The following is an 80824-nucleotide window of genomic DNA, read 5'->3' as shown; positions in this document are numbered from 1 at the left end:
CCCTCGACGCGATCGCCGTACGCGGAGTCGCCGTACGCGGAGTCCAGGCGGCAAAGGGGTATGCTCGATCCGCTCGGGTACCCATTCCGGTACATCACCGTGCGGCTGAGCTATGCACTACGTCTGGGCTATGTGCTACGTAGCGCATAGCCGGGGTATGGTGGCGTAGCGGTCGCAAGGATCCGGGTGTGTGTCTAGGGGCGTGGCTCAATTGGTAGAGCACCGGTCTCCAAAACCGGCGGTTGCAGGTTCGAGTCCTGTCGCCCCTGCGCTGTTCGACAGCTGGCTGGTCCGATGACCTGACTGGTCCGATGACGCTGGTCCGATGACGGAGTGGGTGGAGTTGAGTGGCGACCGATACCCGTGACGCGGCACCGCGCCCCAAGCGGGCTACGCGTGCCGCGGGTCGACGTCGGTATCGGCCACTTGTGTTCATCCGCGAGGTCATGGCGGAGCTACGGAAGGTCGTCTACCCCGGGCGGAGTGAGCTGATCACCTATGTGCTGGTCGTGCTCGTCTTCGTCAGCGTGATGACGGCCTTCGTGGCTATCCTCGACTTCGGCCTCACGAAGGCGGTTCTCGCGGTCTTCGGCTGACGGGCCCCACCGGCCGGACAGGCCGGGGCCGAGGCAGGCGGTGGTCGCTGGAGCTGCCCGTCGGCGAGCGGGCTGCCCGTCCGGCCCCACGCCCGCGCAGCGCCGCTCCGCGGGTCCACAGCAGCAGAAGTGTTCACGAGAGTAAGGATCGTCCGCGTGTCCCAGTCGCCCGAGCACGCCTCTTCCGAGCAGGGGGAGGCCCTCGCCCGTCTCGATCCCCTCGCGGCGTTCGAGCACGACGAGGTGGCGAGCACGGACGCTGGCGCCGGTCTCGGCGGCGTCTACGCCGCCGCCGAGACCGATCCCGAGACCGATCCCGAGGGTGCTTTCCCGGCCTCCCCGGCGGTCGGGACGGTGCCGCCGGCCCTGACGGACGACGATGCCGACGACGCCGATGACCTGCGGCGGGCGATCGAGGACGCGCCCGGCGAGTGGTACGTCGTGCACTCCTACGCGGGGTACGAGAACAAGGTCAAGACCAATCTCGAGACCCGGATCTCCAGCCTCAACATGGAGGACTACATCTTCCAGATCGAGGTGCCCACCGAGGAGGTCCCGGTGGTCAAGAACGGCAAGCGGCAGCTTGTCCAGCAGAAGAAGTACCCAGGTTACATCTACGTCCGGATGGATCTGACCGATCAGTCGTGGTCGGCGGTCCGCAACACCCCGGGTGTGACCGGGTTCGTCGGGCTCACCTCCCGGCCCTCCCCGCTGCGCCGGGAGGAGGTCCTCTCGATCCTCGCCCCGGCTGCGCCGAAGGAGAAGAAGGTCGAGACCGTCCGGGTGCAGGAGTTCGAGGTCGGCGAGTCCGTCACCGTCATGGACGGCCCCTTCGCCACGCTCCCGGCGACCATCAGCGAGATCAACCTCGACGCCCAGCGGCTGAAGGTGCTGGTCTCGATCTTCGGTCGGGAGACGCCCGTCGAGCTGCAGTTCAATCAGGTCGCGAAGATCTGATCCGCTCCGTAGAACCCCGGTAGGAAGACGAGCACATGCCTCCCAAGAAGAAGAAAATCACCGCGATCATCAAGCTCCAGATCAACGCCGGCAAGGCCACCCCGGCGCCGCCGGTCGGCCCCGCGCTGGGTCAGCATGGCGTGAACATCATGGAGTTCTGCAAGCAGTACAACGCGGCGACCGAGTCGCAGGCCGGCAACGTCGTGCCGGTCGAGATCACCGTCTACGACGACCGGTCCTTCACCTTCGTCACGAAGACCCCGCCGGCCGCGCGGCTCATCCTCAAGGCCGCGGGCGTGGAGAAGGGCAGTGGCACCCCGCACCGGGACAAGGTTGCCAAGCTCACCGCGGCGCAGATCCGCGAGATCGCCCAGACCAAGCTCCCGGACCTCAACGCCACCTCGATCGAGGCCGCCGAGAAGATCATCGCTGGTACCGCCCGATCCATGGGTATCACGGTCGGCGAGTAGTACGCCCTCGAGTTTCCCCCACCACCGGACCGACCAGTGGGAGGGCGGCCGGGCGCAGGTGCCGGGTGGACAGGACGTGTCCACGTCGCCGCGCCCCTTCGACGGCCGTCCGCCATCACCACGAGGAGACAGACAGTATGAAGCGCAGCAAGGCCTACCGCGCCGCGGCCGAGAAGATCAACTTGGAGAACCTCTACAGCCCGCTGGAGGCGGTCCGCCTCGCGCAGCAGACCTCGACGACGAAGTATGACGCGACGGTCGAGGTTGCGATCCGGCTCGGGGTCGATCCTCGTAAGGCCGACCAGATGGTCCGTGGCACGGTCAACCTGCCGCACGGCACCGGGAAGTCCCCCCGCGTCGCCGTCTTCGCCGCCGGGGAGAAGGCCGCTGAGGCGAGCGCGGCCGGGGCCGACATCGTCGGTAGCGACGACCTGGTCGCCCGGATCCAGGAGGGCTTCCTGGAGTTTGACGCGACCGTCGCGACGCCCGACCAGATGGCGAAGGTCGGTCGGATCGCTCGGGTCCTGGGCCCCCGCGGCCTGATGCCGAACCCGAAGACCGGCACCGTGACGCTGGACATCGGCAAGGCCGTCTCCGACATCAAGGGTGGAAAGATCAACTTTCGGGTAGACAAGCAGGGTAACCTGCATATCGTCATCGGGAAGACGAACTTCACTGACACCCAGCTGATCGAGAACTACACGGTTGCCCTGGATGAGATCGTCCGGGTGAAGCCGTCCGCGGCCAAGGGCCGGTACCTGAAGAAGGTCACCTTCACGACCACCATGGGCCCGGGTATCCCGGTCGACCCGAACCGCACCCGCAACCTGCTCGACGAGGGTGCCGCCGCCTGATCCGGCCCGTCCGGAGGCACCGCCGCGCGAAGCCATGCGTGCGGCCGCCGGGCGGGCGAACAGCGACGAACAGCCGCGGACAACAATCGCGTACACTGATATCCAGTTCCACACCGAAGACCGCTGGTTGCCGTCTCCGTTCCCGTCGAGGGTCACTCCTCGTCCGGTTCGACCGACGGCCGAAGGCCCCGGGTTCTCCGGGCGGCCCGCGCAGGTGACGGACGGGAAGCTCCGTGGCGGATGCACGCAGCCGGGTGACGCACCCGGTAGCGCCACCGCCGCCCTTCACGCCCCGTGCGCCTGCGCCGGGGCGTTCGTCATGTTCCGGGGGCGTTTCCGGATGACCAGCCGACACCCCGAAGGAGCCCCATGGCGAAAGCTGAGAAGACCGCCGCGGTGGCGGAGATCGTCGAGGAGCTCCGTGGCTCGACCGCCGCGGTGCTCACGGAGTACCGCGGTTTGACGGTGAGCCAGCTCACCGAGCTGCGGCGTGCCCTCGGCGAGGGCACGCGCTACTCCGTGGTCAAGAACACTCTGACCAAGATTGCGGCGGAGCAGGCCGGGGTCACCGGACTCGACGACCTGTTCGTCGGGCCGACCGCTGTCGCTTTCGTCAGCGGCGACCCGGTCGAGGCGGCCAAGGGCCTGCGCGACTTCGCTCGGGCGAACCCGGCATTGGTGCTCAAGGGCGGCTTCGTCGAGGGCAAGCCGATGACCGCCGACGAGATTCGCAAGCTTGCGGATCTCGAGTCCCGCGAGGTCCTGCTGGCGAAGCTGGCCGGGGCGATGAAGGGCACGCTGGCCGGGGCCGTCGGGCTCTTCGCCGCTCCGCTGTCCCAGGTGGCCCGGCTTGCGGAGGCGCTGCGCGAGCAGCGCGAAGGCCAGTCCGTCGGCGCCGCCGAGCAGCCGGCCGCCGAGGCTGCCGCCGAATAGCCGAACGGCGCCACCATGGTGCCGCCCCGAGGTCACAATCAGGTCGCTCGCAGTCACGAGCAGGCCACCCCGAATCAGGCATGACAAGGAAGGAACCGCCACCATGGCGAAGCTGTCGACCGAAGAGCTGCTGGACGCCTTCAAGGAACTGACCCTGCTGGAGCTCTCGGAGTTCGTGAAGCAGTTCGAGGAGACCTTCGGCGTCACCGCCGCGGCTCCGGTCGCCGTGGCCGCAGCCCCGGCCGCCGATGGTGCGGGCGGCGAGGCGCCGGCCGCCGAGGAGCAGGACGAGTTCGACGTCATCCTTGAATCCGTCGGTGACAAGAAGATCCAGGTCATCAAGGAGGTCCGTGCGCTGACCAGCCTCGGGCTGAAGGAGGCCAAGGACCTCGTCGACGGGGCTCCGAAGCCGGTCCTGGAGAAGGTCGCCAAGGAGGCGGCGGACAAGGCGAAGGCGGCCCTCGAGGGCGCCGGCGCCACGGTCACCGTCAAGTAGTACCGGCAGTCCGAGCAGTACCGGCAGCACCTCGCTGCCCTGGGACGCCCCGCCCGGCGATGTCCGTCGCCGGGCGGGGCGTCTCTTGCGGCCGCTCGGCGTGGCCGTGGCGGACACCCCCGTGCCGGGGCACCTCTCTGCGGTGCCCCGGCACGTGCTGTCTGGAAGGCCCGGAAGGTCCACCGCAGGCGGCCCGATGCACAGATGGGCAGGTCGGGTCCGTTCGTGACGTTTTCCGAAGGGGGTTGACGGCCTCTGTGGATCGGAGTTCCATCAAGTTTGCGAACCCTCGTCGGGAGCAGATGCGGTGCGCTACGTCCTCCCTGCGTGGTCCCATCACGCAGATCCTTGCCAGCGGTGTGCCCTTCGGCTACACTGCTAGTTTGCGCTGCCCTTCTCGTTGTATCGACCTCGCCGACACCGTGCCGTTGGTGACGGTCGGCCCTGTTCGGGGGCTGGTATGCACCGTGAGGCGGTTCCGGTTACGTGGTCCGGAGCGGTACTCGCGGTCGGTCCGGGACGATGCGGAGGCGCGCTGGTCGTGCCGGAGTGTGGCACGGCTGTACGGCTGCCACACCGAGGACCCTGAGCGAGACCCTTGCCCATACACCGATCCGTTGTTCTCAGCGGACACTCGTGTCGCCGCGCGCACATGCCGTGGCGAGGCTTTCGCGTGCCCGTTGTCGGCCGCACATCCGCTACGCAGGACGCCCGGGGGTCGGCCTCCACGTCCCGCGGCCATCGTCTCACCGGTGGGGCACCCCCCGCCGCCGTTCCTGACAACCGTAGCGAGACACTGATCACCTGACCATTCCCCGACGGATACTTGACGTCCGCGACGCCAGCCCGACGATCAGGCCACCGGAAGGACCACCTTGGCCGCCTCGCGCTCTTCTTCCCGCATCTCGTTCGCTAAGATCATCGAGCCCCTCGAGGTCCCGGATCTCCTTGCTCTTCAGACGCAGTCCTTCGATTGGCTGATCGGTAGTGACGCCTGGGCGGAGCGGGTGCAGGAGGCCATCGATTCCGGCCGTGACGACGTTCCGATCACCTCGGGTCTCGAGGAGGTCTTCGAGGAGATCTCCCCGATCGAGGACTTCTCCGGCTCGATGTCACTGTCCTTTCGGGACCACCGGTTCGAACCGCCCAAGTACTCCGTGGAGGAGTGCAAGGACAAGGACATGACCTTCTCGGCCCCGCTGTTCGTCACGGCCGAGTTCACCAACAACACCACCGGCGAGATCAAGAGCCAGACGGTGTTCATGGGTGACTTCCCGCTCATGACCCCGAAGGGCACCTTCGTCATCAATGGCACTGAGCGCGTGGTGGTCAGCCAGCTCGTGCGCTCCCCGGGGGTCTACTTCGAGCGCAGCCTCGACAAGACCTCCGACAAGGACCTGTACTCCTGCAAGGTGATCCCCTCCCGGGGAGCCTGGCTGGAGTTCGAGATCGACAAGCGCGACACCGTGGGCGTGCGGATCGACCGCAAGCGCCGTCAGTCCGTCACGGTGCTGCTCAAGGCGCTCGGCTGGGACGAGGCCCGCATCCTCGAGCGGTTCGGTGACTTCCCGTCGATGCGCATCACCCTGGAGAAGGACCACACCGCCGGCCAGGACGATGCGCTGCTCGACATCTACCGCAAACTGCGCCCGGGTGAGCCGCCGACACGGGAGTCGGCGCAGACCCTGCTGGAGAACCTCTTCTTCAACCCGAAGCGTTACGACCTCGCCAAGGTCGGTCGCTACAAGGTCAACAAGAAGCTCTCCCTCGACGTTGCTCACGACATCGGCGTTCTCACCGAGAACGACATCGTCCGCACCATCGAGTACGTCGTCAAGCTGCACGCGGGCGCCGATCCGGCCGAGTACGAGGTCGACGACATCGACCACTTCGGCAACCGTCGCCTGCGCTCGGTCGGCGAGCAGATCCAGAACCAGGTCCGGCTGGGACTTGCCCGGATGGAGCGGGTCGTCCGCGAGCGGATGACTACGCAGGATGTCGAGGCGATCACGCCGCAGACCCTGATCAACATCCGGCCGGTCGTCGCCTCCATCAAGGAGTTCTTCGGCACCAGTCAGCTCTCGCAGTTCATGGACCAGACGAACCCGTTGGCTGGTCTGACTCACAAGCGTCGGATGAACGCACTTGGCCCAGGCGGCCTTTCTCGAGAGCGGGCGGGCTTCGAGGTTCGCGACGTGCACCCCAGCCACTACGGCCGGATGTGCCCGATCGAGACGCCGGAAGGCCCGAACATCGGTCTGATCGGCTCGCTGTCGACGTTCGCCCGGATCAACCCGTTCGGCTTCGTTGAGACGCCGTACCGCAAGGTCGTGGACGGCCGCGTCACCGACGAGATCGACTACCTGACCGCCGATGAGGAGGACCGGCACGTCAAGGCGCAGGCGAACGCGCCGCTACGGCCGGACGGAACGTTCGCGGAGGACCGTGTCCTGGTCCGCCGCAAGGGCGGTGAGGTCGAGTTCATCCCGCCGGATGAGGTCGACTACATGGACGTTTCGACCCGTCAGATGGTCTCCGTGGCCACTGCCATGATCCCGTTCCTCGAGCACGACGACGCCAACCGCGCGCTCATGGGCTCCAACATGCAGCGCCAGTCGGTGCCGCTGCTGCGCTCCGAGGCGCCGCTGGTCGGCACCGGGATGGAGGCCCGCGCGGCCAAGGATGCCGGCGACGTGGTCGTCTGCGCCCAGGCGGGGGTGGTCGAGGATCTCTCGGCCGACTACATCACTGTCATGCACGACGACGGCACCCGGCGCACCTACCGGCTGGCGAAGTTCCGCCGGTCGAACCAGGGCACCTGCATCAACCAGAAGCCGATCGTGAACGAGGGCGACCGGGTCGAGGCTGGCCAGGTCATCGCGGACGGCCCGTGCACCGACAACGGTGAGATGGCGCTCGGCAAGAACCTGCTGGTCGCCTTCATGCCGTGGGAGGGGCACAACTACGAGGATGCGATCATCCTGTCCCAGCGTCTCGTCCAGGACGACGTGCTGTCCTCGACCCACATCGAGGAGCACGAGGTCGACGCCCGCGACACCAAGCTCGGCCCGGAGGAGATCACCCGGGACATCCCGAACGTCGCCGAGGAGGTTCTCGCCGACCTCGACGAGCGGGGGATCATCCGGATCGGCGCCGAGGTCTCGCCCGGCGACGTCCTGGTCGGCAAGGTCACACCCAAGGGCGAGACCGAGCTGACCCCCGAGGAGCGCCTGTTGCGCGCGATCTTCGGGGAGAAGGCCCGGGAGGTCCGTGACACCTCGCTGAAGGTGCCGCACGGTGAGTCCGGCAAGGTCATCGGCGTGCGGGTGTTCTCCCGCGAGGACGGCGACGAGCTCCCGCCCGGGGTCAACGAGCTGGTCCGGGTCTACGTCGCCCAGAAGCGGAAGATCACCGACGGGGACAAGCTTGCCGGCCGGCACGGCAACAAGGGTGTCATCGCCAAGATCCTGCCCGTCGAGGACATGCCCTTCCTCGAGGACGGCACCGCCGTCGACGTCGTGCTCAACCCGCACGGCGTGCCGCGCCGGATGAACCTCGGCCAGATCCTGGAGACCCACCTCGGGTGGGTTGCCAAGACCGGCTGGCAGGTCGACTCCGGCACCGAGGACTGGAAGGAGCGGCTGCGCGGCATCGGCGCGGACGCCGCCCCGGCCGGCACCAACGTGGCGACCCCCGTCTTCGACGGTGCTCGCGAGGAGGAGATCACCGGCCTGCTCGACTCCACCCTGCCCAACCGCGACGGCGTCCAGCTGATCGGCTCCTCCGGCAAGGCCAAGCTGTTCGACGGCCGGACCGGTGAGCTGTATCCCTACCCGGTGGCGGTCGGCTACATCTACATCCTCAAGTTGCTGCACCTGGTCGACGACAAGATCCACGCCCGGTCGACCGGTCCCTACTCAATGATCACCCAGCAGCCCCTGGGTGGTAAGGCGCAGTTCGGTGGCCAGCGGTTCGGCGAGATGGAGGTGTGGGCGCTGGAGGCATACGGCGCCGCCTACGCCCTGCAGGAACTGCTGACCATCAAGTCCGACGACGTCGTGGGCCGGGTCAAGGTCTACGAGGCGATCGTCAAGGGCGAGAACATTCCGGAGCCCGGTATCCCGGAGTCGTTCAAGGTGCTCATCAAGGAGATGCAGTCGCTGTGCCTCAACGTCGAGGTGCTCTCCAGCGATGGCGTGCAGATCGAGATGCGTGACACCGACGAGGACGTCTTCCGTGCGGCGGAGGAACTCGGGATCGACCTGTCCCGGCGCGAGCCGAGCAGCGTCGAGGAGGTCTGACGGACGCCGGGGGTCCGACGCCCCCGCCCTGATGGGCGGCGAGGCCTCCGGCGGCTCCATCCGACTCCAGCGTCCCGACCGAGAAAGAGAGAGCAGGCGACAGTCTTGCTGGACGTCAACTTCTTCGACGAACTGCGCATCGGTCTCGCCACCGCGGATGACATCCGCCAGTGGTCGCACGGTGAGGTCAAGAAGCCGGAGACGATCAACTACCGCACCCTGAAGCCGGAGAAGGACGGACTCTTCTGCGAGAAGATCTTCGGTCCCACCCGGGACTGGGAGTGCTATTGCGGTAAGTACAAGCGGGTCCGCTTCAAGGGCATCATCTGCGAGCGCTGCGGCGTCGAGGTCACCCGCGCCAAGGTGCGCCGCGAACGCATGGGGCATATCGAGCTCGCCGCCCCAGTCACCCACATCTGGTATTTCAAGGGTGTTCCGAGCCGGCTCGGCTACCTGCTGGACTTGGCGCCGAAGGACCTCGAGAAGGTCATCTACTTCGCCGCCTACATGATCACCAAGGTCGACACGGAGGCGCGTCACCGCGACCTGCCCACCCTCGAGGCCCGCATCGGCGTCGAGAAACAGCAGCTCGAGGACAAGAAGAACGCCGACGCGGAAGTCCGGCAGAAGCGGCTCGAGGCCGACCTCGCGCAGCTCGAGGCCGAGGGCGCCAAGGGTGACGCGCGACGCAAGGTCCGCGAGTCGGCCGAGCGCGAGATGCGCCAGATCCGGGACCGGGTGCAGCGTAAGATCGACGATCTCGACCGGGTCTTCGACCGCTTCAAGAACATGAAGGTCCAGGACCTGGAGCCGGACGAGCTGCTTTATCGCGAGCTGCGCGACCGCTTCGGTGCGTACTTCGACGGCGGCATGGGCGCCGAGGCGCTGCAGCGGCGGCTCGCTGACTTCGACCTGGGCGCCGAGGCCGAGTCGCTGCGCGAGACCATCCGCAGCGGCAAGGGTCAGAAGAAGGCCCGCGCGCTCAAGCGGCTCAAGGTTGTCTCGGCGTTCCTGAACACCCGCAACTCCCCGATGGGGATGGTGCTCGACTGCGTCCCGGTGATCCCACCCGATCTGCGCCCGATGGTGCAGCTCGATGGTGGCCGGTTCGCCACCTCGGACCTCAACGACCTGTATCGCCGGGTGATCAACCGGAACAACCGGTTGAAGCGGCTGCTCGACCTCGGCGCGCCCGAGATCATCGTCAACAACGAGAAGCGGATGCTGCAGGAGGCCGTCGACGCGCTGTTCGACAACGGCCGCCGCGGCCGGCCGGTCACCGGCCCGGGTAACCGTCCGCTGAAGTCGCTGTCCGACATGCTCAAGGGCAAGCAGGGCCGGTTCCGCCAGAACCTGCTGGGCAAGCGGGTCGACTACTCCGGCCGTTCGGTCATCGTCGTCGGTCCGCAGCTCAAGCTGCACCAGTGCGGTCTGCCCAAGCAGATGGCGCTGGAGCTGTTCAAGCCGTTCGTGATGAAGCGCCTGGTGGACCTCAACCACGCGCAGAACATCAAGTCGGCGAAGCGGATGGTCGAGCGGGCCCGCCCGGTCGTGTGGGACGTGCTCGAGGAGGTCATCACCGAGCACCCCGTGCTGCTCAACCGGGCGCCGACCCTGCACCGCCTCGGCATCCAGGCCTTCGAGCCGCAGCTCGTCGAGGGCAAGGCCATCCAGATCCACCCGCTGGTCTGCACGGCGTTCAACGCCGACTTCGACGGTGACCAGATGGCGGTGCACCTGCCGCTGTCCGCCGAGGCGCAGGCCGAGGCGCGGATCCTGATGCTGTCGAGCAACAACATCCTCTCGCCCGCATCGGGCCGGCCGCTGGCGATGCCGAGCCTCGACATGGTGACCGGGGTCTTCCATCTGTCCCGCCTGGCCGAGGGGGCGCTCGGCGAGGGGCGGTCGTTCTCCAGCGTCGCCGAGGCGCAGATGGCGTTCGACGCCCGGGAGATCGCCCTTCAGGCGAAGATCAAGGTGCGGTTGCGGGACACCACCCCGCCGTCGGACTGGGTCCCGCCCGCCGACTGGGTCACCGGGGACGTGTTCACCCTGGAGACCACGTTCGGCCGTTGCCTGCTCAACGAGGCGCTGCCGGAGGGCTACCCCTTCATCAACGCCCAGCTGAACAAGAAGGCACAGGCCGCGATCGTCAACGACCTGGCTGAGCGGTACCCGAAGATCCAGGTAGCGGCGACCCTGGACGCCCTGAAGAGCGCCGGTTTCTACTGGGCCACCCGGTCCGGGGTCACCGTCGCGATCGAGGACGTCGTCGCGCCGCCGAACAAGGCCGAGATCCTCGACGACTACGAGCAGCGTGCCGACCGGGTCCAGAAGCAGTTCGACCGCGGCTTCCTGTCCGATGAGGAGCGCCGCAGCGAGCTGGTCCAGATCTGGACCGAGGCGACCAACAAGATCGCCGAGGCGATGGAGGAGAACTTCCCGGCGACCAACCCGGTCTACGTGCTGGTCAACTCCGGAGCCGCTGGAAACATGATGCAGATCCGGCAGCTCGCCGGCATGCGTGGCCTGGTCTCCAACCCGAAGGGTGAGATCATCCCGCGGCCGATCAAGGCGAACTTCCGCGAGGGTCTGACCGTGCTGGAGTACTTCATCTCCACCCACGGTGCCCGTAAGGGACTCGCTGACACCGCCCTGCGCACCGCGGACTCGGGGTACCTGACTCGGCGGCTCGTCGACGTCAGCCAGGACGTCATCGTCCGCGAGGAGGACTGCGGCACCGAGCGCGGCATCCTCACCCGGATCGCCCGCAAGGGCGCCGACGGGGTGCTGGTCCGGGACCGGTACGCCGAGACCTCGGCGTACGCGCGGACGCTGGCTTCCGACGCGATCGACGCGAACGGCGAGGTCATCGTGCCCGCCGGCACCGACGCCGGGGACGTCGCGATCAGCCAGATCATCGAGGCCGGCATCGAGCAGGTGCGGGTCCGCTCGGCGCTGACCTGCGAGTCCCGGATGGGAGTGTGCGCCCAGTGCTACGGGCGCTCGCTCGCCACCGGCAAGCTGGTCGACGTCGGTGAGGCCGTCGGCATCGTCGCCGCGCAGTCCATCGGTGAGCCCGGCACCCAGCTGACGATGCGTACCTTCCACAGCGGTGGCGTCGCCGGCGACGACATCACCCAGGGCCTGCCGCGTGTCGTCGAGCTGTTCGAGGCGCGCAGCCCGAAGGGCAAGGCCCCCATCACCGAGGTCTCCGGCCGGGTGAAGATCGAGGAGACCGAGAAGACCTTCAAGGTCGTGGTGGTGCCGGACGACGGCAGCGACGAGATCGCCTACCCGGTCTCGCGGCGTTCGCGCCTGCGGGTCCGCGAGGGCGACCACATCGAGGTCGGCAGCCAGATCGTCGACGGTGCCGTCGACCCGCACGAGGTGTTGCGCATCCTCGGGCCGCGCCAGGTCCAGCTCCACCTGGTGGACCAGGTCCAGGAGGTCTACCGGTCGCAGGGTGTGTCGATCCACGACAAGCACATCGAGATCATCATCCGCCAGATGCTCAAGCGGGTGAACGTTCTCGAGTCGGGTGACACCACCCTGCTGCCCGGTGAGCTCTGCGAGCGGGCCCGGTTCGAGGCGGAGAACCGTCGGGTGGTGGAAGCCAGTGGCCAGCCGGCCTCGGCCCGCCCGGTCCTCATGGGGATCACCAAGGCGTCGCTGGCGACCGAGTCGTGGCTGTCGGCCGCATCCTTCCAGGAGACGACCCGGGTGCTCACCGACGCGGCGATCAACGCCCGGTCGGACTCGCTCGTCGGCCTGAAGGAGAACGTCATTATCGGAAAGCTCATCCCGGCCGGCACCGGGATCTCCCGGTACCGCAACATCCGGGTCGAGCCGACCGAGGAGGCACGTGCGGCGATGTACTCCGTCGGTGCCTACGAGGACGGCGGCGTCGATTACGGCGCGTTCGGCACGGGCTCCGGCCAGGCGGTCCCGCTGGACGAGTTCGACTACCGCAGCTCGGGAGACTTCCGCTGAGCAGGTCGCGAGGCTGACCGAGCGGAGCTGACCAGAGCCCGACCGAAGCCAGATCGATCAGGACCGGCCCGGCGCCCTCACCAGGGTGCCGGGCCGGTTGCGCGTCCAGGTCCGGAGCCCGCTGGTGGGACGGCGCGCAGAGGCGGAAATCGGTAGGATAGGGGCAGGCACCTGCGGTGGCGGTGGAAGGTAGCGGCGGTGTGATTCTGACCGGCGACCACGACGACCTGAGTCGGTTGGCCGCGCCTTATCGGACAGTGGCCATCGAATCGCTCCCCGGCAGTTGACGTGACCGGGGCTGGCCGTTTTATGACCGGGTGGACCGAGATTCGCCGGGAGCGAATGATCTACGAGGATGAGGCCATTCTCGTGCTAGACAAACCCGTCGGCATCTCGGTTATGGGAGAGCGGCACGACACCGATCTCGTCACCCTCGCCGGGGATGACGGCGAGGAGCTGTTCCCGGTGCACCGCATCGACAAGGTCACCTCGGGCCTGGTGCTCTTCGCCCGGCAGTTGCGGTTCCACGGTGATCTCACCCGGCAGTTCCAGCGCCGCACGGTGGACAAGCGATACCTCGTCCTGACCCGGACCCGTGGACTGCCCGCCTCGGGGACCATTGATCTGCCGCTGAGCGTGGGGCGCAAGAGTCGGGTCCGGGTGGCGGCGAACCGGGCCGACATCATGGCCGGCCTGGCGGAGATGGCCCCCTTGGCGGAGGTTCCCCGGGCAGGGCTTGCCCCGACCGGCGCGGGCGTCGGACGCTGGACGATTCCGCCCGCCGCGGTGTTCTCCCACGTCCGGACATACCCGTCCGTCACGACCTTCATCCGGGTATGGGAGGGCGGTGAGTACACCCTGCTCGCAGTCACGCCGGTCAGCGGGCGGCGCCACCAGATCCGGGTGCATCTGGCCTGGATCGGGCACCCGATCGAGGGCGATCCGCTGTTCGGCCGGGGTGCCACCGCCCGCACCCTGCTGCACTCGTGGCGGCTCGCCTTCGATGCGGCCTGGGCCGGCGGCTCCCGCATCGAGGTCGAGGCGCCCCCCGGAGCCGACTTCTGGGCCCCGGTACGCGCGCATCTGCCGGCCGGCCCGGCGGCGGCCCTCCTCGGGAACGTGGCGGGTGGGTCAGGAATAGGCGGTTTCGCGTAGCTCGCCGTAGACTCGGACCAGGTCGGGCAGCTGATAGTGCGCGTTCAGGCCGCTCGGATTGGGCAGGAGCCAGATGCCGGCGGGTCCCAGGGTCTCCGCCTGGCGGCCGACCTTCGCGCTGCGGCGCCCGAACCCGATCCGGTAGGCGGCCAGGCCGAGGAAGGCCACCCACCGGGGCGAGACCCGTTCGACGAGTTCGGTGAGCCGGGGCACGCCGGCGCGGACCTCGTCATCGCTGATCTCGTCGGCGCGCGCGGTGGAGCGGTGGACGAGATTGGTGATGCTGATGCCCCGGCGGGCCAGTTCGTCGGTCTCGCTGGGATGCAGCCGGCGTGGGGTGAAGCCGGCGAGGTGCAGCACCGGCCACAGCCGGTTGCTCGGCGTGCCGAAGTGAAAGCCGGTGGCCCCGGACTCGAGGGACGGATTGATCCCGCAGAGCAGCACGACGGTGGCCGGGGCGACCAGGTCCGGGACGGTGGTCCCGTAGGCCGCGAGCAGCTCGTCCCGGCTCGGCCGGCGTCGGGCGGGGGCGGCCGCGAATCGCGCGCCGGCTGCGTCAGACATGTCCTCGCGGGCCTCCGATGCCGGTATCGTGCTGTCCCGTACAGCGTGCCAGTAGGTGCAGCGTGCCAGTACGTGGGGCCGTGCTGCTGCCCGCCTGTGCCGCTCGTCGAGTGCATGCGCTTGTCGAGTGCCATAGTGCGCGCGGGGTCTGTGGGGGATTTCGCCGGACACCCCCGTTCGACACCTGACGCGGGCGTGGAGTACTGTTGAGCCCTGTGGTCGGAGTCCACGTGGCTCCGGCGTGCGTCCTGCACTTCGATGTGGCGCCGTGGTGCTCGCTAGGTTGACGTAAAGTCACTATTCGGGTATCCGTCGGCGACTGTCGAGCTCGATTCCGCGAAGCGGACGGGCGGGCTGGCGTGCCCCTCACCGGAACTGGATTACCGCATCGAGGTTCCGGTCGAATGGCGCGACACGCCCGACCGCGTGGGTCGGAGAAGCCGCTCGAGGACACTCCGGTGGGTCGGGTGCGGACCACAGCAGCAGGGAGGCCGGCGTACCGGTCTGGTTGCCCAAGGCAGTACGACGAGGCGTGACAGGAACGGGAGCGGCGTTGCCCACGATCCAGCAGCTGGTCCGCAAGGGCCGGCAGGACAAGGTCGAGAAGACCAAGACCCCGGCACTCAAGGGAAGCCCTCAGCGTCGTGGTGTGTGCACCCGCGTCTACACGACCACCCCGAAGAAGCCGAACTCGGCCCTGCGCAAGGTGGCCCGGGTCCGGTTGAACAGCGGGATCGAAGTCACCGCCTACATCCCCGGGGTCGGCCACAACCTGCAGGAGCACTCGATCGTCCTGGTTCGCGGTGGCCGAGTGAAGGATCTTCCGGGTGTCCGGTACAAGATCGTCCGAGGCGCTCTCGACACGCAGGGCGTCCGTAACCGTAAGCAGGCTCGTAGCCGCTACGGCGCGAAGAAGGAGAAGGGCTGATGCCGCGCAAGGGGCCTGCGCCCAAGCACGCCGTGGTGGTCGACCCGGTGTACGGGTCGCCGCTGGTGACCGCGCTGGTGAACAAGGTGCTGTTGAGCGGTAAGAAGTCGGTCGCGGAGCGCATCGTGTACGGCGCACTCGAGGGTGCGAAGAACAAGACCGGCAACGACCCGGTCGTCACGCTCAAGCGCGCGCTGGACAACGTCAAGCCGACGCTGGAGGTGCGTAGCCGCCGGGTGGGTGGTGCCACCTACCAGGTTCCGGTCGAGGTTCGCGCCGGCCGGAGCACCACCCTCGCGCTGCGCTGGATCGTCGGCTACTCCCGGGCTCGTCGCGAGAAGACGATGACCGAGCGGCTGATGAACGAGCTCATCGACGCGAGCAACGGCCTCGGCGCCAGCGTGAAGCGCCGGGAGGACACCCACAAGATGGCGGAGTCCAACAAGGCCTTCGCCCACTACCGCTGGTGATCCGAGATGCCATCTGACGTACATTCTTTGCTGGCCAGGACCCGCAATATCGGGATCATGGCCCACATCGACGCGGGCAAGACCACCACCACCGAGCGCATCCTCTTCTATACCGGTGTGAACTACAAGATCGGCGAGGTCCACGAGGGCGGCGCCACGATGGACTGGATGGAGCAGGAGCAGGAGCGGGGGATCACCATCACCTCCGCGGCCACCACCTGTATCTGGCGCGACCACACCATCAACATCATCGACACCCCCGGCCATGTCGACTTCACCGTCGAGGTGGAGCGCTCGCTGCGGGTCCTCGACGGTGCGGTCGCGGTCTTCGACGCGGTCGCCGGAGTCGAGCCGCAGAGCGAGACGGTCTGGAAGCAGGCCGACCGTTACAACGTCCCGCGTATCGCCTTCGTCAACAAGATGGACCGGGTCGGTGCCGAGTTCCACCGCTGCGTGGAGATGATGATCGACCGGCTCGACGCGACGCCGGCCGTGATCCAACTCCCGTGGGGCGTGGAGGCCGACTTCCGCGGTGTCATCGACCTGGTCCGCATGAAGGGCCTCCTCTGGAAGACCGAGGACAAGGGCGCCTCCTACGAGACCGTCGACATCCCGCGGGATCACCTCGAGGCCGCGCAGGAGTGGCGCGACAAGCTCCTCGAGACCGTCGCCGAGAACGATGACGAGCTCATGGAGCTCTACCTCGAGGGTGAGGAGCCCTCCACGGAGCAGCTCATCGCCGCCCTGCGCCGCGCGACCCTGGCGAGCAAGGTCAACCCGGTGCTGTGTGGTTCGGCGTTCAAGAACAAGGGCGTCCAGCCCATGCTCGACGCCGTCGTCGACTTCCTGCCGAACCCGCTGGACATCGGCGCCACCGTCGGCCATGCGGTCGGCGGCGAGGAGACCGAGGTCCGCCGGGAGCCGAGCGAGGACGAGCCGTTTTCCGCGCTCGCCTTCAAGATCATGAGTGACCCGTACGTGGGTAAGCTGACCTATATCCGGGTGTACTCCGGCAAGCTGACCGGTGGTTCGCCGGTGCTGAACTCGACGAAGGACCGCAAGGAGCGCGTCGGCCGGATCCTGCAGATGCACGCCAACCACCGGGAGGACCGGGAGGGCGTCGGCGCGGGACAGATCGTGGCCGTGGTGGGGCTGAAGAACACCACCACGGGTGACACGCTCTGCGACCCGAACGCCCCGGTGATCCTGGAGTCGATGACGTTCCCGGCGCCGGTCATCCACGTCGCGATCGAGCCGAAGACCAAGGTCGACCAGCAGAAGCTGGGCGCCGCCATCCAGCGCCTCGCCGAGGAGGACCCGACCTTCCAGGTCCGCACCGACGAGGAGACCGGTCAGACGATCATCGCCGGCATGGGCGAGCTGCACTTGGACGTGCTGGTCGACCGGATGCGCCGCGAGTTCGGTGTCGAGGCGAACGTCGGCAAGCCGCAGGTGGCCTATCGGGAGACGATCCGCCGCAAGGTGGAGAAGGTCGACTACACCCACAAGAAGCAGACGGGTGGATCCGGCCAGTACGCCCGGGTGATCATCAACCTGGAGCCCTCCGGCGGCGACGGCGGCGGCTACGAGTTCGAGAACAAGGTCACGGGTGGTCGCATCCCCCGGGAGTACATCCCCTCGGTGGATGCGGGCTGCCAGGAGGCCATGGAGTTCGGTGTGCTCGCCGGCTACCCGCTGGTGGACGTCAAGGTCACCCTGCTTGACGGCCAGTTCCACGACGTCGACTCGTCCGAACTCGCATTCAAGATCGCCGGTTCGATGGCGTTCAAGGATGCGGCCCGCAAGGCCGACCCGGTGCTGCTCGAGCCTCTGATGGCCGTCGAGGTCACCACCCCCGAGGACCACATGGGTGACGTGATCGGCGACCTGAACTCCCGCCGTGGGCAGATCCAGGCGATGGAGGAGCGGGGCGGTTCCCGGATCGTACGGGCGCTGGTGCCACTGTCGGAGATGTTCGGCTACGTTGGTGATCTTCGGTCGAAGACCTCCGGCCGGGCGAGCTACTCCATGCAGTTCGACTCCTACGCCGAGGTTCCCGCGAACGTCGCCAAGGAGATCATCGCCAAGGCCCGGGGAGAGTGAACGCCCTCGCGGCGTGAGCAACACCCCTACCTGACTACACTGCACGACACCACCCGTCCTTGGAGGGACACCCGTGGCGAAGCAGAAGTTCGAGCGGACGAAGCCGCACGTCAACATCGGCACCATTGGTCACATCGACCACGGCAAGACGACCCTGACCGCGGCGATCACCAAGGTCCTGCACGACGCCTACCCGGACCTCAACCCCTTCACGCCGTTCGACCAGATCGACAAGGCGCCGGAGGAGAAGGCCCGCGGCATCACGATCTCGATCGCCCACGTCGAGTACCAGACCGACACCCGGCACTACGCGCACGTCGACTGCCCGGGACACGCCGACTACATCAAGAACATGATCACCGGTGCCGCCCAGATGGACGGCGCGATCCTGGTCGTGTCCGCTACCGACGGCCCGATGCCGCAGACGAAGGAGCACGTGCTCCTCGCCCGCCAGGTCGGCGTGCCCTACATCGTCGTCGCCCTGAACAAGGCCGACATGGTCGACGACGAGGAGATCCTCGAGCTCGTCGAGCTGGAGGTCCGGGAGCTGCTGAGCTCGTACGAGTTCCCGGGCGACGACGTTCCGGTCGTCCGGGTCTCCGCGCTCAAGGCGCTGGAGGGCGACAAGGAGTGGGGCGCCAAGCTCCTCGAGCTCATGGCGGCGGTCGACGAGTCGATCCCCGAGCCGCAGCGTGACATCGACCGGCCGTTCCTCATGCCGATCGAGGACGTCTTTACGATCACTGGTCGTGGCACCGTGGTCACCGGCCGCGTCGAGCGCGGAATCGTCAAGGTCAACGAGACCGTGGAGATCGTCGGCATCAAGCCGGAGACCACCTCCACCACCGTGACCGGTGTCGAGATGTTCCGCAAGCTGCTCGACGAGGGGCGTGCCGGCGACAACGTCGGTCTGCTCCTGCGCGGTATCAAGCGTGAGGACGTCGAGCGCGGCCAGGTCATCGTCAAGCCGAAGTCGATCACCCCGCACACGGTGTTCGAGGCTCGCGTCTACATCCTCAACAAGGATGAGGGCGGACGGCACACGCCGTTCTTCAAGAACTACCGCCCGCAGTTCTACTTCCGCACCACCGACGTGACCGGCGTCGTGACCCTCCCCGAGGGCACGGAGATGGTCATGCCGGGGGACAACACCGAGATGACGGTCGAGCTGATCCAGCCGATCGCCATGGAGGAGGGTCTGCGCTTCGCCATCCGCGAGGGTGGCCGGACCGTCGGCGCGGGCCAGGTCACGAAGGTTCTCAAGTAGTAGCCGTGGGCGGTGGGTCCGGGCGTGTGTACGGACCCACCGCCCACTGCGCTGCCTGACCAGACGGGGCCCGGCCCCACGTGTGGCGGGGTCGCCCCGGCCAGGCAGGGCTCTCGCGAGACTCGGCTGCCGAGGACAACCGGCCGCCGGTAAGGGACGCAGCCCGGTCCCGGTCGACACGTCGAGCGGGACCGGCACGAGACAGCGGTACAACCGGCAGATTCTTTCCGCCGGCGGCGCGGTGCCAGGCTCGCCGCGCGGCCGGCGGTGAGGATCTACGGGCGGTGACCCGGTAGCGATACCGGCCGGACGAGACAGACAGGACAGGCGAAGCCCACCATGGCGGCACAGAAGATCCGCATCCGGCTCAAGGCCTATGACCACGAGGTCATCGACAGCTCGGCGCGGAAGATCGTCGAGACGGTGACGCGGACGGGCGCGCAGGTCGCGGGACCGGTGCCGCTGCCGACGGAGAAGAACATCTACTGCGTCATCCGGTCGCCGCACAAGTACAAGGACAGCCGCGAGCACTTCGAGATGCGGACGCACAAGCGGCTGATCGACATTCTTGACCCGACGCCCAAGACGGTCGACTCGCTCATGCGCCTCGACCTGCCCGCCGGCGTCGATATCGAGATCAAGCTGTAAGAGGGGCCGGCGCAGTCATGCTCATCCGCAACTACAGAGGGCTCCTGGGCACCAAGCTCGGGATGACCCAGGTATGGGACGCGAACAACCGCGTCGTGCCGGTCACCGTCATCAAGGCCGGACCTAACGTCGTCACGCAGGTCAAGACGCCTGACTCGGACGGCTACTCGGCCGTGCAGCTCGGTTACGGCGAGATCGACCCGCGTAAGATCAACAATCCCGCTCGCGGCCACTTTGCCACCAGTGGGGTGACGCCTCGGCGCCACCTCGTCGAGCTGCGGACCGCCGACGCCGGCAACTACCGGCCCGGCCAGGAGCTGACCGGCGAGGTGTTCTCCGCCGGGACCGTCGTCGACGTCACCGGCACCTCGAAGGGTAAGGGGTTCGCCGGTGTCATGAAGCGTCACGGGTTCAAGGGCCTGGGCGCGGGGCACGGCGTCGAGCGCAAGCACCGCTCGCCGGGGTCGGTCGGCGGCTGCGCCACTCCCGGTCGCGTGTTCAAGGGCCTGCGCATGGCCGGCCGGATGGGTCACGTGCGCACAACGACCTCGGGGCTGACGATCCACGCCGTCGACACCGAGCGCGGCTATCTGCTGGTCAGGGGTGCGGTGCCCGGCCCGGACGGTGGTCTGGTCCTCGTGCGCAGCGCGGCCAAGCGCCCGGCGCCCGAGACCATCGCCCCGGCGGCCGAGCCGGCCGATACCGGTGAGGAGGTCTCGGCATGAGCCGGGTGGCCACATCCGACCCGAGCGTCACCACGCGCACCGTCGCGGTGCACGCGCCGAACGGGGGCGACGGCGGCAGTGTCGAGCTGCCCGGTGGCGTGTTCGACGTGCCGCTCAACGTCCCGCTGATCCACCAGGTCGTGGTGGCGCAGCTCGCGGCGGCCCGCCAGGGCACGCACGACACGAAGACCCGCGGCGAGGTCCGCGGCGGTGGCCGTAAGCCGTATCGGCAGAAGGGCACCGGCCGGGCCCGGCAGGGATCGCTGCGGGCTCCGCAGTTCACCGGCGGTGGCACCGTGCATGGCCCCACGCCGCGCAGATACGACCAGCGGACCCCGAAGAAGATGAAGGCCGCCGCGCTGCGCGGCGCGCTGTCCGACCGGGCCCGCAACAACCGGGTGCACGTGGTGTCCTCGCTGGTCTCCGGCGAGGCGCCGTCGACGAAGAGCGCGATCACCGCGCTGCGGACGATCGCCGACACCCGCCGGGTGCTGCTGGTGGCGAGCCGTTCGGACGAGCTGACCTGGAAGAGCCTGCGCAACGTCGCGGCGGTGCACCTGCTCGACCCGGGCCAGCTCAACACCTATGACGTGCTGGTGAGCGACGACGTGGTCTTCACCGAGGAGGCGCTGGCCGCATTCCTTGCTCGTGACACCCGTCCGGCGACCTCTACCGCCGGGACCGAGGCTGCCGCGGGCACCGAAGGTGTGGCCGGGGCGGAGGAGAACAAGTGATTCCCGACCCGCGTGACGTGATCCTGCGGCCGGTCGTCTCCGAGAAGAGCTACGGCCTGCTCGACGAGAACGTCTACACCTTCATCGTGCGTCCGGACGCGAACAAGACCCAGATCAAGCTCGCGGTCCAGCAGATCTTCAATGTGCGGGTCCTGCGGGTGAACACCATCAACCGGCAGGGCAAGCGCAAGCGGACCAAGCACGGCTGGGGACACCGGTCCGCCTCCAAGCGGGCCCTGGTGAGCCTGGCTCCCGGTGACACGATCGAGATCTTCGGAGGCCCCGGTGCCTGAGCGCGTGCGCTCCGCGGCGGCGGTGGGTCCAGGACGGTAGGAAGCCATGGGTATTCGTAGGTACAAGCCGACGACGCCGGGGCGTCGTGGTGCGAGCGTGGCCGACTTCGTCGAGATCACTCGTGACCACCCGGAGAAGTCGCTGGTCCGCCCGCTGCACTCCAAGGGCGGGCGCAACGTCCACGGCCGGATCACCACCCGGCACCAGGGCGGCGGCCACAAGCGGGCGTACCGGGTCATCGACTTCCGGCGGGACAAGGACGGGGTGCCGGCCAAGGTCGCGCACATCGAGTACGACCCCAACCGCACCGCCCGGATCGCGCTGCTGCACTACCTCGACGGGGAGAAGCGATACATCCTCGCGCCGGTGAAGCTGAGGCAGGGCGATACGGTCAGCTCCGGCGTGGGCGCCGACATCAAGCCCGGCAATGCGCTGCCGCTGCGCAACATCCCGACCGGCACGGTGGTGCACGCCATCGAGCTGCGTCCCGGTGGTGGTGCGAAGATCGCCCGCAGCGCCGGCACGAGTGTGCAGCTCGTCGCGAAGGACGGCCCCTACGCTCAGCTGCGGATGCCCTCCGGTGAGATCCGCAACGTGGATGTGCGCTGCCGCGCGACGGTCGGCGAGGTCGGCAACGCGGAGCAAAGCAACATCAACTGGGGTAAGGCCGGCCGGATGCGCTGGAAGGGTCGCCGACCCACCGTGCGTGGTGTCGCGATGAACCCGGTCGACCACCCGCACGGTGGTGGTGAGGGTAAGACTTCCGGCGGTCGTCACCCCGTCAACCCCAAGGGCCGTCCGGAGGGGCGGACCCGCGCGACCCGCAAGTCGTCCGACGCGCTCATCGTGCGTCGTCGCAAGCAGAACAGGCGGCGGTAGTGGTGATCTCCAGGCCCCGGGCCGCGTCGACCACCAGCGCGCCGCCGACCAGCCGCACCCATCGGATCTGAGCAGGAAGGAGGAGACACAGCCATGCCACGCAGTCTGAAAAAGGGCCCGTTCGTCGACGACCACCTGCTCAAGAAGGTGGATCTGCAGAACTCCAAGGGCACCAAGCACGTCATCAAGACCTGGTCGCGCCGGTCGACCGTGATCCCCGACATGCTGGGGCACACGATCGCCGTGCACGACGGCCGCAAGCACGTCCCGGTCTTCATCACCGAGGGCATGGTCGGGCACAAGCTCGGCGAGTTCGCCCCGACCCGGACCTTCCGTGGCCACGTCAAGGAGGACCGGAGGTCACGCCGTGGCTGACGATCTCGTTGACGGCCTGACCCGGGCCGGTCTTCCCGGGGCCAAGGCCTCGGCCCGCTATGTCCGGGTCTCGCCGACGAAGGCCCGCCGGGTCGTCGACCTGGTGCGCGGGCGCTCGGTCGGCGAGGCGCTGGACATCCTCCGGTTCGCTCCGCAGGCGGCCAGCGAGGACGTGTACAAGGTTGTCGCCAGCGCCGCGGCGAACGCCGAGAACAACCACAGCCTCGATCCGGCCACCCTGTGGGTCGGCGAGGTCTACGTGGACGAGGGGCCGACGCTCAAGCGCATCCGGCCCCGCGCCCAGGGCCGGGTCTATCGGATCCGCAAGCGCACCAGCCACATCACCGTCGTGGTGGAGAGCCGGGAGCCGGTCTCCGCGGCCGGCCGGGGCGCCAAGACGACCGCGAAGACGACAAGGAGGGCCCGGTAGTGGGGCAGAAGGTCAACCCGCACGGGTTCCGGCTTGGTATCACCTCGGAGTTCACCTCTCGCTGGTACGCCGACAAGCAGTACAAGGCGTACGTCGGCGAGGACGTGAAGATCCGTAAGATGATGTCGCGGGGCATGGAGCGGGCCGGCATCAGCCGGGTCGACATCGAGCGGACCCAGGGGCGGCTGCGGGTGGACATCCACACCGCGCGCCCAGGCATCGTCATCGGTCGCCGTGGCGCCGAGGCCGACCGTATCCGTGGCGACCTGGAGAAGCTCACCGGCAAGCAGGTGCAGCTCAACATCCTCGAGGTGAAGAACCCCGAGGTCGACGCCCAGCTCGTCGCCCAGGGGGTGGCTGAGCAGCTCTCCAGCCGGGTCAGCTTCCGCCGGGCGATGCGCAAGGCCATGCAGACCGCGATGAAGGGCGGCGCGAAGGGGATCCGGGTGCAGTGCTCGGGTCGTCTCGGTGGCGCCGAGATGAGCCGGTCGGAGTTCTACCGCGAGGGTCGGGTGCCGTTGCACACCCTTCGCGCGGACATCGACTACGGCTTCTATGAGGCTCGGACGAACTTCGGCCGCATCGGCGTGAAGGTCTGGATCTACAAGGGCGACGTCGTCCAGAGCCGGGCCGAGCGTGAGGCGCAGGAGGCGCTGCAGCGCCAGACCCGCCGGGAGCGCCCGCGCCGCGGGCCGCGTTCCGGCTCGTCCGGCACGACCCAGGGCGGGACCGAAGCGGGCCGGGCGGCGGCCCGCAGCGAGCGCCGGGGCCGTGGTGGTGGCGGCGGGAACGCCCCGGCTGAGACTCCGGCGGGCGAGGCCGCGGCGGCCGAGTCGACGGCACCTGTCGCGGAGTCCGCCACCGCGGCGCCGAGTACGCCGGCCGCGACGCCTGAGGCGGCCGTGGCGAACACTCCGGAGAAGGCGGAGGAATAGACATGCTGATTCCCCGGAAGGTCGCGCACCGCAAGCAGCACCACCCCGGGCGGACCGGTGCCGCCAAGGGCGGAACCCGGGTCACGTTCGGTGAGTACGGGATTCAGGCCCTGGAGTCGGCTTACGTGACGAACCGGCAGATTGAGTCGGCCCGTATCGCGATGACCCGGCACATCCGTCGTGGTGGAAAGGTCTGGATCAACATCTACCCGGACCGTCCGCTGACCAAGAAGCCGGCCGAGACCCGGATGGGTTCCGGTAAGGGCTCGCCTGAGTGGTGGGTCGCGAACGTCAAGCCGGGCCGGGTCCTGTTCGAGCTGTCCGGGGTCGCGGAGCCGGTGGCCCGCGAGGCGATGCGGCGGGCCATCCACAAGCTGCCGATGAAGTGCCGTTTCGTGGTCCGTGAAGGTGGTGCGTAATGGCTGTCGCTACCGCGGACGAGCTGCGGAGCCTGTCGGGCGAGGAGCTCGTCGACAAGCTTCGGGAGGCCAAGGAGGAGCTGTTCAACCTCCGGTTCCAGGCGGCGACCGGGCAGCTGTCGAACAACCGCCGGCTGCAGGCCGTGCGGCGCGACATCGCCCGGATCTACACCGTCATGCGCGAACGGGAGCTGGGTATCACCGACGATCCGGCGGTGGCGGCCGGCGCGGCGGACGATGACGCGACGCAGTCGGAACGGGCGTGAGGACAGTGACAGACGAGACGGCCTCCCAGGAGGCTTCGCAGAGCACGGACGCGGCGGCTCTCCCCCGCGGATTCCGTAAGGTCCGAGAGGGCCTCGTGGTCAGCGACAAGATGACCAAGACCGTCGTGGTCGCGGTCGAGGACCGGGTGCAGCACCCGCTGTACGGCAAGACGATCCGTCGTACCAAGAAGGTCAAGGCGCACGACGAGAGCGGCACCACCGGTGTCGGCGACCGCGTCCTACTGATGGAGACGCGGCCGCTGTCGACGACCAAGCGGTGGCGGATCGTTCAGGTCTTGGAGAAGGCGAAGTAGTGAAGTAGTTCTGGCCCGGACGCCGGGGCCGGGCAGGACCGGGTGATCAGTAGTACCGGGTGATCAGGAGCGGAAAGTGATTCAGCAGGAGTCGCGACTTCGGGTTGCCGACAACACCGGAGCGCGGGAGATTCTCTGCATCCGGGTGCTCGGCGGCTCTGGGCGTCGTTACGCGGGGATCGGCGACATCATCGTCGGCACGGTGAAGGACGCCCTGCCCGGCGCCGGCGTGAAGCGCGGCGACGTGGTCAAGGCGGTCGTGGTGCGTACCACCAAGGAGCGCCGGCGGCCGGACGGCTCCTACATCCGCTTCGACGAGAACGCGGCGGTGCTCATCCGGGACGGTGGTGACCCTCGGGGCACCCGCATCTTCGGGCCGGTCGGCCGGGAGCTGCGTGACAAGAAGTTTATGAAGATCATCTCGCTGGCGCCGGAGGTGCTGTGACCGTGGCCACTTTGAAGATCAAGAAAGGCGACACGGTCCAGATCATCACCGGCAAGGACCGTGGGCTCAAGGGTAAGGTCATCCGCGCCTACCCGGAGCAGAACAAGGTCCTCGTCGAGGGCGCGAACCGGATCACCCGGCACACCCGGGTCCAGCAGAGCACGCGCGGCTCGCAGTCCGGGGGCATCATCACCCAGGAGGCGCCGATCCACGTGAGCAACGTGATGATCGTTGACCCGTCTGACGGGAAGCCGACCCGGATCGGTTACCGCATCAACGACGACGGCACCAAGGTGCGTGTCTCGCGGCGCACCGGCACCGAGCTGTAGGCCGAGCGAGCAGTCGAGCAGTTGGGAAACGAGATTAGACCATGACTGTGACCACCGAGGGCCGGACCATCGAAGGCCGGACCACCGGCGCTCGCCCGGTTCCACGGCTCAAGCAGCGGTACCGTGACGAGATCGCCCCGGCGCTGCGGGACCAGTTCTCCTACCGCAACGTCATGCAGATCCCCGGCGTCGTCAAGGTCGTCGTCAACATGGGGGTCGGAGACGCCGCCCGGGACGCGAAGCTGATCGATGGCGCTGTGCGGGATCTTGCGGCCATCACCGGTCAGAAGCCCGCGGTCCGGCGCGCGAAGAAGTCCATCGCCCAGTTCAAGCTGCGCGAAGGGATGCCGATCGGCGCCAAGGTGACGTTGCGTGGTGACCGGATGTGGGAGTTCCTCGACCGCCTCGTCACCATCGCGCTGCCGCGTATCCGTGACTTCCGCGGGCTGTCGCCGAAGCAGTTCGACGGTGCCGGCAACTACACCTTCGGGGTGACCGAGCAGTCGATCTTCCACGAGATCGATATCGACCGGATCGATCGGGTTCGGGGCATGGACATCACGGTCGTCACCACCGCGACCACCGACGACGAGGGCCGGGCGCTCCTGCGGGCGCTGGGCTTCCCCTTCCGGGAGAACTAGAGAGATGGCCAAGAAAGCACTGATCGAGAAGTCGAACCGTAAGCCGAAGTATGCGGTCCGGGGTTATACCCGATGCCAGCGCTGCGGCCGGTCCCGCTCGGTGTACCGGGGCTTCGGGCTCTGCCGGGTATGCCTGCGGCAGATGGCGCATCGTGGCGAGCTGCCCGGCGTCACCAAGAGCTCCTGGTAGGCCGGTACCGCGCCCCGGACCGGGGCCGGCACGGCTCCACCGGCAGCACGGCTCCACCGCACCACCACCGCACCTCCACCCGATCGCGGCAGGCCCGGCATCCAGCGGCCGAGGACGACCTCGGCGCCGGCGGGAACCGCCGTGAGAAAGGCGTCAAGCCATGACGATGACCGATCCGATTGCGGACATGCTCACGCGTGTCCGGAACGCCAGCAGGGCGTACCACGACCGCGTGGTGATGCCTCACAGCAAGATCAAGACGCACATTGCCGAGATTCTCCAGCAGGAGGGATACATCTCCGGCTGGCACGTCGAGGACGCGACCTCGGCTGGCGGCGTCGGCCACACCCTGGTCATCGATCTGAAGTACGGCCCCAACCGGGAACGCTCGATCGCCGGGATCAAGCGCATCAGCAAGCCGGGTCTGCGGGTCTATGCCAAGGCGACGAACCTCCCGAAGGTCCTCGGGGGCCTGGGCGTCGCCATCATCTCCACCTCGTCGGGTCTGCTGACCGACAAGCAGGCGGGCAAGCGGGGCGTGGGCGGGGAAGTCCTCGCCTACATCTGGTAAGGAGGGCGAGCGATGTCACGGATCGGGCGCCTGCCCATTCCCGTCCCCAGCGGTGTCGATGTCACCGTCCAGGGAGCCACCATCACCGTCAAGGGGCCCAAGGGCACCCTGAGCCACGTCGTGGCCGAGCCGATCGTGGTGAACACCGAGGACGGTCGGCTCCTCGTGACCCGGCCCGACGATGAGCGTCGCTCCCGGTCGCTGCACGGCCTGACTCGCACCCTGGTCTCCAATATGGTCACCGGCGTCACCGCCGGATACTCGAAGACCCTGGAGATCGTCGGCGTCGGTTACCGTGTCCAGGCCAAGGGCTCCGACCTGGAGTTCGCCCTCGGATACAGCCACCCGGTGCCGGTCAAGGCCCCGGAGGGCATCCGCTTCGAGGTGCAGACCCCGACCCGCTTCGTGGTCCACGGGATCGACAAGCAGCTGGTCGGTGAGGTCTCCGCGAAGATCCGCGGGCTGCGCAAGCCCGACCCGTACAAGGGCAAGGGCGTGCGCTACCAGGGCGAGGTCGTCCGCCGCAAGGTCGGGAAGACCGGGAAGTAGGAGATAGATCATGGCAGTGAGCCTCGGCGCCAGCTCGCGCCGACGGACCGCGAAGCTCCGTCGGCACGTCCGGGTGCGCAAGAAGGTGGCGGGCACCCCGTCCCGCTCACGGCTCGTCGTCACCCGGTCCTCGCGGCACATCTACGCCCAGGTCATCGACGACGTCGCCGGCCACACGCTGGCGTCGGCGTCCACCCTGGACGTGTCGCTGCGCGGCGGCGAGGGGGACAAGACCGAGCAGGCCCGCAAGGTCGGCGCACTGGTCGCCGAGCGCGCGAAGGCGGCCGGGATCGCCGCGGTCGTGTTCGATCGCGGTGGGCGGACCTACTCCGGCCGCATCGCCGCGCTCGCGGACGCGGCGCGGGGGAGCGGGCTGGACTTCTGATGACTTCCCCCAGCCTTTACTGTCAGTCCAGCCTTTACCGCCAGTACAGCCAGAACAGGGAGATGTTGTAGATGCCAGGCCAGCAGCGCCGCGGCGGCGGCTCCGGCGGCTCGGACCGTCGGGAACGCCGGGACCGGTCGGGCAGCGGCCCGGCGCAGGAGAAGAACGCCTACGTCGAGCGGGTTGTCGCGATCAACCGCGTGGCGAAGGTTGTCAAGGGCGGACGTCGGTTCAGCTTCACGGCGCTCGTCGTGGTCGGTGACGCGGACGGGACCGTGGGCGTCGGCTATGGCAAGGCCAAGGAGGTTCCGGCCGCCATCGCCAAGGGCGTCGAAGAAGCCAAGAAGCACTTCTTCAAGGTGCCCCGGATCGGTTCGACGATTCCGCACCCGGTGCAGGGCGAGGAGGCAGCCGGCGTCGTGCTGCTCAAGCCCGCCTCGCCCGGTACCGGGGTCATCGCCGGTGGTCCGGTCCGTGCCGTGCTGGAGTGCGCCGGTGTGCACGACGTGCTCTCGAAGTCGCTCGGCTCATCGAACCCGATCAACATTGTGCACGCGACGGTCGCTGCTCTGCGTGGTCTGATGCGTCCCGAGGAGATCGCCGCCCGTCGCGGCCTGCCGCTGGAGGACGTCGCTCCGCCGGCCATGCTGCGCGCTCGTGCGGCGGGAGCCGGTGTCTGATGGCCAAGCTGCGCATCACGCAGATCCGGTCGGGGATCGGTGGTACCTCGAACCAGCGGGCCACGCTGCGTACCCTTGGTCTGCGGAAGATCAACGCGACGACCGTCCGTGATGATCGTCCCGAGATTCGCGGGATGATCAGAACTGTGACCCATCTTGTCCGGGTCGAGGAGGTGGACTCCTAGCCATGGCCGAACTGACGAAGACCGACGCCGGTGACGACACCGGCGCCACCGGCGCGGGCACTGAGGCCGGCTCGGCGCAGGCCGTCCGTGGCCGCGGCCTGAAGGTGCACCACCTCCGGCCGGCCCCCGGCGCCCATAAGTCCAAAACCCGCGTCGGTCGCGGTGAGGGTTCCAAGGGCAAGACCGCCGGGCGGGGCACCAAGGGCTCGAAGGCCCGCAAGCAGGTGCCCGCCCGGTTCGAGGGTGGCCAGATGCCCCTGCACATGCGCCTGCCCAAGCTGAAGGGCTTCCGCAACCGGTTCCGCGTCGAGTACCAGGTCGTGAACGTCGCCACCCTCGCGGAGCTGTTCCCGCAAGGTGGTGAGGTCACCAAGGCCGCCCTCGTGGCCAGGGGTGCGGTGCGGGGCAAGTCGCCGGTGAAGGTGCTGGGCAACGGCGACATCGACGTCGCGCTGCACGTGAGCGCGGACGCGTTCTCGGCCTCCGCGAAGGAGAAGATCGCCGCTGCCGGCGGGAGCGTCACGCAGAGCTGAGAGCATGGGTGGGGGTATGGGCCATGTCACCCCGCTCCCACCCCGGCCCCGCCCGTCCGGACCCCTCGCCAGGCGGCCATGCGCCTCGGCGTCAGCCGTCTCTTGCCGTCTACCATCGCTTACCCATGGTGATGTCGGGACGAGTGGGCCGGGTGTCCTGTTACAGTCGCCTAACCGACCTCGGCGACCGGCCGGGGGAGGCGATCCGCACTGGGCAGGATGTCCACTTCCCGTCGGTCCGCAATCCCAGCAGGAGGAGCCGTGCTCACCGCCTTCACGCGGGCATTCCGCACGCCTGACCTGCGCAAGAAGCTGCTGTTCACCGTCGGTATCGTGGTGCTGTTCCGGTTCGGCAGCGTCATGCCGTCGCCGGGTGTCTCGACGTCCGCAGTGAACACCTGCCTGGACTCGGCGAGTGCCGACAGCAGCAACGTCTACTCGCTGATCAACCTGTTCAGTGGTGGGGCGCTGCTGCAGCTGTCCATCTTCGCGCTTGGCATCATGCCGTATATCACATCGAGTATCATCATTCAGTTGCTCGTTGTGGTGATCCCTCGGCTGGAGCAGCTGAAGAAGGAGGGCAGCTCGGGCGAGCAGAAGCTTACACAGTACACCCGGTACCTGACGATCGCCCTCGGTCTTCTGCAGGCCACCGGCATCGTGGCGCTGGCCCGCAGCGGCCGGCTGTTCCCCGACTGTTCGGCCGCCATCATCCCGGACACGAGCCTGTTCCGGATCGCGACAATTGTCATCACGATGACAGCGGGTACCTCGGTCATCATGTGGATGGGTGAGCTGATCACCGCCCGGGGGGTCGGCAACGGCATGTCGCTGCTGATCTTCACCTCGATCGCGGCGAGGCTTCCCTCCGAAGGCGGACGCATTCTCCAGGTCGCCGGCGGTGTGGTGTTCGGCCTGGTGCTCCTGCTCGGTCTCGCGATCGTCGTGTTCGTCGTGTTCGTCGAGCAGTCTCAGCGTCGCATCCCGGTCCAGTACGCCAAGCGTCTAATCGGGCGGCGGATGTACGGCGGGACGTCGACCTACCTGCCGATCAAGGTCAACCAGGCCGGGATCATCCCCGTCATCTTCGCGTCCTCGCTGCTGCAGCTCCCTCAGCTTGCCGGACAGGTGTGGAGCAACCAGAGCTTCCAGGACTTCGAGCAAAGATACCTCTCCAGGGGTGGCCATCCATTCTATCTGGTGACATATTTCGCACTCATCATCTTCTTCACCTATTTTTATGTTGCGATCACCTTCAACCCGACGGAGGTCGCGGACAATATGAAGAAGTATGGTGGGTTCATTCCCGGGATCAGGCCGGGGAACCCGACGGCGGAGTACCTCAAACATGTACTCGACCGAATCACGCTCCCGGGATCGCTGTTCCTCGGCGTGATCACGGTTCTTCCGTTGGCACTGCTGAACCTGACCAAGGACCAGCCGTTCCCCTTCGCGGGCACGTCGGTTTTGATCATGGTGGGGGTTGGGCTGGAAACCGTGAAGCAGATCGAAAGCCAGCTCATGCTCCGCAATTACGAAGGTTTCCTCCGGTAGTGCGCCTCGTACTGGTCGGGCCGCCCGGTGCCGGAAAGGGCACCCAGGCCGCGTTCATTGCCCAGGCGCGGTCGATCCCCAAGATCTCCACCGGGGACATCTTCCGGGCGAATGTGCGACAGGGAACGGAGCTGGGCGTCAAGGCCAAGGCCTTCATGGATGCCGGTGATCTCGTACCGGACGAGATCACCATCGGTATGGTCCGCAACCGCTTGGCCGAGGACGACGCGGTCAAGGGATTCCTGCTCGATGGTTTCCCTCGCAACGTCCCGCAGGCCGAGGTGCTCGGGCAGATGCTCGATGGCATGGGGACCCGTCTGGACGTGGTGCTCGAGCTCGTCGTCGACGACGACGAGGTGGTGCGCCGGCTGTCCGGTCGGCGAACCTGTCGGAACTGCGGTCATATCTGGCACATCGACTTCGACCCGCCGTCGGTCGAGGGCGTCTGTGACCGGTGTGGTGGCGAGCTGTTCCAGCGCGACGACGACCGGTCGGAGACGGTCCGTCATCGGCTCGAGGTCTACGCGGACCAGACGTCGCCGCTGGTGGCGTACTACGCCGAAAAGGGCATCCTGATCGGTATCGACGCCACCGGACCGGTGGACAACGTCACCGACCGCGCGCTCGACGCCCTGCGGCACTACGGCGACTGAACCCGTCGGCCTGGTCCGGGCGCGGACCAGGCCGAACGTGGCTCCCGAGCTTTTCGCGGAAGATCGTTGGAGTACGTCCTGCGGGGGTCGGCGGCTAGCATCGGAAACGGACACAACACGAACACGGACCGGGGCGACGAGCGTGGCGCGACGAGAACACGTCCAGATCAAGACGGCGGCGGAGATCGCCAAGATGCGGGTTGCTGGCCTGCTCGTCGCGAAGACGCTGGCGCGGCTGCGTGACGCGGTCGTCCCCGGGGTCACCACGGCCGAGCTGGACGCCCTTGCCGAGAAGACGATCCGGGACGACGGCGGTATCCCGTCCTTCAAGGGCTATGCCCAGCCGCCGTATCCGGCCTCGATCTGCAGCTCGGTCAACAACGAGGTGGTGCACGCCATCCCCACCCGCAAGCGGGTGCTGCGCGAGGGCGACATCATCTCGATCGACTGCGGGGCGATCGTGGACGGCTGGCATGGGGACGCCGCGATCACCGTGCCGGTCGGTGAGGTCGCCCCGGAGGTTCTCGCGATGATCGACACGTGCGAGGGCGCGCTGTGGGCGGGCCTCGCCGCCGCCCAGCTCGGTGGAAAGCTCACCGACATCAGCGCCGCCGTCGAGCGGCATGTCCGTCCACATGGCTACGGCATCGTCGATCACTACGGGGGCCACGGTATCGGCAGCGAGATGCACCAGCCCCCCCACGTGCTCAACCACGGCCGGCCCGGCCGTGGCATCCGGCTGATCGAGGGCCTTGCGCTGGCCATCGAGCCTATGATCACCATGGGGTCGCCGGACACGGCCGTGCTCCCCGACGACTGGACCGTCGTGACCCGCGACGGCAGCCTCGCCGCCCACATCGAGCACTCGGTGGCAATCACTCCGCGTGGGCCGTGGGTGCTGACGGCGCCGGACGGCGGAGCGGCGAAACTCACCGAGCTCGGGGTCGCCTGCGGGCAGCCGGCTGACGCCCCGTCTGGAACCGGCTGAACCGGCTGAGGTCGGGTCGACTCTGAGCGGGGGTCGTGTTGACCCTTGACGGGGGTCGCCGCGTACACTCTTTAGCTGGCGGTCTTCTCACGCCGGTGTGCTCCACCGTGTCGATAGCAGTCCTGTCTATGGCAGTTGCGGTCGGTGGCAGTGTGGTTGGTGGGTTCGGGCTCCTCTCGGGGTAGTTCAAGCCTCTGACCTTGGCTTTTCCGAATATTTCGGAGGGCCGACCGGTCGCGGCCGAGCCGCCGTCCCATAGTCGACGTCAGGACAGCGGAGGACATGCCGAAGAAGGACGGGGCCATCGAGATCGAAGGCCGTGTGGTGGAGCCGCTCCCGAACGCGATGTTCCGGGTGGAGCTCCAGAACGGTCATCGTGTTCTCGCCCACATCAGCGGGAAGATGCGCCAGCACTACATCCGGATCCTGCCGGAGGACCGCGTCGTGGTCGAGCTCTCGCCCTACGACTTGTCCCGCGGCCGCATCGTCTACCGCTACAAGTAGTCGATCTCTTCTCACTCGCCCGTAGCTCCACTCAATCGCCACGCGCGGCCCGCGGCTGCGCAGGAGGTCCGCAACAGCCGTGAAGGTCAAGCCCAGCGTCAAGAAGATCTGCGACAAGTGCAAGGTGATCCGTCGCCACGGGCGAGTCATGGTCATCTGCGACAACCTTCGTCACAAGCAGCGTCAGGGCTGATGTCCTGACGGGTGCGGCCTCGTCCCGGCGGGTGGCGCAGCACGTGCCGCCCGCCGAGAGGCGGCCCACCGCATCCAAGCGATGCCAGGCGTCCCATCCGGGACGACCTACCCCCGGTCGGAGGCCGGGGCCCGCCCGGCCCGGCGCCGGCCGGGACGGCATCGCCCGAGACCTCCGGCCGCAGGAAGGAAACATCCGTTCATGGCACGCCTCTCCGGCGTCGACCTTCCCCGCGAGAAGCGGGTTGAGATCGCTCTGACCTACATCTTCGGGATCGGCCGCAGCCGCTCCCGGGACACCCTCGCCGCCACCGGGGTCAACCCGGACACGCGTGTTCGTGATCTGAGCGAGGAAGAGATCGTCAGACTGCGCGACTGGATCGACGCGAACTACCGGGTCGAGGGTGACCTCAACCGGGAGATCAAGCAGGACATTCGCCGTAAGATGGAGATCGGGTGCTACCAGGGGCTCCGTCACCGGCGTAACCTGCCCGTCCACGGCCAGCGCACGCACACCAACGCGCGCACCCGCAAGGGCCCGCGCCGCGCCATCGCCGGCAAGAAGAAGGCCGGCAAGAAGTAGTCAGGGTCCCCGGCGGACCGCTCGGGCCCGCCGCCGCCGACCACTGATCGACGACCTCGTACACGGAGACCACACGCGAACATGCCTCCCAAGACGCGCGCAGCCGGCGCCAAGAAGGTCCGGCGCAAGGAAAAGAAGAACGTCGCCCACGGACACGCTCACATCAAGAGCACGTTCAACAACACGATCGTCTCCATCACCGACCCGTCCGGGAACGTGATCTCCTGGGCCTCGGCGGGCCATGTCGGCTTCAAGGGCTCCCGCAAGTCCACGCCCTTCGCCGCCCAGATGGCGGCCGAGAACGCGGCCCGCAAGGCGCAGGAGCACGGGATGCGTAAGGTCGACGTCTTCGTAAAGGGCCCGGGTTCCGGCCGGGAGACCGCGATCCGTTCCCTGCAGGCCGCGGGCCTCGAGGTCGGTGCGATCCAGGACGTCACCCCGACCCCGCACAACGGTTGCCGCCCGCCCAAGCGGCGCAGGGTGTGACCATGCGGCGAGGCGGCCGCGGCCGGAGCTCCACGCCGGCCGGTGTCGTGGCGTTGCGTTCGAGTTCGCGCCAGGAAACGAGAGAGAAGGATTAGATGGCCCGTTACACCGGCGCGGACTGCAAGCGTTGCCGCCGCGAGAAGACCAAGCTGTTCCTCAAGGGCAGCAAGTGCGACACCCCGAAGTGCCCGATCGAGATCCGGCCCTACCCGCCGGGCGAGCACGGCCGTGGCCGCACCAAGGACTCCGAGTACCTGCTGCAGAAGCGCGAGAAGCAGAAGTGCGCCCGAATCTACGGCGTGCTGGAGAAGCAGTTCCGGGGCTACTACGACGAGGCGAATCGCCGGGCCGGCAAGACCGGTGACGAGCTGCTGAAGATCCTTGAGTCGCGGCTCGACAACGTCGTGTACCGGGGTGGCTTCGCACCCTCGCGGGACGCCGCCCGTCAGGCCGTCCGGCACGGCCACGTCCAGGTGAACGGCCGCAAGGTCGACATCCCCAGCTATCGGATCAGCGAGAACGACATCGTCGAGATCGCGCCGAAGGCCCGGGAGCTCACCCCGTTCATCGTGGCCCGGGAGACCGCGGGTCAGGGTCGGGCCGTTCCGGCCTGGCTGGAGGTGATCCCGAGCCAGCTGCGGATCCTGGTGCACTCGCTGCCGGCGCGGCAGGTGATCGACACTCAGGTGCAGGAACAGCTGATCGTCGAGCTCTACTCCAAGTAGGGTCTGCCGGCGTCGTCCCCGCAGTCAGGGGGCGGAGCACACTGGAGTCCGGGCGGGCCTCCGCCCGGACACCACCCCGTGGGCGGAACGGACCGATGTTCCGCCCACCGGCTCCCGTCAGGGGGCCCGCACCACACGGCGTCATATGGCGGTCGCCGTGGTCGGAAGGACGTTCTCATGTTGATCGCTCAGCGTCCCACCCTCATCGAAGACCCGATCTCCGAGTTCCGTTCACGTTTCGTGATCGAGCCGCTGGAGCCGGGCTTCGGCTACACCCTCGGTAACTCGTTGCGCCGGACCCTGTTGTCCTCCATTCCCGGTGCCTCGGTCACCAGCATCCGCATCGACGGCGTGCTGCACGAGTTCTCCACCGTGCCCGGCGTCAAGGAGGACGTGACCGACCTGATCCTGAACCTCAAGGAACTGGTCGTCAGCTCCGACAACGACGAGCCGACCGTGATGTACCTGCGCAAGCAGGGCCCCGGCGAGGTCACGGCGGCGGACATCGCCCCGCCGGCGGGCGTCGAGGTGCACAACCCCGAGCTGCGGCTCGCCATTCTGAACGACAAGGGCAAGCTCGAGATCGAGCTGACCGTCGAGCGGGGGCGCGGGTACGTCAGCGCGGCTCAGAACAAGCAAGCCGGCCAGGAGATCGGGCGGATCCCGATCGACTCGATCTACTCGCCGGTGCTGAAGGTGACCTACAAGGTCGAGGCCACCCGCGTCGAGCAGCGGACCGACTTCGACCGGCTCATCGTTGACGTCGAGACCAAGCCGTCGATCTCCCCGCGAGACGCGATGGCCAGCGCCGGCAAGACCCTGGTCGGCCTGTTCGGGCTGGCGCAGGAGCTCAACGCCGAGGCGGAGGGCGTCGACATCGGCCCGTCCGCCGCGGACGCGGCGCTGGCGGCCGACCTCGCGTTGCCCATCGAGGAGATGGACCTGACCGTCCGCTCCTACAACTGCCTCAAGCGTGAGGGCATCCACACGATCGGCGAGCTGGTCTCCCGTAGCGAGGCCGACCTGCTCGACATCCGTAACTTCGGGCAGAAGTCGATCGATGAGGTCAAGACGAAGCTGGGCGCGATGGGCCTGCAGCTCAAGGACTCCCCGCCCGGGTTCGACCCGCGCCAGGCCGTGGACACCTACGGCACCGACACGTACAGCCCGTCGTTCTCCGACCCGTCCGACGACGGCGCGGAGTTCGTCGAGACCGAGCAGTACTGACTCTCCACGAGGGCCTCCGCTTCCGGCGGGGGCCCTCGGCGACCCTCCGGTGGCGAGAGCCGCGTCCTTCGGGCGGGCAGCCTGGCTAGGCCGGTGACCAGCAGGACAGTGAAAGGAACGAGGAGCACTCATCATGCCCACGCCAACCAAGGGCGCCCGGCTCGGCGGCAGCCCCGCACATGAGCGGCTGCTGCTGGCCAACCTCGCCACCGCGCTGTTCGAGCACGGCGGCATCACCACCACCGAGGCGAAGGCCAAGCGGCTGCGTCCGTACGCCGAGCGTTTGGTGACCTTCGCCAAGCGGGGGGACCTGCACGCCCGCCGGCGCGTCATGCGCCAGGTACGCGACAACTCGGTCGTGCACACCCTGTTCACCGAGATCGGTCCGCGCTACGCGAACCGGAACGGTGGCTACACCCGGATCATCAAGATCGGCAACCGGAAGGGTGACAACGCCCCGCTGGCCCGGATCGAGCTGGTCGAGGCGCTGACTATCGGCCAGCAGGCCGTCAGTGAGGCCGAGCGGGCGCGGGACACCCGTTTCGAGGCTCGTCGCAAGCCCACCGGCGCCACCGCGGAGGCGGCGGAGGACCTGGCCCAGGAGTCGCCGACCGCGGCTGTTGTGGCAGCCGAGGCCGCGGAGCCGGCAGACACCCCCGCCGAAGGGGCCGCCGGCAAGCCGACGACCGGGCAGGCGGACGACTCCGGTACCGGGGAGGACTCCGGCACCGGGGAGCAGAACTCCGCAAACTGAGATCCGGGCCGAAGGCCGGAATCTTCGGCCTTCGGCCCGGATCTCGCGTCCTGGAGTAGATCCGCGCAGGCCCGCCGCCCATCATGGGCGGCGGGCTTTCGTTTTAGTGCCGTCGCACCGCCGCGTCGTCGCTTGCACGGGGGAGAGACAGATGTCCGATCCGGGAGTTTCCGCGGGACGATGTCCCGCGGGTCGCGAGGCGGCTGCCCGCCGGTGATGACGATGACCGACGGGCTGGTTCGGCTGCGGCTGAACCTCTCCTACGACGGGACGCCGTTCGCAGGATGGGCCCGCCAGCCCGGCCAACGCACCGTGCAGGGCGATGTGGAGGATGCCCTTATGCGGGTGGCGCGGTTGCCGGCGGTACGGCTCACCGTCGCCGGACGGACCGATTCGGGCGTCCACGCCGTCGGCCAGGTAGCGCACGTTGATCTCCCGGACGACGTGCCGCTCGGCGGCCTCGCGCGGCGGCTGAACGGTGTCCTGGACCGGGCCGTGCGGATCATCGGGCTCGCCCCGGCACCGCCCGGCTTCGACGCCAGATTCTCCGCACTCTCCCGCCGCTACGTCTACCGCATCACCGACGCTCCGTATGGAGCCGAACCCCTGCGGCGCTTCGACACCCTGGCCTGGCCTCGTCCGCTCGACGTGCCCGCGATGGCGGCGGCGGCGTTGTTCCTGGTTGGCGAGCATGACTTCGCCGCGTTCTGCCGGCGCCGGGAGGGCGCGACGACCGTCCGCACGCTGCTGCGCCTCGATGTGCTCCGCCGGCCTGACGGGGTCGTCGTGGCCGACGTCGAGGCCGACGCCTTCTGCCACTCCATGGTCCGGGCGCTGGTCGGCGCCCTGCTTGCCGTCGGGGAGGGCCGCAAGCCGCCCCAGTGGCCCGCGGCGGTGCTGCACCGAGGTGTCCGGGACCCTGCCGTCACCGTTGCGCCGGCGCACGGCCTGACGCTGGTGGACGTGCGTTACCCGCCCGATCCTGAGTTGGCCGCCCGGGCCGAGGTCACCCGGGCCGTTCGGATTCCCCCCACGCCGTCCGGTTGAGGGTGGGGCCTGGTCGCCGGTGGGTCAGTGGCGCGGGCCGTGGCCGAGTACTGCTCGGTCTCCGATGGGCTCGGTCGCGAGTGTGCTCAGATCGGTCTGGGCGTTCCGCAGCGCGGGATCGGTCCCTGCTCCCTGGGCGCCGTCGGTGTAGGCGACCTGCGTGTAGATGAGGTAGTGCCCGCGGGTGATCGCGCCCCGCCACGAGTTGTTCCCACCCGGGCCGGTGATCCGCGCGTTCGGAATCGAGTTGGCCGGGACGGGGAGGGGCACGATGCCACCGCGCCCCTGGTTGAGGATGTCCGCGGTGGCGGTGGCGGTGGTGAGCTCGTCGAGGACGAAGACGGTGACGCCGGCCAGCACCTGGCGTCCGCCGTCCCCCGGGGTGCTGAGGAACAGCGTCCGCACCACCTGCCGGCAGCGCCGGTCCTTGAGCTGCGTGACCAGACCACCGGTGAGATCTGGGCAGCCGTTGTCCAGTTTGCGGGCGAGCCGCCGGTAGTTCCGTCCCTCGGCCTCGACCTGCTCGTCGGAGAAGAACTCGTCGGCGGTCACCGGGTCGGAGTCGAGGGTCGCGCTGTTGAGGAAGCCGGCCGGGATTGGTGGGAGCGTCTGCCGGGTGGTGGGCGTCTCGTGCCCGTTGTGCCCGTTGTGCCCGTTGTGCCCGCTGCGCACCGCCACGACCGCGACCGCCGCGACGAGGACGAGGACGGCCCCGGCGACGCCGGCCAGCAACCGCCGAGCGTCGTGGACCCCACGGCCCCCGGCCTGGTCCTGAGTGCTCCGCCCCCACCTCGACGGGTACGCGCCACGGGCGCTCGATGCGGCGGTGGCGGACGGTGCCGACCCGTTGATCGGATCGTCGTCGATCGAATGGATGTCGACCGGATCGCCGTCGCCGAATCCGCCATCAGCCGCGGCGGGTGGGTGGGATTCGCCGGTTTCACCGATGCGGGTGGGACCGCCAGTAACGGCATCTGTGCCGGGGGAGACACCCGGATAGGCCGGCGTGCCCGAGTCCCGTGGACGGGATGCCGGGCGCTCATAGCGGGTCGGACCCGGCTGCGGTACGGATGCGGCGCCGGTCCCGGCTGGCTCCGTGCCCAAGCTCGTGGTGGTCGGGGACGGTGTTATGCCGAGCGGTGTGGTGTTGGGCGCTGTGGTGTCGGGCTGCGTGGTGTCGGGCGGTGTGATCCGCAGGGAGGTCGGCTTCGGCGAGAACGAGTACGTCCGGGATCCCCCGAACAGGGGATCGTCGGCGGGGGGAGTCCAGCCGTCGAGGTCGGGGTGCGGGCCACCTGGGCGGGGAATCGTCACTGCTGTCGGGCCCGTGGTGCCTCCCCGGTCGGCCGGACCGGTTGCCGGACCGCCGCCCTCCGGCGCGCCGGCCGACCGCCGGCCCTCAGCCGGCGCGGGAAACGTCCGATCGTGGCCGGCGCCTCCGGACAGCGGGGTCGGCCCCTCGTGCCCGGGGGCTTCGTGCCCCTCGCGCCCGTCGGATCGCCCGCTGCCCATCTCCGTCATCCTGGTGAGAATAGCCAGCTTGTCGGCGGGATTCAGCGCGGTCAGGTGTCCATGGTCGGTGGCCGGGCCGCCTGCATGTCCGTCTCCCCTGCATGTCCGCACTGCCGGTACTGCCGGTACTCCCGCTTTCCGTGCCCCCCGGGTGGACCGGCCCCCCGGGTGGACCGCTCCGATCGCCTGGTAGTCTCAAAGACTGCTGCGCGTGACACGTTCCGTCTGCGCGCTCCACATTCTTGACGAGATCATTCTTGACGAGATCCGTGAGAGGCCCCTTGGGAGTCTCCTGGCGGGATCGTCCGAACGAGAAGGCAGACCTGTGCGCACGTACCAGCCCAAGCCCGCGGATGTCCAGCGTGTGTGGCACGTCATCGATGCCACCGACGTGGTGCTCGGTCGGCTGGCGACCCAGGCCGCCACGCTCCTGCGTGGAAAGCACAAGCCGTACTTCGCTCCACACATCGACACCGGCGACTTCGTCGTCGTGATCAACGCGGGCAAGGTCGCCCTGAGTGGGAACAAGCGGGAGCAGGCCCAGTACCACCGGCACTCCGGCTTCCCGGGCGGTCTGCGCAGCACCTCCTACGGGGAGCTGCTCGATACCCGTCCGCAGATCATCGTCGAGAAGGCGATCAAGGGCATGCTGCCGAAGAACAAACTCGGCCGAGCTCAGGGGACCAAGCTGAAGGTCTATGCGGGTCCGACCCACCCGCATCAGGCGCAGCAGCCCACCCCATTCGAGATCATCCAGGTCGCGCAGTAGCCGCGGACCTCCTGAGCCGGTCGCCGGGCGGGGTCCTCCCGCCCGGCGGTACCGGCCCCGGGAACCACGCATCAACCGAGGAAGGAACGCGACGTGGCTGTCGTGACCGACGTACAGGGCAATCCCCGCGCCACCGGGCGGCGCAAGGAGGCGGTCGTCCGGGTGCGTCTGCTCCCGGGGACCGGGCAGTGGACGCTCAACGGGCGCACGCTTGAGCAGTATTTCCCGAACAAGGTGCACCAGCAGCTCGTCAACGAGCCGCTCAAGGCACTGGATCAGACGGAGTCGTACGACATCGTCGCCCGGCTGCACGGTGGCGGCGTCTCCGGGCAGGCCGGTGCGCTGCGGCTCGCCCTCGCCCGCGCGTTGACGCTGGCGGAGGAGGAGTCCCGGCCTACCCTGAAGAAGGCCGGCTTCCTGACCCGTGACGCTCGGGTCAAGGAGCGTAAGAAGTACGGGCTCAAGAAGGCCCGCAAGGCTCCGCAGTACAGCAAGCGCTGACCTTGGATCCCCTTCGCGGGCGTGCCCCTGGAGGCGCGCTCCTGGAGGGGATCGGTGCCACCGGTGCCCCCCTCGGTCTCCGCCACGATCTTCGACAAGGGAGACCTCAATGGTGAGGCTCTTTGGCACCGACGGCGTCCGAGGTGTCGCCAACATCGATCTGACCGCGGAGCAGGCGTTGTCGCTGGCTTCCGCGGCGGTCGAGGTTCTCGCTGGGCCGAACCGGGCGAGTGGGCCCTCCGGGTCCGGTAAGCCGGTAGTGGTCGTCGGCCGGGACACGCGGCCCTCCGGGGAGTTCCTGGAGGCCGCGGTGGTCGCCGGGCTCGCAGCCTCCGGTGCCGACGTGGCCCGGATCGGGGTGGCACCCACGCCCGCGGTGGCTTACGCCGTCGCAGCCAGCGGCGCGATGTTCGGTGTCATGCTCTCCGCCAGCCACAACCCGATGCCGGACAACGGCATCAAGCTGTTCGCCGCCGGCGGCCTCAAACTGCCCGACGAGGTCGAGGACGCCATCGAGCGGCGGATGGCCCTACCTCCGAGCCGCCGTCCCGTCGGCGCCGACGTCGGTCGGGTCCACGACGAACCGGTTCTCCTCGACCGGTATGCGGCGCATCTGCTGGCCACGCTGCCGGTGCCGCTCGACGGCCTGCGGGTCGTCGTCGACTGTGCCCAGGGCGCCGCCTCCGCCTTGGCCCCTCGGGTGCTGCGGGCGGCCGGAGCCGATGTCGTCGCGCTGCACGCCGACGGCGACGGGACAGCGATCAACGACGGCAGCGGTGCCACCCATCTCGACAGCCTGCGTGCCGCGGTCGTGGCGTACGGTGCCGACGTCGGCATCGCCCATGACGGCGACGCGGACCGTTGCCTCGCCGTGGACGCGACCGGTGAGGTCGTCGACGGCGACCAGATCCTGGCGATGTGTGCTCTGGCGCTGGCCGAGCGGGGTGAGCTGGTCGACGACACGGTGGTGGTCACCGTGATGTCGAATCTGGGCTTTCACCACGCGATGCGGGAGGCCGGTATCACCGTCGTCACCACACCCGTCGGGGACCGGTACGTGCTGGAGGCGATGCGCGCCGGAGGCTACGTGCTCGGCGGTGAGCAGAGCGGGCACGTGGTGTTCCTGGACTACGCGACGACCGGCGACGGGTTGTTGACGGCGTTGCGGATCCTGGGCCGGGTCGCCGAGACCGGACAACCGCTCGGCGAGCTCACCAAGGCGATGACCCGGTTGCCCCAGGTGTTGGTGAACGTGCGTGGCGTCGACCGGACACAGGTGGACACCAATGAGGAACTGCTGCGGGCCGTCGCCCTGGCCAAGGCGGAACTCGGTGACGAGGGTCGGGTGCTGCTGCGGTCGTCCGGCACCGAACCCCTCGTGCGGGTGATGGTCGAGGCGGGCACCGACGCCGCCGCGCGGGCGGTCGCACAGCGGCTCGCCGCCGTCGTGCGCACCGCGTTGCCGTCGTCGTGCGCACCGCGTTGCCGCCGGCGCGCTGACCGATCCCGTCGCTGACCGGTCCCGCCGCGGCCACAAGCGGACACCTTGCCCCGAGCGTCCCCCGGTACGCTCTCACCTCCGGGAACCTGCGTACGCTGAGCCGCATGTGCGGGATCATCGGTTACGTCGGCGACCAGGCGGCACTGGATGTCGCATTGAACGGTCTGCGGCGGTTGGAGTACCGGGGTTACGACTCGTCGGGTGTCGCCGTGGTCGGCGCCGGGGCACTGCGGACGGCGCGTCGTGCCGGCAAGCTGTCCAACCTCGAGAAGCTGCTCGCCGAGAATCCGGATTCCAGGCCGATGCCCGGCACCACCGGCATGGGGCATACCCGGTGGGCCACGCACGGTGGACCGACCGACGCGAACGCCCATCCGCACACCGACTGCACCGGCGCCATCGCCGTCATCCACAACGGGATCATCGAGAACTTCGCCGCATTGCGGGTCGAGCTGGAGACGGTCGGCCACGAGCTCGCCAGTGAGACCGACACGGAGGTCGTCGCCCATCTCCTCGAAGTCGAGCTTGCTGGTGCCGGCGCTGGTGCCGACCGCGGGTACGACGGGGGCGCGCATCCGCTGACCGCCGCGCTGCGACGGGTCTGCCGGCGGCTGGAAGGCGCGTTCACCCTGGTCGTGCTGCACCGCGACTTCCCGGAGGTGGTTGTCGGGGCCCGGCGCAACAGCCCGCTAGTCGTGGGGCTCGGTCAGGGGGAGACCTTCCTCGCCAGCGACGTCTCGGCCTTCATCGCCCACACCCGGGAGGCGCTGGAGATCGGGCAGGATCAGGTGGTCGAGGCTCGCCGGGACGGCGTGACGGTGACCGACTTCGGCGGCCAGATCATCGAGGGCCGGCGGTACCACGTCGACTGGGATGCCAGCGCCGCCGAGAAGGGCGGCTACCCGTACTTCATGCTCAAGGAGATCAGCGAGCAGCCGACCGCCCTGGCAGACACGCTGCGCGGTCGGCTTTCCGCCGATGGTGCGATCGTGCTCGACGAGGAGCGGCTGTCTGTCCAGGATTTCCGGGACGTGGACAAGGTCTTCATCGTCGCCTGCGGTACCGCCTACCACGCCGGCCTCATCGCAAAGTACGCGATCGAGCACTGGACCAGGCTGCCCTGCGAGGTCGAGATGGCCTCGGAGTTTCGCTACCGCGACCCGATGCTCGACCGGTCCACCCTCGTCATCGCGATCAGCCAGAGCGGCGAGACGCTGGACACGCTGATGGCGGTCAAACACGCGCGCGAGCAGAAGGCACGGGTGCTGGCCATCTGCAACACCAACGGTTCTACGATCCCTCGGGAGTCCGATGCGGTGCTGTACACCCGCTGCGGCCCGGAGGTGGGGGTCGCGTCCACCAAGACCTTCCTCGGGCAGGTCGCCGCGTGCCTTCTCGTTGGCCTGTTCCTGGCCCAGGTGCGCGGCGTGCTCTACGGCGACGAGGTCGCTGCGTACGTCGAGCGGCTCCAGCGTATGCCCGAGCTGATCGAACGGACGCTGGGAACGGTCGAGCCGGTGCGGGAGCTCGCCCGTGCCTTGGCCGACGCGAGGGCGGTGCTCTTCCTCGGTCGTCATGTGGGGTACCCGGTGGCCCTGGAAGGGGCCCTCAAGCTCAAGGAACTCGCCTACATGCACGCCGAGGGGTTCCCGGCAGGGGAGCTCAAGCACGGGCCGATCGCGCTCATCGAGCCCGGCCTGCCGGTGTTCGTCGTTGTGCCGTCCCCACGGGGTCGTGCGAACCTGCACGGAAAGATCGTTTCCAACATCCAGGAAGTCCGGGCGCGTGGCGCCCGCACGATCGTGATCGCGGAAGAGAGCGACACCGCCGTCGAACCGTTCGCCGATCATCTCATCCGCGTGCCCGCGACCGCGTCGCTGTTCGCGCCCCTGGTCACGACGCTACCGCTGCAGGTCTTCGCGTGCGAGCTGGCGCTTGCGCGCGGCCTCGATGTCGATCAGCCGCGTAACTTGGCGAAGTCGGTCACAGTCGAATAAGCCCCTCCCCACACGGCGCCTTCGGCGCAGTGTGGGGACCCCTGGCATCGGGCGGCGTACCGGCGCGGCGGGGCTGGGCTCGGGCCTGCCTGGTCAGGTGGACGGCGTCGCTCCGTGCTGACGGCCGTGCCAGGCGACCGTCGCCTCCCACAGCGCATCGGCGACGGCGTTGTCGTCGGCGGCGTCGAGCAGGGTCTCGACGAGTTCGGCGCGAGGGGCGCGGCTGAGGAAGACGCGCATCGCGGCGTGGACCGGGTCGTCGGTGAAGAGGGTCTCCTCACCGAGGATCGCGCCGTCCTCCCCCTCGATGTCCTCGTCGTCCTCGGCGAGTCCCGCCGAGCCGGTGGCCACGAGGGCGACCGCGACCGCATGCCGGCAGAACGAGCCGGTGGATCCCTCGGTGCAGGTACAGCCCGTCCGTGGCCCGTCGTCGGCCGCCTCCAGGCGGACCTCGTACGAACCGTCGTCGTCCACCGTGCCGGATGCGTTGGTGGGGCGGATGCGGAGTTGTTCGACTCGACCGAGAAGGGCCAGATTCACCCCTTCTATGAAGACGTCGGTGCCGGCGTGCTGTGCGCAGGCACGTTCCTCGAAGGCTGCCTCGAGCGGGGTGACGGCGTCTCCGCCGTGCCCGTTCTCCCCGGACCCCGAAATGATCACTGCTCAATCCTACGGAATTCGCGCGGTTCGGGGATGCCTAGGCGAGTAGGTCTTGTTGTCGATTGCATCGCGATATATCGTGAGCCTACGTGATGAGGTGTGAGCGGATGGCTCCGGTCGCGCCGACCCGAAGGGAATGATCGTGGTTTCACAGATGATGTCGGGCCCATGGGGCCGCTGGGGATGCGAGGCCGGGTTCGGCCCGTCCCGGCTGCGGGACTTCTTCGAGGCGGTGAGCGCCTGGGGGGAGTGTGGTGGCCGGTCGGAGGCGGTGGCCGGCGAGCAGGACCACTCCGAGAGCGGTCGCGCCGGCCGTGGTGAGCACGGCGGGCATCGTGAGCACGGCGGGCACGGAGGAGGCGGGCCGAGAGGCCGCCGGGGCGGACCGGGCTGGCCGTTCGGCGGCTTTCCCGGCCCGGGGTTCGGTCTGGGGTTCGGCGGCCCCGGTTTTGGCGGTCCCGGCAGCTTCGGCCGTGGGCCGAAGGTGGGGCGGGGTGACGTCCGGGAGGCGCTGCTCGCGCTGCTGGCCGAGGAGCCCATGCACGGCTACCAGATGATCCGTGAGCTCGCGGAGCGTAGTGGTGGCATCTGGCGGCCGAGCCCGGGGTCGGTCTACCCGGTCCTGTCGCTGCTGGCCGACGAGGGGCTCGTGCGCGCGGAGGAGGCGGAGGGCAAGCGAGTCTTCCATCTCACCGACGCCGGGCGGGCGCACGTCGAGGCACGCGCAGGGGGGCGCAAGCCGTGGGAGACTGCCGCGGCGGCGGTCGATGACGATCTCACCAGTTTGCGAACGCTGGCGTTCGCCGTCGGTGCGGCCATCGTCCAGGTGGCCCAGGCCGGAGACGAAGCGCAGATCGCCGCGGCGCGGTCCCTGCTCGCCGAGACCCGCCGTGGTCTCTACCGGATCCTCGCCGGGGACGATGTCGAGCCCCCGATGAGACCGGAGGGTGCCGCCACGGGTACCGGCGCGGACAAGGGCCGCACCGCTCCCGATGGTGGCAGCAAGGACGACGGCAACGGCGGATCGGCCCCGGGGCGGGCTGCGACGCGCTGATCGACGAAGCGTTGATCAGCGGGGCGCGGGCGCCTCGGCGAGGTGGGCGTGAACCGGCTAGCGGGGACCTCACCGGCCGTCCCGGTGCCGACGGCGGGGTAACACCGCGTTTGTGGGAACCTTCCCAGGTGGCGGTGGTGGGCGTCGGCGTGGACGTGGTGGATGTTGACTGGTTCGCCGTGACGCTGGCACGCACGCCGGGCATCGCGATGAGGCTGTTCACCGCGACCGAACGGAGCCTCGCCCGGCCCGAGCGGTTGGCCGCCCGGTTCGCGGCGAAGGAGGCGGTCGCCAAGGTTCTCGGCGCACCCCCCGGTCTCGAGTGGCACGACACCGAGGTGGTTCTCGGTACCGGGGGGCGACCGTCGTTACGGATTATCGGCACGGTGGCCGCCGCGGCGGCCCGGCTCGGCATCGCGTCCTGGCATCTCTCGCTCACCCACGACGGCGGCGTGGCCGTGGCGATGGTCGTTGCCGAGACCTGAGCACGGTCGGGTCCGGTGGGCCCGTGCCGGCCTGTCGGGCGCCCGCGGATCGGAGCGGGGCAGCATGTCGGCATGCGCAATGCCCATACGGTTGAACAGGTTCGAGGTGCCGAGGCGCCGCTGCTCGCCTCGCTGCCCCCCGGCGCTCTGATGCAGCGGGCGGTGCACGGGCTCGTCGCGCACGCCGCACGACGCCTCGGGCGGGTCTACGGTGCCCGCGTCGTCGTGCTCGCCGGCGGTGGCGACAACGGTGGTGACGCCCTCTGGGCCGGAGCGCGGCTGGCCGCCCGAGGGGCGCGGGTTGATGCGGTGGCACCCGGCCGCACCCATCCGGAAGGCACCGCCGCCCTGCTCGCGGCCGGTGGTCGACTGCACCATCCGGGTCCGGTGGTGGGCGGGGGCGGTCCGGCGGGTGCGGGGCAGCCGATCGACGATGAGCGGCTGCGTATTCTGTTCGCCGCCGCCGATCTGGTGCTGGACGGGTTGCTCGGCATCGGTGGCCGGGGCGGGCTGCGCGAGCCGTACGCCCGGCTCGCCGCTCTGGCGCCCCCCGAACGGACGGTGGCGGTCGACGTCCCCAGCGGGGTGGACGCGGATACCGGGGCCGTCGCGGGGCCGGCGGTCCGGGCGAGCAGTACCGTCACCTTCGGTACCCGCAAACGCGGCTTGTGGCTCATGCCCGGTGCCGCCCACACCGGTCCCGTCGAGCTGGTCGACATCGGACTGAACCTGCCTGAACCCGACCTGTGCGCTCTCGACGATGCCGACGTTGCCGCGGCGCTGCCCGTTCCCAGCCCGAGGGCGTCCAAGTACAGTCGCGGGGTCCTTGGCCTCGTTGCCGGCAGCGGCGCCTATCCGGGCGCCGCGGTGCTCGCGGTCGGCGGCGCGCTGCGCGGCGGCGCCGGGTATCTGCGGGTAGTGACCGAGGGGCACGCTGAGAAGGCCGAGGGCGAGGCCGTCGGCGCGGTCGTGAGCAGGGCCGGCGATTTCGTGCGGATGTCGCATCCCGAGGCCGTCGTGACCGCCATCGAGGCCGGTGACGCCGACGCGATGCTGGCCGCTGGCCGGGTCCAGGCCTGGGCGATCGGCCCGGGCCTGGCGCCGGGACCCGCGGTCCGTACCTTGCTGACGGCGTTGCTGGCGACGGACCTTCCGGTCCTGGTCGACGCGGGAGGCCTCGACCCGCTTGCCGCGATCATCGCGGCGCGGCCCGCTGCCGTCGCCGAGCGGGCGGCGCCGGTGCTGATCACACCGCATGAGGGCGAGTTCCAGCGGTTCGTCTCGGTCGCCCTTGGCGGGGATGCGCAGACCACCGCCGCCGAACTCGCCGACGATCGGCTCGCCGTTCTCCGGCGGGCCGCGGCGGCGACGGGAGCGGTGATCCTGCTCAAGGGCGCCCGCACGCTCGTCGTGCGGCCGGATGGATCGGCGCTGGTCAACACGACCGGATCGGCATGGCTGGGGACCGCCGGGACCGGTGACGTGCTGACCGGCCTGATCGGGTCGCTGCTCGCCGCCGGGCTCGCCCCGGCGACGGCCGGGGCGGTCGGCGCCTATCTGCACGGCCGGGCCGCCGAGCGGGCCCCCGTGCCGCTGGCAGCGAATGATCTGCCCGCCATCCTGCCCCAGGTCATCGGCGACCTGCTCGACCAGCGACGGATGCCACGCGGAGTAGCGTGACGGCGTGACCGAACAGCGGGCCGATCCTCCTGCCGGGAATGATCTTCGTTCCTATGCCGCCATCGATCTCGACGCGGTCCGCACGTCGGTGGCCGCCCTCGTCGCCCGGGCAGGCGACGCCGCCACCATGGCGGTCGTCAAGGCTGACGGCTACGGCCATGGCATGATCCCGTGCGCGCGGGCGGCCCTGGAGGGCGGGGCCACCTGGCTCGGCACGGCGTTCCTCGAGGAGGCGCTCGCCCTGCGCGCGGCCGGGTTCACCGTCCCGGTGCTGTCCTGGCTCGCGGCGCCCAGTGAATCGTTCGCCGCCGCCATCGCCGCGGATGTCGACCTGTCCGCGTCCGCGGGCTGGGCGCTCGAGGAGACCGCCGCGGCGGCCCGGCGGACCGGCCGTACCGCCCGGGTGCACCTCAAGGCGGACACGGGCCTCGGCCGGGCGGGAGCCACGGAGGCCGACTGGCCGGCGCTGTGCGACGCCGCGGCGGCACTCGAGGCCGAGGGCGTGATCGAGGTGATCGGCGTGTGGAGCCACTTCGCGTTCGCCGATGCCCCCGGGCATCCCACGGTGCAGGGTCAGATCGGGCGTTTCCGGGATGCGATCGACATCGCCACGAAGGCGGGGCTACACCCATCCGTGCGGCATCTGGCGAACTCGGCGGCCACCCTGGTCAGCCCGGAGGCGCATTTCGACCTGGTCCGACCGGGAGTGTCCGTTTACGGACTGTCCCCGGGCCCGGAGGTCGGGCCGCCGGCGGCCTTCGGTCTGCGCCCCGCGATGACGCTGACGACGCACGCCGCGTTGACCAAGCGGGTACCGGCGGGAACCGGCGTCTCCTACGCGCACCGGTACACGACAACACGCGAGACGACGCTCGCCGTGGTGCCGCTGGGCTACGCCGACGGCATCCCCAGGTCCGCGACGAACACCGCGGAGGTGCTGTTCGGCGGGCGGCGCCGCCGCATCGCCGGCACGGTCTGCATGGATCAGTTCGTCCTCGATGTGGGTGACGACCAGGTGGCGGCCGGCGACGAGGTGCTGCTCTTCGGCCCCGGTGACCGCGGCGAACCGACCGCGGACGACTGGGCTGCGGCGCTGGGCACCATCAACTACGAGATCGTCAGCCGGGTCGGGGCTCGGGTCCCCCGCCGCTACGTCTGATGACAGCCCGTCGGGCGGCCTCTCGGGCGGCGCCGGACGAGTCGAAGATGCGGGATGCGGGCTCAGCCGCAGCCGCCGGGGCCGCAGGCACCGCCGGAACCGTGACCGCCGGTGGGCGACACGTGGCCGCCGAGCGAGCCGCGCTCCATCCGCCGACGCACGGGGCGGGAGACGGCGGCCTCGCGCTCGGCCTCCTCGAGGCGGGAACGGGTAGTCAGTGTCAGCATCACCGGCCCGGCCGACACCGGAGCCGGAGCCGCGGCGCCGGGGCCCTCGGCCGGCTCGGTGTCGTCCGGCACCCCCAGCGCGGCGGCGCGCTCCGGGCCCGTCAGACGACGGCCGGCGCTCGCCGGGATGTCCTTGCTCCTGTGCCACCTCAGCCGCACGATCTCCGCCTCCGGTCCACACCCGCTGATCGATCTGATCCCACCGGATCCGCCCGCTCCCGGCTTCTCGATCCAGTCGATCCAGCCGGGGGCGGCACTTCCACGGTAGTCGGCCCGCTCCCACCCGGTCCGGCGGGCGTCGGCGCTGTGGCCTACGCCCGGCTTGTCTTCTTCACGATATTTGTCGTCTTCACGACGCCCGGTGCCGTCGCGACGCGTCGCACCGGCGTGGATCCGGTGCCGTGGGGCGGGGCCCATCCCCTAGACTCGGCCCGGAGTCGTGACTGGCGCATCGAGGTGGAACTGACCACCGGGGAGCGATCGAGCGGAACGGTGCCGCGCGCCTGGGCACCCCCGGCCGGATCAGACCTGCCGGAGGTCAAGGTGCATCAACCACCGATTCCCCACCTCGCCGTCGCCGATCCCGAACTCGCCGGTCTCGTCGAGGCCGAAGCCACGCGCCAGTTCTCGTCGATCAGGCTGATCGCGTCGGAGAACTACGTCTCTACCGCGGTGCTGGAGGCGTCCGGCTCCGTGCTGACCAACAAGTACTCCGAGGGCTACGTCGGTCGGCGTTACTACGAGGGCCAGCAGGTCATCGATCCGATCGAGACGCTTGCGGTCGACCGTGCCAAGGCGCTGTTCGGGGTCGAGCACGCCAACGTCCAGCCGTACTCGGGTTCCCCGGCGAACCTCGCCGTCTATCTGGCCTTCGCCGAGCCAGGGGACACCGTGATGGGCCTGTCGTTGCCGATGGGCGGCCATCTGACCCACGGCTGGAGCGTCTCCGCGACCGGCACGTGGTTCCGCAGCGTCCGGTACGGCGTGCGCGCCGGCACCGGCCGCATCGACCTGGACGAGGTGCGCGACCTCGCCCTGGCCGAGCGTCCCAGGATTATTTTCTGCGGCGGTACGGCGATCCCGCGGACGATCGACTTCCCGGGGTTCGCCGCGATCGCGCGGGAGGTCGGGGCGGTGCTCGTCGCGGACATCGCGCACATCGCCGGGCTGATCGCGGGCGGGGCACACCCCTCGCCGGTGGGGCACGCCCCGGTGATCTCCACCACCACGCACAAGACGCTGCGCGGCCCGCGCGGGGCGATGCTCCTCTCCGACGCCGAGCACGCCACCGCGATCGACAAGGCGGTGTTCCCAGGCCTGCAGGGCGGGCCGCACAACCACACCACCGCGGCGATCGCCGTCGCCCTGCGCGAGGCGGCGGCACCCGCGTTCCGCGACTACGCGCACGCGGTCGTGGCGAACGCCCGCGCGCTGGCCGAGGCCCTGGTGGAGCGGGGCTTCGACCTGGTCACCGGCGGTACCGACAACCATCTGATCCTGATCGACCTGACCGGCAGGGACATCGGCGGCAAGCCCGCGGCCCGGGCGCTCGACCAGGCCGGGATCGAGCTGAACTACAACGCGGTGCCCTTCGACCAGCGCAGGCCCTTCGACCCGTCCGGTATCCGACTGGGAACCGCCGCCATCACCACCCGCGGCCTGGGCGCCGGTCACATGCCGGTGCTCGCCGGCTGGATCGACGATGTCGTCAAGGCCGCCGTGGCCGGCGACACCGCGACCATCACCCGGGTCCGGGAGCAGGTCACCGAGCTGACCGCCGCCTTCCCGATGCCGGGCTTCGCCTGAGCACGGGATCCGCGTACAGGCCCGGTAAGCGGCCCCGGCTGACGCCCCCCACGTCCCGGCCGGGGGCCCGTCGGCCGGCGTGGCCGGGTGCATCATCGGTGCAGAAGAGGCACCGAGGAGAGGTGGCGCCGATGGCGAAGACCGTGGGTGCGATCGCGGGTTCCCGCTCGGCTCGGGCCACGGGGTCGCTCGGGGTGGTCGGTGCCGCTGCCGTCGCGGCGGGCCTGGTCGCCGAGCGGCGGATGATCCGCCGTCGGCGTGGGATGGCCGATCTCGCGTCCGACGCGCGGATCGAGCCGATCAGGGGTTGGGTCACCACCGTGATCGCGGGGGACGGTATTCCGCTGTACATCGAGGAGATCGGCCCGTCGGACGCCCCGGTGACGCTGGTGTTCGTCCACGGGTTCTGCGTCACGGCCGATTCCTGGATCCTGCAGCAGCGGGCGCTCACGGACCTCGGCCGGATGGTCTTCTATGATCAGCGGGCGCATGGGCGTTCCGGGCCGTCCGAGGTCAAGAACTGCACCATCGACGTACTCGCCGACGACCTCTTCCGAGTGATCACCGAGCGGGTCCCCCGGGGGCCGATCATCCTGGTGGGCCATTCGATGGGCGGCATGACGGTGCTGGGTCTGGCCGACACCCACCCGGAACTGTTCGATGACCGCATCGTCGGGGTGGCCCTGCTCGCCACCAGCGCCGGTGAGCTGGCCCGGCTGACCTTCGGGCTGCCGGCGTCGGTGACCGGGGTGGTGCGCCGCGTTCTGCCGGGTTTCGCGGTCGGTATGCGGCACGCGCCGAGCCTGCTCGAACGTGCCCGGCGGCGGGGCAGCGACCTGTCGTGGGAGCTGACGCGGCGCATCGGGTTCGGATCGACCGAACTACCGCCGTCGGTGGTCTCCTTCCTGGAGACCATGGTCGCGGACACCCCGATCCCGGTCATCGCGGCGTTCCTGCCCACCCTGCTCGACCACGATCGGCTCGTGGCGGCCGAGCGGCTGGCGGAGATCCCGACCGTGCTCATCGTCGGGGACGCCGACCTGATGACCCCGCTTGCCCACAGCCGCACCCTGGCGGAGGTGTTGTCCCGGGCGGAGCTCATCGTCGAGGAGGGCGCCGGGCACGCCATCATGTTGGAACGCCCGGACGTGGTGAACGCCGCCATCCGGGAGATGGCACGGCAGGCGATGGTGCCACGCGCCATGCCGCGCCCGCGGTCGGCACGGGCCGACCGGTCGGCGCCGGCACAGACCGGTCGGTCGGGACGGACCGGTCGGTCGGGGTCGGCACGGGCCGGTCGGTCGGCACGGTCCGAGACATTCTCCGTCTCCCCACGCGGGCCCCGGAGCGAGGCGACGACGGAAGGCACATGAACACGGTCGAGGTATCCACGGCGGAGCGCATGCGGGAGTTCGGGGCCTGGTTGGCCGCCCTGCTGCGACCCGGGGACCTGCTCGTGCTCTCCGGCCCGCTTGGCGCGGGCAAGACGGTCCTGGCCCAGGGGATCGCGGCCGGGCTGGGCGTGCGGGAAACGGTCACCTCGCCGACGTTCGTGCTGGCCCGGATCTACCCGGACGGGCGGATTCCCCTCGTGCACGTGGACGCCTACCGGCTCGGTGGGGTCGCCGAGGTCGACGATCTCGACCTCGACGCCGACGTCGACACCTCGGTCACCGTGGTCGAGTGGGGCGTCGGTCTTGTGGAACGTCTCACGCAGGATCATTTGGAGATCGTGATCTCCCGGCCACGTGCCGACGAGGTCGGGGAGACTCGGATAGTCCGCCTCGTCCCGTCCGGGGCCAGCTGGATCGAACGGCTGCGCGCACGTGCGCCGGTGAGTTGAGACTCCCCGCATCGACCCGCCGCGCGCGGCGTGACATCGGTGGCATCGTGGTGGTGGAGCGGGTGCCCGCCGTGGTCGGCGAGGCGATCCGTAGTCTGGACGAGTGCTGGTGATGGCTCTTGACACATCCACGGCAGCGTGCTCGGTCGCGCTTGCCGAGCTGACGTCGTCCGACCCCGCGCGGCCGGTGAGTGGGACGGGTGGCGAGCGCGCCGCGCTCGGGGTGCACGTGTGGCCGCGAGCGGTCATGGTCACCGTCGACGCCCGCCGCCACGGGGAGTTGCTGGCGTCGTCGATGCGCGCGGTGCTCGCCGAGGGGGGTGCCCGCCCCACCGATCTCGACGTCGTGGTCGTGGGCGCCGGTCCCGGGCCGTTCACCAGTCTGCGGGTTGGGATGGTGACCGCCGCCGCCTTCGCTGACGCACTGGGCGTGCCGGTGCACGGGGTGTGCTCACTGGATGCCATCGGTGCCGCCACCGGCGGCTCCGTCGCCGTCGTGACGGATGCCCGTCGGCGCGAGGTCTTCTGGGCCTGTTACCGCGACGGGGTGCGGGTCGGCGATCCGGCCGTTGGCCGTCCGGCCGACGTCGTCCGGTTCCTGCGCGGCCTCGGTGTCGACCGCGTCGTCGGCCCGGGAACGGTGCTCTACCCGGAGATCTTCGTCGAACTCGCCGCGGCCGCAGCCGGTACCACGGCCGGGGAGGCGCCCGCGCCCGGCGCAGGCCAGGCGGACGACGGCTATCCCCGGCCAGAGCTGCTCGTCGGTCTCGCCGGGGCCGACGTGCTGGCCGGGCGCGCTCCCCAGCCCCTCGTCCCGCTCTACCTGCGGCGGCCGGACGCGACCGAACCGCATACACCGAAGCCGGTCACGGTTTGACGCAGCCGCGATCACACCCTACCGGTCCGGATGGGCCGGATCTGCTCCTCGTTCCAATGCGCTGGTGGCACGTGGCGATGGTCGCCGAGCTGGAGCAGACGGTATTCGACATCGATCCGTGGACGGCCGAGCTGTTCTGGTCCGAACTCGCGCAGGGCGAGCAGCGACGGTACCTGACGGCGCTGTGGCGTCCACAGGGCGTCCCGACGCACGACACGTCCGCGATCGTCGGTTATGCGGGGCTGGCGCTCGCCGAGGACGGCGCCTACATCCAGACGATCGGCGTTGTGCCCCGGATGCGCGGGCGGGGGGTGGGCGCCCGTCTGATGATCGCCCTGCTGCGTGACGCCCGGCGGGCGGGTGCCCGCAGCTGCGGGCTGGAGGTCCGCACCGACAACCAGGCGGCCCGCGCCCTCTACAGCCGGCTCGGTTTTGTCGACATTGGGCTGCGTCGCGGTTACTACCAGCCTTCCGGCGGAGATGCCTACGTGATGCGGGTCCGGAAGATCGACACCATTGGTTACGCGGAGCTGCTCGACCGCGTCGAGGCGACGTTGCTCATCACCTCTCGGGCCGAGCCCTGACCTGTTCGAACCGCCAGGCACGCGGATCGCCGTTCGTCAGCTCGGCCGGTGGCTCCGGCAGCGGGCAGCGGGTGTCCCCGGTAGTCTGCGCGGACGTGCCCGCATCGGGCGGCGTCCGCAGCATGATGACGATGAGATCCTCGCCCCGTTGGCTGCTGACGTAGACCTCGCCGTCTCGCTCCGCAAGCGCATCGATCGCCCAGTCCCGCAGGCCGCCCGCCCGGCCGGCCGCCGCCTTGGCCTCCCACATCCAGATCATGTCCTCATGGTGCCCCATGTCCCCGTGCGCTCATGTGCTCATGGGCCCCGTGGCGCCGGGCGCCGACCGGTGGGAGCGGGCCGCCGCGAAGGGGGCCGGGTCTTGGCCAGGGGTCGGCTCGGGACGACCTGAATTCCCGCCGTCTTGTCAGATCCGACCGTCTTGGTTGACGTCTGCGGCGCGGGTGCTAAGTTGGCACTCGGCACATGAGAGTGCCAGCGACAACAGGCGCCTGTTCACCCGCGACGGCAGGCCGCCAGGGTCGCTCTCTCATCCAGCGCAGGAAGGGGGAGGTCGATCGTGACGACCGCCACCAAGGTTGCTATCAAGCCTCTCGAGGACCGTATCGTCGTGCAGCCCTCCGACGCGGAGCAGACCACCGCGTCCGGGATCGTGATTCCGGACACGGCGAAGGAGAAGCCCCAGGAGGGTATCGTTCTCGCGGTCGGCCCGGGTCGGTTCGAGGACGGCAAGCGCGTCCCGCTCGACGTCAAGGTCGGCGACGTGGTGCTCTACAGCAAGTACGGCGGCACCGAGGTCAAGTACTCGGGCGAGGAGTACCTCGTGCTCTCCGCTCGCGACGTTCTCGCGATCATCGAGAAGTAGGCCGCTCGCCGGTAGCACTAAGGGGCGCGTCCCGCTGGCGGCCGCCCGGTTCCCGCCGGGCCCGCCGGCGGGGCGCGCTCCTGCTGTTTTCCACCGGTATTCGGTGTCGGGAGGACAACCAGGTATGCCGAAGATTCTGACGTTCAACGAGGACGCCCGCCGCGCGCTCGAGCACGGGGTGAACGCCCTGGCCAACGCGGTCAAGGTGACGATCGGCCCGCGTGGTCGCAACGTCGTCATCGACAAGCACTACGGCGCCGCGACGATCACCAATGACGGGGTGACGATCGCGCGCGAGATCGAGCTGGAGGACCCCTACGAGAACCTGGGTGCCCAGCTCGCGAAGGAAGTCGCCACCAAGACCAACGACGTGGCTGGCGACGGCACCACGACGGCGACCGTGCTAGCCCAGGAAATGGTGCGCTTCGGTCTCAAGCAGGTGACCGCGGGGGCCGCCCCACTGGCGCTGAAGCTGGGCATCGAGGCCGCCGTCGAGGCCGTCTCCGCGGCCCTGCTGAAGCAGGCCATCGAGGTCAACTCGAAGGAGACCATCGCCCAGGTCGCCGCCATCTCCGCTCAGGACTCGCAGGTCGGGGAACTGATCGCCGAGGCGATCGACAAGATCGGCAAGGATGGCGTCATCACGGTCGAGGAGAGCCAGACCCTCGGGCTGGATCTTGAATTGACCGAGGGCATGCAGTTCGACAAGGGCTACATCTCGCCGTACTTCGTCACGGACGCCGAGGCCCAGGAGGCCGTGCTTGAGGACGCCTACGTCCTGCTCTACCCGGGCAAGATCTCGGCGCTGAACGAGATCCTGCCCGTGCTGGAGCAGGTCGTCCAGGAGCGCAAGCCGCTGCTGATCATCGTCGAGGAGGTCGAGGGCGAGGCCCTGTCCACCCTGGTGGTGAACTCGATCCGCAAGACCTTCCAGGTCGTCGCGGTCAAGGCTCCCGGGTTCGGGGACCGCCGCAAGGCACTGCTGCAGGACATTGCCGTGCTTACCGGCGGCCAGGTGGTGGCCTCGGAGGTCGGTCTCTCCCTCGATGCGGTGACGTTGGCCGACCTGGGCCGGGCCCGGCGGGTCACGGTGGACAAGGACAACACCACCATCGTCGACGGGGCTGGCGAGGCCTCCTCGATCGCAGATCGGGTGCGTCAGCTCAAGCAGGAGATCGAGGTCAGCGACTCCGACTGGGACCGCGAGAAGCTGCAGGAGCGGTTGGCCAAGCTCGCCGGTGGGGTCGCGGTCATCCGCGTCGGCGCCGCCACCGAGGTGGAGCTCAAGGAGAAGAAGCACCGCCTCGAGGACGCCGTGTCGGCCACCCGCGCGGCCATCGAGGAGGGCATCATCGCCGGCGGCGGTTCCGCGCTCACCCACGTGGCGTCCGTGCTCGACGACGGGCTTGGCCGTACCGGGGACGAGCTCGCCGGGGTACGGATCGTGCGCTCCGCGCTCGACGCCCCGCTGTCGTGGATCGCGCGCAACGCTGGTCTGGAGGGCGCGGTCATCGTCTCCAAGGTCAAGGAGCTCGAGCCGGGTCGTGGGTACAACGCGGCCACCGGCGAGTACACCGATCTGATCGCGGCCGGCGTCGTCGACCCGGTCAAGGTCACCCGGTCGGCGGTGGCGAACGCCGCCTCGATCGCGGCTCTGCTCATCACCACCGAGGGTCTGGTCGTCGAGAAGCCGGCGGAGCCCGCTCCCCAGGACGGCCGCGGCCACGGGCACGGGCACAGTCACCCGCAGGGCCCGGGTTTCTGACCGGATCGGCGTCGTGGGGCCTCGCCGGGTGCGGCCCGGCCCCCGGGCCCCGGTACGTCCGGAGCCCGGTCGGTCCTTGATGATCGACCGGGCTCCGGCGCGTTGGGTCGCTGCCGCGTCGGGTCGCTGTCGGGTCGCTCACCCGTCGTGGGTGGTCCAGGAGACCAGGACCGGCTATCCCGACCCGTCCGCCTATCGGCCCCTGGTCGCCCTCTCTCAGCAGGCCGGTGCGAGTCCGGGCCGGGCCGGGGTGCGTCTCGTGGCCCCCCGCCGGGAGCGGCCGGTGAGGATCGCATCCCGTTCGGACTCGCTCAGCCCGCCCCATACGCCATAGGGCTCCCGGGCGGTCAGCGCGTACTCACCGCAGGCGCGGATGACTGGGCAGCGGGCGCAGACCGCCTTGGCCGCGGCCTCACGGGCGGCTCTGGCCGGCCCCCGTTCGCCCTCCGGGTGGAAGAAGAGCTCCGTGCTCTCACCACGGCACGCCCCGTGCAGCTGCCATTCCCACTTCTCCGCGCCGGGGCCTGGAAGTCGTCGGACGTCGGTCATCGATCTGAGCCCCCTTTCGACCTGAGCGGCAAGCGCCGCCACTTCACCGTAGTACCGGGTCACCCTCTGAGTGATCTTGAAATTTCACCCGGGTGAGCCCGCGTCACGGGTCGTTCCGCCCGGCCGTTGCACGGTCGGGAAGTCCCTGGATGTCCAGGGATCTCAGGCGGATCAGGGTCCGAGTCGGCCGCGGGACTTCCGGCCGGCGCCGTGTTCCGTCATGGCTGACCGACCGCGCCGGATCCGCAGGTCCGGCGGAACTTTTGTTGACGGTCGAACGCCTACCCCGGTGGTCGGCTGGTCACACGGCCTGAGCGGGAATTAGCGTGGCCACCGCCGGCCGCGCTCCGTCGGCGCGCAGCATCCACCCCGGCCGGGTGTCCGGTCAGGCGGCGACGCGAGTCCGCCTCAGCGCGAGTCCGCCTCCGAGGCGGCGGATGCCTCGTAGATCCCGTCGGCGAAGCCGCGGGCGTAATCCCAGCTGACGTAGCACGACGGGTCCGGCGCGAACGCCGGCTCGTGGACTCTCGTCCGCCCCTCGTTGAGAAGGTTGCGCAGGTTGCCAGCCAGCAGGTCCCAGTCGAAGAAGTGGGGCTCGGCGCAGCCCTCGCAGTCGACGACAAGGCCGCGGTAGCCGCGCGGCTCGAGCAGCGTGCGGAAGACGTCGAGGTCTCCCAGCTCGGCGAGGACTTCCTCCCGCTCGTGCAAGGACAGCGGTTCGAGCAGGTCGAGGTCGTCAACGGAGTCGAGGCGCGCGAGCTCGGCAGCCGGATCCTCGGGGTCGCCCGCGAAGGGGTCGACAGGCTCGTCGCTCACGACGACCACGCTACGCTTGCCCGGACTGCTTAGTGGTCCCGATCCGGAGTCTCGGCACCGATGTGCGGCGCTCTGGACATAGTCCGTCGCGGTCGGTCCGCTGTTCTGCTGGGCGCGCGGGTCCCGATCAGGCCCGGTGGGCGGCGCTGTGGTATAGAAAAATGTTATCCATGGCGATGTCGGTCACGGGCGATGTCGGTCACGCCGGAACCGCCGATATGTGCCGGTGACCTCTACGATGGAGTCTGTGCCGCCGCTCGGTGCCCGGTTCTGGTAGTAGGTATACTTTTCCGCCGTTGCGCGCGACCCGTCGCTCCAGGACGGCGGGCGGGGCTCGTGCCGCGGCGTCGGTCTGGGTCCGCGGCCTCGGTCAACGCGGAATGGAAGGTGCCATGAACGGTCCCCTCGCCACCGATTTCACGTTGCCGGCCGGGGTGGGCACCCACGTCGGCGCGCGTCCCGACCTGCTGGGGGCCGATGCCGCCGCGGTACCGCCGAAGCTGGCGATGCTCGGGCTGACCTTCGACGACGTGCTGCTGCTTCCGGCCGCCTCCGACCTGGTACCGGCGGAGGCGGACACGACGACCCGCCTGTCGCGGAGCATCGATCTCGCCGTGCCGTTGGTGTCGTCGGCCATGGACACGGTGACCGAGGCCCGCATGGCCATCGCGATGGCGCGCCAGGGCGGGGTCGGGGTACTGCATCGCAACCTCTCGATCGACGAGCAGGCGCAGCAGGTCGACATGGTGAAGCGTTCCGAGTCCGGGATGATCACCGCACCGGTGACCTGCGGGCCCGACGCCACCTTGGAGGACGCGAACGTCCTCATGGCGAGGTACCGGATCTCGGGTGTCCCGGTGACGGAATCCGACGGCCGGCTGGTCGGCATTGTGACGAACCGGGACATCCGCTTCGAGCGGGACTACTCGCGTCGAGTGCAGGACGTCATGACCCCGATGCCGCTGATCACTGCACCGGTGGGCGTCTCGCCGGAGGACGCGCTCGCCCTGCTCCGCCGCCACAAGGTCGAGAAGCTGCCGATCGTGGACGAGCGTGATCGGCTGCGCGGTCTGATCACAGTCAAGGACTTCACCAAGCGGGAGCAGTACCCGCACGCCACCAAGGACACCGATGGCCGGCTGATGGTCGGCGCCGCCGTCGGTGTGGGGGAGGACGCCTACAAGCGCGCCCAGGTCCTCGTCGCCGCCGGGGTCGACTTCCTCGTCGTGGACACCGCGCACGGGCATCATCGAGCCGTGCCCGACGTGGTGCGCCGGATCAAGACCGACATGCCGACCGGGGTGGACGGCCGGCCGCTCGACGTGATCGGTGGCAACGTGGCGACCGGGGCCGGTGCGGCGGCGCTGATCGCGGCCGGGGCGGACGCCATCAAGGTCGGGGTCGGGCCCGGCTCGATCTGTACCACCCGGGTGGTGAGCGGCGTCGGCGTCCCCCAGGTCACGGCCATCTACGAGGCATCGCGCGTCGCCCGGGAGCACGGTGTGCCGGTGATCGGAGACGGCGGCCTGCAGTACTCGGGTGACATCGCGAAGGCCATCGCCGTCGGCGCCGACACGGTCATGCTGGGCAGCCTGCTGGCCGGTGTCGACGAGAGCCCAGGAGAGTTGATCTTCATCAACGGCAAGCAGTACAAGGCTTACCGGGGCATGGGCTCGCTCGGCGCCATGCGTAGCCGCGGCAGCGCGCGGTCGTACTCGAAGGATCGGTACTTCCAGGACGACGTGCTCTCCGATGACAAACTGGTTCCCGAGGGCGTCGAGGGCCAGGTGCCCTATCGGGGTCCACTGGCGGCCGTGGCCCATCAGCTGGTCGGCGGTCTGCGGGCGGCGATGGGCTACACCGGCTCGCCCACCATCCGGCGGATGCAGGACGAGGCGCAGTTGATCCGTATTACCTCGGCGGGGCTGATCGAGAGTCACCCCCACGACATCCAGATGACCGTCGAGGCGCCGAACTACAACTCCGCGCGCTGACGCCGTCGCGCCGCGCGACCGACCAGGCCGTCGCCGGGCCGTCCCCAGGCCGGTGACGGCCGTCGCGTCTCGTGCGCGGTCATCTGGTCATCTGGTCATCTGGTCACCGGGATGTTCGGTCAGTCGTGGAGCAGATACGTCGGTTTTCCGGTCGGCACGAGCCTGCCGGCCCAATCAGGAGGCGCCAGCAGTGGCAGAGATCGAGATCGGCATCGGCAAGAGCGCGCGGACCGCGTATGGTCTCGACGCCGTCGGCATCATTCCATCCCGTCGGACCCGTGACCCGGCGGACGTCTCGCTCGCCTGGGAGATCGACGCCTACCGGTTCGACCTGCCGCTCGTGGCCGCTCCGGCCGACGCGGTGACCTCACCCGCGTCGGCGATCGCGCTCGGCCGGCTCGGTGGTCTCGGTGTTCTGCACATCGAGGGGCTGTGGACCCGGTACGAGGAGCCGGAGAACCACATCGCCGAGCTCAGCAAGATCGGGGCCGCCCAGGGCCCGGACGCGGCAACCGATCGGCTGCGCGCGTTGTACTCCGCGCCGGTCCAGCCGGGGCTGATCGCGCAGCGTCTCACCGAGCTTCGGGACGCTGGGGTGGTCGTGGCCGCGGCGCTGCGCCCGCAGAAGGTCAAGGCCCTGTGCCCGCACGTACTGGCCGCCGGGATCGATCTGCTCGTCATCCACGGTACGGCGGTTTCGGCGGAGCATCAGTCCCGCCGCAGCGAGCCGCTCAACCTCAAACGGTTCATCGGGCAGCTGGACATCCCGGTGCTGGTCGGCGGGTGCGCGTCGTTCTCCACCGCCTTGCACCTCATGCGCACCGGGGCGGCCGGTGTCATCGTGGGCGTCGGGTCCGGCTTCGGTGACCGTACCCGGGACGAGCTCGGGGTCGGCGTGCCGCTCGCCACCGCCATCGCGGACGCGGCCGGTGCGCGCATGCGTTATCTCGACGAGTCGGGCGGCCGCTACGTCCACGTCGTCGCGCATGGTGACCTTCGGACTGGCGGTGACGTCGCGAAGGCGGTGGCCTGCGGCGCGGACGCGGTCATGGTGGATGCGGCGCTCGCGGCCGCGGGGGAGGCCCCGGGCCAGGGCGGGGTCTGGCCGATGGACGTGCTGCACTCCGACCTGCCGCGGGGACGCTGGTCGCCGGTGGCCCCGACCGGGATGCTCGCGCAGATCGTGACCGGTCCGGGCACGGCGACCAGCACCGGTGTCCTCAACCTGGCCGGCGGCCTGCGCACGGCAATGGCGACGACGGGATACGCAACTTTGAAGGAGTTCCAGAAGGCGGAGATCATGGTGACTGCCAGTCCGTGACCGACGATGCACGTCATGCGTGGTCGTCGGGCGTCCTGCGAGGCGGTAGCCGTCGCGTGAGGTATCGCTCGCTGGTGCGCGAGCCCGACGGGCGTGCCCGTGGTGTGCCAACCACCGGCGGTACCCGGTCGATCCGGGCTCTTACCCGACATGGCACCCTGGAAGCGGTCCGTCTCCGGCATGAAGGACGACAGATGCGTCTCGACGAGCACGGCCGTTGGGTCAGCGATGACGGTGCCTATGTCTGGGACGAGGCCGCCCAGACCTGGCAGCCGTCATCGGCAGCGCCGCCGGCCGGTCCGTCGGCCTTGGCGCGATTCGGTAACCATCCCGGTGGGCCCGCCTTCGGTGCCGGTCCGGTCGGGGAGCCTGGATCCGGTCGGGCCGGGTCCGATGTAGGAGCGCAGGGCGGTTCGTTCGGTGGGCGGCCCGGCGCTGCCGGCTCGTCGCCCGATTCCGGGCCCAGCGCCGTGGAAGCGGCTCCGGCACCGCCGAGCTGGGGCGGGGCGCTCACCGATTCACCCCGCCCCCTGAGCGGCCCGGTGGCCACGCCATCAGCGCCGGACACACAGGGGCTGGCACCCTACGGCCCCACCGGCCAGCGCGGCCGGTGGGGGGAACCGGCCGCGGACGTCATTGCACCGCGCGGGCCGTCGGAGTGGGGCGATCTGACCGGTCCGGCCCGCCGCGCGGGTGCGGCGGATCCCGTCGATCCGGTGGCTGCGCCCGCAGCGCCGGCCGCAGCGCAGACGACCTGGGGCGACGGCGGCTCGACTGGCGAGATCCGGCGTGTCGGGGGCATGGCGGCGACGTACGCCCCGTCCACCGGTGGTGCGGCGGACGGCACACCGCGGTGGGACGGCGATCCGGACGGCGGGCCGGAGCCGTATGCCGGGTCGTTCGACGAGCACGACAGTGGATGGGCACCGTCCGGGCCCACCTCCCGGCGCGGGGCGACGGCCCGGCGTGCCGAGGCCGGCGGGCTGCCGGCACGGGTCACCGCGCTCGTCCAGCACGTGCGCGACCGTCCGCCGCTGCTGATCGGCGCCGCCGTCGTTCTCGTCTGCCTCGGGCTCGGCGTCATCGGATTCCTCGCCCTCGGCGGCGGTGGATCGGGCTCCGGGACCGCGGCTGGGCCGGCCGCGGTGGGGAAGGGCCGTTACTCCCCGGAGGTCCGTCGGGCATATCTCAGCTCGTGCCTCGACGTCAGCAACGGTAACGAAGGCTATTGCACCTGCACGCTGGAGAAGCTGGAAGCCGACTACACCCAGGAGGAGTACCAGCGGTTCAGCGACAACGTCCAGTCCGAGTCGTCGGAGCGCATCGTGCGGGAGATCTATGCCGCCTGCCGTGACAAACGATGACGATTACCGGTGTACAGTGGGTTGACAGAACTATTATCACATGCCTAGATGGGCTGCGGGACGACGGACGAGAGTGCTATTGCTTTTTCGTCGGCGATGTGATAAGACGTCCTTCACGTATCAACGGGCGGTCATGGCGGTGCGGTTCTCCGGGACACATCCCGAGACCGCTCCTCCCGGAGCGAGGCTGCCCCACGTGCATTCGTCCGCCCGGGCGGGGGACCCGGTGGCGTGGCCAGATCACACATTTACCCGACGCACGTCCACACGATGACTGCCCGCATCGTGCTGACCAGGGGGGCAGGAGATGCCGCCCTATGATCAAATACAGCGGTTCAGTGGCCATGATGCCTGAATCCGGGATAACGTCGCCGACGTCCGGCGCCCGCGCCCGGAGGCGGGTGACAGTTCTGTGACGACCTACGACACCGACCGCGACGGTGCCACGGGGCGCCCGGCTGCCTCCCGTCGTGACGACGATTTCTTCGCGGTGGAGCGGGTGGGCGAGCAGGCAGCCCGTCCTGTCTCCCGTGAGCCCGCGCCCACGTCCTGGGATTCGACTCCCTGGCCCCGGCGTGAGCCGGCGCCGAGACCGGGACCGGCCATGCCGCCGGCAGGCGGCGGTGCGCGTCCCGCCGATCCCTTCGACGTGACCACCACCTGGGACGGTCCGGCGCCGGGACCCGCCGGTGGACGCCCGCCGGGCATCTCGGTGACCCCCCCCGCTCCCGCTGGCCCGTCTACCCCGGCGGTGTCATCCGCCGCTCCGGTGGCTCCTCCTGTTCCTCCTGTTCCCAGGGGTCCTCGGGTTTCCGCCGGTCCGCCACCGACCGCGTCCCGGCCGACGTCCTACCTCCCCTCGGCGTCCCCGCCACCGCCCGCGGCGTCCAGGACGGCTGCGAGGCTGCCCGACCTGCAGGTGGGCGGGCCCGCTCGAGAGGCCTATCCGGTCCCGACCGGTCCGCCGTCGGGACCGGTGCAGATGGGCCGTTCCCCACGGGCCGGCGGGGCGGCGGGGACCACCTCCGGGACGAGATCGGGGGGTGGCGCTTCCGCAGACCCGTTCACCGGCGGGTTTCCGATCTCCGCCCGACCGGTTCCCGCGCCACCGTCCCGGGCTGTTCCCACATCGTCGGCGGACCTCAGGAGAGCTCCGGGCCAGTCGGGCACCCCGAGCCGGGTCACCGGCCCGGCCTTCCCGGTGGTGCCCGGGAGCTTTGGCGTGACCGCCGCCGCACCGCCGCCCGATGCCGGGCCCCGAACCGCATACTCCTCGACGGATCCTTGGAACGGGCACAGCTCGCCCCGCGTTCAACTGCCCGGTGCGGGTGCGCCTGCAGCGGGCCCGGGCCCCCTGAACCGGGAGGCCGGCGGGGTCCGTCCCGGTGGCGGTGGATCCGCCGGTCCGGGCGCGACCTCATCAACTCCGCCCCGCGGATTCGGGGGCGCGGCAGCCTATCTGCCGGGATCGGCGTCGAGTCGTCCCGGCAGGGACCCGGGTCCGGGAAGAAGGGGCCCGAACGGCGGTTCTGGGGGCAACGGCGGTTCCGGGGGACTACCCCCACACTCCCGCCAGGACCGTCTGCGCTCCCGCCAGGATCGTCCGCGGGACCCCCGCGACGGCGGAGCGGATCTCGCAGGCTGGCGGACTCCCCTGTCCGGCACCGAAGACGTCGTCCGTCCTCTCCCGCCCAACGGGCCCAACGGGATCGCCGGGCTGGTCCCCGGCCGTGAGGACCCGCTCTCCGGACCGCTCCCGGTGGCCCGGCGACGATCGTCGGTGGAGACTGCGACGGGGAGCGACTGGAGGATGCCGGCGAATCGGGCATCTGGACCGAGGGACTCGTTGGCCGGTCCGACTGACCGGTTGCCCGGCCAGAACGGGCTGCCCGCTCCGGCCCGCGGCCGGGCGCTCGCGGCCCCGGAGCGGCGGGCGGCTCCCGAGGCCGGCGCCGATGCGTCGCGGGCCAGCGGTCGGCCCGCCGACCTGGCTGTACCTCGGGTCGAGGAGACGATGACGACCGCTCGTCCGCTGTATCGGCCAGACGCCTCCGCGCCGCCGGCCGGGACCGGTGCGCGTGGCCTGGTCGGAACTCCGTTGCCGCCGGTGGGGCGCCGACCCGAGTCTCCCTCGGAGAGGACGTCCCTGGTGCCCCGGCGGGGATCGGGAAAGGCCAGAGGTGCCGGCCCCGCGCCGGATGACGACAGCGGCTGGCAGCCCTCCCGGTCGGTGCGCAAACCGAGTGGTCGCAGTGTGCCTGCCGACCGCCGCCGCACCCCGAATCCGGTGACCGACACCAACAATCTCCAACCGGTCTTGGCTCCTCAGCCCATCCGGTCATCCGGATCGACGCGATCGGGTGAGCGGGGTGCGGCGAACGGCGGCGAGCGCCGGCGTGGCACCGCGGACCGGGCCGGTCGCGCTGGCGGAACCGGCGCCAGGAGCCGTGGGCATGCTGGCCGGCATGAGGAGGGCGCCGGGGCCGGCGGCCATTCCGGGCCTGGGCGGCGGGCCTCCGGACGTGATGCCCGCGCGGTGGGGCTGCGGGAACCGGGGGATGCCCGGGATGAGCCGGACGACGAGGACCTCTCCGGCGAGGATCGCCTCGCCTGGCTTCATCAGGGTTGGATCGGTCCTTTGGCCGTTGCGTTGGTCCTCGCGTTGCTCGCGGTTGGCGGCTATGCACTCCTGCGCGGCGATGGCGACGGCAAGAGCGCGCCGTCGGTTTCGCCGGCTCCCCCCATCGGCTCGCCGACGCCCACCACGACCAGCCCGGACGCGATCAATGGCAAGGCGATGATTGATGGCAGCTGGGAATGCCGGCTTGTTACCGGGACGAATCCCCTGAAGCTGTCCGACAATGTCGTCGGTGTGCTCGTGGTCGAACGGACCGCCGGTGCCTACAGTTGGGGCGGCACCGCCGGTCAGTACACGATCACGCCGGTGGCCGGTAATGACGGCGGGAATGTGATCGGCAACGTGAAGTTCACCGGCGGGCCACTGAAGGATCTTTCCGGGGTGCACATCGCCAAGCCCGGGGCCGGAATCCGCGACAAGGCGCAGGGCACGCTGGAACTCACCGCGAGTGGCAGTGCGCCGCACCGATACTGCGGGGTGAACTGAGAAGATCCATCCCCATGCTGACGGTAAGTGAAACACCGATATGTCGGATCTAAGGCGCCCCTGGTCGCCCGGGATCTGCCGAGTTCCGACCCCGGCTGTCGGATTCAGGGTGGCGTGGGGCAGGATCAGGTGCCATGCTCAGGTCTGACCGTAGTGAGGGTGGCGGACGGTGTCCCGCCGCTGGCAGGACGGATGTGGCTGGCGGTGCGGACGGGGGCGTCCCCGCTCCCCGGGAGAGCGGCCGACGGGCCGTTAACCGGCGCGGCCTGCTTCGCTGGGCCGGGACCGCGGCGGTCGCGGCACCGGCCGCCGGGCTGTTGGCCGCGTGCGGGGGTTCATCCTCCTCGGCTAGCGCGACGCGCAAGGTACGTCTCGGCTATGTGACGTCCCGGACGGGGGCGTTCCGCAGTTACAGCGTGGTCGACTCGTATGTGCTGCAGACGATGCGCACGATCCTGGCCGACGGCGTGAAGGTGGGGAACCGCACCTATCCCGTCGAGATCTTCGTCCGGGACTCCGAGTCGGACCGCCATGGCGCCGGGACCGCGACAACCGACCTGATCTTCAAGGACAAGGTCGACATCGTGCTGGTCGGTGGCACCTCCGACACCGCCATTCCTGTCGCGGACCAGTGCGAGATCAACCAGGTTCCCTGTATCTCCACAATCGCCCCGTGGCAGGCCTGGTGGAATGGCCGGGGCGGCAACGTCGATATGCCCTTCCGCTGGACCTACCACTTTTTCTGGGGCATGGAGGACCTGGTGGCGACTTACGTCGCGATGTGGAGCCAGCTCGGGATCACCAAGGTGGGGCTCATGTATCCGGACGACGACGACGGCCGCGCGTTCGCCGACCCGGACTTCGGAATTCCCACCATCCGCAACTACAACAATCTCCGGCTGACGTCGCCGATGTCAGCCGGCTACTCAACCGGGGCGCCCTCATTCAAGACCTATATCGATGAATTCAAGAAGAACGGGGTGCAGGCCGTCGTCGGCGTGTCCCGGGCCGCGGACTTCGCCACCTTCCGGAAGGAGACCAGGGCCTCCGGTTACTCGCCGAACGCCCTGACGATCTCCAAGGCGATCTACTTCCAGGAGGATGTGCGTGGCCTCGGTACCGGTGGTGACGGTCTTACCACCGAGGTGGCGTGGTCACCGGCGCATCCCTTCCGTAGCTCGCTGACGAACAAGACGTCCCTGGAGTTGGCCAACGACTTCACCAGCGCCCGCGGTCAGGGGTGGACCCAGACCCTGGGATTTTCGTACGCCCTGTTCGAGGTCGCCGTCAAGGCGCTGAGCAACGTCGACTCCCTCAACAGTCGGGAAGCCGTCGCCACGGCCATCCGCGACGTCGACGCCCAGACCATTGTCGGACCCGTGGCGTTCGGAGCTCAGCCCAACGTCCCGAAGAACGTGGCCCGCATCGCCCTCGTCGGTGGTCAGTGGAACCAGAATCAGCAGGCGAACGATTTCAACCTCAAGATCGTCAACAACGCGGGTAACACCAAGGTCCCGCTGGAGGCCGAACTCCGCAAAGTTCCCTCGCCCGTCTGAGCTCGGGTCGGCTCGTTTGCCCGGGGCGACTGGCACCGGCCGTCCCGGGCGGGATCACCTCAGGTCCGTGCGGTTGCCCGCGACATCGTGTGCTCGACCACCGCGATCAGTGCGCTCTTGGTGGAGTCGCGGTTGCGGGCGTCGCAGGTGATGACGGGAACGGCCGGGCTGATCTGCAGTGCTTCCCGGACGTCCTCGATCGAGTGCCGCAGAATCCCGTCGAAGCAGTTGACGCCAATCACGAAGGGCAACTGCCGCTGCTCGAAGTAGTCGACCGCGGCGAAGCAGTCGGCCAGTCGGCGGGTGTCGGCGAGCACGATCGCACCGATGGCTCCCCGCACGATGTCGTCCCACATGAACCAGAAGCGGTACTGCCCGGGGGTGCCGAACAAGTACAGGATCAGATCCTCGTCCAGCGAGACTCGGCCGAAGTCCATGGCGACCGTGGTGGTGGTCTTGTCCATCAGGTGGGTGAGGTCGTCGATGTGGGCTCCCGCCTCGGTCATGACGGCCTCGGTGCGCAGCGGGACGATCTCGGACACCGAACCCACGAATGTGGTTTTTCCGGCGCCGAACCCGCCCGCTACTACGATCTTAACCGAGGTCGTGGCGACGGCGGAGTTGACCCGCCTGTTGTCAGAGCTTTCGAAGGCCACTGAGAACCCTTTCGAGCAACGCGAGATCCGGTGCCTCGTCGCGGTCAGGCTGCTGGTGGACGCGGACGAAGCCTTCGTCCGCCATGTCGCCTACCAGCACGCGGGCCACCCCGAGGGGCACCCGGAGGCCAGCGGCGATCTCCGCGATGGATCGCACCTGCCGGCACATGGCGGCGATGGTCTGTTGCTCCAGGTTGAGGCCGATCGCTCGTTCCTCGCCGAGAGGCGTCGTGAAGACGAGTGCCTCGATGGCGAGTTCATAGCGCGACCGAGTGCGCCCACCGGTCATCGCATACGGACGGACGACCGGCCCGGGCGTGCCCTCGGGATCGATACTCACCCTGACTCCCTGTGTTGCCGTCCGGTCACCGCGGAAGGGTTCCCTGCAGCTCGGCGCGCAACGCCGGGGTCAGGACGTCCTTCGCCCGGCTGACCAGCAGGGCCATCTCATAGCCGACCAGACCGATGTCGCAGGATGGTGCCGCGAGCACTGCCATGCTCGCGCCGTCACTGATTGCCATGATGAAGAGAAAGCCGTGCTCCATCTCCACGACCGTCTGGGTGACGCCGCCCGCCTCGAAGACGCGGGCGGCGCCCTGGGTCAGGCTCACCAGTCCCGAGGCCACTGCGGCGAGCTGGTCGGCGCGATCCCGGGGGAAGCCGTCGGAGACGGCGAGTAGCAGGCCGTCTGCGGACACCACGACGGTGTGGGCGGCACCCGGGACTCGATCGATAAAATTGTTGATCAACCAGTTGAGGTTCTGGGCTTCAGAACTCACGGGTGTCACCGTTCCTCCTGCGCGTCACGTCGAGGATTCCTCGCGGTGTCGACTCCGACATCACGTCCCTGCCGTACGCCCTGGTAGAAGCTGGCAAGCCGGCCTCCTACAGCCTCAGGAGATCTGGCCGAGGTGTCGGCGGGACGCCGGCGGGGCGCGGGTTCGGCGCTGCCGGGCACGAGATGGGTTATGGGAACTCGCACCGGTAGGCCCGACCGCGTTACGCCGCCTGTGCTCGGTTGACGCAACAACTCGGCCGCCTGCCAGCCGGCGTCCCCGGGAGATGTCCAGTTCTCCCGGGACGGGGTCTGCTGGGGCGTTGCCTGGTGCTGTGTTGGCTGGTACTGCCCTGCCGTCTGATGGTGCGGGGCCGTCTGACGCAGGGCCGTCTGATGCTGGGCCGCGAAGGCCGGGACGGGCGGAGCCGCCGATGGCGCGTCCGCCGCGGGCTCCTCCCGCGCCGGTGTCCGGGTACCCGTGAGCGGATCGACTCCGGAGCGGGCGGGGCCGCGTTGCCCGAAGGCCCCACCGAGCCCCGGACGGACCGGGGAACGGGCCGGTGGCGCCGCCGTACCGGCATCCGGCCCGGTGAGGTGGGCCGCCGCGGCCGCCGTCGAATGCTGGGCGGGCGCCCGACTGGACGGCGAACGTCGCTGGAACCACGCCGACACGGAGTCGAAGATCGGCGACGTCTCGATGTCGTCGGTGTCCCGGTCCGCCGTGGTCTGTTCGCCGGTGTCCTCGCCGGAGATCGCCTCCGTCGCTCCGGTATCGCGGAACCGCCGGGACCCGAGCGCCGACGCCGGCCGGTCGCGGGGACCGGTGGACTCCATGGGCTCCGATCGTTCCTGCGGAACGGGCCGGTTCTCGGAGCGGGCGAACACACTGCCGGCCCCGGGGGTCGGCTCCTCGGCCGACGGGGTCCGCTCACCGGCCTCGGGCCGGGTCTGGCCGGGCGGTCTCGGGCCGGGCGGTGCCGGGCCGGGCGGTGCCGGGGCGGTGTCGGGCTGCTCGGTCCGACCGGGCCCGGTGGTGCCGCCGGGACGTGGTTTGGTCCCCCAGCGGTTGTCCCCGAACGACACCGGTCTCGTCTCGTCCGTGACCAGATCGTCCCGTCGTCCGAATCCGCGCCGGTCGATGGTCTGGGTGTCCGGTACGACGTCGGGGGGCGGTTCGGCGTCGGTGGCCGGGTCGAGCCGGCCACCGGGAGCGGTGCCGCCGCGGCCGCGAAGGACATCGAGGTCGAGTTCCCGGTCGTTGAGTTCCCGGTCGTCGAGCTCCCGTGGGTCACGGGGACCGTCCTGCCCACCGGGGCCGGGCCGGTCCCGGTCCCGGGCTCCCGGGACCGGGTAGTCCCCGTCGTTTCCTCCCCGCCCGAGTAGATCGTGCGGCAGGGTCGGCGGAGCGGCGCCGGTGCTATCCGCCTCGCTGTCGCGCTCGGTGCCGCTGTCGAGGCCGGGGGTGAAGTCGTCCGGCCCGAAGTCGCGATTATCCGCGGTGGGCAGCGAACCCGTTCGGTCGGACCCGAGCTGAGCGGCGGCCAGCGGCCCGGTGAGCGGGAACGGCCCGGTGTTGGGGAACCGCCGGGGCCCACTGGAGTCGTCGAAAAGGCTTTCCGGTCCGGCGGGTTCACCTGCGGTCCGGTGCCCGTTGGCCCCGGTGCCGTTCGTCGGCGCGACCCTGCCGCCCACCGGTTCGGGAGTTCCCGAGCCGGTGCGCTCCGGCCGCTCCGGTGCACGCGGTCCGGTCGGGGAACCGGGGATGGCCGGCGCGTCGCCGGCGCGGGTTCCTAGCGTCGGCGCGGTGGGCCGGCCCGGTCCCGTGCCGGCCCGGCCGTCTCCGGTCACCAGCTTGGCGGGCAGCCGGACGACAGCGGTGATACCTCCGGAGGCGGATTCGCGCAGCTGGACGTGGATGCCGTGGCGGCTGGCCAGCCGACCGACCGCGAACAGGCCCATGGTCCGTGACACCGACACGTCGACCACCGGCGGGTTCGCCAGTCGGTCGTTGACCCGTTCGAGTTCCTTGGCCGGCATGCCGATGCCCTGGTCCTCGATCTCGATCATCGCCCCGGCCCCCGGACCGAGCGAGCGGCTGGTGACGAGGACGCTGGTGGCCGGCGGCGAGTACGAGGTGGCGTTCTCGAGGAGCTCGGCGACCAGGTGGACGACGTCGCTGACACCGTTGCCGGCGATGGACACCGCGGCGGCCGACGTCTGCTTGACCCTGGTGTACTGCTCCACCTCGGAGATGGCCGCCAGTACGACCTCGTTCAGCGGGACGGGGTGTGTCCAGCGCCGAGCGGTGTCCGTGCCGGCGAGGACGAGCAGGCTTTCGTTGTTCCGCCGCATACGGGTGGCGAGGTGATCCAGCTTGAACAGGTTGGACAACTGGTCCGGATCCTGCTCGCGGTTCTCCAGCTCGTCGATGAGACGCAGCTGCCGTTCGACCAGTCCCTGACTGCGCCGGGAGAGGTTCACGAACATCGCGTTGACGTTGTTCCGCAGCGACGCCTGTTCGGAGGCCAGCCGGATCGCCTCCCGGTGAACCTCGTCGAAAGCCCGCGCGACTTCGCCGACCTCCTCGTCAGTGTCGATACCGACCGGTTCGATCGAGTCGTCGATGTCCAGCTCGGTGGAATCGCGCAACCGACGGACGGCCTCGGGAAGCCGGTGATCGGCGATGTCCAGCGCGGCGGTCCGCAGCGCCAGCAGGGGGCGGACCAGCGAGCGCGCGACGACCAGTGCGGCGAGCAGGGCGAGGGCCAGGATGAGCACGATCAGTAGACCGGACAGCAGCGCGTGGCGCTGGATGTTGCCCCGCAGGGTGCCTATGCGGGCGTCGACGAGGCCCAAGAGCTTGTCGACGGCCTCCGTACCGGTGTCGATGGTCTGCTGGGTCGCCTGGTCCCATTTCTCGGCTTCCAGCGCGGTCAGCGGCTGACCGATGGGCGCATTCAGAATTTCTTCGACATAATTCTGGGTGTTGCGGATGTTCCCGTTGGTCTCGGTGTCGATCGTCGGTTCGTAGACCGCGAGCTGGTCCGGTAGAGCGACGTTCTCGAGATCGTTGCGCTGGCGGCCCCGCTGGGTCTCGGCCGACAGGAACTCGCGATAGTCGTCTGCCGTGAGGACATGGTTCCCGTTGCGGGTGAGCAGGCCGTGGATAAGTGCCTGCTCCTCGGCGAGAAGCTCCGTCCCGGACATCAAGAAGTAGGCCGTGTTGACCCCGGCGTTGAGCTCCTGGTCGTCATTTCCCTGCGGGATCAGCCGGATCAGGTTGATCAGCGAGTTGATGATCGGCTGAAAGGCGGTCTCGACCGCCTTCCTGTCGATCAGCCTTTCGATCGTCTGCCGCTTGGCGGGCAGCGTGTCCATCCGGCTGCTGATGTCGTCGAGGGCGCGGCGTACCTCGCTGCCGAAGGATCCTCGCCGCTCGCTGGCAGCTGACTTGTACGCCTTGTAAGCTTCATCGACCGCCGCCCGGCGGGTGGGAATCGTGCTCCCGTCCCGGGCGCCGACGGGACCGCTGGCGATGAATCCGGTGCTGTAGGTGCGCTCGGCCTGCAGGGCGTGGACCAGCCCGGACGCCGAGCGGCTGATCTCGGTCAGGTCGGACATCCGGTTGACGTCCCGCGTGCTCGTCAGCACCGTACCCGCCTCGATGGACGAGTAGGCGAGGATCGCGATGACAGGCACGGCCAGAATCGCGATCAGCTTGGTGCGTACCCGCCAGTTGGTGGGGTTGGCGGCGGCGCGGTGAAGGCGCGCCAGTCCCGACCCGGCTGGGTTCGGTGGCGCGGCGAATCGACCATCGCGCTGCCCGCCGTCTTCGGCGTCCACGGGCGAACCCGGCGCCACTGTCGGCTCCGAGTCTGCGGCGATGCCCGTGCTGCTGGCCATCGGTTGTCTGCGCACGTACCTTCGCAACCTCTCCGCCAGCCTCCCGGAACAGGTCGTACCAGGATGGCTCGGTATCGGGCCCGGATGTCCCTTGTCAGGCACCATAGCGGTACGAAGTCGGCATCCGAAAGGCGCCCACCGTAAGCGCCTTGGTGGCTGCACGTCAGTTGTCGCTACTGCGCGCGGAGTCACCACTACCGTAACCGCCGGGGAAGGCCGACATCGGGCGTCACTGATGATCGAAGCGATTGTCGGGGTGAGTGAACCCGGCTGAAGACGCAAACTCGGCATCCTAGACATCTCCGACATGAGCCCTTACCGCCTTCGTGGCGGCGTCCGGCGTGCTTCGTCTGTTCCGGTGAAGGCCGTGGGAGATGGTTGGGCGCCTGGGCGGACCGGTGGGGTCGCCGTGTCCGTAGGCTTGCGGGGTGAGTGAGTTGCAGCGTAGCAGTGCTGGTCGCGGTGCGGAGCCGACGGATACCGGCGCGGTTCGGGATGTTCCGCGGTCCCCGGCGGACGGCCCCACCGGCCCGTCCGCGGTGGGGCATCCGGGCTATGACACCGTGCTGGTGATCGATTTCGGTGCCCAGTATGCCCAACTGATCGCCCGGCGCATACGCGAATGTCATGTGTATTCGGAGATCGTCCCGTGGGATATGTCGGTGGACGAGATCCTCGCCCGGCGTCCGTCCGCACTGATCCTTTCTGGCGGCCCGAAGTCCGTCTACTCGCCTGGCGCGCCCCGGGTGGATCCTGCGTTGTTCGCTACCGGAGTGCCTATTCTCGGTATCTGCTATGGCCATCAGGTCATGGCTCAGGCGCTTGACGGCGCCGTCGCGCGCACGGGAACCGCCGAGTACGGAGCAACTCGTCTGTCGGTGTCGGGTCCCGGGGTTCTCTTCGACGGTCTGCCCGTTGTCCAGCAGGTCTGGATGTCGCATGGCGACTCGGTGACCGCCGCGCCGCCCGGCTTCCGGGTGACGGCTTCCACACCGTCGGCCCCGGTCGCCGCCTTTGAGGACCCCGCGCGTCGTCTCTACGGCGTGCAGTTCCACCCGGAGGTGGTCCACAGCGAGCGAGGCATGGACGTGCTGCGGCACTTCCTGTTCGTGGGCGCGGGCTGCCGGCCCACCTGGACAATGATCAACATTGTTGACGAGGCTGTCGCGGCCGTCCGGGCCCAGGTCGGGACCGGACGGTTGATCTGCGGCCTGTCCGGCGGGGTGGACTCCGCGGTCGCTGCCGCGCTCGTGCACCGGGCGGTGGGAGACGCGCTCACCTGCGTCTTCGTCGATCATGGTTTGCTGCGGGCCGGCGAGGCGGAACAGGTCGAACGCGATTTCGTCGCGACCACCGGTGTGGATCTGGTCCATGTCAAGGCGGCCGACCGGTTTGCCGCCGCGCTGTCCGGAGTGACCGATCCGGAACGGAAGAGGAAGATTATCGGCCGCGAGTTCATCCGGGTCTTCGAGGAGTCCGCCCGCGAACTGGAGGCCCGGGCGGAGGCGGAGGGCGCGACGATCGACTTTCTCGTGCAGGGGACATTGTATCCCGATGTGATCGAATCCGGTTCGCCGACGGCCGCGAAGATCAAGTCTCATCACAACGTCGGCGGACTGCCCGAGGACCTGCGGTTCGGTCTGGTCGAGCCGCTTCGGACCCTGTTCAAGGACGAGGTCCGTCGGCTCGGCGAGGAGCTCGGGCTGCCCGAGGAGATCGTCTGGCGCCAGCCGTTCCCGGGCCCGGGCCTCGCCGTCCGCATCATCGGCGAGGTCACGCCCGAGCGGCTCGACGTGGTGCGGGCGGCCGACGCGGTGATCCGGGAGGAGATTCGCAAGGCCGGCCTGGACCGCGAGATCTGGCAGGTCTTCGCGGTGCTGCTCGCCGACGTGCGGTCGGTAGGCGTCCAGGGTGACGAGCGTACGTACGGCTTCCCGATCGTCCTGCGCGCGGTCACCAGCGAGGACGCGATGACCGCCGACTGGGCCCGGCTCCCCTACGGCCTGCTGGAACGCATCTCGAACCGGGTGGTCAACGAGGTGCCGCAGGTCAACCGGGTGGTGTACGACATCACCTCCAAGCCCCCCGGCACGATTGAGTGGGAGTGACGATCCCGGATCGGAGCGCGTGCCCGTCGGGCGACCCCCGCCGACGGGCACGTTTGACGTCCGGGCGGGACCGGAGCACCCTGGATGACGTGACCCCGCACGAGATGGCCATTACCTAGGCGCGCGACCGGTCATCGGGTCCGCGCCTCGCCCTTCCGCCTTGTCCTGGTGGGGGGCTTTTTTGTTGCCGCGGTCATGGTGGGGTGGCCGCTCAGCCGCCGGGAGATGCTCCATGACCGCAGCAGCCGCAGACGACCGATCGGTAGCCCCGGACGCCGAACTCTGGGCGTCGGACATCCGCGCCGCGGCCCGCGTCCTTGCCGGGGTGGCACGACAGACCAGAGTCGTCCGGGATCTCGGCCTGTCGGCGGCGATCGGTGCGCCCGTCTGGCTCAAGTGTGAGCACGAGCAGCACACCGGTTCGTTCAAGCTTCGGGGTGCCTACCACCGGGTGGCCACCGCGGATCCGGCGACGCGGGCCCGGGGGGTGGTGGCGGCCAGTGCCGGTAACCATGCCCAGGGAGTGGCCTTCGCGGCCGCGACCTTCGGCGTCGAGGCGACCATCTTCGTGCCGGTGGGGGCCAATCCGGTCAAAGTGGCGCGGACGCGCCGGTGGGGCGCCCGGGTCGAGAAGATACCCGGGGGGGTGGAGGCGGCGCTCGCGGCGGCCGCCGCCTTCGCCGCCCGGGGAGACCGGCTGCTGGTCCACCCATTCGACGACCCGACGGTGGTGGCCGGGCAGGGCACGATCGGCTTGGAGTTGCTCGATCAGGTGCCCGATCTCGGCACCGTTCTGGTCGGGGTGGGCGGCGGAGGACTGATCAGCGGGCTGGCTGCGGCGGTGCGGTCCCGGCGCCCCGATGTGCGAGTGGTCGGTGTGCAGTCCGTGCTGTCGTCGGCGTTCGCCGCGTCGCTGCGGGCTGGCCGGCGGCTCCCGGTGCCCCCCGGTGGGGTGGTGACGCCTGGTGCCGGAACACTGTGGGAAGCCGGGACGATTCCGGGCAGCCGGACGTCCGAACAGCCGACGGCGCCACGTTCGTCACGGGTGGTCTCGGCGTCGACCACGATCGCCGACGGTATGGCGGTGAACGCTCCCGGGGTTCTGACCTTCGCCCTTGCCGCACGCCTGGTGGACGAGATCGTCACGGTCGATGAGGCAGCGTTCTGGGAGGCGATGGTGTTGCTGCACCGGGCCGGCCACCAGGTGGAACCGGCCGGCGCCGCGGGGGTTGCGGCCTTGTTGCGTCAAGGTGATCTCGCGCAGGGCCCGACGGTGGCGATCCTGTCGGGCGGCAACATCGACCCGGGGGTGGCCAGCAGGGTGAAGGCGCTCGCGGCCATCCCGCCGAGCGCGTCGAGCACCGCGTGACCGCCTGACCGCGTGACCGCCGGTGGGCCGGGCGTTGACGCGGACCACGGCCATCGACGCCCCGCCCTCGCGCGCGGGGCGGGGCGGGAACGACGGACAATAGGCTGGTCAGCACGCGGGTCGACGACCACTGGGCGTGGACGCGTGATGGTCATGTGGTGGCACGGACGCGCGAGGACCGCGGCCGGGTGGGGCTGTCGGTGCATCTCGCGAACCACACCGCGAACCACACCGCGAACCGGGTCGTCGGGTACGATCCGGGCATGCCGCGGTCCGACCCGCTCGACGTCGAACGTACGATCGGAGTCCCATGAGCGGCTTTTTCGGCGATTCCCACGGCGGCGGATCCGGCATCGCCGGGTCGGTCGGGACGGATGTCCACGGCGGTGCGCACGTGCCCTACGACCTGTTCGGCCCAGCGGTGCTGGCGCCGCCGGTGGGCGGGGACGGGCCCGGTGACTCCTCCTCGCCGCGCCTGGATGCCGAGGGTCTGCTCGACGGGCTCAACCTGCAGCAGCGGGCGGCGGTGGTGCACATCGGAGCACCCCTGCTTGTCGTCGCGGGCGCGGGGTCCGGCAAGACGCGGGTGCTGGCCCACCGTATCGCGTACCTGCTGGCTGCCCGGGGGGTCCGGCCGGGGGAGATTCTGGCGATCACGTTCACCAACAAGGCCGCCAGCGAGATGCGCGAACGGGTCTCGGCACTGGTCGGTCCTCGGGCGCGGGCGATGTGGGTGAGCACCTTCCACTCGGCCTGCGTGCGCATCCTGAGGTCCGAGGCGAAGAGTCTCGGGTTCAGCTCGACCTTCTCCATCTACGACGCCGCCGACGCGCAGCGTCTGATCACTCTGGTCACCCGCGACCTCGATCTTGATCCCAAGCGGCATCCCGCCCGAGGTCTGGCGGCACAGATCAGCAACCTGAAGAACGAACTGATCGACTGGGAGGCCGCACGGGACCGGGCCACGAACCACCTCGAGCGGACCGTCGCCGAGGTCTACGCCGCTTATCAGCAGCGGCTGGCTCAGGCCAACGCCCTCGACTTCGACGATCTGATCATGACGACGGTGAACCTCCTCCAGGCGTTCCCCGACGTCGCTGAGCACTACCGGCGCCGCTTCCGACATGTGCTCGTGGACGAGTACCAGGACACCAACCACGCGCAGTACGTTTTGGTGCGCGAGCTCGTCGGTCAGCCGGCGTACTTCGGTGCCGGGTCCGCGCCGGTGGAGTCAGAGGAGCCAGCGGCCGGGTCGGATACCTGGGCCTCGGGCGCCGTCCCACCGGCGGAGCTGTGCGTGGTTGGCGACGCGGACCAGTCGATCTACGCCTTCCGCGGGGCGAACATCCGCAATATTGTGGAGTTCGAGGAGGACTTCCCGAACGCCGCGGTGATCCTGCTGGAACAGAACTACCGCTCCACCCAGACCATCCTCTCCGCCGCGAACGCGATGATCGCGCGTAACAACCAGCGCAAGGCCAAGCGGCTGTGGTCGGACGCCGGTGACGGTGAGAAGATCGTCGGATTCGCCGCCGACAACGAGCACGACGAGGCGGCCTTTGTCGCCGAGGAGGTCGACCGGCTCTCGGACGCGAAGCTCGCGCGGTCCGCCGACGTCGCGGTGTTCTACCGGACCAACGCCCAGAGCCGGGTGTTTGAGGAGATCTTTGTCCGGGTCGGGCTGCCCTACCGGGTGGTCGGCGGGGTGCGGTTCTACGAGCGCAAGGAGATCCGTGATCTCCTTGCCTACCTGCGGGTCCTCGTCAATCCCAGCGACACGGTGAACCTGCGTCGCATCCTGAACGTGCCTCGCCGCGGGATCGGCGAGCGGGCTGAGGCGGCCCTGGCGGGCTTCGCCGATGTCGAGCGGATCGGGTTCGCGCAGGCACTGGAGCGTGTCGACGAGGTGCCGGGGATCGCCGCGCGCTCGGCGAAGGCGGTGCGAGAGTTCACCGCGCTGCTCGCCGAGCTACGCACCATGGCGGCCGACGACCCGGTGGCCGTGGTCGAGGCGGTGCTTGAACGCACCGGCTACCTGTCGGAACTCCTCGCCGAGGACACCGTCGAGTCCCAGGGCCGGGTGGAAAACCTGCAGGAACTGGTCGGAGTGGTCCAGGAGTTCACCCAGCGGCTGCCCGAGGGCACGCTCGCGGAGTTCCTCGAGCAGGTCTCGCTCGTCGCCGACGCGGACCAGGTTCCGAGCGACGACGGTTCCGATGGCGTGGTCACCCTTATGACGCTGCACAGCGCCAAGGGCCTCGAGTTCCCCGTCGTCTTCCTCACCGGTCTCGAGGACGGCGTCTTCCCGCACCTGCGGACCTTGGGAGATCCCACCCAGCTCGAGGAGGAACGCCGGCTCGCCTATGTGGGCGTCACCCGGGCCCGGACCCGGCTCTACCTGACCCGCGCGGTGATGCGCAGCGCCTGGGGCCAACCGGCCTACAACCCGCCGTCGCGCTTCCTCGGCGAGGTGCCGGACACGCTGGTTGACTGGCGTCGGCTGGCCGATCCCCCGCCGGCGCCCGCGGGGACGTCCTGGGGTTCGTCTGGCGGGTTTGGGCCGGGCGCCACCCGCCGGGGCGCCGCCGACGCCCCGGCGGCGCGTAAACCGCTACCGAACTCGCCGTTCTCGGGCCGCGCGCGGCCGGCCGCGCGGGCCGTCCTGGAACTGCGCCAAGGCGACCGGGTGACCCATGACAGTTTCGGTCTCGGGGTTGTCGTCGCCACCGGCGGGGTCGGTGACTCCGCCGAGGCGACCATCGACTTCGGCGAGAACGCCGGCACGAAGCGCCTGCTCCTGCGGTACGCCCCCGTCGAGAAGCTCTGACGGTCCCGAGGGTCCCGACGGTCCGGGTCGCCGGGACCGTTCCGCTCGGGGGACCGGTCCCGGCCGGTCCGGCGCCCCGGCGAGGCAGCTCGCGACCAGGTGGGCAACCTTGCCGCTGAAGGCCAGAGAATGATGCCCGAGGCCCGGCACGGTGTGATTTTCGATGTCGAGATCGGGATGGTCGAGCGTCGCCTCGGCGGGCCGCACCACGCTGTCCAGCCCGGCGCCGATCGCGACGAACCGGGTCCGGCAGCCGGGGGCGGGTGCGGCGAGTTCGCGTAGGAGCGCCGATCCCGGCCGTAGCTGGGTGACGAGCCGGTACGGCACCGACCGGGGGACAAGCCCGGCGAGACGGGTGCCGGAATGAGGCGTCGCGAGAGTGATCAGCGTGTCCACGTACTGATCGCCCCCGAGTTGCTGCACGTAGTAACGGGCCACCAGCCCGCCGAGTGAATGGGCGACGATGTGCACGCGCTGCCTGCCGCTGTCCGCCATGGCGGCGTGCACGGACGCGGCGAGTCGGAGCGCCGCTTCCTGCACCGTCGGTACGAGCAGCGGCAGCTCCACCGTGCGCACCCGGCGGAAACCGCGGCGGCGCAGCGACCGGCCCAACCGGGTGAACACGGACCGGTTGTCGATCAGGCCGTGGATCAGCAGGATCGGGGTGCCTGCCGCGTCGGGAGCGTTGACCAGCAGGCTGCGGTGCAGGGGGGAGAGGGCGCTCAGTGAGTAGGGCTCGTGCTCGCGCGGGCGCTGCCGGCGCAGCGCACTCGCCGGGTAGAGGGCGAGGTGGGTGGCGATCCAGGCCGCTTCCACGGCGAGCCCGCGGGCATTCACCGGGGTCGTG

General features: G+C 69.5%; 81 protein-coding genes, 1 tRNA gene, 1 pseudogene and 1 riboswitch. Of the genes and pseudogenes, 70 read left to right on the top strand and 13 right to left on the bottom strand.

Going from position 1 to position 80824, the window contains the following annotated elements; translation table 11 throughout:
• Nucleotides 1-196: 196 nt before the first annotated feature.
• The 10 genes from ACY5KJ_RS00420 (at nt 197) to ACY5KJ_RS00375 (ending at nt 13755) form a co-directional block, all read left to right on the top strand.
• A tRNA-Trp gene (locus ACY5KJ_RS00420) sits at nt 197-269 on the top strand.
• A 78-nt stretch (nt 270-347) separates the two neighbouring features.
• Complete coding sequence (gene secE, locus ACY5KJ_RS00415; protein ID WP_462185676.1) at nt 348-596, top strand: preprotein translocase subunit SecE; 249 nt, start codon at nt 348-350, stop codon at nt 594-596.
• A 156-nt stretch (nt 597-752) separates the two neighbouring features.
• Nucleotides 753-1553 (top strand): transcription termination/antitermination protein NusG, encoded by an 801-nt coding sequence (nusG, locus tag ACY5KJ_RS00410; RefSeq protein WP_462202446.1) that lies wholly within the window; start codon nt 753-755, stop codon nt 1551-1553.
• 35 nt (nt 1554-1588) lie between these two features.
• Nucleotides 1589-2023, top strand: coding sequence for a 50S ribosomal protein L11 (gene rplK, locus ACY5KJ_RS00405; protein ID WP_462185678.1), 435 nt, complete (start codon nt 1589-1591; stop codon nt 2021-2023).
• A gap of 137 nt (nt 2024-2160) precedes the next feature.
• Nucleotides 2161-2877: a 50S ribosomal protein L1 gene (gene rplA, locus ACY5KJ_RS00400; protein WP_462185679.1), complete on the top strand. Its 717-nt coding sequence runs from the start codon at nt 2161-2163 to the stop codon at nt 2875-2877.
• A gap of 369 nt (nt 2878-3246) precedes the next feature.
• Nucleotides 3247-3810, top strand: a complete 564-nt coding sequence (rplJ, locus tag ACY5KJ_RS00395; RefSeq protein ID WP_462185680.1) for a 50S ribosomal protein L10 — start codon at nt 3247-3249, stop codon at nt 3808-3810.
• A 103-nt stretch (nt 3811-3913) separates the two neighbouring features.
• Nucleotides 3914-4306 carry a 50S ribosomal protein L7/L12 gene (rplL, locus tag ACY5KJ_RS00390; RefSeq protein WP_462185681.1) on the top strand — a complete coding sequence of 131 codons (393 nt, stop codon included), beginning with the start codon at nt 3914-3916 and terminating at the stop codon, nt 4304-4306.
• Between the two features lie 875 nt (nt 4307-5181).
• The gene (rpoB, locus tag ACY5KJ_RS00385; RefSeq protein WP_462185682.1) at nt 5182-8607 is read left to right on the top strand and encodes a DNA-directed RNA polymerase subunit beta; all 3426 of its coding nucleotides are present in this window, start codon (nt 5182-5184) and stop codon (nt 8605-8607) included.
• Between the two features lie 105 nt (nt 8608-8712).
• Nucleotides 8713-12600 carry a DNA-directed RNA polymerase subunit beta' gene (locus tag ACY5KJ_RS00380; RefSeq protein ID WP_462202444.1) on the top strand — a complete coding sequence of 1296 codons (3888 nt, stop codon included), beginning with the start codon at nt 8713-8715 and terminating at the stop codon, nt 12598-12600.
• 309 nt (nt 12601-12909) lie between these two features.
• The gene (locus ACY5KJ_RS00375; RefSeq protein ID WP_462185742.1) at nt 12910-13755 is read left to right on the top strand and encodes an RluA family pseudouridine synthase; all 846 of its coding nucleotides are present in this window, start codon (nt 12910-12912) and stop codon (nt 13753-13755) included.
• Here the strand turns inward: ACY5KJ_RS00375 and mug are convergent.
• Nucleotides 13732-14319, bottom strand: coding sequence for a G/U mismatch-specific DNA glycosylase (gene mug, locus ACY5KJ_RS00370; protein ID WP_462185685.1), 588 nt, complete (start codon nt 14317-14319; stop codon nt 13732-13734). The two genes, ACY5KJ_RS00375 and mug, sit on opposite strands and share 24 nt — an antisense overlap.
• A gap of 553 nt (nt 14320-14872) precedes the next feature.
• On the opposite strand from mug, the gene rpsL reads away from it, so the two are divergent.
• The 36 genes from rpsL (at nt 14873) to truA (ending at nt 38327) form a co-directional block, all read left to right on the top strand.
• Nucleotides 14873-15247 (top strand): 30S ribosomal protein S12, encoded by a 375-nt coding sequence (gene rpsL, locus ACY5KJ_RS00365; RefSeq protein WP_009740532.1) that lies wholly within the window; start codon nt 14873-14875, stop codon nt 15245-15247.
• Nucleotides 15247-15717: a 30S ribosomal protein S7 gene (rpsG, locus tag ACY5KJ_RS00360; RefSeq protein WP_009740531.1), complete on the top strand. Its 471-nt coding sequence runs from the start codon at nt 15247-15249 to the stop codon at nt 15715-15717. The genes rpsL and rpsG overlap by 1 nt, the downstream gene beginning before the upstream one ends.
• A gap of 6 nt (nt 15718-15723) precedes the next feature.
• Complete coding sequence (gene fusA / locus ACY5KJ_RS00355; protein WP_462202442.1) at nt 15724-17820, top strand: elongation factor G; 2097 nt, start codon at nt 15724-15726, stop codon at nt 17818-17820.
• Between the two features lie 73 nt (nt 17821-17893).
• Complete coding sequence (gene tuf / locus ACY5KJ_RS00350) at nt 17894-19087, top strand: elongation factor Tu (RefSeq protein WP_011435038.1); 1194 nt, start codon at nt 17894-17896, stop codon at nt 19085-19087.
• Between the two features lie 339 nt (nt 19088-19426).
• Nucleotides 19427-19735: a 30S ribosomal protein S10 gene (rpsJ, locus tag ACY5KJ_RS00345; protein ID WP_007514815.1), complete on the top strand. Its 309-nt coding sequence runs from the start codon at nt 19427-19429 to the stop codon at nt 19733-19735.
• A gap of 17 nt (nt 19736-19752) precedes the next feature.
• The gene (gene rplC, locus ACY5KJ_RS00340; RefSeq protein ID WP_462185690.1) at nt 19753-20460 is read left to right on the top strand and encodes a 50S ribosomal protein L3; all 708 of its coding nucleotides are present in this window, start codon (nt 19753-19755) and stop codon (nt 20458-20460) included.
• Entirely contained in the window at nt 20457-21194 is a 738-nt protein-coding gene (gene rplD / locus ACY5KJ_RS00335) for a 50S ribosomal protein L4 (RefSeq protein WP_462185691.1), read from the top strand. The genes rplC and rplD overlap by 4 nt, the downstream gene beginning before the upstream one ends.
• Nucleotides 21191-21487, top strand: a complete 297-nt coding sequence (rplW, locus tag ACY5KJ_RS00330) for a 50S ribosomal protein L23 (protein WP_011435041.1) — start codon at nt 21191-21193, stop codon at nt 21485-21487. The genes rplD and rplW overlap by 4 nt, the downstream gene beginning before the upstream one ends.
• 46 nt (nt 21488-21533) lie before the next feature.
• Nucleotides 21534-22367, top strand: a complete 834-nt coding sequence (gene rplB / locus ACY5KJ_RS00325; protein ID WP_011435042.1) for a 50S ribosomal protein L2 — start codon at nt 21534-21536, stop codon at nt 22365-22367.
• A 93-nt stretch (nt 22368-22460) separates the two neighbouring features.
• On the top strand, nt 22461-22742 hold the full coding sequence (gene rpsS / locus ACY5KJ_RS00320; RefSeq protein WP_011435043.1) for a 30S ribosomal protein S19: 282 nt from the start codon (nt 22461-22463) through the stop codon (nt 22740-22742).
• On the top strand, nt 22735-23172 hold the full coding sequence (gene rplV / locus ACY5KJ_RS00315; RefSeq protein ID WP_462202440.1) for a 50S ribosomal protein L22: 438 nt from the start codon (nt 22735-22737) through the stop codon (nt 23170-23172). Before rpsS ends, rplV begins: the two co-directional genes overlap by 8 nt.
• Entirely contained in the window at nt 23172-24107 is a 936-nt protein-coding gene (rpsC, locus tag ACY5KJ_RS00310; RefSeq protein WP_462185693.1) for a 30S ribosomal protein S3, read from the top strand. Before rplV ends, rpsC begins: the two co-directional genes overlap by 1 nt.
• A gap of 2 nt (nt 24108-24109) precedes the next feature.
• Entirely contained in the window at nt 24110-24526 is a 417-nt protein-coding gene (gene rplP, locus ACY5KJ_RS00305) for a 50S ribosomal protein L16 (RefSeq protein ID WP_009740521.1), read from the top strand.
• Complete coding sequence (rpmC, locus tag ACY5KJ_RS00300) at nt 24526-24792, top strand: 50S ribosomal protein L29 (RefSeq protein WP_462185695.1); 267 nt, start codon at nt 24526-24528, stop codon at nt 24790-24792. The genes rplP and rpmC overlap by 1 nt, the downstream gene beginning before the upstream one ends.
• A gap of 5 nt (nt 24793-24797) precedes the next feature.
• The gene (gene rpsQ / locus ACY5KJ_RS00295; RefSeq protein WP_462185746.1) at nt 24798-25106 is read left to right on the top strand and encodes a 30S ribosomal protein S17; all 309 of its coding nucleotides are present in this window, start codon (nt 24798-24800) and stop codon (nt 25104-25106) included.
• A 76-nt stretch (nt 25107-25182) separates the two neighbouring features.
• Nucleotides 25183-25551 (top strand): 50S ribosomal protein L14, encoded by a 369-nt coding sequence (gene rplN, locus ACY5KJ_RS00290; RefSeq protein WP_009740518.1) that lies wholly within the window; start codon nt 25183-25185, stop codon nt 25549-25551.
• 2 nt (nt 25552-25553) lie between these two features.
• On the top strand, nt 25554-25880 hold the full coding sequence (gene rplX / locus ACY5KJ_RS00285; protein WP_462185747.1) for a 50S ribosomal protein L24: 327 nt from the start codon (nt 25554-25556) through the stop codon (nt 25878-25880).
• Nucleotides 25881-25921: 41 nt separating this feature from the next.
• Nucleotides 25922-26521, top strand: a complete 600-nt coding sequence (gene rplE, locus ACY5KJ_RS00280; RefSeq protein WP_462202438.1) for a 50S ribosomal protein L5 — start codon at nt 25922-25924, stop codon at nt 26519-26521.
• 4 nt (nt 26522-26525) lie between these two features.
• Nucleotides 26526-26711 carry a type Z 30S ribosomal protein S14 gene (locus ACY5KJ_RS00275; protein ID WP_011435050.1) on the top strand — a complete coding sequence of 62 codons (186 nt, stop codon included), beginning with the start codon at nt 26526-26528 and terminating at the stop codon, nt 26709-26711.
• A 160-nt stretch (nt 26712-26871) separates the two neighbouring features.
• Complete coding sequence (gene rpsH / locus ACY5KJ_RS00270; RefSeq protein ID WP_011435051.1) at nt 26872-27282, top strand: 30S ribosomal protein S8; 411 nt, start codon at nt 26872-26874, stop codon at nt 27280-27282.
• Between the two features lie 12 nt (nt 27283-27294).
• On the top strand, nt 27295-27831 hold the full coding sequence (gene rplF / locus ACY5KJ_RS00265; RefSeq protein WP_462185697.1) for a 50S ribosomal protein L6: 537 nt from the start codon (nt 27295-27297) through the stop codon (nt 27829-27831).
• Nucleotides 27832-27841: 10 nt separating this feature from the next.
• Nucleotides 27842-28216 carry a 50S ribosomal protein L18 gene (rplR, locus tag ACY5KJ_RS00260; RefSeq protein ID WP_462185698.1) on the top strand — a complete coding sequence of 125 codons (375 nt, stop codon included), beginning with the start codon at nt 27842-27844 and terminating at the stop codon, nt 28214-28216.
• A 71-nt stretch (nt 28217-28287) separates the two neighbouring features.
• A complete protein-coding gene (rpsE, locus tag ACY5KJ_RS00255) occupies nt 28288-28896 on the top strand; it encodes a 30S ribosomal protein S5 (protein WP_462185699.1) in 609 nt (202 codons plus the stop codon).
• Nucleotides 28896-29081: a 50S ribosomal protein L30 gene (gene rpmD, locus ACY5KJ_RS00250; RefSeq protein WP_011435055.1), complete on the top strand. Its 186-nt coding sequence runs from the start codon at nt 28896-28898 to the stop codon at nt 29079-29081. Before rpsE ends, rpmD begins: the two co-directional genes overlap by 1 nt.
• A gap of 2 nt (nt 29082-29083) precedes the next feature.
• Complete coding sequence (rplO, locus tag ACY5KJ_RS00245; protein ID WP_462185700.1) at nt 29084-29614, top strand: 50S ribosomal protein L15; 531 nt, start codon at nt 29084-29086, stop codon at nt 29612-29614.
• 261 nt (nt 29615-29875) lie between these two features.
• Nucleotides 29876-31168, top strand: coding sequence for a preprotein translocase subunit SecY (gene secY, locus ACY5KJ_RS00240; RefSeq protein WP_462185701.1), 1293 nt, complete (start codon nt 29876-29878; stop codon nt 31166-31168).
• A complete protein-coding gene (locus ACY5KJ_RS00235; protein ID WP_462185702.1) occupies nt 31168-31821 on the top strand; it encodes an adenylate kinase in 654 nt (217 codons plus the stop codon). Before secY ends, ACY5KJ_RS00235 begins: the two co-directional genes overlap by 1 nt.
• 142 nt (nt 31822-31963) lie before the next feature.
• A complete protein-coding gene (gene map / locus ACY5KJ_RS00230; protein WP_462202436.1) occupies nt 31964-32809 on the top strand; it encodes a type I methionyl aminopeptidase in 846 nt (281 codons plus the stop codon).
• A 282-nt stretch (nt 32810-33091) separates the two neighbouring features.
• Nucleotides 33092-33313, top strand: coding sequence for a translation initiation factor IF-1 (infA, locus tag ACY5KJ_RS00225; protein ID WP_006541558.1), 222 nt, complete (start codon nt 33092-33094; stop codon nt 33311-33313).
• Between the two features lie 79 nt (nt 33314-33392).
• Nucleotides 33393-33506, top strand: coding sequence for a 50S ribosomal protein L36 (gene rpmJ, locus ACY5KJ_RS00220; protein WP_003956441.1), 114 nt, complete (start codon nt 33393-33395; stop codon nt 33504-33506).
• Nucleotides 33507-33707: 201 nt separating this feature from the next.
• Complete coding sequence (rpsM, locus tag ACY5KJ_RS00215) at nt 33708-34088, top strand: 30S ribosomal protein S13 (protein WP_462202433.1); 381 nt, start codon at nt 33708-33710, stop codon at nt 34086-34088.
• Between the two features lie 81 nt (nt 34089-34169).
• Complete coding sequence (gene rpsK, locus ACY5KJ_RS00210; RefSeq protein ID WP_011435061.1) at nt 34170-34574, top strand: 30S ribosomal protein S11; 405 nt, start codon at nt 34170-34172, stop codon at nt 34572-34574.
• 95 nt (nt 34575-34669) lie between these two features.
• Entirely contained in the window at nt 34670-35299 is a 630-nt protein-coding gene (gene rpsD / locus ACY5KJ_RS00205; protein WP_011435062.1) for a 30S ribosomal protein S4, read from the top strand.
• 177 nt (nt 35300-35476) lie between these two features.
• A complete protein-coding gene (locus ACY5KJ_RS00200; protein WP_462202431.1) occupies nt 35477-36526 on the top strand; it encodes a DNA-directed RNA polymerase subunit alpha in 1050 nt (349 codons plus the stop codon).
• Nucleotides 36527-36659: 133 nt separating this feature from the next.
• Entirely contained in the window at nt 36660-37280 is a 621-nt protein-coding gene (gene rplQ, locus ACY5KJ_RS00195; RefSeq protein ID WP_462185706.1) for a 50S ribosomal protein L17, read from the top strand.
• 222 nt (nt 37281-37502) lie between these two features.
• Nucleotides 37503-38327 carry a tRNA pseudouridine(38-40) synthase TruA gene (gene truA / locus ACY5KJ_RS00190; protein WP_462202429.1) on the top strand — a complete coding sequence of 275 codons (825 nt, stop codon included), beginning with the start codon at nt 37503-37505 and terminating at the stop codon, nt 38325-38327.
• A gap of 24 nt (nt 38328-38351) precedes the next feature.
• On the opposite strand, the gene ACY5KJ_RS00185 is transcribed toward truA, so the two are convergent.
• On the bottom strand, nt 38352-39641 hold the full coding sequence (locus ACY5KJ_RS00185; protein ID WP_462202427.1) for a hypothetical protein: 1290 nt from the start codon (nt 39639-39641) through the stop codon (nt 38352-38354).
• 523 nt (nt 39642-40164) lie between these two features.
• Here ACY5KJ_RS00185 and rplM point away from each other — a divergent pair.
• The 4 genes from rplM (at nt 40165) to glmS (ending at nt 44607) form a co-directional block, all read left to right on the top strand.
• Nucleotides 40165-40608 (top strand): 50S ribosomal protein L13, encoded by a 444-nt coding sequence (rplM, locus tag ACY5KJ_RS00180; RefSeq protein ID WP_011435067.1) that lies wholly within the window; start codon nt 40165-40167, stop codon nt 40606-40608.
• 93 nt (nt 40609-40701) lie between these two features.
• Entirely contained in the window at nt 40702-41109 is a 408-nt protein-coding gene (rpsI, locus tag ACY5KJ_RS00175; protein WP_462185709.1) for a 30S ribosomal protein S9, read from the top strand.
• A gap of 109 nt (nt 41110-41218) precedes the next feature.
• Complete coding sequence (gene glmM / locus ACY5KJ_RS00170) at nt 41219-42625, top strand: phosphoglucosamine mutase (RefSeq protein WP_462185710.1); 1407 nt, start codon at nt 41219-41221, stop codon at nt 42623-42625.
• 89 nt (nt 42626-42714) lie between these two features.
• Complete coding sequence (gene glmS, locus ACY5KJ_RS00165) at nt 42715-44607, top strand: glutamine--fructose-6-phosphate transaminase (isomerizing) (protein WP_462202424.1); 1893 nt, start codon at nt 42715-42717, stop codon at nt 44605-44607.
• 93 nt (nt 44608-44700) lie between these two features.
• On the opposite strand, the gene ACY5KJ_RS00160 is transcribed toward glmS, so the two are convergent.
• Nucleotides 44701-45267: an SWIM zinc finger family protein gene (locus tag ACY5KJ_RS00160; RefSeq protein ID WP_462185712.1), complete on the bottom strand. Its 567-nt coding sequence runs from the start codon at nt 45265-45267 to the stop codon at nt 44701-44703.
• A 136-nt stretch (nt 45268-45403) separates the two neighbouring features.
• On the opposite strand from ACY5KJ_RS00160, the gene ACY5KJ_RS00155 reads away from it, so the two are divergent.
• From ACY5KJ_RS00155 to alr, 4 genes are all read left to right on the top strand, one after another.
• A complete protein-coding gene (locus ACY5KJ_RS00155) occupies nt 45404-46321 on the top strand; it encodes a PadR family transcriptional regulator (RefSeq protein ID WP_462202423.1) in 918 nt (305 codons plus the stop codon).
• A gap of 128 nt (nt 46322-46449) precedes the next feature.
• Nucleotides 46450-46806 (top strand): holo-ACP synthase, encoded by a 357-nt coding sequence (locus ACY5KJ_RS00150; protein WP_462185714.1) that lies wholly within the window; start codon nt 46450-46452, stop codon nt 46804-46806.
• Nucleotides 46807-46878: 72 nt separating this feature from the next.
• Nucleotides 46879-48486 (top strand): NAD(P)H-hydrate dehydratase, encoded by a 1608-nt coding sequence (locus ACY5KJ_RS00145; protein WP_462185715.1) that lies wholly within the window; start codon nt 46879-46881, stop codon nt 48484-48486.
• 4 nt (nt 48487-48490) lie between these two features.
• Nucleotides 48491-49645, top strand: a complete 1155-nt coding sequence (gene alr / locus ACY5KJ_RS00140) for an alanine racemase (RefSeq protein ID WP_462185716.1) — start codon at nt 48491-48493, stop codon at nt 49643-49645.
• 62 nt (nt 49646-49707) lie between these two features.
• Here alr and ACY5KJ_RS00135 read toward each other — a convergent pair whose 3' ends face one another.
• Nucleotides 49708-50289, bottom strand: coding sequence for a hypothetical protein (locus ACY5KJ_RS00135; RefSeq protein ID WP_462202421.1), 582 nt, complete (start codon nt 50287-50289; stop codon nt 49708-49710).
• A gap of 12 nt (nt 50290-50301) precedes the next feature.
• Nucleotides 50302-50388, top strand: a riboswitch (ZMP/ZTP riboswitch).
• 27 nt (nt 50389-50415) lie between these two features.
• Here ACY5KJ_RS00135 and ACY5KJ_RS00130 point away from each other — a divergent pair.
• The 5 genes from ACY5KJ_RS00130 to rimI all read left to right on the top strand — a co-directional run bounded on the left by ACY5KJ_RS00130 (nt 50416) and on the right by rimI (nt 54982).
• Nucleotides 50416-51678, top strand: coding sequence for a serine hydroxymethyltransferase (locus ACY5KJ_RS00130; protein WP_462185750.1), 1263 nt, complete (start codon nt 50416-50418; stop codon nt 51676-51678).
• A 131-nt stretch (nt 51679-51809) separates the two neighbouring features.
• Nucleotides 51810-53051, top strand: a complete 1242-nt coding sequence (locus ACY5KJ_RS00125; RefSeq protein ID WP_462185718.1) for an alpha/beta fold hydrolase — start codon at nt 51810-51812, stop codon at nt 53049-53051.
• Nucleotides 53048-53521 (top strand): tRNA (adenosine(37)-N6)-threonylcarbamoyltransferase complex ATPase subunit type 1 TsaE, encoded by a 474-nt coding sequence (tsaE, locus tag ACY5KJ_RS00120; RefSeq protein ID WP_462185719.1) that lies wholly within the window; start codon nt 53048-53050, stop codon nt 53519-53521. The genes ACY5KJ_RS00125 and tsaE overlap by 4 nt, the downstream gene beginning before the upstream one ends.
• A 112-nt stretch (nt 53522-53633) precedes the next feature.
• Complete coding sequence (gene tsaB / locus ACY5KJ_RS00115) at nt 53634-54398, top strand: tRNA (adenosine(37)-N6)-threonylcarbamoyltransferase complex dimerization subunit type 1 TsaB (protein WP_462202448.1); 765 nt, start codon at nt 53634-53636, stop codon at nt 54396-54398.
• Nucleotides 54395-54982, top strand: coding sequence for a ribosomal protein S18-alanine N-acetyltransferase (gene rimI, locus ACY5KJ_RS00110; protein WP_462185722.1), 588 nt, complete (start codon nt 54395-54397; stop codon nt 54980-54982). The genes tsaB and rimI overlap by 4 nt, the downstream gene beginning before the upstream one ends.
• On the opposite strand, the gene ACY5KJ_RS00105 is transcribed toward rimI, so the two are convergent.
• On the bottom strand, nt 54960-55259 hold the full coding sequence (locus ACY5KJ_RS00105) for a hypothetical protein (protein WP_462185723.1): 300 nt from the start codon (nt 55257-55259) through the stop codon (nt 54960-54962). The genes rimI and ACY5KJ_RS00105 overlap by 23 nt on opposite strands.
• Before the next feature lie 279 nt (nt 55260-55538).
• On the opposite strand from ACY5KJ_RS00105, the gene groES reads away from it, so the two are divergent.
• Nucleotides 55539-55847, top strand: a complete 309-nt coding sequence (gene groES / locus ACY5KJ_RS00100) for a co-chaperone GroES (protein WP_035729604.1) — start codon at nt 55539-55541, stop codon at nt 55845-55847.
• A gap of 124 nt (nt 55848-55971) precedes the next feature.
• Nucleotides 55972-57612: a chaperonin GroEL gene (groL, locus tag ACY5KJ_RS00095; RefSeq protein ID WP_462185724.1), complete on the top strand. Its 1641-nt coding sequence runs from the start codon at nt 55972-55974 to the stop codon at nt 57610-57612.
• Between the two features lie 216 nt (nt 57613-57828).
• Here groL and ACY5KJ_RS00090 read toward each other — a convergent pair whose 3' ends face one another.
• Entirely contained in the window at nt 57829-58161 is a 333-nt protein-coding gene (locus ACY5KJ_RS00090; protein WP_462185725.1) for a WhiB family transcriptional regulator, read from the bottom strand.
• Between the two features lie 408 nt (nt 58162-58569).
• The gene (locus ACY5KJ_RS00085) at nt 58570-58986 is read right to left on the bottom strand and encodes a DUF5319 domain-containing protein (RefSeq protein ID WP_462185726.1); all 417 of its coding nucleotides are present in this window, start codon (nt 58984-58986) and stop codon (nt 58570-58572) included.
• 383 nt (nt 58987-59369) lie between these two features.
• Here ACY5KJ_RS00085 and guaB point away from each other — a divergent pair, with 383 nt between their 5' ends.
• The 3 genes from guaB to ACY5KJ_RS00070 all read left to right on the top strand — a co-directional run bounded on the left by guaB (nt 59370) and on the right by ACY5KJ_RS00070 (nt 63656).
• Nucleotides 59370-60971: an IMP dehydrogenase gene (gene guaB / locus ACY5KJ_RS00080; RefSeq protein WP_462185727.1), complete on the top strand. Its 1602-nt coding sequence runs from the start codon at nt 59370-59372 to the stop codon at nt 60969-60971.
• Between the two features lie 190 nt (nt 60972-61161).
• Complete coding sequence (locus tag ACY5KJ_RS00075) at nt 61162-62292, top strand: GuaB3 family IMP dehydrogenase-related protein (protein ID WP_462202417.1); 1131 nt, start codon at nt 61162-61164, stop codon at nt 62290-62292.
• Between the two features lie 194 nt (nt 62293-62486).
• Nucleotides 62487-63656 (top strand): hypothetical protein, encoded by a 1170-nt coding sequence (locus ACY5KJ_RS00070; protein WP_462185730.1) that lies wholly within the window; start codon nt 62487-62489, stop codon nt 63654-63656.
• A gap of 2338 nt (nt 63657-65994) precedes the next feature.
• On the opposite strand, the gene ACY5KJ_RS00065 is transcribed toward ACY5KJ_RS00070, so the two are convergent.
• A complete protein-coding gene (locus ACY5KJ_RS00065) occupies nt 65995-66276 on the bottom strand; it encodes a hypothetical protein (protein WP_462202416.1) in 282 nt (93 codons plus the stop codon).
• Between the two features lie 30 nt (nt 66277-66306).
• Here ACY5KJ_RS00065 and ACY5KJ_RS00060 point away from each other — a divergent pair, with 30 nt between their 5' ends.
• Together ACY5KJ_RS00060 and ACY5KJ_RS00055 are read left to right on the top strand one after the other, a co-directional pair.
• On the top strand, nt 66307-66780 hold the full coding sequence (locus tag ACY5KJ_RS00060; protein WP_462202414.1) for a hypothetical protein: 474 nt from the start codon (nt 66307-66309) through the stop codon (nt 66778-66780).
• A gap of 194 nt (nt 66781-66974) precedes the next feature.
• Nucleotides 66975-68336, top strand: coding sequence for an ABC transporter substrate-binding protein (locus ACY5KJ_RS00055; protein WP_462202413.1), 1362 nt, complete (start codon nt 66975-66977; stop codon nt 68334-68336).
• 59 nt (nt 68337-68395) lie between these two features.
• On the opposite strand, the gene ACY5KJ_RS00050 is transcribed toward ACY5KJ_RS00055, so the two are convergent.
• From ACY5KJ_RS00050 to ACY5KJ_RS00035, 4 genes are read right to left on the bottom strand one after another with little or no spacing between them, the layout of a single operon-like run.
• Complete coding sequence (locus tag ACY5KJ_RS00050) at nt 68396-68992, bottom strand: GTP-binding protein (RefSeq protein ID WP_462185733.1); 597 nt, start codon at nt 68990-68992, stop codon at nt 68396-68398.
• On the bottom strand, nt 68973-69332 hold the full coding sequence (locus tag ACY5KJ_RS00045) for a DUF742 domain-containing protein (RefSeq protein ID WP_011435095.1): 360 nt from the start codon (nt 69330-69332) through the stop codon (nt 68973-68975). Before ACY5KJ_RS00045 ends, ACY5KJ_RS00050 begins: the two co-directional genes overlap by 20 nt.
• Before the next feature lie 25 nt (nt 69333-69357).
• On the bottom strand, nt 69358-69780 hold the full coding sequence (locus ACY5KJ_RS00040) for a roadblock/LC7 domain-containing protein (protein WP_462185734.1): 423 nt from the start codon (nt 69778-69780) through the stop codon (nt 69358-69360).
• Nucleotides 69777-73613 carry a nitrate- and nitrite sensing domain-containing protein gene (locus tag ACY5KJ_RS00035; protein WP_462202411.1) on the bottom strand — a complete coding sequence of 1279 codons (3837 nt, stop codon included), beginning with the start codon at nt 73611-73613 and terminating at the stop codon, nt 69777-69779. The genes ACY5KJ_RS00040 and ACY5KJ_RS00035 overlap by 4 nt, the downstream gene beginning before the upstream one ends.
• A 599-nt stretch (nt 73614-74212) precedes the next feature.
• Between ACY5KJ_RS00035 and guaA the strand changes: the two genes are divergently transcribed.
• The 4 genes from guaA (at nt 74213) to pcrA (ending at nt 79977) form a co-directional block, all read left to right on the top strand.
• The gene (guaA, locus tag ACY5KJ_RS00030) at nt 74213-75781 is read left to right on the top strand and encodes a glutamine-hydrolyzing GMP synthase (RefSeq protein ID WP_462187523.1); all 1569 of its coding nucleotides are present in this window, start codon (nt 74213-74215) and stop codon (nt 75779-75781) included.
• A 232-nt stretch (nt 75782-76013) separates the two neighbouring features.
• Nucleotides 76014-77150 (top strand): threonine ammonia-lyase, encoded by a 1137-nt coding sequence (locus ACY5KJ_RS00025; RefSeq protein WP_462187510.1) that lies wholly within the window; start codon nt 76014-76016, stop codon nt 77148-77150.
• A 155-nt stretch (nt 77151-77305) separates the two neighbouring features.
• Nucleotides 77306-77464 carry a hypothetical protein gene (locus ACY5KJ_RS00020; RefSeq protein ID WP_462202410.1) on the top strand — a complete coding sequence of 53 codons (159 nt, stop codon included), beginning with the start codon at nt 77306-77308 and terminating at the stop codon, nt 77462-77464.
• The gene (pcrA, locus tag ACY5KJ_RS00015) at nt 77461-79977 is read left to right on the top strand and encodes a DNA helicase PcrA (protein ID WP_462187513.1); all 2517 of its coding nucleotides are present in this window, start codon (nt 77461-77463) and stop codon (nt 79975-79977) included. The genes ACY5KJ_RS00020 and pcrA overlap by 4 nt, the downstream gene beginning before the upstream one ends.
• A gap of 384 nt (nt 79978-80361) precedes the next feature.
• Here pcrA and ACY5KJ_RS00010 read toward each other — a convergent pair.
• Nucleotides 80362-80601, bottom strand: a pseudogene (locus ACY5KJ_RS00010) (esterase/lipase family protein); the annotation flags it as partial.
• Nucleotides 80602-80824 lie beyond the last annotated feature (223 nt).

It is taken from the genome of Frankia sp. CcWB3 (genome assembly GCF_977927595.1).
This window is presented reverse-complemented; position numbering and strand designations above follow the sequence as displayed.

Coding starts and splice junctions, on each gene's coding strand:
- rplK (WP_462185678.1), top strand. CDS start 1,589: ATGCCTCCCAAGAAGAAGAAAATCACCGCGATCATCAAGCTCCAGATC.
- rplA (WP_462185679.1), top strand. CDS start 2,161: ATGAAGCGCAGCAAGGCCTACCGCGCCGCGGCCGAGAAGATCAACTTG.
- rplJ (WP_462185680.1), top strand. CDS start 3,247: ATGGCGAAAGCTGAGAAGACCGCCGCGGTGGCGGAGATCGTCGAGGAG.
- rplL (WP_462185681.1), top strand. CDS start 3,914: ATGGCGAAGCTGTCGACCGAAGAGCTGCTGGACGCCTTCAAGGAACTG.
- ACY5KJ_RS00375 (WP_462185742.1), top strand. CDS start 12,910: ATGACCGGGTGGACCGAGATTCGCCGGGAGCGAATGATCTACGAGGAT.
- mug (WP_462185685.1), bottom strand. CDS start 14,319: ATGTCTGACGCAGCCGGCGCGCGATTCGCGGCCGCCCCCGCCCGACGC.
- rpsG (WP_009740531.1), top strand. CDS start 15,247: ATGCCGCGCAAGGGGCCTGCGCCCAAGCACGCCGTGGTGGTCGACCCG.
- fusA (WP_462202442.1), top strand. CDS start 15,724: ATGCCATCTGACGTACATTCTTTGCTGGCCAGGACCCGCAATATCGGG.
- rpsJ (WP_007514815.1), top strand. CDS start 19,427: ATGGCGGCACAGAAGATCCGCATCCGGCTCAAGGCCTATGACCACGAG.
- rplC (WP_462185690.1), top strand. CDS start 19,753: ATGCTCATCCGCAACTACAGAGGGCTCCTGGGCACCAAGCTCGGGATG.
- rplD (WP_462185691.1), top strand. CDS start 20,457: ATGAGCCGGGTGGCCACATCCGACCCGAGCGTCACCACGCGCACCGTC.
- rplB (WP_011435042.1), top strand. CDS start 21,534: ATGGGTATTCGTAGGTACAAGCCGACGACGCCGGGGCGTCGTGGTGCG.
- rpsS (WP_011435043.1), top strand. CDS start 22,461: ATGCCACGCAGTCTGAAAAAGGGCCCGTTCGTCGACGACCACCTGCTC.
- rplP (WP_009740521.1), top strand. CDS start 24,110: ATGCTGATTCCCCGGAAGGTCGCGCACCGCAAGCAGCACCACCCCGGG.
- rpmC (WP_462185695.1), top strand. CDS start 24,526: ATGGCTGTCGCTACCGCGGACGAGCTGCGGAGCCTGTCGGGCGAGGAG.
- rplE (WP_462202438.1), top strand. CDS start 25,922: ATGACTGTGACCACCGAGGGCCGGACCATCGAAGGCCGGACCACCGGC.
- ACY5KJ_RS00275 (WP_011435050.1), top strand. CDS start 26,526: ATGGCCAAGAAAGCACTGATCGAGAAGTCGAACCGTAAGCCGAAGTAT.
- rpsH (WP_011435051.1), top strand. CDS start 26,872: ATGACGATGACCGATCCGATTGCGGACATGCTCACGCGTGTCCGGAAC.
- rplF (WP_462185697.1), top strand. CDS start 27,295: ATGTCACGGATCGGGCGCCTGCCCATTCCCGTCCCCAGCGGTGTCGAT.
- rplR (WP_462185698.1), top strand. CDS start 27,842: ATGGCAGTGAGCCTCGGCGCCAGCTCGCGCCGACGGACCGCGAAGCTC.
- rpsE (WP_462185699.1), top strand. CDS start 28,288: ATGCCAGGCCAGCAGCGCCGCGGCGGCGGCTCCGGCGGCTCGGACCGT.
- rpmD (WP_011435055.1), top strand. CDS start 28,896: ATGGCCAAGCTGCGCATCACGCAGATCCGGTCGGGGATCGGTGGTACC.
- rplO (WP_462185700.1), top strand. CDS start 29,084: ATGGCCGAACTGACGAAGACCGACGCCGGTGACGACACCGGCGCCACC.
- infA (WP_006541558.1), top strand. CDS start 33,092: ATGCCGAAGAAGGACGGGGCCATCGAGATCGAAGGCCGTGTGGTGGAG.
- rpsM (WP_462202433.1), top strand. CDS start 33,708: ATGGCACGCCTCTCCGGCGTCGACCTTCCCCGCGAGAAGCGGGTTGAG.
- rpsK (WP_011435061.1), top strand. CDS start 34,170: ATGCCTCCCAAGACGCGCGCAGCCGGCGCCAAGAAGGTCCGGCGCAAG.
- rpsD (WP_011435062.1), top strand. CDS start 34,670: ATGGCCCGTTACACCGGCGCGGACTGCAAGCGTTGCCGCCGCGAGAAG.
- ACY5KJ_RS00200 (WP_462202431.1), top strand. CDS start 35,477: ATGTTGATCGCTCAGCGTCCCACCCTCATCGAAGACCCGATCTCCGAG.
- rplQ (WP_462185706.1), top strand. CDS start 36,660: ATGCCCACGCCAACCAAGGGCGCCCGGCTCGGCGGCAGCCCCGCACAT.
- truA (WP_462202429.1), top strand. CDS start 37,503: ATGACCGACGGGCTGGTTCGGCTGCGGCTGAACCTCTCCTACGACGGG.
- glmM (WP_462185710.1), top strand. CDS start 41,219: ATGGTGAGGCTCTTTGGCACCGACGGCGTCCGAGGTGTCGCCAACATC.
- glmS (WP_462202424.1), top strand. CDS start 42,715: ATGTGCGGGATCATCGGTTACGTCGGCGACCAGGCGGCACTGGATGTC.
- ACY5KJ_RS00155 (WP_462202423.1), top strand. CDS start 45,404: ATGATCGTGGTTTCACAGATGATGTCGGGCCCATGGGGCCGCTGGGGA.
- ACY5KJ_RS00145 (WP_462185715.1), top strand. CDS start 46,879: ATGCGCAATGCCCATACGGTTGAACAGGTTCGAGGTGCCGAGGCGCCG.
- ACY5KJ_RS00135 (WP_462202421.1), bottom strand. CDS start 50,289: ATGGGCCCCGCCCCACGGCACCGGATCCACGCCGGTGCGACGCGTCGC.
- ACY5KJ_RS00125 (WP_462185718.1), top strand. CDS start 51,810: ATGGCGAAGACCGTGGGTGCGATCGCGGGTTCCCGCTCGGCTCGGGCC.
- tsaE (WP_462185719.1), top strand. CDS start 53,048: ATGAACACGGTCGAGGTATCCACGGCGGAGCGCATGCGGGAGTTCGGG.
- tsaB (WP_462202448.1), top strand. CDS start 53,634: ATGGCTCTTGACACATCCACGGCAGCGTGCTCGGTCGCGCTTGCCGAG.
- ACY5KJ_RS00105 (WP_462185723.1), bottom strand. CDS start 55,259: ATGGGGCACCATGAGGACATGATCTGGATGTGGGAGGCCAAGGCGGCG.
- groL (WP_462185724.1), top strand. CDS start 55,972: ATGCCGAAGATTCTGACGTTCAACGAGGACGCCCGCCGCGCGCTCGAG.
- ACY5KJ_RS00090 (WP_462185725.1), bottom strand. CDS start 58,161: ATGACCGACGTCCGACGACTTCCAGGCCCCGGCGCGGAGAAGTGGGAA.
- guaB (WP_462185727.1), top strand. CDS start 59,370: ATGAACGGTCCCCTCGCCACCGATTTCACGTTGCCGGCCGGGGTGGGC.
- ACY5KJ_RS00070 (WP_462185730.1), top strand. CDS start 62,487: ATGCGTCTCGACGAGCACGGCCGTTGGGTCAGCGATGACGGTGCCTAT.
- ACY5KJ_RS00065 (WP_462202416.1), bottom strand. CDS start 66,276: ATGAAGCCAGGCGAGGCGATCCTCGCCGGAGAGGTCCTCGTCGTCCGG.
- ACY5KJ_RS00025 (WP_462187510.1), top strand. CDS start 76,014: ATGACCGCAGCAGCCGCAGACGACCGATCGGTAGCCCCGGACGCCGAA.
- pcrA (WP_462187513.1), top strand. CDS start 77,461: ATGAGCGGCTTTTTCGGCGATTCCCACGGCGGCGGATCCGGCATCGCC.